Raw genomic sequence first — 115,343 nt, 5'->3', positions numbered from 1 at the left:
GCCCTACGAGGGCGACGTGATCGGCGCGGTGCAGCGTTCGAGCGCGCACTCGCCGACCGACGACATCGTCGTCTGCGCGGCCGGCACGCTGCCCGCCGATCTGCACAAGCTATGGCGCGCGGGCCGGCCCGGCGCGTATCACGTCGAATACGGCTATTCGTGCATGGGCTACGAGATCGCGGGCGGCCTCGGCGTCAAGCTCGCGCGGCCCGAGCGCGAGGTGATCGTGATTCTCGGCGACGGCAGCTATCTGATGATGAACAGCGAGATCGCGAGCTCGGTGATGCTCGGCGCGAAGCTGATCGTCGTCGTGCTCGACAATCGCGGCTTCGGCTGCATCAATCGACTGCAACAGGCTTGCGGTGGCGCACCGTTCAACAATCTGCTCGACGATTGCGTGCACGCACCGGAAGGCGCGCCGCGCATCGACTTCGCCGCGCATGCGCGCGCGCTCGGCGCGCAAGCCGAGCATGCGCGCAATCTCGCCGAGCTCGAAGCGGCACTGCAACGCGCGCGCGCGGCGCGAGGCACGTACGTGATCAGCATCGACACCGACCCGGCTCGCACCACCGAAGACGGTGGCTGGTGGTGGGAAGTCGCGGTGCCCGAAGTATCGACGCGCACCGAGGTGCGCGAGGCCCGCGCGAAGTACGACGCGCAGCTCGCCGCGCGCGCGGCGCCGCCCGCGACGCCTGCGCCGTCACAGGGCGCCGATCACGACTGAGAACCATGAGGACTCCGGCATGACTGCTTTCGACGTACGCATCGGCATCAACCCGCTGTCGTGGATGAACGACGACCTGCCGTCGCTCGGCGGCGAGACGCCGCTCGAAGTCGCGCTGACCGAGGGTCGGCAGATCGGCTATCAGGGCTTCGAACTCGGCAACAAGTTTCCTCGCGAGCCGCAAGCGCTGAAAATGCTGCTCGCACGATACGACCTTGCGCTCGTGTCCGGCTGGTACTCGGGACAACTGGCCAGGCGCAGCGTCGCCGAAGAAATCGACGCGGTCGGCGCGCATCTGGAGTTGCTCGCGCAGAACGGCGCGACCGTGATGGTGTATGGTGAAGTCGCCGATTCGATCCAGGGCGCGCCGCGCCCGCTGTATCAACGGCCGCGCTTTTTCAGCGACGCGCAATGGGCCGGCTACGCGGCACGCGTCGATGAATTCGCGCGTTATACGCTGAGTCGCGGCGTGCGGCTCGCCTATCATCATCATATGGGCGCGTACGTCGAAACGCCTGCCGACGTCGATCAGCTGATGGCGCGCACAGGCGACGCGGTCGGCCTGTTGTTCGACGCCGGGCACATCACGTTGGCGGGCGGCGATCCGTTGGCCGTGCTCGACCAACACATCGCGCGCGTTTGCCACGTGCACTGCAAGGACGTGCGCCCCGCCGTGATGAAGCTCGCACGCAATCGCAACTGGAGTTTTCTCGATGCGGTGATCGCCGGTGCGTTCACGGTGCCCGGCGACGGCGCGGTCGATTTTCCGGCGCTGATCGACCGGTTGAAGCGGCACGGTTATTGCGGCTGGCTCGTCGTCGAGGCGGAGCAGGACCCGGTGGTCGCGCCGCCGTTCGACTATGCGCAGAAGGGATACGGAACTTTGCGGGCGCTCGTCGATGCGCCCCTCGGCAAGGAGGCAGCATGAGCTTATTGGTGAAGGCAGAGCGCGAAGGCCAGACGATCGCGCGCGTGACGCCGCAGTCGGCCTGCTGGCGCTATGTGGGATTTGCCGCGTACCGGCTCGGCGCGAACGAACTCGTCTACGTGTTCGAGCCGGCGCGTGAAGCTTGCATCGTCGTGCTGAGCGGCGCGGTCGATATCGAAACGCCGGGCACGACGTGGAGCTCGCTCGGTTCACGCGACAGCGTGTTCGAAGACGCGGCGCCGTACGCGGTGTATGTGCCGCCGAATGTGCGCGCGACGGTGCGCGCATGCCGCGACGCGGAGATCGGTGTCGCGAGCGCGCCGGCCAAGGGCGAGTATCCGGCGCGGCTGATCGAGCCGGCGTCGATGAAGCGCTCGACGCGCGGTAAGTCGCTGAATACGCGTTACGTGTGCGACATTCTTCCGCACACCGAGCCGGCGGAATCGCTGCTGGTGGTCGAAGTGAGAACGCCGGGCGGTCACGCGTCGAGCTACCCGCCGCACAAGCACGACACCGACAATATCCCGCTCGAAAGCTCGCTCGAAGAAACCTATTACCACCGGCTCGATCCGCCGCAAGGCTTCGCATTCCAACGCGTGTACACCGACTCACGCGATATCGACGAATCGATGGCCGTCGAGGATCACGACGTCGTGATGGTGCCGCGCGGCTATCACCCGGTCGTCGTGCCGTACGGCTACGACTCGTATTATCTGAACGTGATGGCGGGCAGCCAGCGGGTCTGGCATTTCCATAACGATCCGGCGCACGAATGGATCATCAACAAGGATGCTTGACTAATTTGTTCGTAGTCGCGCGTCAGCCAACCCCGAGCCATTCGCGCATCACGTCGTCGCGCGACATAAACGACGCCAGCGCGCCGTCGAACACGATCTCGCCGTGCCCCATCACCGCGACGCGGCACGCGATGTCCCGCGCGATCACGAGCCTCTGCTCGATCAGCAACATCGCGACGCCACGCTCGCGCAGCGCGTGCAGACAGGCGGCGACCTGCTGCATCACGAGACTCGCGAGCCCTTCGCCGGGCTCGTCGATCAACAGCAGATCGGGATCTCCGAGCAGCGCCCGCGCGAGCGCGAGCATCTGTTGCTCGCCGCCCGACAGCGCGCCGGCGCGCGTGCGCTTGCGCCCGGCGAGCACTGGGAACAGCGCGTACGCGTCGTCGAGCGTGAAGCGCGGCGCGCGGCCGCGCGCACGCGATGCGGCAGCCGGCGCAATGCCGAGCAGCAGGTTTTCATGCACGCTCAGCGCGGCGAACACGTCGCGATGCTCGGCCACATAGCCGAGCCCGAGCCGCGCGATCTCGAACGTGCGCCGACCGGCGAGCGAACGCCCCGCGAAACGCAGTTCGCCCTCGCAGCGCACGAGGCCCATGATCGCGCGTGCGAGCGTCGAGCGGCCCGAGCCGTTGCGGCCGACCAGCGCGACCACTTCGCCGGGCTCGATGCTCAGCGTGACGCCGTGCAACGCCTGGCTCGCGCCATACCACGCATTCAGGTCGCAAATGTCGAGCAGCGCGCTCATCGGCCTGCTCCATGGTCCGGTTCATCACCCGCCCGCGCGCCTGAGCCGACGTCGAAGCGTTCACCCAGATACGCGGCCCGTACCGCCGCGTCGGCGCGAATCGCGGCCGGCGATCCACTTGCGATGATGCGCCCTTGCACCAGCACCGAAATGCGATCGGCGATCGCGAACACCGCATCCATATCGTGCTCGACCATCAGCAGCGTGCGGCCGGCAGTGGTGTCGCGGATCAGCTCGATCGCGCGTGCCGCTTCCGCGCGGTTCATGCCCGCCGTCGGTTCGTCGAGCAGCAGCGTGTGCGCGCCGCCCGCGAGCGCGATGCCGAGGTCGAGCGCGCGCTGCTCCGCGTAGCTGAGCGTGCCGGCCGCGACGTCGCGGCGCGCGCCGAGGCCGACCGCGTCGAGCACGTCGGCCGCGCGCGCATCGACCGCGGCCGTGCCGGTCAGACGCTGCCACCAGCGCGTGCGATCGCGCTCGGCAAGCTGCGCCGCGCAGCGCAGGTTGTCGAACACTGATAGCCGCGCGAACACGCTGGTGCTCTGAAAGCTGCGCGCGAGGCCACGGCGCGCGATCGCGGCCGGCGCGAGCCGCGTGATGTCCGCGCCGAACAGGTGGATACGCCCCGCGCTCGGCCGCGCGCCGCCCCCGATCAGGTTGAACAGCGTGGACTTGCCCGCGCCGTTCGGGCCGATCAGCGCGTGCCGCTCGCCTGGCTCGATCGCGAGATCGACGCCGCGCAGAATTTGCGTCGAGCCGAAACGCTTTTCGATGCCGTGGAGCGCGAGTGCGGGGATCATCGTGCGGCTCCGGGGAATCGTGCCGCGCGTGCGTGGGCCGTGACGCGCGCATGCGCGCGCAGCGCATGGCGCGTGGTCAGCGCAGCCAGAGCGGCGAGCGCAACGAGCGCCAGCGCAAGAGGAAGCGGCGACAGCGGCAGCGCGACGGTGACATCGGTACCCGCGCCAGCGCCCGCACCTGCACCGGCGCCGAACCATGCGCCGAACAACCCACCTGAAACCGCACCTTCGTCCGCGCCGAACTGCGCCGCATAAGCCCACTGCACCGCGAACACGATGGCCGCGAGCCACAGCAACCCCGCCGCCGCGCTCCACCAATACGCGGCGCGGCAACGTCGCCAGCCGTTGGCGGCAATCCGAGCCGTCTGCCGCGAGGCAAAGCCGGCGAGCCCATCCGGCGCGGCCAGCACGACGACGACAAAAAACAGCCCGAGATAGAACAGCCACGCCCGCGTGACACTGGCGACCACCACGCTGAAAAACGTCAGCACGATCGCCCCCGCGACCGGCCCGAAGAACGCCGCCGTGCCGCCGATCACGGTCGCGATCAGCACCGCGCCCGAGCGCATCATGCCGACGCTCTCAGTCGATACGAGCTCGATATTGATCAGCCCGAGCGTGCCGGCGACGCCCGCGAAAAACGCCGACAGCACGATCACGCCATAGCGAATCCGCCGCGGATAGCAGCCGATCGCCGCCGCGCGCGCCGGGTTGTCGCGCACGGCGTTCGCGAGCCGCATGAACGGTGTGCGCGACAGCGCGAACAGCGCGACACTGGCGACGACGCTCCACAGCGCGATCAGCGCATAGGCCTCGCGCGCCGGACCGAAGCTCCAGCCGCCGAAGAGTGGCCCGCTCGCGCGATCGATCGCGACGCCCGCCTCGCCGCCGAACCAGCCCGGCAGCGTCCACGCGGCCGCGACGACGAGCTCGCCGAGACCGAGCGTGATCATCGCGAATGCGGTGCCGGCACGGCGCGTCGCGATGAAGCCGAACAGCACGCCGCACAGCGCGCCGCCGATGCCGCCGACCAACGGCAGCAGCACCAGCGGCATGCCGCCCGCGTTGAACACCCGCGCGGCGATCAACGCGCCGAGCCCCGCATAAGCGGCGTGCCCGAACGACAGCAGCCCGGTCCCGCCGAGCAGCAGGTTGTACGACAGCGCGAACACGATCATCGTCGCGCTTTGCGCGAGATAGCCGAGCAGCCAGCTGTGCGGCCAGATGAAAGGCGGTACGGCCAGAAAGGCGACGAGCGCGAGCCACGGCGCGAGCGCACGGCCGCCCCCGCGAGGCGGCACCTCGCTTTCCAGCGCGTTTGACGACCCGCTCCGCTTACGCATGATCGTCACGCCGTCCGAACAGCCCGCGCGGCCTCGTCGCCAGCACCGCGACGAGCAGCAGGTAAGGCAGCAGCGGCGCGAGCTGTGCGAGCGTCAGCGCGTCCCATTCGGGCGGCAGCACGGCGCCGGCGAGCGACACCACGTCGCCCAACGACAGATCGCTCGCGACCGCCAGCGTTTGCAGGCACCCCACCAGCAGCGACGCGACGAGCGCCCCGCTCAGCGACCCGAGCCCGCCGATCACGACCACGACGAACACGATCGAGCCGAGCGACTCCGCCATCGCCGGCTCGATGACGAACAGCGGCGCGCCGATCACGCCGGCCAGTGCGGCGAGCGCGGTGCCGGCCGCGAACACGCCGGTGAACACGCGCGGCACGTCGTGCCCGAGCGCTTCGACGGCCTGCGCATGCGTGAGCGCGGCGCGCACGATCAAGCCCGTCTTCGACACGCGCAGCATCGCGACGAGCGCCGCGAGCATCGCGAGCGACACCGCCATCATGAACGCGCGGTAGCGCGTGAAGACCGCGCCGTACAGCGAGAACAGCGGACCGTCGAGCACCGCCGGAATCCTCGCCGACAGCGAACCGAGCCCCCAGCCGAGCTTGACGAATTCGCCGAGCAGATAGGCGGCGCCGAACGTCAGCAGCAGTTCGGGCAGATGCCCGTGCCCGCGCCCGCGCACGCGCCGCAGCAGCCAGCGTTCGAGCGCCGCGCCGAGCAGCCCGACGAGGAGCGGCGCAACCACCAGCGCGCTCCAGAAGCCGGCGCGCGACGCCACCGAAAAGCCGACGTACGCGCCGAGCATATAGAAGCTCGCATGCGCGAAGTTGAGCACGCCGAGCATGCTGAAGATCAGCGTCAGCCCGGCCGACAGCATGAACAGCAACAGCCCGTAGCTCAGGCCGTTGAGCAGAGTGATGATGAACGACTGCACGCGTCTAGTCCGCCGGCCCGACGACGCACAACGGTTCGAGCGCCGCGCGCAGCTCGGCGGGCAGGTTCACGGGACGACGCGTCGCACGATCCACGTAGACGTGCACGAAGTGCCCTTGCGCGGCGGGCTCGGCGTCGCCGTCACGAAATAGCCCCACCTCGTAGCGCACGCTCGACGTGCCGAGCCGCGCCACGCGCAAGCCCGCCTCGATGCGATCGGGAAACACGAGCGGCGCGAAGTAGTTGCACTGCGTCTCGACGACCAGCCCGATCGTCGTGCCGTGTTCGAAATCGAGTACGCGCGCGCGGATCAGATACTCGTTCACGACGGTGTCGAAATAGCTGTAGTAGACGACGTTGTTCACGTGGCCGTAGACGTCGTTGTCCATCCAGCGCGTGGTGATCGGCAGGAAGTGCGGATACGCGGCGCGGCCGGCGGGAGCGGGTTTGTTCATCGGACGTGGCGGTGGGTGGAGGCGAGGATCACAGCGACTCGGTCAGCATGCGGTGATAGTCGTCGGCGCTCGCCTCGCGCGGATTCGTGCGATGACAATGGTCGACCAGCGCGCCCTGCACGACCTTGTCGAACATGCTTTCGTCGACGCCCATTTGCCTGAGGCCGGTCGGCAGTCCAAGCCGCGCCGTCATGTCGAACAGCGCCTGCGCGAGATCCGCATGCTCGGGCACCCCCATCACGCGACGCATGCGCGCATAGCGACGCTCGGCCACCACGCTCGGCGCGCGCTCGTTGAAGCGCAGCACCGCGGGCAGCACGACCGCGTTCAGCGTGCCGTGATGCAGCGACGTGCGGCCGTTCACCTTCAGGCCGCCCAGCGGATGCGACAGCGAGTGCACACAGCCGAGGCCCTTCTGGAACGCCATCCCGCCCTGCATCGACGCGCTCATCATGTTCAGGCGCGCCTCGCGATCGCGGCCGTCCGCGCACGCGCGCTCGATGCTGTGCCACGCGCGTTCGAGGCCGTCGAGCGCGATACCGTCGGCGGGCGGATTGAAGGCCGGCGCGAGGAAGGTCTCGATGCAATGCGCGATCGCGTCCATGCCGGTCGCGGCGGTCAGCCCCGGCGGCAGGCCGAGCGTGAGACCGGGATCGCACAGCGCCGATTTCGGCAGCAGATTCCACGAGTGAAAGCCGAGCTTGCGGCCGTCGTTCAGGATCACGATCGCGCCGCGCGCGACTTCGCTGCCAGTGCCGGCCGTGGTCGGAATCGCGATCAGCGGCGCGACGGCGTCGGTGATCTTCGCGCTGCCGCCTTCGATCGTCGCGTACTGCGTGAGCGGCCCCGGATGCGTGGCCGCGATCGCGACGCCCTTCGCGAGATCGATCGACGAACCGCCGCCCACCGCGATCAGCCCGTCGCAGCGCTCGTCGCGATACACCTGGGCGGCCGCGAGCACCATTTCCTCGGTCGGGTTCGACGGCGTGTCGTCGAACAGCGGCACGTCGCCGAGCTTCAGCGCGTCGAGTGCCTGCCGCGCAATGCCGGCCGCGACGACGCCCTTGTCGCTGATCACCAGAGGCCGCTCGATGCCGATGCGCGTGCACTCGGACGACAGTTGCGACAGTGCGTCGTAGCCCAGATGAATATGGGTCAGGTAGTAGATGTAGGCCATGCCGTTTTCTCCCTGAGCGTGCGCTCATTGACCGCCGGTTGACGTGGATGATCGGTTCGGTGATGCGTCGATGGATGTGCCGAATCGTGTGGTGTCGCGTGCGTTGTGGGCTGTCTCCATGTTGGCTGTGATTTCTGCGTCGTCTGTGTGCTGGCGAATGTTGCGGCTCGATGGGCCGAACGCCTCACTGCCCCGGCCGCTCGACGAATTCGAACGGCAACCCGCGTCGCCGCATCCATTCGCCGAGCGCCTGGCCGGTGCCCGCGCGCCACGGCCGCAGCTTCGCGGGTTCGACGAGCCGGTATTCGAGCAGTTCGGGCGACAGCGCGATCGTCCCATACGCCTTCACGTGATACGCGATGATCAGCTCGTTCTTGCGAATGAATTCGTACACGCCGATCAGCTCGACCGACCCGGCGTGCAGCGAGGTCTCCTCCATCACTTCGCGCGCGATGCCCTGCTCCGGCGTCTCGCCGTTTTCGAGGAAGCCGGTGATCAGCGCGAACATGCCCTCGGGCCACGCGGCATTGCGCGCAAGCAGTATCTTGCCCTCGTACTCGACGATCGCCGCGACGACCGGCAGCGGGTTATTCCAATGGACGTAGCCGCACTCGGTATCGGGACAGCTCTGACGGACGCGGCCGCCCTCGTGGTCGGGGTCGGCGCGTTCGGTCAGGGGTTTCGCGCAGCGGGGACAGAATCGGTACTCGGTCATGGCGGGGGACGTCTCTTTGTTTCGTGTTTTCTGGCGGGTCGTAGTTGGGTGGCTTTGCGCGTGTGCCGAGTGGTGCATCGAGGCGCCGGTGGTAACTCGGGTTCCAGCAACCTCACGCGTCTTCCATCACGCGACGCACAGCTCACGCACGTCGGCGGCGAAACGCTCGACCGTGTCGGGCTGCGTGTCCCACGCGCACATCAGCCGGCAACCGCCCGCGCCGATGAACTCGTAGAACTTCCAGCCGCGCGCGCGCATCGCCTTCGCGGCATGCGGCGGCAACTGTGCGAACACCGCGTTCGATTCGCTCGCAAACATGATGCTCACGCCGGGGATTTCCTGCAACCGCGTCTCCAGCAGACGCGCCATCGCGTTCGCGTGACGCGCATTGCGCAGCCATACGTCGTTGTCGAGCAGGCCGAGCCACGGCGCGGAGATGAAGCGCATCTTCGATGCGAGCTGTCCCGCCTGCTTCAACCGATAGGCGAAATCGTCGGCGAGCGCGCGGTCGAAGAACACCACCGCCTCGCCGACCGGCAAGCCGTTCTTGGTGCCGCCGAAACACAGCACATCGACGCCCGCGCGCCATGTGATTTCCGACGGATGCACGTCGAGCGCGGCGACCGCGTTCGCGAAGCGCGCGCCGTCCATGTGCACCTTCAGATGACGACGCTTCGCGATCGCCGCGATGGCGCGCACTTCCTCGACGCTGTAGACGGTGCCGACCTCGGTCGACTGCGTCAGCGTGACGACCTTGGGCTTCGGATAGTGGATATCGGCGCGCCGCGTGACGATGGACTCGATCGCATCGGGCGTGAGCTTGCCGGCGATGCCCGGCGCCGTGAGCAGTTTCGAGCCGCCCGAAAAGAACTCGGGACCGCCGCACTCGTCGGTCTCGATGTGCGCGAGTTCGTGGCAAATCACCGAGTGATACGACTGGCACAGCGACGCGAGCGCGAGCGAATTGGCCGCCGTGCCGTTGAACACGAAGAACACTTCGCAATCGGTCTGAAACAGGTCGCGCAGACGGTCGCAGACCTGGTTGGTCCAGGAGTCGTCGCCGTAGGACGGCTCGTGGCCGCTGTTGTTGGCTGCGATCAGCGCGTCGAGCGCTTCGGGACAGATGCCGGCGTAGTTGTCGGACGCGAAATGTTGCATGGTCGAGCGACGCGCCCGGCGACAGGCGCGAGGGAATGACGGAAAGCGGTCATTTTAGTGCGCTCGTGCGAGATTTGTTTTCGCGTCTTAGCTGCAACCGCAATCCGGCATGCGGCCACGGCGCGGGCCGCGCGGCACGCGCGTCACTGCGATCAGGCCCGCCGCCCCCGCCAGCAGCGCGCCCGCGGCGAGCCACAGCGCCAGCGAAAACGACCCCATGTGCGCGGCAATCGGCGCGGCCACCAACGGACCCGCGATCTGACCGATGCCATAGGCCGCCGTCGCATAACCCATCAGCCCGGCCGCGTCGTCGCCGCGCAGACGCCGCGCCTCGCGCATCGCGAATAGCGTGATCGCGGTGAACGGCAGGCCGATCAGGATGCTGCCGAGCGAGAACCCGCCCGCCGTCGGCCACACGATGCCCAGCGCGATGCCGAGCGCCTGCAGCACATACGAGCCCGCGAGCAGCGCGCGGTTGTCCCAATGCACGGGCAAACGCGCGGCGAGCAACGCGCCGACGATCAGCGCCGCACCGAACATCGGCCAGAACAGGTCCGGCCACGCCGAGCCCGGCAACGCGTGGCGCGCGATGACCGGCAAAAAGGTCGCGGTGATGATGTAGCCGAAGCCCGGGATACCGTAGAGCAGGACCAGCCAGAACGCGTCGGCGCGGTGGACGGCATGGCTCGTCTGAATGCCGGCCGTACGAGGCGGCTGGTTTGCGCCGGCGCGCGATCCGGTGGCGGGCTTTGCGGTTGCGGAGCTTACAGCGGCAGGCTTCGCTGTTCCCGCACGCCGCGCTTCGCCAAACACCGGCCACACCAGCACCGACAGCACCGCGCCGATCACCGCAAAGCCGATCCATCCGACCACCGCGCCATAGCCGCCCGCGACGCTGACCAGCAAGCCGGTGCCGACGATGCCCAAGCCCGGCCCCGTATAGATGACGCCGCTCCACGCCTGCGCGCCGAGTTCGGCGAGCCGCCGCAAGCCCCACTGCGACGCGAACACGAAGGTCCATGCGCTGACCGCGCCGGCGACGAAGCGCACCAGCGCCCACACCCAGAACTGCCCGGTGACGCCCATCGCGAGCGTCAGCAGCACGGTCGCGGCGAGTCCGACGCGCACCATCCGCGCGGGCTCGACCCGCAGCGCCGCGCAGGTCATCGCGCCGGCGAAATAGCCGGCGTAATTGAACGACGCGAGCCAGCCGCCATGCTGGATATCGATCTGCGGCTGGCCGAGCGCGGCGCCGTGCAGCATCAGCGGCAGCAGCGGCGTGAATGCGAAGCGCCCGATACCGAGCGCGACGGCCAGCGTGACCATGCAGGCGAGCGCCGCGCGCCGGGCGGCGTGCGGGTCGTGGAAGCGCGGGTGCGCGTGGGAAGCGAGATCGTTCATGATCGGACGGTCAATCGGCGATGGTGTGAATTCATACTAGCTTGACCTTTGAATCACGAAAAATGAATAATTAGAATGTTATTCATCGCCAGGAGAGAATCATGGATCTGGCCGCTCTGACCATCTTTCGCGCGGTCGTGCGCGAAAACGGCGTGACGCGCGCCGCGGCGAAGCTCAATCGCGTGCAATCGAACGTGACCACGCGCATCAAGCAGCTCGAGGAGCAGCTCGGCACCGAGCTGTTCATCCGCGACGGCCGCCGCCTCGTGCTGACGCCGGCCGGCGAGACGCTGCTGCCCTACGCGGAACGGCTGCTCGCGCTCGCCGACGAGGCGCGGCACGCGGTGCGCGAGGATCGTCCGAGCGGGCGTCTGCGTCTCGGCACGATGGAAAGCGTCGCGGCGACGCGTCTGCCGGGCCTGCTCGCGCAATATCACCAGCAATGGCCGGCCGTCGAACTGGAATTGGAGACCGGCACGACCGGCAGGCTGATCGAGCGGGTGCGCGAGTTCGAGGTCGATGCGGCGCTGGTCGCGACGCCGCTAGATCCGGCCACGCTCGGCGATCTGTTCGAGACCGTGCCGATCTTCCGCGAGGAACTCGTGATGCTGACGCCGCGCGGTCATCGGCCGATCCGCGAAGTGCGCGATATCGCGCTATCGACGCTGATCGCGTTCGAGCGGGGCTGCGCGTATCGCGCGTATATCGAGAAGTGGTATCTGGAGCACGGCACGCGGCCGCAACGGGTGCTGGAGCTCGGCTCGTATCACGCGATCGTCGCGTGCGTGGCGGCCGGCGCGGGCGTCGCGGTCGCACCGCGCTCGGTGCTCGATCTGCAGACCGACACGAGCAATATCGCGGTGCACGAATTGCCCGATATCGGCAAGATCGACACGCTGCTGGTGTGGCGACGCGGGCATTTTTCGTCGGCGCTCAATGCGCTGCGACGCACGCTGGTGGCGTCGCAGGAAGGGACGGCCGAGGTGGATGCGGTGGCGTCCGCGGATGCGAACGTGGTCTGATCGTTGAATCCGCCCCGCCGACCAGGTTCGACGCAACCCGGTCGGCTTCAGCAAAAGCGAAGGGGCCACGCAACGCACCAATCCTGCTGGCGCACCGCGTGGCCCCTTCGTCGAACCCGGCTCGACTTCGCGTCGAGCCGGACTCAACCGACCATCAGAATCAAAGCTGCCCTTCGACCCAGCTCTTGACGCCCGCGAGCGCCGCCGGCAGGTTGGCCGGCTCGGTACCGCCGGCCTGCGCCATGTCCGGACGGCCGCCGCCCTTGCCGCCCACCTGCTGGGCCACGAAGTTGACCAGTTCGCCCGCCTTGACCTTCTTGCTGGCGTCGGCGGTCACACCCGCGATCAGGCTGACCTTGCCGCCTTCCACCGAAGCGAGCACGATCGCCGCGCTCTTCAGCTTGTCCTTGAGCTTGTCGACCGTTTCGCGCAGCGTCTTCACGTCCGCGCCTTCGAGCGTCGCCGCGAGCACATGCACGCCGCCGACTTCGATCGCCTGGCCCGCGAGTTCGTCGCCCTGGCTCGACGCCATCTTCGACTTCAGCGCGCCCAGTTCCTTCTCGAGCGCCTTCACCTGGTCTTGCACCTGGCCGATGCGCTGCGTGAGTTCCGCCGGTTGTGCCTTCAGCGCGGCCGCGGCCGCGTTGACGCGCGCTTCGAGCTCCTGCACGTAGCGCACCGCGTTGTCGCCGGTGATCGCCTCGACGCGACGGATACCGGCCGCGACGCCGCCTTCCATCACGATCTTGAAGAAACCGATGTCGCCCGAGCGATTCACGTGCGTACCGCCGCACAGCTCACGCGAGAAGCCGAGGTCGAGCACGCGCACTTCGTCGCCGTACTTTTCGCCGAACAGCGCCATTGCGCCGCCCTTCACCGCCTCGTCGTACGACATCACACGCACGATGCCGGGCGCGTTCGCCAGCACTTCGGCGTTGACGATTTCCTCGACGCGGCGGATCTGCTCGTCCGTCATCGGCGCGTTGTGGGCGAAGTCGAAGCGGGTCTTGTCGGCGTCGACGAGCGAGCCCTTCTGCTGCACGTGCGAACCGAGCACTTCGCGCAACGCCTTGTGCATCAGGTGCGTGGCCGAGTGGTTGCGCGCCGTGCGGGCGCGGCGCACCGCGTCGATTTCGGCCTTGACGATGTCGCCGAGCTTCAGCGTGCCCTGCTCGAGCGTGCCGTGGTGGCCGACCACGTCGGCCTGAACCTTCAGCGTATCGACGACCGCAAAGCGCGTGCTGGCGTTGGCGAGCACGCCCTGGTCGCCGACCTGGCCGCCCGACTCCGCGTAGAACGGCGTGTGATCGAGCACGACGACCGCCTGCTGGCCGGCCTGCGCCTGCTGCACCGACGCGCCATCGACGTACAGCGCGACGACCTTCGCGTCGTCGAAGACGATCTCTTCGTAGCCGTGGAAGGTGGTCTTCGCGCCCGAGTATTCGAGGCCCTGCGCCATCTTGAACTTGCCCGCCGCGCGAGCCTGCTCGCGCTGACGCGCCATCGCGTCGTCGAACGCGGATTCGTCGACCGTCACTTCGCGCTCGCGGCAGACGTCCGCGGTCAGGTCGAGCGGGAAGCCGTAGGTGTCGTGCAGCTTGAACGCGAGTTCGCCGTCGAGCGTCTTGCCGCTGGTTTTGCCGCCTGCGGCGTCGAGATCGGCCAAAGCGGATTCGAGAATCGACATGCCGTGTTCGATCGTCTCGAAGAAGCGCTCTTCTTCCTGACGCAGCACGTCGGTCACGCGCTGCTCGGCCTGCTTCAGTTCAGGGTAAGCGTCGCCCATCTGCGCGACCAGGTCGGCGACGAGGCGATGGAAGAACGAACCCTTCTTGCCGAGCTTGTAGCCGTGGCGGATCGCGCGGCGCACGATACGGCGCAGCACGTAGCCGCGGCCTTCGTTGCCCGGAATCACGCCGTCGACGATCAGGAACGAGCACGCGCGGATGTGATCGGCGATCACCTTCAGCGAGTTGTTGCCCAGATCGGTCACGCCGGTTTCGCGGCCAGCGGCTTGAATAAGCGCCTGGAACAGGTCGATCTCGTAGTTGCTGTGCACGTGCTGCAGCACCGCGGCGATGCGCTCGAGGCCCATGCCGGTGTCCACGCATTGCTTCGGCAGCGGCGTCATGTTGCCCTGCGCGTCGCGGTTGAACTGCATGAACACGAGGTTCCAGATTTCGATGTAGCGGTCGCCGTCTTCCTCGGGCGATCCCGGCGGCCCGCCCCACACGTCCGGGCCGTGGTCGTAGAAGATTTCCGAGCACGGGCCGCACGGGCCGGTGTCGGCCATCTGCCAGAAGTTGTCCGATGCGTAGCGCGCGCCCTTGTTGTCGCCGATGCGGACGATGCGCTCGACCGGCACGCCCACTTCCTTCGCCCAGATGTCGTGCGCTTCGTCGTCTTCCTGGTAGACGGTGACCCAGAGCTTGTCTTTGGGCAGCTGGTAGACGCCGGTCAGCAGTTCCCACGCGTAGTGGATCGCGTCGCGCTTGAAGTAGTCGCCGAACGAGAAGTTGCCGAGCATCTCGAAGAACGTGTGGTGACGCGCGGTGTAGCCGACGTTCTCGAGGTCGTTGTGCTTGCCGCCGGCGCGCACGCTGCGCTGCGCGGTCGTGGCCCGCGAATACGGACGCGATTCCGCGCCGAGGAACACATCTTTGAACTGCACCATCCCCGAATTGGTGAAGAGCAGTGTCGGGTCGTTGCCGGGCACGAGGCTCGACGAACGGACGATCGTATGGCCCTTCGATTCGAAGAACTTGAGGAATTTCTCGCGGATTTCAGCGGCTTTCATAGCGGGCGGGGGACGGTCCTGACGGTTCCTGACGGAGACTGGCGGTCGGTGGGATGCGCCAACTGTCGGTTTCTTTAAACGACTGATTATACGGGATCGGCAAGCGCGCGCGGCACTGCGCGCCGCCTGGTTGGCGCTCGCGTGTCCGCTCGTCCGATCCGCGCCATGACGTTCGGCTGACTGCGCCCGCGAGCGCGAATCGCTTAAGATGACTTCCACGAAACTTCGCGCGAAATAACGCATGGCAGCTCGCCGCGCGGCCTGCAACCATCAGGAGACATTCAGGAACATGGGCGCTCTCAGTCACATCCGCGTGCTGGATCTCACCCGGGTGCTCGCCGGTCCGTGGTGCGCGCAGACGCTCGCCGATTTCGGCGCCGACGTCATCAAGATCGAACGCCCCGAGGTCGGCGACGACACGCGCCACTGGGGGCCTCCCTATCTGAAAACGCCGGACGGCGCGGACACGCGCGAGGCCGCCTACTATCTCGCGGCGAACCGCAACAAGCGCTCGGTCACGCTCGACATCGCGTCGCCCGAGGGTCAGCGGATCGTGCGCGAACTGGCCGCGCAAAGCGACGTCGTGCTCGAGAACTACAAGGTCGGCCAGTTGAAGAAGTACGGCCTCGACTATGACTCGCTCAAAGAGGTCAAGCCCGACCTGATCTACTGCTCGGTCACGGGCTTCGGGCAGACCGGCCCGTATGCGCAGCGCGCCGGTTACGACTTCATCGTGCAGGGGATCGGCGGCTTCATGAGCATCACCGGCGAGCGTGACGCTCAGCCGGGCGGCGGCCCGCAGAAGGCCGGCGTCGCGATCGCCGACCTGATGACCGGCATGTACTCGACGATCGCGGTGCTGACCGCGCTCACGCACCGCGACCGCACGGGCGTTGGCCAATACATCGACATGGCGCTGCTCGACGTGCAGGTCGCGATGCTCGCCAACATGAACTCGAACTATCTCGCGAGCGGCCAGCCGCCGGCGCGCTGGGGCAATGCGCATCCGAACATCGTGCCCTACCAGACCTTCCAGACCAGCGACGGCTGGATCATCGTCGCGGTCGGCAACGACGGACAGTTCCGCAAGTTCGTCGAAGTGGGCGGCCGCCCGGAACTCGCCGACGACGAGCGTTTCGCAACCAACCCCGCGCGCGTGCGCAACCGCGAACTGCTCGTGCCGATGCTCGCGGACATGGTCCGCCTGCAGGGCAAGCAGCAATGGATCGCGGCGCTCGAAGCGGCCGGCGTGCCGTGCGGGCCGATCAACAACCTCGACGAAGTGTTCGACAACGAGCAGGTGGTCGCGCGCGGTCTGCAGGTCGATCTGCCGCATCCGTCGGGCGGCACGGTCAAGCTGGTGCGCAACCCGATCACCATGACCGGCACGCCGCCGCAGGCGCTGAGCCATCCGCCGCTGCTCGGCGAGCATACCGAGCGGGTGCTGAGCGACGTGCTCGGATACGACGCGCAGACGATTGCCGAGTTGAAGCGCAAAGCGGTGATCTGATCGAGAAGGCGGCGAGACTCAGCGCATCGCCGTTAGCGAAGCCAGCCAGCCGCGCCCCTCGTCCCAATCGTCGAGACCGCTGTCGGCGTTGATGTGGCCGCGCGCGCCGATCCCGATCCAGCGGCTGCCCCACGCGTTCGCGCAGGTTTGTGAAAACGGCACGCCGCCATAAGGATCGTCGCTGCTCGCCACCACGATCGTCGCAAACGGCAGGCGGGTGAGCGGCACCGGCGCAAAGCCGCCCGCGTCCCTCGGGAAGTGCGCTTCGTCCGGATCGGGCACGGCGACCAGCAGCGCGCCGGCCACCTTCGCGAGCTGCGCCGCGCTTGCGTACTGCGAGGCCCAGAACGCCGTGGTCAGACAGCCGAGGCTGTGAGCGGCGAACACGACCGGCGCGTCCACGGCGTCAAGCGCGGCGGCCAGCGTGCGGCACCAGGCGTCGCGCGAAGGGTGGTCCCAGTCCGGCATCTGCACGCGGACGACCGCGGGATCGAGCGCTTCCCAGCGCGTTTGCCAGTGGCCTGGGCCGGAGTCCAGATAGCCCGGCAGTACGAGTGTGGTTGGTTGGTGTTCGCTCATCGTGCTTCCCCGTGTTCGGCTTATCGCCCGCTCGCGGGATAGCGCGGCGGGCCGTCTACCGTATCACGCGTGCCACGCCGCCACCACGGGGATCGCTCGCGGGCTCGGGTGTCGTGCCGTCCACGCGGATCATCTGCACGTCGCCGTTGAACGACTGCTGCTCGACCGTAAAGCCGAGCGCCTTCAATTGCGTGGCGAGCTCATCCGGGGCGGGACGGTACGGCTCGAAGTAGATCGTCTTTGGCGGCAGCAGCTGATGATGGAAACGCATCGCGGCGAGCGCGTCCGTCGGTGACATGTTGAAGTCGTACAGATTCGTCATCACCTGGAAGATCGTCGTCAGGATGCGAGAGCCGCCGGGCGTGCCGATCGCTAGCGCGATCTTGCCGTCCTTCAGCAGCAGCGTGGGCGTCATCGACGAAATCGGGCGGCGGCCCGGCGCGATCGCATCCGGCTCGGCATCGGCGGCGCCGGGTGTCGACGCCGCGCGCGTCGCGCCAGCGACGGCTGGCTTGATCACGAAATCGTCCATTGCATCGTTCAGCAGGAACCCGCCGCCGTCCACCACGACGCCCGAGCCGAAATCGCCGTTCAGCGTGTAGGTGTTCGACACCGCGTTGCCCCATTTGTCGACCACCGAGAAATGCGTGGTTTGCGCCTTCTCCGTCGCCGCGCCGCCGTCGACACCGGGTTTCACCGTCGCGCCGGCCGGCGCTTCGTCGGCTTTGACTTCGGCCGCGCGCTGCGCGAGGTAGGCGTCGTCGATCAGCTTCGCGACCGGCACCGGCGATGCGTCCGGGTCGCCGATATGGCGCTGCCGGTCCGCGAACACGCGATCCTCGATCTGCGCGATCAGATGGATGTACGGCGCTGAATTCAACGCAAGGCCGTCGAACGCCGGCTGCAGATCGGCCCGCATCTTCAGCATCTGGATCAGCCCGAGGCCGCCCGAGCTCGGCGGCGGCGCGGTGATCACGCGGTAGCCGTGCCAGTCGGCCGCGAGCGGCTCGCGCCACAGAGCCTTGTACTGGCTCAGATCCTGGCTCGTGATCAGGCCGTGGCCGTACATCTGCGCGGCGATCATTTGAGCGGTGCGGCCCTCGTAAAACTCGCGGCCGCCGTCGCTCGCGATCCGCCCCAGCGTCTGCGCGAGTTCCGGTTGGCGCAGCATCGCGCCCGCCTTCAGGTTCGCGAAGTAGGCGTCGAAATTGGTTTTGCCGGCGAAGCTCTTCGCGGCCGCGTCGCGTCGCTGCTGCAGCCGCGGGTCGACCTGGAAGCCGTCGGTCGCGTAATGGATCGCGGGCGCGAGCACCTGCTTCCATTTGAGCTTGCCGAAGCGCCGCTGCGCTTCCCACATGCCATCGACCGTGCCCGGCACGGCCGCCGCGCGATGCCCGACCGTGCTGATGCCCGGCGCCACGTTGCCCTTGTCGTCGAGGTACATGTCGCGGGTCGCCTGCTGCGGCGCGCGCTCGCGATAGTCGAGAAAATACGGCTTGCCGTCGACCAGCAGCGTCATGAAACCGCCGCCGCCGAGGTTGCCCGCATCGGGCCGCGTGACGGCGAGCGTGAAGGCCATCGCGACCGCGGCATCGACCGCGTTGCCGCCTGCGGCGAAGATCTGCTGCGCGGTGTCAGCGCTGTAGCTATCCGGCGCGGCGACGGCCGACGCATCGAGCGCCGGCTTCGGCGCCGGTGTTTTCGCGGCGGCGGACAGCGGCGCGGCCACGTTCACGGCAAGCGCGGCAAACCAGGCCGAAGCGAGCACACGACGGTTACGGCAAGAAAATCGGGCGCTAGCCAAAGCGCGGGCAAAGGGCGCGCGAAACGCGCCGTGCGTCGGGACAGACATCCGATAAAACTCCGGCAACGAGGCGAGCATGGCGCACGAGCAGCGGAGCCTCGTGCAGGAAGATGAAGGACAGCGTGGACGGCTCGGGCAAGCCCGCCCCGCGCGAAGGCCCAGCACAGGCGCGCGGGCCGCGCGCAGCAGCGCATCCTAAGTCGGCGCGTCGCGCGTCGCCAACCCGTTTTACCTCCTGTTACAGCCCCGCGCGCCGGCTTCCCTGACTCCGGCAGCCGCGCCAAACCCACTGCGCCGTTGGCTGCGCGCCGCAACCACCTGCCGCGAACGGGCTCGTCGGGTAGAATTGACGGCTACACGGGCGCATTGCGCGCCCCCACGGACTCTCATCTTCTCGCATGAATACCGAACGCAACGACGCGCCCGCGACATCCAATTTCATCCGCAACATCATCGACGACGACAACCGCACCGGCAAATGGAGCCAGCGCGTCGAAACGCGCTTCCCGCCGGAGCCGAACGGCTATCTGCACATCGGTCACGCAAAGAGCATCTGCCTGAACTTCGGCGTCGCGCGCAGCTACGGCGGCGTGTGTCATCTGCGCTTCGACGACACCAATCCGGAGAAGGAAAGCGTCGAGTACGTCGAGTCGATCATCGACTCGGTGCGCTGGCTCGGCTTCGAATGGGAAAAGGACCGCACCGAGCATCTGTACTTCGCGAGCGACTACTACGACAAGCTGTACGAGTTCGCGGAGCTGCTGATCCAGCGCGGCAAGGCTTACGTGGATAGCCAGTCGGCCGAGGAAATCCGCGCGAACCGCGGCTCGGCCACCGAAGTCGGCACGCCGTCGCGCTTCCGCGAGCGTTCGGTCGCGGAAAACCTCGACCTGTTCCGCCGCATGAAGGCGGGCGAGTTCAAGGAAGGCGAGCACGTGCTGCGCGCGAAGATCGACATGTCGTCGCCGAACTTCAACATGCGCGACCCGGTCATCTACCGCATCCGTTTCGCGCATCACTACCGTACCGGCGACACCTGGTGCGTGTACCCGATGTACGACTACACGCACTGCATCTCGGACGCGCTCGAAAACATCACGCATTCGCTGTGCACGCTCGAATTCGAAGACCATCGGCCGCTGTACGACTGGATCCTGAACGAACTCGCCGAGGCCGGTGTCTTCGGGCGTCCGCTGCCGCAGCAAATCGAGTTTTCGCGCCTGAACCTGACCTATGCGATCACCAGCAAGCGCAAGCTGCTGCAACTCGTCAACGAAGGCCATGTGGAAGGCTGGGACGACCCACGCATGCCGACCATCGTCGGCCTGCGCCGACGTGGCTTCACGCCCGAGTCGATCCAGCTGTTCTGCGAGCGCATCGGCGTGACCAAGGTCGACTCGTGGATCGACATGAGCGTGTTCGAAGGCGCGCTGCGCGACGATCTCGACGAGAAGGCGCCGCGCATCGCCGCCGTGCTCGATCCGGTCAAGCTGATCATCGACAACTTCCCCGAACGCCTCACCGAGCCGTGCCACGCACCGGTGCATCCGCATCATCCGGAACAGGGCATGCGCGAGTTTCCGATTTCGCGCGAGCTGTGGATCGAGCGCGAGGACTTCGCGGAGACGCCGCCGAAGGGCTACTTCCGCCTGTTCCCGGGCAACAAGGTGCGGCTGCGCTACGGCTACGTGATCGAATGCACGCACGCGGACAAGGACGAGAACGGCAATATCGTCGCGGTGCACTGCAACTACTTCCCGGACAGCAAATCGGGCACCGAAGGCGCGAACAATTACAAGGTCAAGGGCAACATCCACTGGGTCAGCGCGGCGGCCGCGTGCCCGGCCGAAGTGCGCATCTACGACCGGCTGTTCAAGGAACCGCAACCGGACGCCGGCGGCCGCGACTTCCTCGAAGCGCTGAATCCGGACTCGAAACGCGTGGTCCAGGCCTACCTCGAAACCGGCGCGCGCCATGCGCTGCCGGAGCAGCGCTACCAGTTCGAGCGCCACGGCTACTTCGTCGCGGACCGCGTCGATTCGAAGCCGGGTAAGCCCGTATTCAACCGCATCGTCAGTCTGCGCGACAGTTGGGGCAAGCCGGCCTGAGCCCGCGCCAGCGAGGGCCCGGCGTTGCGGGCCCATCCGGGTTGCCGGATGTTTCGATCGACACTCACTGCGCGCTCGCCTGAGCGCGCCGGTCCGGGAGGTCCGATGAAGGTTGCAGACCGCCACGGGGAAGGGTCTGAAGGTAGGGTTCGCGTCGCACGGAGCGCGTGCGGCTCACGCTTCCCGCGTCTGCTGCGCGGCATGCACAGCGTGCTGCTTGCGCTGGCCGCCTGTGGCGCGCTCGCGTTCGCCGGCCCCGCCCGCGCGGATGAACTGACCGGCACGCTGAGAAAGATCCACGACGACGGCGTCGTCGTGCTCGGCGTGCGAGAGGCGTCGATCCCGTTCTCGTACTTCGACGGCAGGCGCACGGTCGGCTACTCGCAGGCGATCGCGATGCAGATCGTCGATGAAATCAGGAAAACGCTCGGCATGGCGCAGCTGCGGGTTCACGAAGTCACGGTCACGTCGTCGAACCGCATGCCGATGCTGCTGAACAACCAGATCGATCTCGAATGCGGCTCGACCACACACACGGTCGAGCGCGAAAACGTCGCCGCGTTTTCAGACAGCTTTTTCCAGTACGCGGTGCGCATGATCACGCGCAGGAACAGCGGCATCACCGATTTCCCCGATCTGGCCGGCAAGCCGGTCGTGACGACCGCGGGCACGTCCGACGAGCGCCTGCTGCGCAGCCTCAACACCGACAAGCAGCTGAACATGCGCGTCATGAGCGTGCGCGACCATCAGGACGCCTTCAACGCGATGAAGGACGGTCACGCGGTGGCGTTCGTGATGGACGAGCCGATCGTCTACGGTTTCAAGGCGACCGACCCGCATCCCGACGATTTCATCGTGACGGGCACACCGCTTGGCTACGAGGTTTATGCGTGCATGTTCCGCAAGGGCGACGAGCCGTTCCGCGCGCTCGTGAATCGCGTGATCGTGCGCTCGCAGACGTCCGGCGACGCCGAGCGTCTGTATCGGCAGTGGTTCACGCAGCCGATTCCGCCGCATGGCATCAACGTCAATTTCCCGCTGTCGGAGCAGAACCGCGCGTTGTTCGCTCATCCGAACGACCACGCGCTCGATTGAAGGCGGCGTGCGCCGTCTATAGCGACCGGTGCAACTCCGCGAGCGACAGCGTCGTCTCGAAGAGCCGCGTCAGACTACGGCTCGCATAGCGCGGCACCTCTTCGATCGACGCCCAGCGGTAATCATCCATTTCGGGGATCAGCGTGCCGTCCGAGCGGCGCGGAAACAGCGACGTGCAGGTGCACGTGCTCAGATCGAGCTCGCCGGCACCCGCGCGCGCCGCGAACAGATGCAGGTCCTTGTCGCGCCGGTAGACGAACAGGCCGAGATCCTTCAGCCGATCGGCCTCGAGCGCGATGCCGGTTTCCTCGACCATCTCGCGCAGCGCCGTCACGTGCGGCGCCTCGCCGTCCTCGCCTTGCCCTTTCGGGATGTCCCAGTGCGTCGTTTCGGTGGCGTGCGCGAGCAGCACGCGTCCGTCGGGATCGAGCAGCACGATCCCGCACGAGACGATTCGCGGGCTCATCGCGCAGCCTCACTGCATGCATCTCTCGCGCCGCGCTCACGCATGCTCAACGCTTCTGCAGCTGCCAGGCGCCACCTTCCTTGCAGAAGTTCGGACGCAGGTTCATCGATTGCCCTTTCGCATTGAGTACGACCCCGAGGGTGCGGCAGGTGCGTCCGCCGTCGGTCGAGGTGCTGTCCATCGAGATGGTCGCGTCGATCTTCACGCTATTGCCGGTGCCGTCGTTGACCCACGTGAAGCTCTCGCCGTCCTTCCTGTCATTGAGCGCGCTCATGACCGCATGCTTGATCGAGGCGTTGTCACGCTGTCTCATATAGGTGATCGGCGTGTCGCTCAGAAAGCCGAGGTTCGCCGCTTGCGCGCCGATCGCCGCACCGAGCAGGAGGCTCGCGGCACTGAGGTGGAACAGCACACGGGTTCGCGTCGACATGTAGGACTCTCCTCGAAGTGTGCACGGCGCGCACGGGCGCACAGCGGCTTTTGATCCTGACCTCAAAAGCATAGCATGCACACTTCGGCAGGCAGCGCGCCATCGACGCGGCCATCAATGCTCGGCGGCCGTCCCCTGCAGGCGGAACGTGTTGACGACGTCGCGCAGCATCTGCGCCTGCTCCTGCATCGACTGCGCGGCGGCCGCCGCCTGTTCGACCATCGCCGCGTTCTGCTGCGTGGTCTCGTCCATCTGCGCAATCGCGAGATTGACCTGCTCGATGCCGCGGCTCTGCTCGTCGGACGCGGCGGAAATCTCGCTGATGATGTCGGTCACGCGCTTCACCGCATCGACGAGCGACTCCATCGTGCCGCCCGCCTTCTCGACGAGCGTCTTGCCGCTGCCGACGCGCGCGACCGAATCCTCGATCAACGTCTTGATCTCCTTGGCCGCGTCGGCGCTGCGGCGCGCGAGGTTGCGCACCTCGCCCGCGACGACCGCGAAGCCGCGGCCCTCCTCGCCGGCGCGCGCGGCTTCGACAGCCGCGTTCAGCGCGAGGATGTTGGTCTGAAACGCGATGCTTTCGATCACGCCGATGATATCGACCACCCGCGCCGAGCTCGCCGCGATGCTCTGCATGTTCGCGACGACGTGCTGCACGGCCTCGCCGCCCTCGCCCGCGAGCTGCGACGCCGAGCGCGCCATGCGGTTGGCCTGCAGCGCGTTGTCGGCGTTCTGCTTGACGGTCGCCGTCAGCTGCTCCATGCTCGCGGCCGTTTCGCCGAGCGACGACGCCTGCTGTTCCGTTCGCGCCGACAGATCGAGATTGCCCGCGGCGATCTCTTCGGCCGCGACCGTGATCGTTTCGGTGCCGCCGCGAATGCGCCGGATCGCGTCGGCGAGGCGGCTTTGCATGCGCTGCATCGCGTACAGCATGCTTTCCTGATCGTCGCCGGCCAGTGTGACCGGGCACGACAGATCGCCGTCGGCGATCGTCTCCGCGACGCTCGCCGCATAGGCGGGCTCGCCGCCGAGACTGCGCTTCACGTTGCGGATGATCAGCACGAGCGCGACGGTGCTGAAGCTGCCGATCACGAGGATCGTCAGCAGATAGCGCAGCAGGTCGGCGCGGAACGCCGCGTCGATGTCGTTGACGTAGACACCCGAAATCAGATACCAGTCCCACGCGGCAAAGCGCTTGACGAAGCTGATCTTCGGCACGCGCTCGTTGTTGCCGGCGAGGCGGCCCATGTAATCGACGAAGCCCTGCCCGTGCGCCTGCGCGACCTTGACCATTTCGACGAACAGCAGCTTGCCGTCGCTGTCCGCGTAGTGCGACACGTCCTTGTTGCGCAGATCGGCGAGCACCGGATGCATGATCACGACCGGCGTGGCAGTCGACACGATCATGTAGCCGCTGCCGGGGTAGCGCATCGCGGAGAGCCGCGCCAGCGCCTGCTGCCGCGCCTGTTCGGGCGTCAGCTCGTGCTGGTCGGCGCGCTGCGCGTAGTCGGCGACGATGCCGTACGCGCTTTCCACGACGTTCTGCACCGCCGACTTGCGCTCGGCCAGCATCGTCGCGCGCGACTGCCATGCGGCCCAGCCGCCGAGGCCGAGCAGGCCGAGCCACGTAATCAGCAGCGCGAGCCAGAGTTTGGTGTTGAGGCTAAGTCGGTTCACGCTGATTCCTCCATCGCGGTGCGTCACACGGTTCTGTTGAATTAACGGCGCCGCGCGCGATTTCCTGAGTCGGGAAACACCCGAAGCGAGCCGTACGAACACGCGACAGCCTGACAGCCACCGGACCCGCAACACGGCACAAAAACAAAAAGGGTTACAGGCGCGAAACCTGTAACCCTTCGATGATTCTGGTACGGCAGGAGGGGCTCGAACCCCCGACCCTCGGCTTAGAAGGCCGATGCTCTATCCAGCTGAGCTACTGCCGTATGGATCGATATCTGCATGAAACCGGCACTCGCGGCGAGCCGCCCGATTTCCGACAAACTAAAATTCTAACTGACCTGCAGCCAAACGGGCCCGGATTATAACCGATCGCCCGGCGCGCTCAGACCGGCTGCGGATGCAGCATGAACCAGCCGAGGAACAGGATCCCCGCGATCGCGCAGTACGCGCCGAACGACGCGAGACGTCCGCGGCCTTCGAAATAGCGCATCAGGAAACGCACGCTCAGGTACGCTGCGATCGCGGTCAGCACGCCGCCGAGCACCGCGTCGGCAAGCTGGCTCGGCGCGTGAAGCAGCTTCGGCAGTTCGAGTACGCCAGCCGCGAAAATGATCGGCGTGCCGAGCAAGAACGAAAACTCGGCGGCTTTCTCGGTGGTGAGGCCGGCCGCATTGCCGGCGATCATCGTCAGGCCACTGCGCGAGAAGCCCGGAATCAGCGCGCCGATCTGCGCGAGGCCGACGAAGAACGCCTGGCGCAACGTCAGCTTTTCCGGCGGTTGATGCGCGCGCGCGCGTTGCAGACGATCGCCGAACCACAGCAGCACGCCATTCACGATCAACGCAATCGCGACGATCCGCAGATCATGAAAAAGCGCCTCGAGGCGCTTTTCCAGCACGAGACCGACGAGGCCCGCCGGAATCGTACCGATGATCAGCGCCCACATCATGTGACCGTCGTCGTTGCGGCGGCCGCCGAGCGACGCGAAGAAACCGCGCACCAGCGCGTACCAGCGCGCGCGGAAGTACCACAGCAGCGCGAACGCGGTGCCGAGATGCAGGGCGACGAGGAACGGCAGCAGTTGCGGCGCATGCTTGTCGATATGCATGTCGAACAGGGCTGGCACGAGCAGCGTGTGGCCAAGGCTGCTCACCGGAAACAGTTCGGTAACGCCTTGCAGCACGCTCAGAAAAATGAGAAACGACAGGTTCACGCGGCGGTCCTTGTAAGCAAAGTGTCGAGAACTGCGCGCCGCACAAAAGGGGGAGCCGGCGCGTCAAAGGCGCACCGATTATGCCTGGCTACACACCCAGCGCCAAGCGGTTAGGCTCACATTCGGAGAGATATTGACGCGCCGCGTCACAACTCGACACCGTTGTTACGCGAGAGCAAGAAAGCGGGCGGCGGATTCGTCGCGCGCGTGCTGCGAAAGCAGGGAATGAAAACCAGCGGATCAGCGCTCGAGAGAGTGGAAGAAGTAGTACGTGCTGGCGGTGAATATACCGAATAAGGCCACCGCCATTGCCGTTGCGAGATCCATGATGCCTCCTGAGCCGATTCGCCCGGGAGTCGGATGGACCGGACGCTCCGACGGATTATCAATAGGATTCGCCCTTTTCCGACACCCGCAATTTCCCGGGAAGGGTTTCCCCGTAGCGCAAAGCAGCGCAAAATCGCGGTTTCGCCGCGCGAGACGCAGTCGCCGCGAATGGCGCAAAACGCCGCTTCCATGCAGATGCAACGGCCGACCCACGCGGCCGCTTTGCGCGACCCTCAACCTCTATCTGGCTAGCTATTGACCATGCCCCTCTCCCCGGAACAGGACATTCTCGAGATCGCCCAGGACGCCTCGGTGCTCCGTTTTTCGCCGCAAGCCGGCGGCCGTCTGCTGTCGTGGACGATCGACGGCGAAGAGGTGATTCACTGGCCCGAGCACGCTGACTGGAGCGTGCCCGCGCGGATTCGCGGCGGCAATCCGCTGCTGTTTCCATTTCTCGGCCGTCATCGCGTCGACGGCAAGATCGGCTATTGGCGTGACGCGCGGGGCACCGTGCGCGAGCTGCCGATGCACGGCTTCGCGCGCGACCTGCCGTTCGAGCCTCACGCCGACGTGCATGGCGCCGGCCTGCGGATGGTTCTGACCGACAGTGAAGCGACCCGCGGCTCCTATCCGTTCGGCTTCCGCTTCGAGGCCGCCTACGAGCTCATCGATCCGCACACGCTCGACGTGACGCTGACCACCACCAATACCGGCGACGCGCGCCTGCCCTACTACGCCGGCCATCACTTCTACTTCACGCTGCCGCACACGCAGCGCGCGCAAACGACGCTCGAACTGCCGCGCACCGAGCGGTGCCGTCAGCTCGAGGACGGCTCGATCAGCCCCGCCGAGCCGGGCGAAGCGAGCTACACGCTCGACGAAGACCGGATCTACGACCGCTTCCATTGCCTGACCGGCACGCCCGATCGACCGGTGAGGGTCGATGCGCCGGGCATCGATCGCGTGATCACGATCGATCTGCAGCGGCCCGGCTCGGTGCCCTGGTACGCGGTGACGACGTGGACTGAAACGCCGCAGTCGGACTTTTACTGCGTGGAGCCGTGGCTCGGGTTGCCCGATGCGATCCACAACGGCCGAGGTTTGCGCTGGCTCGAGCCGGGACAAACCGAAACGGCGGCACTGCGCATTACCGTCGAGAAGACCAGCTGATACGCCGGCGCCGGCGGCGAGCCGCTCGAAGCGGCCGCCCGCCACTTCGCTCCCCTCGCCGGGGGGCGCAACACAAAACCGTTAGAATCGAACGCTTTGTCTGTCTGTGCCGCGTGATCGGGATCAGCGCGCGGCAGTGTTTTGCGAGGTCCAATGCTGGAAACGACAAGAATCAAACGACTCGGCTGTGCGGCATTGCTCGCGCTGCTCACCGCGTGCGGGTCGGCGCCGGTGGGGCCGGGCTACTACCGGGTCGAACGGGGCGACACGCTGTCGAAAATCGCGCGCGGCAACCGGCAATCGGTGCAGAACATCGCACGCTGGAACAACCTGACCAATCCCGACCGCATCGAGGTCGGCCAGGTGCTGCGCGTCGCGCCGCCAGGCGGCGCGGCGTCGACGAGCGGCGCGATCCGCAGCGGCGGTGGCGATAGCAGCAGTGGCAGCGCGAGCGCGGCGGTCGCGCCGCGTCCTGCGCCCGCGGACACTGCGTCGGCGACCGCGCCCGTCCCGATCTCGCTGGTATGGCCCGCCGACGGCACGGTGTTCCGCCGTTTCGACGGCGGCAACTCGAAGGGTATCGATATTGCCGCGGCGGCCGGCACGCCCATCGTCGCGGCGGCGCCTGGCACCGTCGTCTATGCGGGCAACGGTCTGCGCGGCTACGGCAATCTGCTGATCCTCAAGCACAACGCCGACTATCTGACCGCTTACGCGCATAACCGCGCGCTGTTGGTGAAGGAAGGCGAATCGGTCAAGCGCGGCCAGAAAATCGCCGAAATGGGCGACACCGATACCGATCGCGTGATGCTGCATTTCGAACTGCGCTACCAGGGCCGTTCGATCGATCCGTCGAAACAACTGCCACCGCGCTAGGCGGCGGGCGCGGGAACCCGCCGTGCTATAAACGCTCAATTCGAAGCGGCGTGGCTGCGCGCCACGCCCTTCCGTTATTTGCAAGGAATCTGAAATGAAAAGCCCATTGGCGCGCGTCGCGGCGGCTGCGACGATCAGTCTTGGCCTCCTGACGCTCGGCGGCCTCGGCGGCTGCTCGACCACGACCACGATGACCTATCTGCCGAGCGGCGACACCGGCTTCGCGATCAACTGCAGCGGCAGCGACGCCAGCACGAGCTGGGCCGAGTGCTACAAGCGCGCGGGCGAAACCTGCGGCAACTACGGGTACGACGTGGTTTCGAAAGACGTCGACAACGGCGCGACGTCGGGCGGCACGATCGGTGGGATTTTCGGCGCGAATGTGAAAAACCGTTCGATGGTCATCCGCTGCAAGCAGTAAAAGGCAGCGCGCCGTGCGGCACGCGCGGCCGCCGAGCGGCAGAGCGTCACCGCTTAGCGGCGTCGCCAGCGCCCGGAGCGCGGATCGATGCGCGTGGCGAAGCGCACCAGCAACGCGAGCGCGATTAGCCACACGCCGACAAAAATGATCACCCCGGTCATGAGTCTCGCGCCGAAAAATAATCCGCCATCATCGGCCGCATATGTGAATTCGCGGTGAAGATCGCTGCGGCAGGTTAAACATCCGCGTAAATCCATTCAAAAAAAAGCCCGGCACGAGGCCGGGCTAACGGGGGTTCGGCGCATATCGGCAAAGGACCGGTTCACCATGCGCCAGAACGAAATCTAACAATCCGCATTTCCAAGCGCAATGTATTAATTTTGCGGCCAATGTTACACGGCGTACGGATTCCGCAATCCGTGAATCGGAAATGTCGGAATCAGACCGGCTTAATGCGCCGCAGCTGGGATACTCCACACGCCAAATCATTCAAACCAGGAATGTCGGAGTATCGCACCGGCTAATGTTCCTGGGCTATCGGCGGAAAGTCCCGCCAAACCAGCAGAGGAAAGACGTCTGGCCGAATAACACTAACTCATCCGGCAATAACGCCGCTTTGGCTTGCGAATATTAACTTGGTGCGCAAACGCACGTAACGCATCGATTAGTCGCGGCAACTCTTCCGAATAAGCGCCGATACGTTTTCACAACAAATTCGCGAATAGTGAAATCTTTAACATTGACAATTCCGCCGACAATATTGAAACCGCATTCAAACTCGTTTCAGTTTCGAATATTCGGACGATTAATAGCCGGTGCTGACGGGCGGCACGCCTCGTGGGCCGCCGTCGTTGAATCCGCCGGCATCCAGGTTCAGAATCCGATTCAGTCAGCGCTGCATAAAAAACCGCCCGGCGCGTTGCGCAAGGCCGCCACGCGGCCCGCCGGTCCTTGCCAATAGTTTATAGTGACGGCCCCGTCCGACCCTGTCCACGATGACTTCCAACGACGCCTCCCAAAGCCCCCTTTATGCGAAGCTGCTCGGCGAAACCGCCAAGATCGGCTGGAGCGAACTCGAACGTTTTTTTGCGCGCGGCATACTGCTGCACGTCGCGCGCGACCTCGATCTCGTGAGCGTCGCCGAGGCAATCGCCAACGACGACACCACCCGGGTCGCCCAATGGTTGTCCTCCGGCCTCGTCGTGCGCGTTCAGTCGGAGACGGCCGCCGATTTCGCCGCGCGCGACCCCGAGCTGTGGGCCGTCGTCGTCTCTCCTTGGGTGTGCGTGCAGGAGCGCTCTTGAACGACGCGAGTACGCCCGATGCCGGTATGCCCCCCGCCGCGCGATCCGAAACCGCCGCACACCCAGCCAGCGCGCCCGCGCTGCCGGTGCGCTGGCATCGCCGGGTGCTCGCGCTCGCGTTGCCGATCGTCCTCGCGAATCTGACGCAACCGATCCTCGGCGCGGTCGACACCGCCGTCGCTGGTCATCTGGACAGTGCCTCTTACCTCGGCGGTGTCGCGCTCGGCGGGCTCTTCTTCAACTTCGTGTTCTGGGGCTTCGGCTTCCTGCGCATGGGCACGACCGGCCTCGTCGCGCAGGCGGACGGCGCGGGCCGCAGCGACGAGTTGCGCAACACCGTCGTGCGCGCACTGCTGATGGCGGCCGCGATCGGCGCGCTGGTGCTGCTCGTGCAGCAACCGCTGATCGACTATGCGCTGCGGGCGATCGGCGGCAGCGACGCCGTGCAGCGGCACGCGCAGGTTTATTGCCACGCGCGCATCTGGGCCGCGCCGCTCGCGCTCGGCAACTACGTGATACTCGGCTGGCTGCTCGGCACGCAGCAGGTGCGGCTCGCATTGCTGTCGCAGGTCTTCATCAACAGCGTGAACATCGCCGCGGTGCTGCTGTACGTGTACGCGTTTCATTGGGGCGTGGCCGGCATCGGCGCGGCTACCGCGACCGCCGACGCGCTCGGCTTCGTACTCGGGCTCGCCCTGCTATGGCACGGCAGGCCGCGCGGCCTGCCCGCGCTGAATCGCGCCGCCTTGTTCGACGCCGCCGCGCTGAAGCGGCTCGTCGTGCTCAATCGCGACATCTTCGTGCGCACGCTGTGCCTGCTGTCGTCGTTCGGCTGGTTCGCGCATCTCGGCGCGCGGCAAGGCGACGCGACGCTCGCCGCGAACGCATTGCTACTCAATTTCCAGACCTTCATGGCGTACGGGCTCGACGGTTTCGCGCACGCGGCCGAGGCGCTGGTCGGCGCGGCGATCGGTGCGCGCGATCGTCACGCGTTCGCGCAGGCGGTCAAGGTCACCGCGCTGTGGTCGGCGCTCGGCGCGATCGGCTTCTCGTGCGTCTACTGGGGCGCGGGCGCGTGGATCATCGAGCGGCTGACCGATCAGGCCGCCGTGCGTGCCGCGGCCGAAACCTATCTGCCGTGGGCGGCGCTGTCGCCGGTCATTTCGGTGTGGGGCTTCCTCCTCGACGGCGTGTTCATCGGCGCGACGCGTACGCGCGAGCTGATGATGTCGATGGCGGTGTCGCTTGCGGTGTTCGTGGCGGCGTCGTCGGCATTGCTCGCGTGGCACGGCAATCACGGGCTGTGGATCGCGCTGCTGATCTTCATGGCCACGCGTGGCGCAACGCTCACGCGTTACCTGCCGGGCGTGTCGCGGGGGATGGCGGCTGCCTAGCGCGGTGCGCTGGGCACCGTTGGCTATTCGGCGGACGACAGACCGTTACGGCTTGAAACAAGCGCATACATATCGCATAACGAGCGCGTCCTGGAATGCTCTCAGCCCGTGCTCTCCGCGCGAACCGTCGGCACGGGTCAGAAGTGCCGGCGTGCTCGCGCCGGTGCTTCGCTTTCCCCGCCCTTTCCCGCTCGTTTTCACTTCAACGAGCGCTCACTGCGCGACGGGCGCGGGCACCATCGCGGGCGGCCGATCGTCGGTGGGCACGCCGTGGTAGTCGGCGGGATCATGTGGTGGGCTGCCGCGATGCGCGGACGGATTGTCCGCACAGCCGGCGACGCCGGCGCACAACAGCAAGGCAAGAGTCAGAACGCGGGTCATTTTGCAATCGTCTCCGGGACAAAGCGATGGCGGAGGTCCGCCATCGCGCCGAGAGTCTAACCGCAAAGCGCGTTCGGCGACGCCATCACACACCTCGTGCGTCGCCCGTTCCAGTTCGTGAGATTTCACCGGACCTGCGCTACTATGGGTTCATGGCTGAACCTACCGGGAGACTGCCATGGACGGTGAATCGATCGCGGGCCTGATCGGGCTCGCAATAGGCCTGATCGTGCTGGTGGCGTTGTCGATTTTCGAATCGCGGGCCTACCGGCGTGAACACGATGGCGAGGGCATGCTGCATCACTGGACGCATCAGCATCTACATATGCCGCATTGGAGGCGTCCAAGGCATTGATGCGGGTGATCTTCAACTCTGACCGAATGGCCTCTGGCCTCGGCACCGGCATGTCACGGTACCTCAGTCGCGCGTCCGCTCGATGACGCGTTGACCGGCGTTGCGGCGCCTGCGCGCATCGAGGTCCGCTGGACGTGCGCAACGCCTTTCCGGTTCTTTGGGCATACCTACATCGAACGACGACGCTTCCTGCGTCGCTCTCTCCTTCTGCGCTTTCGTCCAAGGCCTCACTGCATCGAGCTTAACGGGTGATGGGCACATGCCTTGCTGGTTCCGATCCAGCAACAGACGCGCGACACGCGCGTCTGTTGTCGCGGCGCGCGCGCCAAACCAGCGTGAAGATGCGGCCAGCGATTTCGCGGCCCCCTCAAAAAGGAGAACGCCATGACCGTCGGAACCATCCTGCTAATCGTGCTCATCCTGCTGCTGATCGGCGCGTTGCCAAGCTGGCCGTATAGCAGCGGCTGGGGCTATCGGCCGACTGGACTCGTCGGCGTCGTGCTGATCATCGTGATCGTTCTGCTGTTGATGGGGCGTATATAGCCCACCGCGAGGCCGGCGCGAGCCCGCTATGGTGAACGTCGTTGCCCGTGCGGTTGGGGCCGCCAAGGGATTGACGCTCCTGCCCGCACCCCCTATACTCTCGGATTCGTCGGAGCGTAGCGCAGCCTGGTAGCGCATCTGATTTGGGATCAGAGGGTCGTAGGTTCGAATCCTATCGCTCCGACCACGAAAAGCAGCTCGAAACCCGCGAAGCCTCCGGCTTCGCGGGTTTTTGCTTTTTTGGCTCGCGTTCAGGTGGACGCCGACAGCCGACCCGTCAGGCACTCGCCTTGCAAATCATCACCTGCGCATGCGACAGTGCTTGAGGCAGGTACCTCGCTGCGAAGACGCGCAAGCCCGCCGCAACGCCATCCCAAGCCGCTCAAAAAGGAGACTCCCATGGACCTGATCCTCTGGCGTCACGCCGAAGCAGAAGATGTCGCCGCGAGCGATCTCTCCCGCGCGCTCACCACGCGCGGCCGCAAGCAGGCGCAGAACGCCGCGAAATGGCTGCGCGCCCGTTTGCCCAACGACGCGGTCATACTCGCGAGCCCCGCCGTGCGCACCATCCAGACCGCCGAGACGTTGAGCGACCAGTACCGCGTCGTGCGCGAACTCGCGCCGAACGCGAGCGCGAACGACGTCCTGGAAGCGGCCGGCTGGCCCGGCGGCATCGCGCAAACCGTCGTGATCGTCGGCCATCAACCGACGCTCGGCCACGTCGCCGCGCAACTGCTCGGCGACAGCCGCGCGAGCTGGCCACTGAAAAAAGCCGGCATCTGGTGGATCGAGAGCCGCGAGCGCAACGGCGAAGATGAGGCGGTGTTGCGCGCCGCCATCAGCCCCGATCTGATCTGAGCGCGCGTGTCGCGCGACACCTCCGACATTACAGGCACCCACGCGAGGGCTTACGGGCAGTCATCCAATCGTCACGGCTTTGCCATGCGAGCGTCACCGCGCGTTACTACATTGGCGAAAAAAGAAATCCTCACTCTTTTCGACCAGGACAGCCAATGCGAGAACTGCCGACGCCCACCCTGCCCTTCGCCTCGCTTTTCGAACCGCGCCGTCTGCCGCGCGCCGAGGAAACGGTCACCGCGCAGCATCGCCTGCAAGTGTCGTGGGCGCGTACCGACGAAGAGCTGCGTGAAGCGCAGCGTCTACGCTATCGCGTCTTCGCCGACGAAATGGGCGCACGCCTCAGCGGCCCCGCGGGCCTCGACGTCGATGCCTTCGATTCGTACTGCGACCATTTGCTGGTACGCGATCTCGACACGTTGAAAGTAGTCGGCACGTATCGCGCCCTGCCGCCGCATCAGGCCGCGCGCATCGGCCGTCTATATGCGGAAAGCGAGTTCGACGTGTCGCGTCTCACGCATCTGCGCGCGAAGATGGTCGAGGTCGGCCGCTCGTGCGTGCATCCGGACTATCGCAGCGGCTCGGTGATCATGTCGCTATGGGCTGGGCTCGCCGCGTACATGAAGCACAACGGCTACGAGACGATGCTCGGCTGCGCGAGCGTCGCGATGGCCGACGGCGGCCACTATGCGGCGAACCTGTATTGCTCGCTGCGCGACAACGCGCTGACCGCGCCCGAATATCGCGCGTTCCCGCATACGCCGCTGCCGGTCGACGAACTGCAGACGGGTGCCGCCGTCGCGCCGCCCCCGCTCGTGAAGGGCTACTTGCGTCTCGGCGCGAAGATTTGCGGCGCACCGGCGTGGGACCCCGACTTCAATACCGCGGATTTCCTGACGCTGTTCCGTCTGTCCGATATCAACGCGCGCTATGCGCGGCACTTCCTCGGCGATGCGTTGCCGCGATAAGCTGCGCCGAGATACGAAAAAGCCCTGCATTTGCAGGGCTTTTTTTGTTCGTGCACACGCCGCGAATCGACGCGTGCGTCGATCCGCATCGCGTCAATCGTCCGTATAAACGACACGGTACGGAATCCCGACTTTCTCCCACTCCGCCGCCTCCTGGATCAGGCTGTAATCCGTCAACGGATTGTTGGCGACCCACTCGTTCGGCAAACGCACCTCGTAACCGCCGTTCGCCTGAGCAACCGTGATGCCCGGCAGGCCGACGTCCGCGCGTCGACGGCACAGCAACGCCGCGAGCCGCAGACAGAACAGCAGCGGCCATTCGACGTCGCGCGTTTGCGACAGCTTGCCGAGCTTGCCCGCGTGGCCGAGCACGAGCGCGGCGAGGCGCGCCTGGTCGGTACGCGAAAAGCCCGGCATGTCGGCATTGCTCGCGATATAAGCCGAGTGTTTGTGATACGCGCTATGCGAGATCGACAGGCCGATTTCGTGTAGCGACGCCGCCCAGCCGATGAACATGCGGTTTTCCGCGCGGCGTTCCTCGTCCGGTTCGACGAACTGGTCGTAGAAGCTCGTCGACAGATCGCGGATGCGCCCCGCCTGCGGGCGATCGATGCCATAGCGGCGCATGAAGCCCTCGACCGTCACCGTACGCATGTCCTCGTGCTGCGAACGGCCGAGCAGGTCGTACATGACGCCGAGGCGCAGCGCGCCGTCGGTGGTGTCGACATAGTCGACGCCCAGTTCGTCGAACACCGCGATCATGATCGACAGCCCGCCCGCGAGCACCGGCACGCGGTCGCTCTTCAGCGCAATCAGTTTCAGCCGGTTGACGTTTTCGGCCTTGATCAGCGCGCGCTTGAGCCGCTCGAGGCCGCCGCGCGAAATGCCGTGGGTGACGCCCGCATCGTTGAAATTGTTCGCCTCGACCAGTTCGGCGAGCGCGCGCGCGGTGCCCGACGAGCCGATCGCCTGCTCCCAGCCGGTCTTCTTGTATTCGGCGGAAATGATCTGGATTTCGCGGCGCGCGGCGAGCTCGGCCTGGCGCATCGTGTACTCGTCGACGTTGCCGGCCGGGAAAAACGCGCGGCTATGGCTCACGCAGCCGATATACAAGCTCTCCATCATGATCGGCGTGTAGTGCGAGCCGATGATGAATTCCGTCGAGCCACCGCCGATATCGACGACGAGCCGCTTGCCCGCGCTCGCCGGCACCGAGTGCGCGGCGCCCGCATAAATCAGGCGTGCTTCCTCGCGCCCGGCGATCACTTCGATCGGAAAACCGAGCGCGGCCTCCGCCTCGCCGAGAAATTCGCGCCGCATTCTTCGCGATGCGCAGCGTATTGGTCGCGACCGCGCGCACGTGGTCCGGATGAAAATCGCGCAACCGCTCGCCGAAGCGCTTCAGCGCATCCCACCCACGCACCTGCGATGCGCGATCGAGCATCTTGTCGCTCGATAGTCCGGCCGCGAGCCGCACCGGCTCGCGCAAGGCGTCGACCTGATAGATCTGGCTGCCCGCGTCGGTTTCCTCGACCCGGCCCACGATGAGCCGGAAGCTGTTCGAACCGAGATCGACGGCGGCGAGGAGATGAGGAATATTGACCATCGGGTAAGCGTACTCCATGCGCGCGAGCGCCGCGGCTGCGGCCGAGGGCGTGGCGGCGGACTCCGGCAGCGCCACGCGCCGGCCCGGCGCCTTCGGCGCATGGTGCGCGTCGCGGCCAGCCGCACTGTTCAAAGACGCCATTCTAAGCGTAGCAGCCTTCACGGTGTCACCTCGCGGCGCAGGGAGTTCGGTATCGTCGCATAGGTAGCGCGTCATATTGACGACAGACGACGATTGCGGCATAAAATGTTAAAAACATCGCCGATGTCATCAGGACGTCATCAAACCGTGAGAATTTCCGAGCGTCTTTCCGTCTCCATTTCAGACATTCCAATCTCGCCGCCGATGTCCGTCCGCTATCCCCTATTGAATCGCGAGCTGGGCATTCTGGGTTTCAACGAGCGTGTGTTGGCGCAAGCCGCCGATCCCGCCGTCCCCTTGCTCGAACGTCTGCGCTTTATCTGCATCACCAGTAGCAACCTCGACGAATTCTTCGAAGTCCGCATGGCCGGGCTTCAGGAACAGATGGGCGACAACCCCGGCGCATTGTCGCCCGACGGCATGTCGCTGCTTCACATGTACGACCTCGTGGTCGAACGTGCGCAGAAGCTCGTGCATCGCCAGTACACGATGCTGCACGACACGGTGCTCACCGCGCTCGAACAGGAAGGCATCTATTTCCACGGCAACGAAGCCTGGAGCGACGCGCAGACCGAATGGGCACGCAACTACTTCTTCAACGAACTGCTGCCGGTGCTCACGCCGATCGGTCTCGACCCCGCGCATCCGTTTCCGCGCGTGCTGAACAAGAGCCTGAACTTCGTCGTCGAGCTCGAGGGCAAGGACGCGTTCGGCCGTCAGGCGATGATGGGCATCGTGCAGGCGCCGCGCGCGCTGCCGCGACTCGTGCGCATGCCGCAGGAGCTGTCGGGTTATCCGCATGGCTTCGTGCTGCTGAGCTCGCTGCTCCAACACTTTGTCGGCGAGCTGTTTCCGAATCTCTTCGTGCGCAGCTGCAATCAGTTTCGCATCACGCGCAACAGCGAGCTGTTCGTCGACGAAGACGAAATCACCAATCTGCGCGTCGCGTTGCAGGGCGAACTGCCGGCGCGGCATCTGGGCAATGCGGTGCGGCTCGAAGTGTCGGCGGAAACGCCCACGCATGTGGTGCGGCGCCTGCTCGACGAAAGCGGTCTGTCGAACAAGGACTGCTACTACGTGAACGGCCCCGTCAATCTGGTGCGGCTGATGCAGCTGCCCGAGATGGTCGACCGGCCGGATCTGAAGTTCGTGCCGCACATTCCGTCGACGCCGAGGCAGATCGCCAACAGCGCGAGCATGTTCGACGTGATCGATCAGGGCGACGTGCTGCTGCATCATCCGTACGAGAGCTTCCAGCCGGTGCTCGAGCTGCTGTTGCAGGCGGCCAAGGACCCGAACGTGGTCGCGATCAAGCAGACCATCTATCGGACCGGCACCGACTCGCCGCTGATGGATGCGCTGATGCAGGCCGCGCGCAACGGCAAGGAAGTCACGGTGGTCGTCGAGCTGCTCGCGCGCTTCGACGAGGAAACCAACATCAACTGGGCCTCGCAGCTCGAAGCGGTCGGCGCGCACGTGGTCTACGGCGTAGTCGGCCACAAGTGCCACGCGAAGATGATGCTGATCGTGCGACGCGTGTCGGCGGGCGGCAAGGCGAGCCTGAAGCGCTACGTGCACCTCGGCACGGGCAACTATCACCCGCGCACCGCGCGCCTCTATACCGATTTCGGTCTGATGACCGCCGATCAGAAGATCTGCGAGGACGTGCACCATGTGTTCCAGCAGCTCACCGGCATCGGCGGCGAGCTGAAGCTGCACGAGCTGTGGCAGTCGCCGTTCACGCTGCATCCGAAGCTCGTCGACGCGATCCGCAAGGAAGCCGAGCATGCGCGCGCGGGCAAGAAGGCGCGCATCGTCGCGAAGATGAACGCGCTGCTCGAGCCGACGGTGATCGCCGAGCTGTACGAAGCATCGCAGGCCGGCGTGAAGGTCGATCTGATCGTGCGCGGCGTGTGCTCGCTGCAGCCGGGCGTGCAAGGGCTCTCCGAGAACATCACGGTGCGCTCGATCGTCGGGCGCTTTCTCGAACACCATCGCATCTACTACTTCTACGACGGCGGCAAGGAACAGGTCTATCTGTCGAGCGCCGACTGGATGGATCGCAATCTGTTCCGGCGCGTCGAAGTCGCATTCCCGGTCAACAACCGGCGACTGAAGCGGCGCGTGATCGCGGAAGGGCTGTCGGCGTTTCTCGGCGACAACCAGTCGGCCTGGTTGATGCAGAGCGACGGTCACTACCGCCGGCGCCGGCCGGGCAAGGCGTCGCGCAATGCTCAGATGAGTCTGCTCGGCAAGTTCTGTTCGTAGTCGCCCGCGTTTCGGGTGCTCGCCGCGATGGCGGGCACCCGACGATCCGCGCGCATAAAAAAACCGCCTTTTTCAGGCGGTTTTTTTATGCGTCGACCAGTCGTACGACTGCCGCGTTCAAACCTGTGCGGTTTGAACGCGCGCCGTCCGATACACCGGAAAGCGCACCGTGAACGTGCTGCCGCGCCCTTCTTCGCTCTTCACGTCGAGTTGCGCATCGTGCCGTTGCAGTACGTGCTTGACGATCGCGAGACCGAGCCCGGTGCCGCCCGTGTCGCGCGAACGGCTGCGATCGACGCGATAGAAGCGCTCGGTGAGCCGCGGGATATCGGCGGCCGGAATGCCGAAGCCGCTATCGGTGACCGAGAACACCGCATGGCCACCCTGCGCACGCCAGTTGACCTTGATCGAGCCGCCGTCCGGCGTGTAGCGGATCGCGTTCGTCACCAGATTGCCGAATGCGCTGAAAATCTCGGTTTCGACGCCGGTGACGGTCAGTGCTTCGTCGGCATCGAAGACGATCTTGTGATGATCGCTGGACAGGCTCTGCGCGTCGTCATGCAGATGCCGCAATACCGCGCGCATGTCGATCATCTGATCGCTCGGTGGCTTGTTGTCGCCTTCGAGCGTCGCGAGCACGAGCAGATCGCTGACGATATGACGCATGCGCGACGCCTGCTGCTCCATCAGCTCGAGATAACGCGCGCGCTCGGCTTCGCCCAACGGCAGCTCGCGCATCGTCTCGAGAAAGCCGGACAACACGGTGAGCGGCGTTTTCAATTCGTGCGACACGTTGGCGACGAAGTCACGCCGCATCGCGTCGGTGCGCTCGAGCTCGGTGATGTCCTGCGACAGCACGAGCTTGCGATTGTCGCCGTAAGGAAACACCTGCACCGACAGCACGTTCTGGCGCTTGTCGCCCATGCCGCGCATGATCAGCATTTCCTCGTACCGATGCGAATTCAGATAGCGCACGAAATCCGGATGGCGCACCAGATGCGTGATGTGCTGACGCAGATCGCGCTTCGCATCGAGCCCAAAGTGGCTTTCGGAAATCGCGTTGCACCACTCGATCTGATCATGATCGTCGAGCATCGCGACACCGTTAGGCGACGCCTGGATCGCCTGGATGAAACGCGAATGCTGCTGCTCGACCTGGCGCACCTGGGCATGCCAGCGCTTCGCGAGCTTGTGCAGACGGTAATAGATTTCGCCCCAGATGCCGGGGGCGCTCGGCACTTCGCCGTACACCGGCGCGTCGAGCAGACGCCACAGACGCTGCTTGTGGAAGGTACTGAAGACGCTCTGTGCGAGCAGCAGGACGATGGCGAGAGCGAGCCCTGCCTTGACGTTCAGCAGTGCGCCGACCACCGCGCACAGAACAGCAAGCAGCACGACCGACACGATGGAGCGCGCCCAGATGATGTTCATGGTCTAGCGATCGAAGAGAAAATACAGCGCAGGAGGGAGGTACGGCGGCACAGCGCCATGCGATGCAGCGCGCCGCCGACGGCTATCAGGCGCTCTTCGCCAGCCGGTAACCGCTGCCGCGTACCGTTTCAATCATAGCATCGCACCCGGCCGGCTTGAGTGCCGCGCGCAGACGCTTGATATGCACGTCGACGGTCCGCTCTTCGACGAACACGTGATCGCCCCACACCTGATCGAGCAGTTGCGTGCGGCTGTGCACGCGCTCCGGGTGAGTCATGAAGAAGTGCAGCAGACGGAATTCGGTCGGGCCGAGATCGAGCTTGATCTCGCTGCCTTCCGCATGCGCGGCGACGCGGTGCGTGGCCGGATCGAGCTTCAGGCCGTTGATTGCGACCACGTCTTCGGTCAGCTGCGGCGCGCGGCGGCGCAGCACCGCCTTGATGCGCGCCATCAGTTCCTTCGGCGAGAACGGCTTCGTCACGTAGTCGTCGGCGCCGATCTCGAGGCCGAGCACCTTGTCCTGCTCGTCGCCTCGCGCGGTCAGCATGATGATCGGGATATGCTTCGTACGCTCGTTGTTGCGCAGATCGCGCGCGAACGAAATACCCGATTTACCCGGCAACATCCAGTCGAGCAGCACGAGATCGGGCAGTACGTCGCTGATCAGGTTGTGCGCCTGCTCCGCGTTGTACGCGCGAATCGGGCAATGCCCGGCGTGTTGAAGATTGACCGAAATCAGTTCGGAAATGGCGGGCTCATCTTCAATGACGAGAATGCTGCTGGGCATCGGCACCTCTGTTCCTTATCTCTGGATTAGCTGAGCGCTTCGCGTTCGAGCGCGTCGCGCGACTGGTGCCGCACGTCGGTACCCTTGACGATGTAGATGATGAATTCCGCGATGTTCTTCGCGTGGTCGCCGATCCGCTCGATTGCCTTGGCGATGAACAGGAAGTCGAGGCCCACCGAGATCGAACGCGGATCTTCGGTCATATACGAAATCAGCTTGCGCACGAACGCGCGGAATTCCTCATCGATCGCCTTGTCGTCGCGCACGATCTGCGCGGCGGCGACCGTGTCCAGACGCGCGAACGCGTCCAGCGCACGGCGCAGGATCGACACGGCCATTTCGCCCGACAGCTTGATCTCGGCGATGTTGATGGTGCGCGATGCGCCGTCTTCCATCAGACGCTTGGTGCGCTTCGCGATCTTTTCGGCTTCGTCGCCGGCGCGCTCGAGGTTCGTGATGGTCTTCGAGATCGCGATCAGCAAGCGCAGATCGCGCGCGGCCGGCTGACGGCGCGCGATGATGTTGCTGCACTCTTCGTCGATCTCGACTTCCATCTTGTTCAGACGGTCTTCGGCGACGATCACCTGCTCGGCGATGTCGAGGTCGAATTCGTTGAGCGCCTGCATCGCGTTGACGATCTGCGATTCGACGAGACCACCCATTTCGAGCACCTTCGACGAAACGAGGTTGAGGTCTGCGTCGAACTGGCTGGACAGATGTTTATCGGACATGTCGTACTCCGTTGTATTGCCCGGCGGATTAGCCGAAGCGGCCAGTGATGTAGTCCTCGGTTTCCTTGCGGACCGGCTTGATGAAGATCTTTTCGGTGTCGCCGAATTCGATCAGTTCGCCGAGGTACATATAGGCAGTGTAGTCCGAACAGCGGGCCGCCTGCTGCATGTTGTGCGTGACGATCACCACCGTGTAGTCGCTCTTGAGTTCAGCGATCAGCTCTTCGATACGGCCCGTCGAAATCGGGTCGAGCGCCGAGCAGGGCTCGTCGAGCAGCAGCACTTCGGGGCGAATTGCAATACCGCGCGCGATGCACAGACGCTGCTGCTGGCCGCCCGACAAACCGTAGCCGCTCTGGCCGAGCTTGTCCTTCACTTCGTTCCACAGCGCCGCCTTGGTCAGCGCCCATTCGACGCGGTCGTCCATTTCCGAGCGTGACAGCTTCTCGAACATCTTCACGCCGAAAGCGATGTTGTCGTAGATCGACATCGGGAACGGCGTCGGCTTCTGGAACACCATGCCGATGCGCGCGCGCAGCAGCGAAATGTCCTGGCGCATGGTCAGCAGGTTTTCGCCGTCCATCACGATCTCGCCTTCCGCGCGCTGCTCCGGATAGAGCGCGTACATCTTGTTGAAGGTACGCAGCAGCGTGGACTTGCCGCAGCCCGACGGGCCGATGAACGCGGTCACCTTGCCTTCGGGAATCTGCAGATTGATGTTCTTCAGCGCGTGATACTTGCCGTAGAAGAAGTTGAGGTCCTTGACCTCGATCTTCGGACGCGACGGGGTTTGCGCTTGAGCGCTGTGTTCGGGGTCGGAGCCCGCGGGCGCGGCTGCGTGCCCGATCGGATTGAGTTGGGTTTCTGCCATGTTCATCGGATTCACTCCGCCCTTACTTGTTCGAGAAGATCGTGCGCGCGAGGACGTTCAGTCCCAGCACCGCGAGCGTGATCAGAAAGACGCCGGCCCACGCGAGCGATTGCCACTGCGCGAACGGGCTCATCGCAAACTTGTAGATCGTGACCGGCAGGTTCGCGACCGGCTGACCCATATCGACCGAGAAGAACTGGTTCGACAAAGCGGTGAAGAGCAGCGGTGCGGTTTCGCCGGCAATTCGCGCGACACCGAGCAACACACCGGTGACGATGCCCGCGATCGACGCCTTCAGCGTGATCGACAGCACCATCTTCCACTTCGGCGTGCCGAGCGCGAACGCGGCTTCACGCATCGCATTCGGCACGAGCTTCAGCATGTTTTCGGTCGTGCGAATCACGATCGGAATCTGCAGCAGCGCCAGCGAGAGCACGCCGGCCCAGCCGCTGAAGTGGCCCATCTTCACGACGACGAGCGCGTAGACGAACAGACCGATGACGATCGACGGCGCCGACAGCAGGATGTCGTTGATGAAGCGCGTGAGGTTCGCGAGCCAGCCTTTCTGGCCGTATTCGGCGAGATAGACGCCCGCCATGATGCCGATCGGCGTGCCGACGAAGGTCGCGAGCCCGACCAGCAACAGGCTGCCGACGATCGCGTTGGCGAGACCGCCGCCATCGGTGTTCGGCGGCGGCGTCGACTGCGTGAACAGCTCGACCGACAGACCACCGATACCGAGACGCAGCGTCGTATAGAGAATCCACACGAGCCACAGCAGGCCGAACGCCATCGCCGCGAGCGACAGCGTCAGCGCAAGCGCGTTGGTCATGCGACGGCGCCCTTGCAGACGCACGCGCATCGTTTCGAGCGTCGCGGCGTCCTTCAGACCCGGCATGTTCAGGGACGGCCCGCTCATTTCGCGCCCTCCCCTTTCTCGAGACGCAGCAGCATGATTTTCGAAATCGCCAGCACGATGAATGTAATCACGAACAGGATCAGGCCGAGCTCCATCAGCGCCGACGTATGCAGGCCCGGCTCCGCTTCCGCGAACTCGTTGGCGAGCGCGGACGTAATGCTGTTGCCCGGCGAAAACAGCGAAATATTGTCGAGCAGGTTGGTGTTGCCGATCACGAACGTGACCGCCATCGTCTCACCCAGCGCGCGGCCGAGGCCGAGCATGATGCCGCCGATCACACCGCTCTTGGTGAACGGCAGCACGATCTTCCACATCACTTCCCACGTCGTGCAGCCGATACCGTACGCCGATTCCTTCAGCAGCACCGGCGTTACTTCGAACACGTCGCGCATCACCGCTGCGATGTACGGGATGATCATGATCGCAAGGATCACCCCCGCGCACAGAATGCCGATGCCGATCGGCGGACCGGCGAACAGCGCGCCGACGATCGGAATGCCGCCGAGCACCGCGCCTAGCGGCTTCTGGAACCACACCGCGAAGATCGGCGCGAACACGAGCAGACCCCACATGCCGTACACGATCGACGGAATCGCGGCGAGCAGCTCGATCGCGATGCCGAGCGGCCGGCGCAGCCACGCGGGCGACAGTTCGGTCAGAAACAGCGCGATACCGAAGCTGACGGGCACCGCGATGAGCAGAGCGATGATCGACGTCGCGAGAGTGCCGTAGATCGGCACGAGCGCGCCGAATTGGTTGCTGGGTGGATCCCACACCGCTGTCCACAGGAACGCGAGACCGAACTCGCGAATCGACGGCATCGAGGCGACGATCAGCGACACGATGATGCCGCCGAGCAGCAGCAGCGTGACGATGGCGGAAAGGCGTGCGAGGCCGCCGAAGATCACATCGCCCGAGCGGCCAGGCGCTTTTTGCTGCGACGCGCGGCCAGGCGGAGTGGCCCGGCTCGTGCCGGACGCTAAATGAATATCGGACATGAGAGCCTGAGGGACCTGTTTCCAGTTGCCGGACGACACATGTCGGGCGGTCGGTGATGCATGCGGCGCATGCCGCGTGAAAGTCACAGGCCGTCCTCGCACGAGGACGGCCGGGGTGCTACAGGGCGCGGCCCAGATCGACCGCGCCAGCTTACGCCTGTTACTCGGCGAGCGTCTTGCCTGCCGAATCCTTGACCTTCTGCTTCCACTGCGTGCGGATTTCCGAGACGACCGACTGCGGCAGCGAGATGTAGTCCAGATCGTTCGCAGCCTGGCCGCCGTTCTTGAACGCCCAGTCGAAGAACTTCAGCGTTTCCGAGCCTTGCGGTGCCTTGTCCTGCGTCGTGTGCAGCAGCACGAACGTCGCGCCGACGATCGGCCATGCGTTCTTGCCCGGCTCGTTCGTCAGGATCTGATAGAACGACTTCGACCAGTCGGCGCCAGCCGCCGCTGCCTTGAACGTGTCGGTCTCCGGCTGAACCACCGCGCCGGATTCGTTCTTCATCGCGACGTAGTTCATGTGGTTCTGCTTGGCGTACGCCCATTCGACGTAACCGATCGCGCCCGGCAGACGCTGCACGAAAGCCGCGACGCCGTCGTTGCCCTTGCCGCCCGTGCCGGTCGGCCAGTTGACCGTCGCACCTTCACCGACCTTCGTCTTCCATTCCGGGTTGACCTTCGACAGGTAGTTCGTCCAGATGAAGCTGGTGCCCGAACCGTCGGCGCGGCGCACCACGGCGATGTCCAGATCCGGCAGCTTGACCTTCGGGTTCAGCGCGACGATTGCCGGGTCGTTCCACTTCTTGATCTTGCCCAGGTAGATGTCACCGAGCACTTCACCCGACAGCACCAGTTCGCCCGGCTTGACGCCCGGCACGTTGACTGCCGGCACCACGCCGCCGACCACCGTCGGGAACTGGAAGAGGCCTGCCTTCGCGAGTTCGTCGTCCTTCAGCGGAGCGTCCGACCCTGCGAAATCGACGGTCTTCGCCTCGATCTGCTTGATGCCGCCCGACGAACCGATGCCTTGGTAGTTAACCTTGCCGCCGCCAGTCTTCTGATAAGCGTCGGCCCACTTCGTGTAAATCGGTGCCGCGAACGTGCTGCCCGCGCCGGTGATGTCTGCGGCTTGCGCTGCGATTGCGAAGAGCGCGCCAGCGACGCCAGCGAACACGGTTTGCATCAATTTCATGAGACCTCCAAGGGGGTGTGAGCGTGTGGTGTGAGCGTGAAACTCGAACACCGCGAAGCTTAGGGTCTCTTTATGACAAAAACGTGACTGATAATGAATCAGATGTGACAGTAATATTACCCCGTGAAAGGTGCCGAAGCCGCCGAATTGCCGCTGTGCCGATGCCCGTTGCATCGCATTTTTCGAGGTAGACAAAAAAGATGGGGCGCGAACGTTTGCGCTGCGCGCGGAGGACGTTTTTGTGCGGGATGTGCCGTCCTTTTGGCGGCTGCGGAGTGGATTCGATGGGGTGAGGAATGAGCCTTCGTTGGGTGTGAAAGCCCGGCCGCCCAGTTTATGGAGCCCGCTGAATCTTCTGCTTGCGACGCTCAGGCAGGCGGCAAGCGGTCGCCACCGCCCGCCGTCGACTCGGGAATCGATCAGGCCGTCGCTACCCGCACGGCTTCGGCAATCGCTTCAGAATGCTCGAGCGCGTCCGCGACGTTCTGCGCCTCCACCATCACGCGCAGTACCGGCTCGGTGCCCGACGCGCGGATCAGCACGCGGCCGCGGCCGTCGAGCGCGCCTTCGGCCACCTTGATCGCACTGCGGATCGTCTCGCTGCCCTTCCAGTCCGAGCCGGGCTTCATGCGCACGTTGATCAGCTTCTGCGGAAACAGGGTGACACCGTCGAGCAGATCCGTGAGCGATTTGCCGCTGCGCTGCATCGCCGCCAGCACGAGCAGAGCGGACACGATGCCGTCGCCGGTCGAATGGCGATCAAGTGACAGGATGTGGCCTGAACCTTCGGCGCCGAGCTGCCAGCCGTGCTCGCGAAGCTGTTCGAGCACATAGCGGTCGCCGACCGCGGCGCGCACGAACTTGACGCCGGCATTCTGCAGCGCGACCTCCACGGCCATGTTGGTCATCAGCGTGCCGACCGCTCCTTCCACGTGGCCGGCGGTCGCGATACGGTCCTTGACCAGCACGTACAACAGCTCGTCGCCGTTGAAAAGGCGGCCAGACTCGTCGACGACCTGCAGACGGTCGGCGTCGCCATCGAGCGCGATACCGAGGTCCGCGTGGTTCGCGCGCACCGCGCGAACCAGCGCATCCGGCGCGGTCGCGCCGACGCCGTCGTTGATATTGAAGCCGTTCGGCGAGACGCCGATCGGGATCACTTCCGCGCCGAGCTCATGGAACACGTGCGGCGCGACGTCGTACGCGGCGCCATGCGCGCAATCGACGACGAGCTTCATGCCGCGCAGGTCGTACGCGGCCGGGAACGTGCTCTTGCAGAACTCGATGTAGCGGCCACCTGCGTCATCGAGACGGCGCGCTTTGCCCAGTTGCTCGGAGGCCGCGCACGCGAGCGGCAGTTCGAGCTGCTCCTCGATCTGCGCCTCGACGTCGTCCGGCAGCTTGTTGCCGTCGGCCGAGAAGAACTTGATGCCGTTGTCGTAGTACGGGTTGTGCGATGCGCTGATCACGACACCCGCGGCAAGCCGCAGTGCGCGCGTCAGATAGGCGATGCCGGGTGTCGGCATCGGGCCGGCCAGCATCACGTCGACGCCGGCGGCCGAAAAGCCCGATTCGAGCGCGGCTTCGAGCATGTAGCCCGACACCCGCGTGTCCTTGCCGATCAGCACGGTCGGACGGGTGCCTGTTTTCGCCCATTGATCGGCGCCCGCGAGCACCTTGCCGGCCGCATAGCCGAGCCGCAACACGAATTCCGGCGTAATCGGGCCTTCGCCGACCTTGCCTCGAATGCCGTCCGTTCCGAAGTAACGACGTGCCATGTTTGTTCTCCCTGTCCGTGGCTGCGGGTTCAACCGTGCGCGCGGCTCTGCTTGTCCGCGTCGCGCAGGGTTGCCCATACTTTCAATGCATCGACTGTTTGCGCGACGTCGTGTACGCGCAGAATCGCGGCGCCCCGTTCGGCCGCGCACACCGCCGCGGCGATGCTGCCGGCCACGCGCTCCGGCGCCGGCCGCCCCGTCACCGCGCCAACCATCGACTTGCGCGACATGCCCGCAAGAATCGGATACGGCGAAGCGGCGCGCGGGGCCGTGTCGCGCAGATGCGCGAGCAGCGCGTAGTTATGCTCGACGACGACCTTGCCGAAGCCGAAACCCGGATCGACGCTGATACGCTCGCGCGCAATCCCCGCCTGCTGCAACGTCGCGACACGCTCCTCGAGGAAGTGGCGCACTTCGCCGACGACGTCGTCATAGTGCGGCTCGCCCAGCTGCATGGTCTGCGGCTCACCTAGCATATGCATGACACAAAGGCCGCAGTCGCTGTCGCGCACCGCGTCGATCGCGCCGGGCGTGCGGAAGCCCCAGATGTCGTTGATCAGGTCGGCGCCCGCGTTCAACGCATGACGCATCACTTCCGGCTTGTACGTATCAACCGACAATGGCACGTTCGCGCCACGCAGTTGCTCGACGAGCGGCAACACGCGCTCCAGCTCTTCGTCGAGCGGCACCGGCGGCGCGCCAGGACGCGTCGATTCCCCGCCGATATCGATGATGTCCGCGCCCTCGAGCATCATGCGCTCGGCCTGGCGCAGCGCATCGCCGCGCGTCGCGAACTTGCCGCCATCGGAAAAGGAATCGGGAGTGACGTTCAGGATGCCCATGACCAACGGGCGTTCGAACGTCAGCTTGAAGCGGCCACACTGCAGCGGCTCTGGAAGGGGTACGGAAGAAGAATCGACTTTCGACACGTAGCAATGCTTCACTTGGAACGGATAAATGCAAAACGGGCCGGTGTGTAGCACACCGGCCCGCACTTTCTACTGGCTGCCGATCAGGCCGGCGCGGTTGCGCTGCCCGGCTTGACTTCGGTGCCCGGGCTGCCGCCCGACGAGGCGTCGCTTGCCGACGGCGGCGAGCTCTTCGGCGAACGCGGCGGACGGCCTGCCATGATGTCGTTGATCTGATCGGCGTCGATCGTCTCCCACTCCATCAGTGCGGCGGTCATCGCTTCGACCTTGTCGCGGTTCTCTTCGAGCAGGCGCCGTGCGAGATTGTACTGCTCGTCCAGCACATGACGGATTTCCGCGTCGACCTTCTGTTGCGTCGCTTCCGAAATGGTCCGCGTGAAGCCTCGGCCGAACGGCGAAGCGTCGTTCTCGTCGTCGACATAGACCATCGGTCCGAGCGCATCCGTCATGCCGAAGCGGGCAACCATTGCGCGAGCCGTCTGCGTCGCCTTGTTGAAGTCGTCCGACGCACCGGTGCTGATCAGGTTCAGGAACAGCTCTTCCGCGACGCGGCCACCGAACAGGATGGCAAGACGGTCGAGCAGATATTCCTTCGAGTACGTTTCGTTGTCATGCTCCGGCAACTGCCATGTGACGCCCAGCGCACGGCCGCGCGGAATGATCGTGACCTTGTGCACCGGATCGGCCTTCGGCAACAGCTTCGCGATCACCGCGTGACCCGATTCATGATACGCGGTAGCACGCTTCGATTCTTCGCGGATCACAGCCGACTTGCGCTCCGGACCCATGAAGATCTTGTCCTTCGCGTCCTCGAAGTCCGTCATTTCGACGATGCGCTTGCCGCGGCGCGCCGCGAACAGTGCTGCTTCGTTGACGAGGTTTGCGAGATCTGCGCCCGAGAAACCCGGCGTGCCGCGCGCGATCACTGCCGCATCGACGTCGTTCGAGATCGGCACCTTGCGCAGGTGCACCTTCATGATGTGCTCGCGGCCGCGAATATCGGGCAGACCCACGTACACCTGACGGTCGAAACGGCCCGGACGCAACAGCGCCTTGTCGAGCACATCCGAACGGTTCGTCGCGGCGATCACGATGACGCCCGAGTTCGCCTCGAAGCCGTCCATTTCGACGAGCATCTGGTTCAGCGTCTGTTCGCGCTCGTCGTTACCGCCGCCCATGCCGGCGCCTCGATGACGGCCGACCGCGTCGATTTCGTCGATGAACACGATACACGGCGCGTGCTTCTTGGCCTGCTCGAACATGTCGCGCACGCGAGCCGCGCCGACGCCGACGAACATTTCCACGAAATCTGAACCTGAAATGCTGAAGAACGGCACCTTCGCCTCGCCGGCGATGGCGCGCGCGAGCAGCGTCTTACCGGTTCCCGGCGGGCCAACGAGCAGCACGCCGCGCGGAATACGACCACCGAGCTTCTGGAATTTCTGCGGATCGCGCAGGAAGTCGACGAGTTCCGACACTTCTTCCTTGGCTTCGTCGCAACCGGCGACGTCGGTGAAATTGATTGCGTTGTTGTTCTCGTCGATCAGTCGCGCGCGCGACTTGCCAAACGAGAAGGCCCCGCCTTTGCCGCCCCCCTGCATCTGTCGCATCATGTAAAACCAGAAACCGATGATCAGGATCGTCGGTCCGAGGTAATACAGCACGGACATCAGTGCATTGGGTTCGTCGTCAGCCTTGCCGCTCACCTGTACGCCATACTTCATCAGATCGCCGACCATCCAGATGTCGCCGGGCGACACGATCTGGTACTTCTGGCCGTCTGCTGGAGTGACCGTGAGGTTCCGCCCCTGGACAATGACGTTCTTGACTTTGCCGTTCTTCGCGTCGTCCATGAACTGCGAATAGGAAACGCCTTCCTGGACACGGGGCTTGTCGAACTGCTTGAACACCGTAAACAGCACCAGTGCGATCACCAGCCACACTGCTGCTTTCGAAAACATATTGTTGTTCAAAGCACCACTCCTTCACTTAGACGGGCGCCTACATTTGCCTTGCGGCACCACGAAAGCATTCTAATCCAGTCCGCAGACCCCTGCCATAAGGTTTCACTACCACGGAAATAGGGTAGCGGGCCGGCTTGACGCCCGTCTCCGGACGCATCGGGCTAATTATTGGCAGAGATGGAACCGGCTCGCCGCATCCCTATGCGGGACGCTTCAGATGCTTACCCAAAATAAATGTTTCTGACGATTTATCCCGCGACGCCTTCGGCTTGCGGGCCGCCACCACCTTGAATTGGCGTTTGAACTTTTCGACAATCTGACTATATCCGCTGCCATGAAAGCATTTGACTAAAAGGGCACCATCCGGCTTCAGGTGATTTTGCGCGAATTCGAGCGCGAGATCGCATAAATGCTCGATCCGCGCCGCATCCGCGATCGCCACGCCCGACAGGTTGGGCGCCATATCCGAAATTACAAGGTCTACCTGGCGCGCACCGACCAATTCTTCGAGCTGGACCAGCACCGAGTCTTCGCGGAAATCGCCCTGGATGAAGTGCACGTCGGCCACCGGCTCCATCGGCAGAATGTCCAAAGCGATGATCGTGCCGTCGATGCCACCTTCGCGCTCCGCGTTGCGCTGCGAGCCGTCCGCGAGCTTGTTGCGCACGTACTGGCTCCAGCTGCCCGGCGAGGAACCGAGGTCGACGATCACCTGCCCGGGACGGATCAGCTTGTCCTGCTCGTCGATTTCCTTGAGTTTGTAGGCCGCGCGGGCGCGATAACCTTCCCGCTGCGCCATTTTGACGTACGGATCGTTGATGTGGTCGTGCAGCCACGCGGTATTGAACTTGTTTTTTGCCATTAAAGATTTAACTATTGCTGCGTCGGGTCGCGCTTTAGGGGATAATACGCGGTTAATTCGCGCGGCCCCCGCCAGACTGGCGGCGATCCGCGATTCTGTTGTTCTGACGCGCGCCCTGCTGAATCGAGTCGCCCGAATCGCTCGGCGATCGGACGAAAACGCAGGAGCCGCCATTTTAGTCGAGTCTTCCACTTTCCATGCCAGCCCTCAAAGTCTCTTCCGACCAACGCGCCGAGTTGCGCTCCCAGGCACATGCGCTCAAACCGGTCGTGCTCGTCGGCGCCGAAGGCTTGACCGACGCTGTGCTCGCCGAAATCAAGGTGCACCTCGCCGCGCATCAACTGATCAAAATTCGCGTGTTCGGCGAGGAGCGCGAGGAGCGCATCGCTATCTACGAAGAAATCTGCGACGCGCTGAACGCTGCACCGATCCAGCATATCGGCAAGCTGCTCGTGATCTGGAAGCCAGAATCGGCACAGCCGGCGGCAAAAGCGAAGCGCGGCGCGTTGCCGAGCGCCCGCGAAGCGGCAGCCGAAGAAACCCGGCCGGCCAAGGGACGCGCACCCCGCATCGTCAAGGTCGCCAAGCCGACCGACGTGCCGATGCGCAAGCCGCGAGCGAAAGCGGTGCTGGTGCGCGGCAATGAACGCGTGACGCAGGGCGGCAACATCAAGCGCGCGAAGAAGCGTCAAACCAGCGCAAAGCGTTCGCATCAGTCGAAGTAAGAGAACACGCGCCCAAGGTGGGACCGACTCCGCATTGCGCATTGGCGGCCTTGAGCGCGAGGCCCGAAGCAGCGCGAATGAACCGTAGTTGGCCACCGGAATCGCGACGATTCGTCGCAACGTGAGGTTCATCGCGGGCATCGGCATCGACCCGGCGGCCATGGCACGCGCACCGTCACACCATCAGCCACCCGCGAGCTTCAGCCCGGCACCTTGCCCGTGACGCCGCGCGCGCCCTCTTCCTCGGCCGCGGCACCAACAGGCGCCGGCAGCAGCCAAACGAGCGCAACCCCTAGCAGGCTCTCGATCAGGTAGAACAGACTGGACACGCCATGCAGGATGCCGAAGCGCGTCGCATAAACGGAATGCCCGATGTCGCTGCCCGCCTCGAGCGCCGCCACGCGCATCGCGTTCATGAACGGCTGCAACGCGAAATAGCCAACCAGCACGCATACGAGCATACCGGCGAGCAGCCAGCGCAAGCGGCGATATGCGCCACTCCCGCGCCGCACGAGCAAATTGGCGAGACCGAGCAGCAAAATGCCGCACACGACGCCAATCACACCCTGAATACGAAACAGCTGCGCGGCGACGGCGCCCGCCGTCATCCGGTCGAGCGTCGTGAACAGCACGGGCGCAACCGCATAGCCGATAGTCAACAGACTACCGACCCACACCACCGTCAACAGGCGGAAAAAACGATGCGGCATCAAAGACACCGGCGCCACCCTTAGATGTAGCTGACCGCGATGATTTCGTATTCGCGCACGCCGCCCGGCGCTTGCACCGACGCGACGTCGCCTTCCGACTTGCCGATCAGCGCACGCGCGATCGGCGAGCTGATCGAGATCAGGCCGTGGTCGATGTCCGCTTCGTCGTCGCCGACGATCTGGTATTTGACCGACGCACCCGACTCGAGGTCTTCGAGCTCGAGCGTCGCGCCAAACACCACGCGGCCGTCCGCTTCCACTTGCGACGGATCGATCACCTGCGCGCCCGCGAGCTTCGACTCGATTTCGGCGATACGGCCTTCGATGAAGCCCTGCTTTTCCTTCGCAGCGTCGTATTCCGCGTTTTCCGACAGATCGCCCTGGGCGCGCGCTTCCGCGATCGAGTTGATCACGGCCGGACGTTCAACCGATTTCAGGCGCTGCAATTCATCGCGCAGCATGTCTGCGCCGCGCTTCGTCAATGGAATAGTGCTCATAAACAACTCTGGAGGCAAAAAACGGCCATAAAAAAAATCACCGCGGTTAAGTGCATTCCGCGAAAGCCGCCGCCCGTGGACAAACCCGGGCCGCAGCACCTGCGGAACGCCGCTTAACCGCGGCACTTACATCTTGGACAGCTAGTCGAAGCCTTAGTTTAGGCGAGCATGGAGTCCTTGTAAATCATAGACTTCCAGGTTCTTCAGATAACGAAGACCCTCCACCGCCGCGCGTGCGCCCGACATCGTCGTGTAGTAGGTGACCTTGTTCGCCTGCGCGCTCATGCGGATCGAACGCGAATCGGCGATCGCCGCGCGCGTTTCGTCGACGGTCGTGAAGACGAGCGCGATCTCGCCGTTCTTGATCATGTCGACGATGTGCGGACGGCCGTCCTTCACCTTGTTGACGACCTTGACTGGCACGCCGGCCGCTTCGATCGCGGCAGCCGTGCCCTTGGTCGCGACGATCGGGTAGCCGAGCTCGTGCAGCATGCGCGCGACTTCGACTGCCTTCGGTTTGTCGGCGTCCATCACGGTCAGCAGCACCGTGCCCGATTCGGGCAGACGCGAACCCGCCGCGAGCTGTGACTTGAACAGAGCCTCGCCGAACGTCTGGCCGACGCCCATCACTTCGCCGGTCGAACGCATTTCAGGTCCGAGCACCGGGTCGACCGCCGGGAACTTGACGAACGGGAACACCGCTTCCTTCACGCTGAAGTACGGCGGCTCGACTTCCTTCGTCACGCCTTGCGCGGCGAGCTTCTGGCCGACCATCGCGCGCGCTGCGATCTTCGCGAGCGGCAGGCTGGTCGCCTTCGACACGTACGGCACCGTGCGCGACGCGCGCGGGTTCACTTCGAGCACGTAGATGATGTCGTCCTTCGAGCCGTCAGCCTGCGGTACCTGCTGGATCGCGAACTGCACGTTCATCAGGCCGACCACGTTCAGCGCCTTCGCCATCGCAGCGGTCTGGCGCTTCAGTTCGGCGATGGTCGCCCTCGATAGCGAATACGGCGGCAGCGAGCAGGCCGAGTCGCCCGAGTGCACGCCCGCCTGTTCGATGTGCTCCATCACGCCGCCAATGAACACGGCATCGCCATCGGAAATGCAATCCACGTCGCATTCGATCGCGTCGTTCAGGAAGCGGTCGAGCAGCACCGGCGAGTCGTTCGACACCTTCACCGCCTCGCGCATATAGCGCTCGAGATCTCGCGGCTCGTGGACGATTTCCATCGCGCGGCCGCCCAGCACGTACGACGGACGCACGACGAGCGGATAGCCGATTTCGTCGGCGAGCTTCAGTGCTTCGTCTTCGGCGCGCGCGGTGCGGTTCGGCGGCTGGCGCAGACCGAGGTCCTGCAGCAGCTTCTGGAAGCGCTCGCGGTCTTCGGCCGCGTCGATCATGTCCGGCGACGTACCGATGATCGGCACACCGTTCGCCTCGAGGTCGAGCGCGAGCTTCAGCGGCGTCTGGCCGCCGTACTGCACGATCACGCCGACGGGCTTTTCCTTGTCGACGATTTCGAGCACGTCTTCGAGCGTCAGCGATTCGAAGTACAGACGGTCGGAGGTGTCGTAGTCGGTCGACACGGTTTCGGGGTTGCAGTTGACCATGATCGTTTCATAGCCGTCCTCGCGCATCGCGAGCGCGGCATGCACGCAGCAGTAGTCGAACTCGATACCCTGGCCGATCCGGTTCGGGCCGCCGCCCAGCACCATGATCTTCCTGTTGCTGGTCGGATTCGCTTCGCACTCTTCCTCGTACGTCGAGTACATGTACGCGGTCCTGGTTGCGAACTCGGCCGCGCAGGTGTCGACGCGCTTATACACCGGACGCACGTTCAACTCGATACGACGCGCGCGCACGTCCGCCGGCTTCGCGCCGAGCAGCTTGGCCAGACGACGATCCGAGAAGCCGCTCTGTTTCAGATACTTCAGCTCCTCCTTCGTCAGGCTCGCCAGCGCGCGGCCTGCCAGCGCCTTTTCCTTCAGCACGATCTGTTCGATCTGCGCGAGGAACCACGGGTCGATCGCGGTTTCCTCGAAGATCTCTTGCGCGCTCATGCCCACACGGAACGCGTCGCCAACATACCAGATGCGATCCGGACCAGCTTCGCCGATCTCGCGGATGATCTCATCGCGATTGGCGGTCTTTTCATCGAGACCGTCGACGCCGACTTCGAGGCCGCGCAGCGCCTTCTGGAACGACTCCTGGAACGTGCGGCCAATCGCCATCACTTCGCCGACCGACTTCATCTGCGTGGTCAGGCGCGAATCGGCTTCACGGAATTTCTCGAACGCGAAACGCGGGATCTTCGTGACGACGTAGTCGATCGTCGGTTCGAACGAGGCCGGGGTCTGGCCGCCGGTAATTTCGTTCTTGAGTTCATCCAGCGTGTAGCCGACCGCGAGCTTCGCCGCCACCTTCGCGATCGGGAAGCCGGTTGCCTTCGACGCCAGCGCCGACGAACGCGACACGCGCGGGTTCATTTCGATCACGATCATCCGGCCGTCTTCCGGATTGATCGAGAACTGCACGTTCGAGCCGCCCGTGTCGACGCCGATCTCGCGCAGCACCGCGAGCGACGCGTTACGCAGAATCTGGTATTCCTTGTCGGTCAGGGTCTGCGCCGGCGCGACGGTGATCGAGTCGCCGGTATGGATGCCCATCGGGTCGAGGTTTTCGATCGAGCAGACGATGATGCAGTTATCCGCCTTGTCGCGGACCACTTCCATCTCGTACTCTTTCCAGCCGAGCAGCGACTCTTCGATCAGCAGTTCGCGCGTCGGCGACAGGTCGAGCCCACGCTTGCAGATCTCTTCGAACTCGTCGCGGTTGTACGCGATGCCGCCGCCCGAGCCGCCCAGCGTGAACGACGGACGGATCACGACCGGATAGCCGCCGCTGCCAGTTTCCGCGGCGATCTTCGCCTGCACCTGCAGCGCTTCTTCCATCGAATGCGCGGTGCCCGACTTGGCCGAACCGAGGCCGATCTTGGTCATCGCGTCCTTGAACTTCTGGCGGTCTTCCGCCTTGTCGATCGCTTCCGGCGATGCGCCGATCAGCTCGACCTCGTACTTCGCCAGCACGCCGTGCGCGTGCAGGTCGAGCGCGCAGTTCAGCGCGGTCTGGCCGCCCATCGTCGGCAGGATCGCGTCCGGGCGCTCCTTCGCGATGATGCGCTCGACCACTTCCCACGTGATCGGCTCGATATAGGTCACGTCGGCCGTGTTCGGGTCGGTCATGATCGTCGCCGGATTGCTGTTGACGAGAATGACCTTGTAGCCTTCCTCACGCAGCGCCTTGCATGCCTGCGCGCCCGAATAATCGAACTCGCACGCCTGACCGATGATGATCGGACCCGCGCCGATGATGAGGATGCTCTTGATGTCTGTCCGCTTGGGCATAACGCTCTCGCTAATGTATTCCTGAATTCTTTCCGTCGGCGCGCGCCGTTTTCACGTTGCGCGCGCTGTTTCGCGGCATGCCCGCCGCGTAGCGCCGCGGGCTGCGGCGGCCGCCGCGAGCCGTTTCCGGCTGGCCCCTGCGGCCGGCCTGTACTACTTCAAGCCGCTGCGCTCTTGCCGTTCTTGTGCGCGTCCATCAACGCGGTGAAGCGGTCGAACAGGTACGCGATGTCGTTCGGACCGGGCGATGCTTCCGGGTGGCCCTGGAAGCAGAACGCCGGCTTGTCGGTCAGCGCGAAGCCCTGCAGCGTGCCGTCGAACAGCGACACGTGGGTCACGCGCGCGTTGGCGGGCAGCGTGTCGGCATCGACCGCGAAACCATGGTTCTGCGACGTGATCACCACGCGGCCGTCTTCGAGATCCTTGACCGGATGGTTCGCGCCGTGATGGCCGGTCTTCATCTTCATCGTCTTCGCGCCGACCGCGAGGCCCATGATCTGGTGGCCCAGGCAGATGCCGAAGGTCGGAATGCCGCGCTCGATGAACTCCCTGGTCGCCGCGATCGCGTAGTCGCACGGCTCAGGGTCGCCCGGGCCGTTCGACAGGAACACGCCGTCGGGGTTGAGTTCGAGCGCGTCAGCGGCGCTCGCTTGCGCCGGCAGCACGGTGACATGGCAGCCGCGCTCGGCCAGCATGCGCAGGATGTTCTGCTTGACGCCGTAGTCGAATGCGACCACGCGGTACGTCGGCGCTTTCTGCTCGCCATAGCCCGTGCCGAGACGCCATTCGGTTTTGGTCCACTCGTAGGTTTCCTGGGTCGACACGACCTTCGCGAGGTCCATGCCGGCGAGGCCTGGGAACGAGCGCGCGAGTTCGATGGCCTTCGCTTCGTCGTCGGAGCCAGCGAGGATCGCGCCGTTTTGCGCGCCCTTGTCGCGCAGGAGGCGGGTCAGCTTGCGGGTGTCGATGCCGGCGATGGCGACCACGCCTTCGTCCTGCAGATATTGCGGGAGCGTGCCCTCCATGCGGAAGTTCGAAGCGAGAACCGGCAGATCACGGATGATCAGGCCGGCGGCATGGACTTTCGTCGCTTCGACGTCTTCGGCGTTCACGCCGACGTTGCCGATATGCGGGTACGTGAGGGTCACGATCTGGCGCGCGTAGCTCGGGTCAGTCAGGATTTCCTGATAGCCGGTGATGGCAGTGTTGAACACGACTTCACCGATGGTATGCCCGGGGGCGCCGATCGAATAACCACGAAAGACCGTGCCGTCGGCGAGCGCGAGTAGAGCGGGAGAAAATGACGGCAACACGGGAGACTCCTTGGGGGAACACCCTGTTGCCACCTGTCTATCCAATTGCAAGCCGCAGCGAAACACATCGTGGATGCGCGCGCAGACTCGCTCGCGAGCTGCCGGTGACGCTGCAAGGGGCGCGATGGGTCCATTGTGTGGACGACTCGGCTGGGTGTGGAGCCCTTCTTGCTACGCCAATGGCGCGCGGCGGATGAACGGTATGGGGGAGGTAGGCGCTAGGGTGCGGGTGGATAAGCTCAAACCTTCAAATTATAGCCTGAATCCACTGTTCCCTCCAAATGGGAGATAGGACGAGGCGTTGAGGCGACGTGCCTGGGCGGACCTTCAAAGCCTTGCCGGGCCGCGTCGCCAGGTACTTGCCACGCCTGTCCATGCGGTTCTGTCGAGACACCACTATTGTGACGGGGACCGAACCGCCGTAGCGGCTCCTCCGGGTCCGACGCAAGGCCTGGCGCGGCCGTTCAGGCCTCCTGTTCCGCGCGCATCTCGCCCGAACGGGCAAGCTGCCGACCCGGCAACACGTACCAGATCGCACTCAGCACCTGCAGCGCGACGAGGATTTCCCACGCGCTCAGATGCGCGAGCGCCGGGTAATGCCCGCCGCTCGCCGGCCAGTGCGACAGCACCGCGCCAACGCCGATCTGGAAACCGAAGATCAGCAGAAAAATAACTAGCGTCAGCGTCGTGTTGACCCGGCCGATCATCTGCGGCGGGAAATGCCGCGCCATCACCGCGTAGCTCAGAATCCCGGTGCCGCCGAAGATGCCGTAGGCGGCCCACAACAGGCTCGCCGGCAACGGCGCGTTAAACATGATAAGCATCTGCGTCAGCACATATAGCGCCATGCCGATGCCGCAGAACGCGTACAGCGAGAGGCCGCGCCGCTCGAGACTACGCGCCGCCGCGCCGAAACCGACGCAGCCGGCCATCATCGCGAAGCCGAGAATCGACACGAGCGCCGCCGCCTGGTGCGGCTCGAAGCCTTGTACGTCGCGCAGCCATGCTCCGACCCACAACGACTGCATCGCGTAGAAGACGCCTTGCGTAACGACCGAGAACGACGCGATTTTCCAGAATGCCGCGCTGCGCAGGATGTGCCACGTACCCTTGAACTGCGCGACGATGCTCGCCTGGCGATGCGTTTCGCGCGCGTCCGGAGCGAGCGTCCATTGCGCGAGCGCAACCGCTACCGTCAGCACACCGAGTCCGACGCAAACCGGGCGCCAGCTGGAAAAACCGAGCACCCACGTGAGCGGCGAACCGACCATCACGCCGCCGAAACCGCCGATCGCCATTACAAGCCCGTTCATCAATGGCAAACGCGCCACCGGAAAATGCTGCGCGAGCGCCTTGAACGCGGCGCCGAGACATACCGACACGCCAACGCCGATCAGCAGCCGCCCGACCATCATCATGCCGAGACTGTGCGCGGCGCCGAATACCCAGATGCCGAGCGCGGCAAAAAGCAGCGTGACGGACGTCACGCGACGCGCGCCGAAGTGATCGAGCAGCACGCCAGCGGGGATCTGCGCGCCCGCGAAACCGAGGAAATACAGACTCGTCAGCACACCCAGATCGGCGGCTGACAGACCGAGATCGCGCGTGATGAACGGCGCGAAACCAAGATTGACGCCGCGAAACACGTAAGAGACGAAGTAGCCGGCGGAAAAAAGCAGAAAGACGCGCAGTTGGGTCGACGACATAAATCAGGAAGTAAACCTGGAAATGACCTCAAGAACCTTTCCCGAGGTTCGGACGGATCAGGACGGACCGGCACCCCGCGGCCAACGCGGCCGAAGCACGAACAATAAAGTAAATACCGCAAACGCGCAGGAATCGTCCGCGCAATGAAAAACGCCGTCACCCTGAGGTGACGGCGTTGGATGAACACGGTACGTGATCGGAGCGCAATCCATGCGCTGCCCCCGCAACGCATGTGGTCACTACCGTGAGAGCCGCTATTGGTCTATTTACCCTTCTTCTTCGCGTTGGCCACGGTCTTCGGGCGGCTCTCAGCCGCGGCCTTCGACGCCTTGCCGGGCTCCGAGGCCGAGACCTTCTCGACCTTGCCCTTGCTGGCAACGGGCGCCGCCGCCTTGTTACCCTTGCCGCCCGGCTCGGAGACCTTGACGATGGCGGAGTGGCCGCGCCCTTTCTTCTTATCGTAGCGCGATTCACCGTGTGTGTCTGCGACGTGGACGCCAATCTTCTGCACACTGCCGCCTTGCACGTCGGCGGCGATCTTTTCCGGACCCGGCTCGCTGGGTACCGGCTTGCCGACCGGCACGTGCAGCACGATCACCTGGCCGCGCGAAACCTGATCGCGATGCGTCCTGTTCCACGCCTTCAGCTGACCGACCGACACGCCGTAGCGCACCGCGATGGCCGCCATCGACTGATTGCGACGCACGCGGATCAGCATCTTGCGCGTGTCGGGTACGTCGGGTTCCATCGCGAGCACCGCGCTTTCGGCGACGTCGGCGCTGATGTCCTCGTCGTCGTCCGAGCCGCGCGGAACGACGATCGTCGAGCCCGGCTTCAGGCGCATACCGACCGGAATCTTGTTCACTTCCATCAGCGTGTCGGGGTCGACGCCGATCTTCTGTGCGATCGCCGCGGGCGTCGCGCGTGCGTCGACCGTGTAGGTGGTCCAGGACGACAGCGAGCCCGAGTACGTTTTCAGATTGCGCTCGAACGCGGACGCGTTGTCGAAAGGCAACAGAATCTGCGGCTGCGTCGCGCCGAGAATCACCGGCTTCCTGAACGACGGGTTCAGCGAACGGAACTCGTCCGTCGACATGTTGGCGAGCCGCGCGGCGACGTCGACGTCGATGTCGTGCGAGGTCGTGACCGTCACGAAGTACGGGTGGTTCGGAATAGACGGCAGGGTGAGCCCGTACATCTGCGGGTTCATCACGAGGTTCTTGACCGCTTGCAGCTTCGGCACGTAGTTGCGCGTTTCGTTCGGCAGACGCAGGCTCATGTAGTCGGTCGGCAGACCCGCCGCCTCGTTGCGCGCGATCGCGCGCTGCACGTTGCCCTCGCCCCAGTTATACGCAGCGAGCGCGAGCTGCCAGTCGCCGAACATGTCGTGCAGGTTCGACAGGTAGTCGAGCGCGGCACTGGTCGACGCAAGCACGTCGCGGCGCTCGTCCTGCCACATGTTCTGCTTCAGGTTGTAGGTCCGGCCCGTGCCCGGCATGAACTGCCACATACCCGCAGCCTTGGCGACCGACAAAGCCTGCGGGCTATATGCAGACTCGATGAACGGCAAGAGCGCGAGCTCGGTCGGCATATGGCGCGACTCAAGTTCCTCGACGATGTGATACAGGTATTTCTGCGAGCGCTCGGTCATGCGCTGCACGTAATCGGGACGCTGCAGATACCAGTTCAGCTGCATGTCGACGAGGTCGCTCTGCAGGTCCGGCATCTGGAAGCCACGGCGAATGCGGCCCCACAGATCGGCGTCCTGGCTCGTCAACTGATTGACGGAGCTCTGGTCGACGTTGATGGTTTCTTTAGCGGTGGCGTTCTTGCGAAGGGCGTCGGCTACGGCCTGCTGGCTGGCGGGGTTAGTGGCGGTATTCGTCGTCGGTCCCTGACTCGCGCACGCGGCGAGTGTCAGGACCAATAACGCACTTAAGATAAATCGCATGAACGTCTCGGTTTCCACAAGGGCTGGAATTTGCAGCCGATAGTACGAAACGTCAACGTTTCCGTCAATTGGAAAATCAAGAAAAAAATCAACCAAATCTGGGGCTTGGCGAATTTTTCCGATTCATCGCGTGAAGAACCGCCGAATGCGCTCCGGATCAACGGAAGCGGTTCTTCCATTCGCGCATCAATGTGAAGGCCTTCAGCCGGTCAGACACCGTTTCGTGCAATCGTGCTTCGAGGTTCGACTGGATCGCCGGCTCGCCTGCGCGCAGGAACGGATTGACCGCGAGCTCGTGCGCGATCGTGGTCGGCAGCGTCGGCTGGTGGCGGGCGCGCAACTCGTTCGCCTTGTCGCGCCACGCCTGCAGTTCGGCATTGTGCGGCTCGCAAGCGAGCGCGAAGCGAATGTTCGACAGCGTGTATTCGTGTGCGCAATGCACTTCGGTTGCGCCGGGCAGCGCGGCGAGCGCATCGAGCGAATTCAGCATCTGCTGCGGCGTGCCTTCGAAAAGGCGCCCGCAACCGCACGCGAACAGTGTGTCGCCGCAAAACACGTGCGGCGTGCCGCGCGTATCGGCCGCCTGGAAATAGGCGATGTGTCCGCTCGTGTGTCCGGGCACGTCGAGCACACTGAATTCAAGTGCGGGTGCAGCGATCGTCACGTGATCGCCACTCTTGAGACGATGTGTCAGGTGCGCGATCGCTTCGCCGGCGGGGCCGTAGACCGGCACGTCCTGGCCGTTCAGCAGATCGGCCACCCCGCCGACGTGGTCTTGATGATGGTGCGTGAGTAAAATAGCGCTCAGCCGCCAGCCTCGTTGGGCCAGACAGGCGCGCACAGGGGCGGCTTCGCCCGGATCGACGACGACCGCGTGGTGTCCGTCGGCAATGACCCAGATGTAATTGTCTTCAAACGCCGGGACCGGTACGTACTCGAGCGCATTCATAGGCGACGCATTTTTAATATGACTGACCGAGCGATTATAGACTGGCCCGCCTGGACCGATTCGCCGCCAGGCCGCTACGTGCTCGACTGGGAGCAAACCCAGCTCGATCGCGTGGTGTCGGACGTGTTCGGCTATCATGCGCTGCAACTCGGCCTGCCGCAGCTCGACGCGCTGCGCGAGAACCGCATGCCGTGCCGCGGCCTCGTGCTCGACGCGGCGAGCGGCGCGAGCGCGCCGTACACGTATCCGCGCTGGGCACGTCGTGGCAGCGTGAGCGGCATCAGCAGCGCGGGCAACGCTGGCGACGACAACCGCGCGAACGCCGCGCGAGGCGCCCCTGGTCTGCACGCGCCGGCCGGGCGCAGCGCGGTCTGGTGCGACCTGCTCGATCTGCCGTTCGAAGCGCAAAGCGTCGACCTGCTCGTGATGCCGCATACGCTCGAATTCACCAGCGACCCGCACCGGCTGCTGCGCGAAGCCGAACGCGTGCTGGTGCCTGAAGGCCAACTGATCATCCTCGGCTTCAACTCGTTGTCGCTGTGGGGAGTACGGCAGTCGATCGGCAAGATGACAGGCCGCCCGTTCGTGCCCTCCGCCGTCGATCTGATCGCGTTCACGCGCCTGAAGGACTGGATCAAGCTGCTCGGCTTCGACCTTGAACGCGGGCGCTTCGGCTGCTATCGTCCGCCGCTCGCGAGCGATCAATGGCTCGCGCGTTACGGCTTCATGGAAGCCGCCGGCGACCGCTGGTGGCCGATTTTCGGCGCCACCTACATGATCAAGGCGATCAAGCGCGTGCGCGGCATGCATCTCGTCGGGCCGCTCAAAGTGAAAAAGCCCGTGCTCGCGGCAGGCCTCGCGCCCGCCGCCACCCCGAACACACGAAACCACACCGAATGACTCCAGATCACATCGACATCTATACCGACGGCGCCTGCAAGGGCAATCCCGGCCCTGGCGGCTGGGGCGCGTTGCTGCGCTTCGGCAGCCAGGAAAAAGAACTGTTCGGCGGCGAGGCCAACACGACCAACAATCGCATGGAGCTGATGGGCGTGATTTCCGCGCTCGAGGCGTTGAAGCGCCCGTGCAAGGCGATCGTGCACACCGACTCGCAGTACGTACAGAAAGGCATCAGCGAGTGGATTCACGGCTGGAAGAAGAAAGGCTGGGTCACCGCGGCGAAACAGCCGGTCAAGAACGCCGATCTGTGGAAGCGGCTCGATGCGCTCGTCGCGCAACACGAGATTGAATGGCGCTGGGTGCGCGGCCACAATGGCCACCCGGAAAACGAGCGCGCCGATCAGTTGGCCAATCGCGGCGTGGCATCGCTCGCCGAGATGTAAAGAGCGTGCGCGCATCGGCAACACCGCGCGCCGCCCTCCCCGCTTTTTTTCCGCAATTTTTTCGAAGCAGGCTAATCCGACATGCGTCAACTGATCCTCGATACCGAAACTACCGGCCTGAACGCCCGCGGCGGCGACCGGATTCTCGAACTCGGTTGCGTCGAGCTCGTGAACCGCCGGCTGACCGGCAACAACCTGCACTTCTATATCAACCCCGGGCGCGACAGCGATCCGCGGCGCGCTCGCGGTGCACGGCCTTACCACGGAATTTTTGAGCGATAAGCCGAAGTTCGCGGAGATCATCGACCAGTTCCGCGATTTCATCCAGGACGCGGACCTGATCATCCACAACGCGCCATTCGACATCGGCTTTCTCGACGCCGAGTTCGCGCTGCTCGGTCTGCCGCCAGTGAGCATGCACTGCGGCGAGATCATCGACACGCTCGCGCAAGCCAAGCAGATGTTCCCCGGCAAGCGCAATTCGCTCGATGCGCTGTGCGACCGCTTCGGCATCAGCAATGCGCACCGTACGCTGCACGGCGCGCTGCTCGACTCGGAACTGCTCGCCGAGGTCTATCTGGCGATGACGCGCGGTCAGGAAAGCCTCGTCATCGACATGCTCGGCGAAGCGCAGGCCGGCGGCGATACGCACGCGCCGCGTGTCGCACTCGACTCGCTCGAACTGGTCGTGATCGCTGCGAGCGACGACGAAAGCACCGCGCACGAAGCCGTACTCGACGATCTCGACAAAGCGCTCAAAGGCGCAAGCGTATGGCGTCTTGAACCCGCGCCGGCAACTGATGAGCAAACTGCTTAAAAAAGACTAGACGAACCCTAAATTCCCTGACATAATTTCGATCTCTTCGGGTGGTTAGCTCAGCGGTAGAGCACTGCCTTCACACGGCAGGGGTCACTGGTTCGATCCCAGTACTACCCACCAGAATTCATGGTGTGTGAAAGCCCAGAAGAATCAAGGCCCTACGGCGAAAGCCATAGGGCCTTTTTGTTTTCCGGCAACCGAGCCTAACTCGCCCACAACGCCATTAGGCGCACCACGGGCGCAGTTGAAAATAGCCCCAGACACAACAACGTCCAACATCGTCTGGAGCATCAATGGCAGCAATCTGGAAACGTGGTCCGTACTGGCGCGCGTACATCCGACGGCAGGGCTACCCCTACCAGGCCGAAACGTTCGACACGAAGGCAGCCGCCGAGGCGTGGGCACGACGCATCGAAGCGGAAATGGACCGCGGTGCCTTCGTCGATCGCACCGAAGCAGAGCGCAACACCCTTGGCGACCTACTTCAGCAATACGCCGAAAAGGTCTCGCCCGGCAAGAAAGGCGGCGACGGCGAAATCCTGAGGATCCGCAAGCTCCGCACCGATCCCATCGCCACCTACAAGATCACCGCACTCACCAGCCAAGTCGTCGCGCAATTTCGTGATCGTCGCCTCAAAGGCGACAAAAACCATCGTGCGGTCAGCGGCTCGACGGTCAATCGCGACCTTAACCTGTTGAGCCACGTCCTCAATGTTGCCAAGATGGAATGGGGCGTCCACTTCGAGGCCAACCCCGTCTCGCTCATTCGCCGCCCGCGCGAAAACCGCGCTCGCACTCGTCGGCTCTCGCCAGGCGAGGAACAACGGCTTCTCGCCGAGCTCGCGCCAAGTCCACGGGACGAGCACGGCCGCTTTGAAGCCGGCGGTAGCCGGAACGACTGGGTTCGGCCAGTCGTAATCATCGCGCTCGAGACCGCGATGCGCCGCGGCGAAATCCTTTCGCTACGCTGGCCGGACGTGTTTCTCGAAGACAGATACGTCCGACTCCACGACACCAAAAACGGCGAAGCTCGAGACGTGCCGCTCTCCAGTCGTGCCGCCGCCACGCTTGCTGACCTGCCCCGTCACAATAGCGGGCAGGTTTTTCCGGTGACACCCGACGCGCTGAAGAAGGTCTTCGTGCGCGCGAGCGAACGTGCAGGCATTGCAGACCTGCATTTCCATGACCTGCGCCACGAGGCTACAAGCCGCATCGCCGAACGACTTGACAACATTCTGGAACTGTCAGCCGTGACCGGACATAAGACGGTCCAGATGCTCCGTCGGTATTACCATCCGCGCGCGTCGGATCTGGCGAGAAAGCTGGGCTAGTGCGCCCCGGATGGATTGACACGCCACCACTGAAATTAGCCTAACTCGCCCACAAAGCCATTAGGGTTCCGCGCGCCGACACATAGGATGCGTTCAACGTGAGCCAACCCGGAGTGACTCAACTCGATGGAGAGGCACTCAACTCATTCAGGGGAAGTAGCGATGATTCTGCTGGTCGCCGCAGAAAAAGGGGGCGTGGGCAAATCAACGATTGCCACGAATCTGGCCGCGCATCTGGCAAGCCAGTCGATCGACCTCGTAATGGTCGATGCCGACATCCAGGCGACCTGCACCAACTGGGTAGCGCGCCGCGATGAACTCAAGCGGTCGCCCGCCGTGCCGTGCGTCCAACGTTCGGGCGAAGTCGCCTCGACGCTGCGTGAACTGGATCGTCGCTATGCCGTCGTGATCGTGGATGCCGGCGGACGCGATTCCCGTGAAATGCGCACGGCTATGGCGGTGGCGAACCTGCTAATTATCCCCACGCAAGCATCTCAGGCCGATCTTGAGACGTTCCCAAAGATGAACGAATTGGTCGCGCTCGCACGCGGCTTGAATCCGGACTTAAACGCGTCCGCCGTGCTCTCGCGCGCGCCGTCCAATCCGGTAATCCGCGAAGTCGAGGAAGCCCGCGAACTGCTCACTCAATTCGAGCAGCTTCAGCTCGCCGATACGGTCATCCGGGATCGCAAGGTGTACCGCGATGCCCTCCTCGCCGGCAAGGGCGTCACCGAACTCGACAACAGCCAGGCACGCGCGGAGATCCAGCTTCTGGCCCAGGAATTTTTCGACCTCAACTAACAGAATGCGCCGATGACCAGCAAATTCAAGCTCCCCCTGCCCGCAGCCACGGCAGAGCCCCGTCCGACCAACACCGAGGAATTCGCAAATGGCGCCGGGATGGTCCACTCGCAGCAGCCGCAACGGCCTCTGAAACCGGTGCGGCTCAACCTCGACCTAACGCCGGATTTGCATGAACGAGTTCGACGCCGTGCAGCCGATCTGCGGCTCACCGGCGCGCAGTATGTGCGGGAATTGATTTTGAAGGACCTGAGGGATCGAATGCTGGAGTGACTGAACTCCACTCAACCCTGAGTGACTTAACTCAATTCGCGTGCCCCAACTCATAGGAGAGGCGTATGCGCCAGACGCTGGAATATACACTTTGCCGCACCCATCAAGGTACACCGCTAATCACGCTCGATTCGCCGTTGGGCAACGGACAGGAAAACAAGCCCGACACACTCCGCGCGCTCGCTTACGCATTGCTGGATGTAGCCACACAGGCGGAGCAGCAAGAACCTAGCCGCAAACACTACAGGTCGCGCAAGCGCGTTGTTCAATTTTGAAGCGGCCAACCGACCGGCGGGCCTGACCACTACCCACCTATCAACGAGGTGAATATGGCTGCATCCGTTGTGCCCCACCGGCTGGCGCCCATTCCACCGGAAGCCGACCTGGCCAACATATTCGAGCGTGATGATCCGACGCTCATGTCGTTGGCACGTCTTGAAGAACTCGCAACTGCCTGCTCGAACGACTACCCAGTCGAGCCGGTGTCCCTGTGCGGGCTCATCGAGCTGCGCCTGTTCGGCGGTTCGCCGATGTGCCACGCAGGTTGAGGTTGCCATGAAGAATCATGTGGAATTTCTGGATGTGCACGAATTCGTCGGCCTGCTCGAGCGATGCAATCCGGGCAAGGAAGAGGAAAAGACGGTCAGTCGCTGGGCCACCATGCTGCTCGAAAACGGTCGAAAGACATTCGGCGCACTGCGCACAGAGGTACTTGACTTGCGCCTTGATAAGCTCGCACAGCATCACCCGAACTTTGCTGAGGTGATCGGCTGGATCGAAGCGGAGCTGGCATTCGCCAAGGTCGCCGGGCGAGGTCTCGACTTCCAGCGGCTGCTGCTCGTCGGCCCACCGGGCACTGGCAAGACTACGTTCGGCCTAGAACTGGCGGACGTGTTGGGCGTGCCGTCCGAGGTCGTCGCGATGAACCAGCGGCAGGCCGGCTCGTTCTTAACAGGTACCGAACAGCACTGGGCGAACACTCAGCCTGGAGCGGTGTTCAGACTGCTGGCTCGCTCTCAGGTCATCAATCCAATCATGGTGCTCGATGAGATCGAGAAAGCCGCCAAGGATCCGCGCTGGGATCCGCTAGCCGGTCTGTGCACGCTGTTGGAACGCCGCACGGCAAGGCAGTTTGCCGATGCGGCGCTGCCCGACGTTCATCTAAACGCGTCGCACGTGAACTGGATTGCGACCGCCAATTCGACCGAAGACCTAAGCCCGGCCCTGCTGTCGCGCTTCAACACGTTCGAGATTCGTCGGCTAACGACCGACGAAATGGCCGCGCTCGTGCAGCGCATGTACGCGCGCCTGATTGACGAAAATCCCGGCGTACGCACGCACGTCGATGAGCAACTGCCGGCTGACGTGTCCGATGCGCTCGTCGGTGCGATGGAATCCGGCCGCGACATCGATCGCGTGCTTCGCCGGATCTTAGGCCGTGCGCTTCAGTCTGGTGGACGCATGAACGTCGGCATGATGGTCGAAATGGTCGCAGTACCGGCTGCTGCGCGACAGAAGATCGGCTTCGTCTGATACGGGAGCGGGAATGGAAACCTGGAAAAGGGATATGAAAAAGGTATGCGGCATCGACATTACCGAGAGCCCACATGGATTCGAGTCAGACGACCTGCGTGACGCGCAGGGTGCTGTGGTTGCGGCTCTTCTCAGGGGGCGTACGGAACTACTGGCGTGTCCGCAGATTCGAGCCTACTCAACGGGAACGCCAGGCTGCGCCATCGACACCTCCGTCACGTACAAGCCGGAAGAAACCGGGTTCATCATTATCGGCGCATTGCCGCCAGTCATTCGTGACGCGTTTTTGCGTGAGCACGGACCCGCCTTCATCCTCCTTGAACCGCGCGTCAAGCTCGCTCGGAGCGGAGACTGGGAACATTTCGTCGGGATGCTAAAGCAATGACAAAGCATTCGAAACGGCGCGAAAAGTCAATAGCAAGTCTCCGCTCGCTGAAGGACGTGTCTTTGGGCCGCGAAACCCGGATGACCGCCGCGGAACTGATAAATGTCCTTCAGCAGCTCCCAGAGCATGCTCGCCTCAGTGTGTACCTCTCCGAGAGAGGTCTACCACGCATGGGGGAAACACTTCATCTGCTCGAATCGCCGAAGAACGCGACCCGGCTACGCAACGCCATCGCCGAATTTCGAGATGCAAAAGCAATCGAAGCACTCAGACAGCCCCTGGTCGCGTCCAGTCTTGCGGAGGTGGCGTTTGCCCCCGATATACAGGCCGTTATTTTTGATGCCTTCGGAACCCTTTGCCGGATCACTGATTTGCGCCGACCGTTCCATCGCCTGGTCGATCTCGGCGGGGGAACTGGGTTCTGGGCTGCGCTGAAGACGCTTATGACTCAACCCTTCGACCTGCGGGAAGGAGCCGTCGCGCTGGGGCTCGACCCAAAGCCTGAAGTCATGGAGGCGCTGGAATCCGCCCTTACCGCGGAGCTGGCGAGCATCGAGCTTTACCCTGAAGTGCACAATGTCTTGGCGACCCTGCGTGAGCGCGGCATCAAGCTCGCCGTCGCGTCCAATCTGGCAAGGCCCTACGCGGCCCCTCTGCTTGCGCTACTGCCGTTCGAGCTGGATGCATATGCCTGGTCGTTCGAGGTCGGCTACCTGAAGCCAGATCGCCGGATTTTTAAATGGACGTGCAAGCGGCTGGGCGTTGCCCCTGAAAACGCGCTCATGATCGGCGATAGGCTGATCGCGGATTACCAGGGCGCCCAGACCGCTGGTATGCAAGCGATCTACCTACGGCGAGCAGAAGACCATGAAACCTGAAAGCAGTCAAACTGCAGCGCGTGGGCTCCAGTCTGCGGCGTTCCGCTCAGCGGCGAACGCCCGGCCAAGTGCTGCCCCGTTATCGCTCATTTCCTGGCTCCTTGGACTGGATCTTCGTTCGATATATCGGGAGCTCGCCGACCCTCGCAAGCGTCGTTTGGGCGCGAGGCGTCATCGCTGAGACCAACGATTCGGCCCGTCTTTCGGTCGAGAAAGGCAGGTTGGATACCCTTTGCATCCAATTCACGCACGGCTTTGGCAACGGCCGTGTTGGCTCGCGCCAGAAACTTAGAGCTCTTCATATAGCGGCCTAGCTTGTCGGCTGGCATGGCGTGTTCTCCTATTGTTACAAGCATACGCCGACTGCCCGGACCCTCGAAAGTGTTGATTCGCGGCCGAGCCGGCACTTGCGCGACCAAATAATCTCAATCTCCGGGCAGAACGGGACGAACTTTTGGCTCCTGGAGGCCGGTCGGGCGACCCGGTATCCCGATGTGCGCCAGCTACACACGGCATAAAGCTATTTGGCGGCAACGCTGGGTCCTCGTGGCACCTCCCCATGTTGCGCGAACGCGACCTGCACCAGCGCCCGTCCGCTCAACTAACTGCCGACACCCATTAGCGGGCCGGTGTCAAGTGAGCAATCCACATCCCCGGCTGCACCAGCAGCCGCTTCTGCGACGGAACGCGCCAGACACCCATCTATAAGGACTTGCCCGTTTTAGCAAGAGGGGTTGAAGGGGCTTGTACTGGTCCGTAATGCGTCTCCTGAGTCATCGGCACACATGCGGCGTGTAGCGGCGGGAGAGACTGCGCACCTATAAACGGCCTTGGTGGGCGATATGGTTGCTGCGCCCGGGCCCGGATAGTAACCGCGCAGCAGGACTCCATTCGGGATGCGGCGAATACAGGGGCTGTAGCGCCTGATGGGTGTTCGAGTTCGCCTGCTGCCGGTCTGACCTGTCGCTATCGTTGCCTGTTGCGTCCTATGTTGGGAGGGTATTCAGTGTGATGCTGCTCGCGGTTCACGCGCCCGCCGTCGGACGGGGACGGACGGGCGCGTGGGATGGATCAAACTTCTCGCCTTTCGCAAGAATTGCCCACAGAACACGGGCGTGCTTGTTGGCGATGGCGACGAGTGTCTTCTGGTAGCCGACGCGGGCCTGCAGCTGGAGAATCCAGCGTGAGAGCCGGTCGTCGCGTCGGGGCGCGGCGGCGATGGCTGATCGTGCGCCCAGGACCAGCAGAGTACGCAGGTAGTCGTTGCCCTGTTTCGTGATACGGCCGAGCCGCCGCTTGCCGCCGCTGCTGTTCTGTTTGGGCACCATGCCAATCCAGGCTGCGAGCTGGCGACCGTTCCTGAACTGGCGCGCGTCGACCACGGTCGCGACCGTGGCGGATGCAGTGAGGGGCCCGACACCACACACCTCCATGCATCGCTTTGCCTGGATATCCTCATTGGCGTGCTCGGCGATTTTTCGATCGAACCAGGCGATATCCTCATCGAGCGCGTGCCATTTCTCCCACGCGCGCATGAGGGCCTCACGCGCAGCTCCGGCGAGTTCGTTGCTGGCGTCTTCGACGCAGTCGACGAAGTATTTGTGCAATTGGTTGATACGTTGGGGGAAGAACACGCCAAACTCGGCGAGCAGTCCCCGCAACCGGTTGATGAGCGCGGTACGCTCCTCGACATAGCCGGTACGCATACGGTGAAGCGCGAGCACGCTCTGCTGGGCCGGTGACTTGACGGGCACGAAGCGCATATGGGGCCGGCTGGCAGCTTCGCAGATGGCTTCGGCGTCGCGCGCGTCATTCTTCACACGGGCACCGCCCTTGCGGTAGGGAGCGACGAACTGTGGTGGAATCAGACGAACTTCGTGTCCGAGTGCACGGAGTTTGCGGGCCCAGTAATGGGCGGCGCTGCAGGCTTCCATGGCGACCAGGCAGGGCTTGAGATTGGCAAACCAGCTCAGAAACCGGTTTCGCGCAATCGCCCTGCGGGCGACGACGCGCTCGGCGGCATCGACCGCGTGGATCTGGATGACGTTCTTGGCGAGGTCAACGCCGACGCGGGTGATCGTGTCCATGACTTCCTCCTTGGAGCAAGGTTGCTCAGCGGCCCCATGATCGCACCGAAGGCTGGCGCTCCGCTGGCCGGGCAAGTCCTTTACCAATTCTGGATCAAGCGAAGGGCAATACTGCAGGTGCCTTTCGCCCTGGCGGCTATGCCGCCCCGGAAGAACTTTGGTGCCGTAATGCGTCCATGGGGTTCGCACAATTGCGTGGGCTGTGGATTGTCGGCGCCAATCCACAGCTGGCTCGCATTCCGGGCGATCCGCTTTTACTGCATATCGGGGACGGCGGCACGGCATCCCATTCAATCTCGGTGGCTGTTCGCCAGTCAACAATCAGGGTTTGCCGGTCGCCGTCGAAACTCTTATGCGAAGCAGCGCGTCATATCGAATGGTTTATGCTCCTTCAGCATATGGAAGCATGCGCGGGCGAGCTTGTGCGCCAGGGCCTTGCGCGCCAGGATGGTATTGGTCTTGCCTTTCTTTCGCTCGTAGAAACGTTTGGCCTCGGCGCAATAGCGCAGCGCAAAATTGGCCGCCTCGATGAACGCCCAGGACAGATACGAGTTGCCATTCTTTGTGTTGCCTTCGCCTTTCTTTTTGCCGTTGCTTATACGCTGGCTGTCCACGCACCGCGCATAGGAAGCGAAGTTACCGGCGCTGGCGAAGCGCTCGATGGTGCCTACCTCCAGCAGAATGACAGTTGCAAGGGTTTGGCCGATGCCCGGCACGTGGTCAGCAGGGTGTAGTCCGCGTCTGGCGTGACCTTTTGTTGAAGACGCTTTTCCACGATAGCGATCTGCGCGGAGAGCGTCGTGATGACCGCGACGTTGGCCCGAAGCGCGAGTGCGACGTCCTCTGGCAGGCGCATTTGTTTGATGGTTTCTTCGTCGAGTCGGATAACCTGATTGCTCGTGATTCGCGTGCCGTACTGACGCGCCGTTGTGTTCTCGACGGCGAGGATGTGGCTGGTGCGGCTGCGCACCAGTTGCATGCGTTTGCGGGCCAGGTCGCGCACCTCACGGTGCTTCGCTGGCAGAATGGTGCCGGTAGGCAGGATGCCCAGGCGCAGCAGGTGGGCGAGGTAGCGCGCGTCGGTCTCGTCACCGCTGTGCTTGAGCCCATCATATTTTTTTATTGCCGTGGTGTTGGCCAGATGGACCACGAAGCCGGCCGCCTGCAGGCCGTCGACAAGCCAGTACCAGTTGAACGTTCTATAGAAATGTTTCTATAGGACCTTTTATGGACGCCCCGGAATTATGCACGGTTTGTAGTTGAGGACAACGGAGCGCGCGGCGTGGGTGCCGATATGAATCGAAGTACGGGACCGTGCCGCGCGAGCTTTTGAATTCCTGAGCATTGCTGGGCCAACCGATCCGATCACTTCACGCGGCCGAGCATAATCACAAGCCCTCGAGAAACTGCAGCACGCGGTCGGTGGGCCGGTAGCGCCGTTGCCTGCTGTGGGGCAATTGAAGCGTACTGAGGGCTCTTTCCTTCATTGCCAGGTCTGCCTCTATGTACATGTGCGTGGTCGCTGGGTTCTCGTGACCCAGCCACAGCGCAATGACCGTGAGGTCAACGCCAGCCTGAAGCAGGTGCATGGCAGTCGCGTGCCGGACCAGGTGCGGTGAGATGCGTTGGCCCTTGAGTCCCGCGCAATCAGTTTCCACAGCCTGGTAGGCGAGGTTAAGGCGATCGGTTATTCCGGTTCGCGTCATCGGTCCGCCTGAACGATTTGGAAAGAGCCACTGTCCGGGTGAAGCGCCAATTTGCCGAAGCCAGAGCCGGATCCGGCTTGCGGTGCTGCGCCAGAGCGGGACCACACGTTCTTTGCGGCCCTTACCGTGAAGACGTACAGAAGGGCTTCGATCCAGATCGACGTCGCCAACGCGTATGCCGATAAGTTCGGATACCCGAGCGCCGGTGTTATAGAGAGTCGCCAACATCACGCGATCGCGCTGGCCGCACCATGTGTTGGGGTTGGGTGCATCGAGCAAGGCGCATATTTCTTCTCGGGAGAGGAAGCGGACCAGCGGGCGCTCGTAACGCTTCATCGGGATCGCGAGCACCTGTTGAATCGTGCCGAGCGATTCTGGTACTCGGGACGCAGCATAGTGCAGAAACGAGCGAATGGCGGCAAGCCGGAGGTTGCGGCTGCGGATGCTGTTTTGGCGAACCACTTCGAGATGGTTGAGGAAGTCGAGAACCAGTGGTGCATCAATATCGCTGAGTTCCAGGCGTTCAGGTTTCCGATGCAATCGCTGTTCGGTGAATTCGAGAAGCAGCCTCATAGTGTCGCGGTAAGCGGCCACCGTTCGCGGGCTGGCGTTACGCTGCTGTATCAGGCGCTCCATAAAGAACTGCTGCAGCAATTGCGCAAACGTCGGTGATGAGTTCAGGTCAAGCATGATTGCCTCCTTGAACGAAGTGCTCGAAGCGATCGCCTGCGATGGTCATCAGCTCAGGTATTGCCGTTATGTACCAGAACGTATCGGTGACCTGGGTATGTCCGACATAGGTGGAAAGCACCAGCATCGCATTACCGACATCGATCCCCTCCTGATACCAGCCGATAAGACGGCGGCAGATAAAGCTGTGCCTCAGATCGTGGATGCGCGGGTGCGGGTGACCTCCTCGGGCCTGCCATCCGAGCTGTGCTCGAAGACGGGCGAAGGCATATGCGATCTGACGATAGTTCACTGGCCTCCCGCGGTCTGACACGAAGAACGCGTCGGTCGTCGACGCGGGCAGCCTTTTATCCCGAATACACACATAGGTACGGAGGGCTTCGGTAGTGGTCGGATGTAGAGGAACCTGGCGGGCTTTCCGAAACTTGCTCTGACGGATCGTGAGCAGGCCGCGTTCCAAGTCCACGTCCGATCGCCGAAAGTCCAACGCCTCCGAGATACGCAAACCCGTGGCCGCAAGCAGACCGAAGACGGTTTCACAGGTAACTGGACGCAGGCTGCCGGCGGGCGGAAGTCGTCGCGCAGTATCCAGCAACGCGTCGATCTCCTCCTCCGAGTAGATATGCGGGGTCAACCGTCGATGTCCTGGTCCACAGAGTCCTGGCGATGCAATTTCGGTGGCGGGATCAAACTGCAGGCGATACTTGGCGAACGGGCTCAAGATTCTTAGCCGACCTGCTCTCGTGGTGGCTGTCGTGCGGCTGGACGAACAGGCCCAACGCAAGGCCAGTTCTTCCGTGATCGGACCGCGGTGACCGATTTGATCGGCGAAGCGTGCAAAGCACAGCAGCCGCCTTTCCTCACTCTCCAAAGCGAAGCCGAGTCGCCGGCGGCATTCGAGATAGTCCTCGACCAGGGACACCATGGTAGTGGCGCGCTTCATGTGCGTCTCCCCGGCCATGGCAAGGCAACGGTGTTGAGCCTGGGTAGATCGACTTTGACATAGATGGTCGTCGTGTTGACGTTGCGGTGGCGCAGTAGATCGGCGATGTCTTTGAGACTTGCCCCTTCCCTGAGTAGCCTTGATGCGACCGAATGGCGTAGCACATGGGTTCCGGTCCACCGCTGAGCGAGGCCACACCGGGCGTAGGCACAGCGTACGGCATTACGCACCAGGCTGGGCCCCACCGGTTCATCGCGCGGAGCGCGGTGCCGCACAAACAGTGCGCGGCTTTCCGTTCGCGGGCGCCCGAAGCGCAAATAGTCAGCGATCGCGCGCCCCGTCTCCAAAGGCAACGGCAGAAGTGTTGTGCGCTTTGCCTTCGCTTTGGCAATCCGGAGCGTCCCTTCTCGCCAATTCAAGTCATCGAGCTGGATAAAAGCCACTTCGCTCGCCCGCAGGCCCAGGTCCACCAGACAGCGAATGATCGCGTAGTCACGTCGGCCGGTTGGACACGTATGATCGAAGGAATTCACAAGCCCCGCCAGTTCTGAATCGGTAAGAGAATCCGGTAACGCCGCTAGACGCCAGTAAGCGACTCTTGGGACTGCGGCAATCAGGGGTTCGGTAGGTTGTCCGTGTATGCGACGGAAACGCAAATAACTCCGCAGACAGTCGCCAATGATTCCTGCTGTCCGGGGTTGGCAGCCCGCGGCGCGATCAGTCACGAATCGACAGATCTCATCTGGCTTGAGGCATTCAAGCGCAATCGGCCCCCAGCCAAATCGGGCAATGAGGAATTCACGGACGTAGCGCAGACGGTAGAGACGCGTTGCTGGTGCTAGCCCCTGCACATCCTGAAGATAAGCGTCAAAGAGCCGAAGTTCTTCACTTATGAAACTGGAAACCGGCGCTGATGTCGAGGGAATGATTCCCTCCGAGCGCAGCATGTGAAGCAGATGACGCAGCGCGCGGCGAAGGTTTGCGGGGGTGCGGGGACGTGGCTTGCTGCAGTGGCAGACGGGAAGGTGCTCCGTGAGAAAGCGATGCAGCACCGTCTCGTCGATGTGATTGATAGCGATGCGTCGCGCAGTCAACCACCGTCCGAAGTGGGAGGCGCATTGCAGATAGTTCTCTTTAGTAATACCCGCATATCCGTGACGCCCCAAGTAGTCGGTGAAATTCCCGACGACGGGTCCAAGTGCGCCGTACCGCGCGCGATTGCACACGACAACTTCAGAAACGACTGGCGTGATCATGATCGCTCTCCTGAGAGATGGCGATGAAGCCATCTGGGAAGAGCAGTATCTGTTATGCAAGGTTGGCCGATGGTGAGGCGCTACCTGGCACCCAGAGGAATTGGGCGTCGCACCTCAGCATGACCGACAAACCGTGCATAATTCCCGGGCGTCCATAATACGTGGATTCGACCACGACGCCTGCCAGCCCGGCTCGCCACGGGGCAAGGAACGCCAGAATCCTTGCCAGGTCGTTCGGCAGCCGCTTTTCTGCGACCACGCGGTCGGTTTCGTCGATCACGCTCACCACGCTGTTGTTCGAATGCAGGTCAATGCCGCTATAGTTCATGATGGGCCTCCTTCCGGTTAAAGCGCTGTTGGCAAACTCACTTTAACCCCGTAGCCCGTCAGGGCGGCGGCGGAGGCCCGCTAGATGATTTTCAATCACGCTCAAGAAAACCTGCGGGAGCGCCGATATAGCGAGGGTTGAAAGGACCGCTACCTAACGTGCCTTGGCTCCATGAAGGGGGCGTCACAATACTGCAGAGAACAATAAATGCCCCCATTCTTTCGTTGGCTCGCGGATTTAGTGCTTCACGACCTTGGCGTTCCCGCAGCGGCCAACCGCTGGATTGGCGCGAACCCAAAGCTTCGTATCGACCTGGCAACGCCTCTCAAGACGATAAATGTGCATGATATTGTTCGCTGGGACCGGTGGGGCGGCGTTGCGCAGAACGATGCCGGGGTTGTCCAGTGGTGGGAGCCAGCGGGCGCCGATTGGAGAGTCGAGACCCGCCTGCGTCACTCTATCGAGGAAACGACGACCTCCAATTGGGCGTGCGACATCAGAGCGGTTGCAGGTTTTGCGGCGTCGAAGTCTGAACTGTCGGACTTTCGATCGACGGACGATATGGTTGAAGCCAACTCTCGAAGCATGATTGAACCGCCCCGGATTTGGTGGAGGCTCCAACTCTTGAGAAAATGGAGCCATGAACAAGTCGAACAAGTTTTCTGCTGAAGTCCGGGAACGTGCAGTGCGCATGGTGCAGGAGCATCGCGGCGAGTATCCGTCGCAGTGGGCGGCGATCGAATCCATCGCCCCCAAGATCGGTTGCACGAGCCAGACATTGCTGGGGTGGATCAAGCGAGAGGAAGTGGATAGCGGGGAGCGTGAGGGCGTGACTACGTCGGAACGCGAACGCCTCAAGGCACTGGAGCGCGAGAACAAGGAACTGCGTCGTGCCAACGAGATTCTGAAGCTGGCGAGTGCGTTTTTCGCCCAGGCGGAGCTCGACCGCCGCCTGAAGTCCTGAAGGCCTTCATCGATCAGCATCGCGATACCTTCGGGGTCGAGCCGATCTGCAAGGTCTTGCGGATTGCCCCGTCGGGCTACCGGCGCCATGCCGCGCTGCTTCGTGATCCGTCGCGGCGGTGTTCGCGCAATCCGCGATGAACGTCTGCGGCCGGAGATCAAGCGGGTGTGGCAGGCCAACATGCAGGTCTACGGCGCGGATAAAGTCTGGAAGCAGATGAACCGGGAGCGTATCGCGGTGGCGCGCTGCACGGTCGAACGGTTGATGAAGCAACTGGGTTTGCGCGGCGTGATGCGAGGCAAACGTGTTCGCACGACTGTTCCTGATGCCATAGCCCCGCGCCCGCTGGATCGGGTCAATCGCCAGTTCAAGGCGGCACGGCCGAACCAGCTCTGGGTTTCGGATTTCACCTACGTTTCGACGTGGCAGGGCTGGCTGTATGTGGCCTTCGTGATCGACGTGTTCGCTCGCCGTATCGTCGGCTGGCGCGTCAGCTCCTCGATGACCACGGACTTCGTTCTGGATGCGCTCGAACAGGCGCTTTACGCGCGGCGCCCGGGTGACGACGGAACCTTGATACACCATTCGGACAGAGGGTCCCAAGGCGGATTCAACCGGTCGTCGCAACACCTTTGATCGAGGAGGTGTTGCATGGGACGAAGTGCAAAGCAGGTGTATCGGCAGCCGGGGCGACAGCTATGACAACGCCTTGGCTGAAACGATCAACGGCTTGTACAAGGCTGAACTGATTCATCGCCGCACCTGGAAAACGCGGGAATCCGTTGAACTGGCAACGCTGGAGTGGGTGGCTTGGTTCAATCATCATCGATTGATGGAACCCCTCGGCTATATCCCGCCCGCTGAAGCTGAGGCAAACTACTATCGGCAACTTGAAACAACTGCCGCTGAACCGGCATTAACTTAAACCAACCAGCCTCCACGATTCCCGGGGCGGTTCATGATCGCGCCATGCACGGAGGCAAAGCTCGCAGAAAATCTCCGGTGGAGCGAAATCCGAATCCTCCGCCCTGGCGACAACCTGAAGTCGGACTGGTTTGCAAGGTATATGTGGGAAGGCGGTCGAATCTTCCTAATCAATTCCGGCGGATCGCATCACTTCGCCGTGGCCAAGTACATCGCAGCGCGCCTCGGCAAGGCTGTCCCGCTGAGTGGAAAGCTCAAGACTTATCGGATCAACGCGCAGATGGTCCGCGAGCTGTGTGAACTTTACGAGATGTTCGTATTCCCGGACGGCGGCGCATACGGCGAGTTTCACAATGCGATGCGTTCCTACCGCGCGGCATTCGGTGTGTACGGGATGCCGCCGCCATACGAGGACTCCGATCTAGTTCTACTTTCTAAAGAGGACAAGCGGCCAGCAAGAGTGGCCGCAGCCTTACGCGAAGGAGGTGCATTCAGCTTCAATGACTACCTCCGTCGCACGCTGGCAGATCAGGAGGCTGCCGTCGAGCCCGCCGTCAAAGCAAGCGCTGATAGCTCAACCGCTCCCGCCGCCTATCGGTCCAAGCGCGAGAGACTGGCCGAATTCGTCAGGCGGCTACGCGACGAGCGACCGGCATCATCGCGGGAGGACGCGCTGGCGCTCATGAAAGCAGTCGTGAACAGCGTCGAAGATCAGTTTTCTGGCAAGCCGGCGACCGACTACCGGGAGCGCATGCACGTTTTCGGATTCGAGTGCGACTGGAAGGATCTGAAGTCGGATCCTTGCTATTGGGACGATTTCGCGTCGGGATTGCATCGCACGAGCATCTTTCACAGCGGAAAGATTGTCATCACTCACCGAGGCAGACCCGACGTACCCGTCCTGGAGAAGAAAGGCGTAGCCTGACGGCATACGGCCAGTCGCCAGCCATTCGTTTCATGCTCCCGTGTTAACACGCCGGGCCGTCGCGCTGTAACTACCGCTGTTGTATCCTTGCCGGCGAGCGTCTACCACTATGCAGCGACTTCGTGCGCGAAATCGCGTGGCTTCAACCCGGACAGTTTCAGGGCCGCTCGATGCCACTCAACCAGCTACGAAGTGAGATGCTGGCATGGCGGTACCGTGTGCCCACCAAACCGAAGCCGGCCCCCGCACATCAGCCTCGCGCTCGTGGCCGAGGACGGCCAGCGCGAGTTCTACGTAGAGTTGGCCGACACATGGGCGATCGAGGAATTTACGGCGTTCGTGCAACGGGAAGTACAACGCCACGTGAGAGCTCCAAAAGCAACTGTGGCCTACCCAGTTTCTCGGGTGCCCGGTAGTTCATGTGAAAGGCGAAATCAAGCCATTTCGGTGCCAAAGCGTGCGGGTCATAACAGACAACTGGACTGCCAAGTCGTTGTTGATGTGATGATGCTGATACCGTAGGTAAGAAAGCATGCAAGCGCGGCAAAAAATCGAAAATGGCGGGGCGATTTTCGAATCACTTTTGCGAACTCGACTATTCCGCGTTGGTCAGTTCGACCGAATTCGCCGCGCGGCTCGGGATAACGATCAAGTCTGATTACTCCACCGACGAGATAAAACGCTTGCTTGGAGGCTGAAGCGCTCTTCTGACGCGTCATCCTACTTTCACTTGCATTCATGGTTTTGTATGCTACTTTAAATTCGTTGCGACGAGCAGAATCTGAATTGCTGTTCGCGCCGGGCATGGGTTCGGATAACTTTCACTCATTGTCCTTGTCAGAGGGGGCGCCGCGGCAGAGCAGGTAAACTTGACGGTTTTGAAAATTTCGCCAGCATTGCATCGCCTTCCCCAGAAGGGAGAACGTAATGGCTCTCGACATACTGTCCTTGCCGATTGACGTTCCATGGTCACTCGTCGCGATCAGCCAAGACATGTACGCTCCGTCGATCCGGAGCGAGCTTCCTCCCAAATGGCGACCTTCGATTGCTGTCTTCTCTTACGAACCGCCGCCACAGGCGGGTGATCCGCCTTCAGACGAGAAGGTCACTTACCTCAAAGTGACCGCCAGCATCACAGGATATCAGCCCGATAGCGGCGAGCTTGACCGCAATCTGTTTGGCAATCGGGGGGCAGTGGCCTCCATGATCGTCGACAACTATGAGCAGCTCGCCGGGAGCTATTACCCGGCGTATAGCGCGCTTGTCCAAGTTGCAGTATTCCCCTCTAACGAAGCGGAATGGGACGTGGCGCTCTACCCATATTTCGCCGATTTCGAGCCTAAAAAGCGTGAGCTAATCGAGCTAGCGACCGACACTGGAGAGAACGTCACCCAATCGGGGAAGAGCGTGAGCGTTCGTCGCGGAAGTTCGTCAGCGGACTCGATCGAGAACAGCCACATCAACCGAAGCAGTTCAACGGTTGGCATTTCGGGCGGTGCCTCTTATGCCGGGGCCAATGTCCAAGGATCGTACTCTTCAACGAGCGGAACCGAGGATGGTACCCGCAGCAGTCACGGAAGCGACAGCCTCTATGTGACACAGTCCGACGCCTCACGCGAAAAACGCGAATCCTTCTCACATACCACGAACCTTTCGCAGCTTTACCACCTTCTCGACAGTTATCACGCGGGGACCAATCGGGCAGTCTTCTTTGTCAATGCTCGGCCCCACCTCATCCAGTCGGATTACACCTTCGTTCCGGGTCCGCGGCAGCTTGAGGGCGTACAAGAATTTTTTCTGGTTGTACGCCGGCCGAAAGACATGGCAGCCATCTGTGTCGAGGCGGTACTTGAAACCGCTCATCTCGGCATTGCGACAATCTCCCACCATCAAGACGCGCAATACGATCACATTCAGGTTCACGGGCACTATACACAAGCCTTTTCACTCGCTATCACGGAAAGCGATTCAGGGGATATCGACGGCGACCTCAGAATTCCGGTCGGCTATCATTTCGACATGAGTCAGGGAGGCGGTACGTTCCACTATGACTGGAGCGGTAGCGTGCCTGCTTACGACTACCCCGTTCCGCCCGGCCTCTCGTTCAGCGACACGATCGTGGGCGAGAATACCAATAACGTCCACGAGGTCTATCCGGTTTTTGACTTTTATCCGGACCACGTTCATGTTCACGCGCACACCGTCACGGGGCTACACAGCGGCGGCAGTCGGACGCTCGACGTGACCGTCTATTGCGTCTCGGATCAGCCGACGCAAGCCGCTCAGGATTCAACGGAGACTCATGTAACGCTGATGCTCACCGGACGCCGCGTCTTTAGCTGTCCACCGCGCGGCTCCCGGATCAAAATTGTCGGCAAGGTGGCGGACTACGTGGCTTATGAGAAGCAACTCGCTAACGCCGCGGCTCTAGCTACGGCTGCCTTCAATCGGGAAGGGGCAAAGAACGTCCTTGCCGCCAACGCGCTTGGCCGAACGATTCGTGACGAAGTCATTTCGAGCGTGCGCTCCGGTGCTCGTTATCCCGTGGAGAGCGTCGATTTCTTGCGCAGCCAGTTCGCGCTCGTCCGCCTTACCCAAGGATTGGACAAAGTTGCCCCCAAAACGCTGGCAAGCAAGCTTCACTCGGTCGCGCCACAGGGCCTTCAGGCAAAGATCCGGCGGATCGCGCCCAACCTTACCTTGTGTGCGGCCGCCAAAGCACCACGACATGCACTCGCCGCCACGCTCGGGCTCACGTTGCCTGAAACTGCTGAACTGCTAGAGCATGCCTTCGGTATCTCGTCTCTCCGTGCAAGCCTCACCGCACCCGCCGAGGTTGGCCCGCCGGCAACGAAAGGCACCAAAGGCACAAAGACCCGCCGGCGCTGATTTGCGATCGACATATCGAGCGTGGCCGACATGGAAGAATCTACGGGGTGGTGGAAGCTCGAGGCACAGGGCGATACCTTTGTCTGGGTGCCGGCCCAGCCACACGAGCCAGGCGCACTTGAAGGTCCGGGGCCAGCTCCCACCGGAGACGGCACACAGCCCGAAGGCAGCGATTCTCCCGCGACGCTTGGAGCGCCCAACCCGCCAGACCAGCAACAGCCACCGCCGGCCCGCCCGCCGACGTCCAGCGATGGCGGAAATTCAGCGATGACGCCCGGCGGGGGGCCAAGCATTGATCCTGCCACGACGCCACCACCTACGGCCTCTGGCATAGAGCCAGATACGCCCCTTGCCGACCAGTATTTTCGTCCTGTCAACCCGATCCCCGACTACGCGGTGCTGGACCAGTTAATGGCCCAAGGATTGAGCCCCGAAGCTGCGCAGCAGCAGTTCGCTCAAATCATGCACAACGAACCGCCGCCCGATCAGCCTCATCCGATGTTCGGCAAGAACGACCGGCGCCCCGCCGCGACGTTGCTCGATCCGGTCGATCCTTTCGCGGGTCAGTATGTCGTTCAGGTTACCGACGTGGCCATCCCGGGACGCGAATTGGACCTCCGGTTGACCCGAACATACCGGTCGGGCGTCGTCTACTTCGGCCCATGGGGATTCAACTGGGATCACAACTACAACATCACGCTGCGCGAACTCGACGGTGGAGCGGTTGCAGTCTGGATGGGCGCGCTTCACGAGGACGTCTACCGCCCGGACCCAGGCGGGTTCCGGCCGCCTTTGGGCGTCTTTCGCTTCCTGGAGCGCCGCGCTGCGCCGCCAAACCTCTACGTCCTGACCGATCGGGAGGGCCTACGGTTAGAGTTCGATCGTCCCGCGGGTTGGCCGCTGCCTGAGCGCATCCCTCTCGTTCGGATCGTCGATCGCCACCGCAACGTCCAGTCCCTGGACTACGATGTACATGGCCGCTTGCAACAGGTGGCAGACGGCCACGGGAGGTATCTGCGCTTGCGCTACGGCACGTGCGGACTACTTGAACAAGTGGTTGACCATACCGGCCGGATGTGGCGCTACGAACACGAAAGCGACGTAGAGCACCTCGTTGCTGTCACGAGCCCTCCTACTGCCGAGTTTCCAGTGGGGGTAACCACGCACTACCGCTACGATCGGGACAACGTTCACCCCGCAATGCGCCACAACATGACGCAGGTTATTGGTCCCAGCGGCAGCGTGATATGTGAAAACATCTTTGGGGCGGATCCGCTGAACACTGACTTCAACCGCGTTATTTTCCAGCGCTTTGACAGGTTTGAAGCCAGCTTTACGGCGACAGAATTGCAGATCGTTCCACGCGTCGCGGCGAACATTAACATCCCGACTTTAAGAGTTGAGGTCATTGACCCAGGCTTCTACTATGTCTACACCTATAATTTCCGCGGTGATCTCCTTGACGAACGCTACCGCCTCGTATCGGATGGCAGCTACCGCATGGTGGCGCGTAGCTATCAATACGACGATCAGGGCAACCTGACCGGGCGCCGGGAGCCGAACGGCCTCGGGATGCTTTACACGTACGACAATGCAAACGTGCACCCGCGTGCGCGTGGGAACCTGCTGAAGCTCGAACTCGTCGCCCCCCCGACTTCCGCCGCCGCATCGCGAGTCCTTCAGATTCTTACCTATGAGCCGCAGTTTCACCGGCCGAAGAGCTTGCGCGACGAAGTCGGCAATGTGACGACCTGGATCTATGACTATGAAGTCCTGATGGGAAGCGTGGGCGACGTCGTTCGAATCGAATACCCGGACACGACCTTGCCGGACGGCTCATCGCAGGCTCGCGTGGAGCGTTTCTCCTACAACGCGTGGGGCCAGTTATCCGAACATCGGACGGGCGCCGGACATCGTCACGTATTCTCTTATGGCAATGTGGGGATGACGGCCGGCTATCTCATTTCTGTAACCTGGGACGCTGACGGCGCAGCGCAAACCGAGGGGTGGGAATACGACGCGCAGGGACACCGCCGCGCGTTTATTGACGGACTCGGAAACCGTACCGAGACCACGATTGATGCGTTGGACTGCATCACGGCCGTGCGCCTCCCGCCCGTAGCCGGTAAAACCGATGCGATCTATCTCTACTACTCACCTGAAGGGCGTGTGCGCCGCGAGGAATGGCCACGCGGCGCATACTCCGACGCGGTAATCACAGATCCATATATTGCGCACGAGTATACCTACGACGTTCTCGGAAATCTCTCTTCAGCCGTCTACGGAGTGAACACGGAGCGTCCGCTGCACTATGCGTATGAATACAACGCCGAGCACAAGGTTGTGTCGGTACGTGACCCTCTAGGCCGTATCACGAACCTCACGTACGACCAGCGCGGCCTGTTGGTCGGCATGATCGAGGCGGCAGGGAGTTCCCAGGAGGCTGCCTGGTCGTACACCTACGACCGAAACGGCAATCGCACTGCGGTCATTGACCCCGTAGGACACCGGTTCGACTATGTCTACGACGCATGGGATCGGCTCATTGCGCTTGATCTACCCGGCGCTCCCGACCCGGACCGCACGCGTGTGGAATTTACCTTGAACCGCTTCGATCGTGCGGACCGGGTTCGGATCACTGGCGCCGTCGCACCAGGTCTCAAGGGGATCCTCCTCGACAGCTACACCGATTTCGATGAGCGCGGACGCCCATGGCGGCGCACGGTCGATGCGCGCACAACCTTGATGACGTACGACGCGGACGATCGGGTAATCGCTCAGAGCGACCAGCGCGGGAGCAGCACAACTTTCCAGTACGACGGGTTAAATCGCATCGTGCAGGCGACGGACGCGATCGGCAATGTTCTTTCGCGGACGTTCGATGCCGCCGGCAATCTTACGATAATCCGCAGCAGCGAAATGCTGCCTGGTGGCGCCGCCACTGAGACCTTTGAGTGGACTGTCGAATACGATTCGCGACGCCGCCGCGTTGGCGTGACCGAACCGCTCGGTCGCGTCACCCGGTCGACGTACGACGCCCGCGACCTCGAGGTGGCAAACATTGACCCGTTAGGCCGCTCAGTGCTGCGATCTTTTGGCATGCGCGGGGAGTTGCTTTCAGTCACATCGCAAGTCGAGGCTGGCTCGAGCGCGACGCACACGTTCGAGTACGACGCCGCAGGCAGGCAAACTACTTACCGTGATCCTGAGGGTGAGGTCACCTCATTTGCTTACGATGATCGGGACCGACGGATTGGCATTACGTATCCCGACGGTCGGGTTCATCGCTTCCTCTACGGAATTCGACGACAGCCCGATGGGGAGGTGACGCCAGGTGGAACATCGATAAAGTACATTTACGGCGGCGACGCAGGCCTCAGGCAGATCGAGTTCACACCCGGCGCTGGAGTCGCGCCCACGTCGACAATCTCTCTGTTCTCCGACGGCCTGCGCCGACCAACGCGCCTTACGCAGGGCGGCATTACCCTCGATCGGATGTTCGATGCGAGCCTGCGCCTCACGTCGGAGTCTTGTAACGGCCAAACAGCTCGGATCGAGTATGACGATCCGGCCGGAATGGCGCGCCTGACCTATCCTGACGGGAGAGTCGATCGAATGACCTTCGACGCCATCGGCCGAATCTCGTCAGTGACGTTGATGACACCCACAGCGCTCACGGGCGTCTTAGCTGCCGGGACTAACTTGGCGAAATTTGACTACCGGGGGCCGCGCAGGGTAGCGCGGCGCCAACTGTGCAATGGCGTCGTCACGACCATGGATTACGACGGTGCGGCCCGGCTGACGGCGATTCGTCATACAGACGCTGGCGGCGCAATGCTCTCGACGGTGCGCTACGTGTACGACGCTGGCGACCGGCGACGCCTTGTCTGGTCGAATCCCGGACCCCAACAGACGTGTCGGATTGACTACGACGACGTAGACCGTGTCCGCGGAGCGACGTTTGGCATTGCGATCGCGGAGCCTGGGGCGAACCTCAGCCAGATGGCCGCTGATGCGGCAATAGCCGCCGCCGCAGGAGTTCCCGGCATCTCGACTGAGTCGTACGTTCTCAACCGCAGCGATGTACGGACTGAATGGAAAGTCACCAGCCCTGCGAGCTCAACAACTCACACATATGTGCTCAACTCGGCGTGGGAGATTGAACGAGATGTTCGCACTGGAAGCGGAATGGGAACTTCCCCGTTTGCCTGGGATGCAGACGGGCGATGCACGCAGGACGACCGCTTCAATTATGTTTACGATGCGCTAGGGCGGCTCGTAGAGGTCAGGTCACTATCGACGATGACGACGGTATTGACCCAGCGCTTTGATCCGGCCGGCAGAGTGATGGACAGGACCGACGGTACTACAAGCTACGGCGAGGTACATCTCGGTTATCGTTCACTTGCTCGCACAGACGGCAATGGCCATCTGACCTTGCACTTTACGCCCGGGCTGGCCGTAGACGAGATCCTCATGGAGAGCACGGGAATCAATCGCTTCCCCTTGCAGGACCCGACTGCCTCCGTGCTGCTTTATACGGACGCCTCGGGAGAGGTGGTCGAGCGTTACCGATATTCGCCGTTCGGAATCGCGTCGATCTTTGCGCCGGACGGCGTGACGTCGCGAGCATCCAGTACGATTGGGGGTGTCGCGCGGTTCGGCGGGCATCCGCTTCTTTCGATTGACCGGTATGACGCCCGAGCACGGGTCTACGATCCGGGGACTGGACGTTTCTTGCAGCCGGACCCGCTAGGTTATCGCGATGCGTCAAACCTGTACTTGTACGCGCATCACGATCCGATAGGTTTCGTCGACGCAACTGGCGAAGCAGCTATTCTCGTTGGACTTGCGGTTGCCGCGGGCATCGGCCTCGTGATGGGCTTGGGCACCGATGCCATCCATCAAGGCTTGCAGCTTCACGAGGGGTCGCGTCGGGAATTCAGCTGGGGTGAGCTTGGACTTTCCGCCGCTGGAGGAGCGATAATGGGCCCGGTCATGGTGTTCGCCCCGGAGGTTGGAATCCCTCTCGCGGCATATGGAGCAGGGCAAGGGCTCGAAGAAATTTCGCAGGGTCACTGGGAAAGCGGGTCGTTTGACGTCGCCATGTCGTTGCTGCCATTCGGCCTGAAGGGAGCCCGTTCAGCCATGGTGGGCGAGGGTTCGGTGTTCTCTCCAGCACGCGGGCTCGGTCCTTCGGCAACGGCAAATGTACGCTACGCCCGGTTCGGCGAACTCGGCCGCGCAGCTGCAGACATGACGGGACGAATTGCAAACGCGCGTTTCTATCGAGGAACTACCTACTACGAAGCGCTGCAAGCTGAGCAAGCGGGACTTGACATTGCGAACGTCAGGAATCGACAGGTCAGGGCAGCAGCTCCTCCACGACTCGGCCCGGGTCTTTATTTCACGACCGAGCCGGGCGCACCCAACGTTGGTGGAAGCGCAGAATACTGGGCCAATTTCCACGGAGGACAAGGGCAAGGAGGCGGCCCGTCTGTACTCGAAGCGAGCGTTCCACGATGGCGATTGGCCCTTCTTCGGCGTGAGCCAGGGGTGCAAATCCGCGTACCTCAACCGAACTTTCCATTGAGCCCGGCCTCGAGAGAATCGTTCTTTCCGTTCGAAGGACCGAACAATCAACCGCCGACCGGCCCGGGCGCCAACTTCAACGCAGTCGCAAAGTGGCGGCTGTGGGATCCGAATGCGGCTCAGCCGAGTTTGTCGAGCCTCTTGCCGCCGCTAGCAGCGGGCAGTGCCAGATGGCCCGGTACACCGCTTGTCAGTCGAGGTAACAAATGATGAGCGAAGAGCTTCGACTTATCGAACTCGCACTATCCGAGATCGAATTGCCTGAGGATGCCGATCTCCTTCGCGAGGGACCGCTGGACCGGGGCGTCGTGCTGGCGGCGATGGTTGACTACTTGAAGTTGGGTACGCACCTTCCCATTTCTCCACGAGTGACGTGGGTACAACCCTGGTTTCGCGTAATCGACGGAGCGAAAACGCTCTGGGCCGCGCGCAAAAGCGGCTGGACCCGTTCATTTCAAGCTGTCCTGGCGATCGACCGGAGAGCGACGCCTGAGGCAATATGGGAACGCACCACTTCATTTCCTCCGTTGAGCACGGTAGATGGAGGGTCCGATTTCGAAGAGCGCATCCAGGTTTTGCACTTCATGCGGTCGCTCGAACGATCGGAAAAGATCTTCACTGAAGACCGTCTTGCACAGTTGGCGGAAGCCGTTCGCGCTAATGAAGTAGTTCGATTCTCCGAGATATCTAATCTGGCTTGGATAACCGATGCTGCACTGGCCTGGTCTACCCCGGTGACGCTGAACACTGAAGACTGTGGTGGGGCTGTGGAATGGTTCGAATTTCTTGCGGACCTGCGTCGCCATGCACTGCCGCTACTGGCTGTCAATGGTCGCAAATGCTGAGACAAGGTGTCTTCAGGACAGGTCGTCTGGCCGCTGCAATCACGATCACTGTCCTTTTCGACAATTCGGGCGAGTAATCGAACGGTTGAGCTGGCTCGATCAGTTCGCTGATGAGGCAGAGCGCATGCTGTGTTTCGACTATGCCGGCGATTGGGAATTGCTCGTGGATCTCGTCGGCGAGGTGCCTCCCGGCTGGTTGGCGTGTCACATCGGCGAGGTGATAGACTTCGATCAAGTCGAAACGTACTTTCGTGAGTACGGCGGCCGGCATCATGCGCTGCACGATGCGCGCGCGAATCTCTACGCGTTGTTGTAGACAGACTGTCACGCAGCAGCGCTGCGCGACCAAATAACCTCACGATGTTCGGAAAAGGCCGGCTCGGTGAAGGTTGGGCGATGGGATTACGACTATTCCAGGCAGACGGCATCGGTTCGCGTCGTCACACCATGACGGTCTGATTCACGATTACGTATAACGTCATGATTTTGACGATGGGCGGCCGTAATCTGACATAAGCGCTATTATGTCTCGCAGCCGTGACCACCAGCCTCATCTCGTCTTCGTACGTGTGGAACGCTGGCGTCAAACGCGCCGATTCCCTTGGCTGGCGGGGACCTTATCGGGATTGGTATTTCTCGTGAAACATCATTCGCGCTCATACCGCACACGCAAACAAATCATATCGGGCATGGGGAGCCACATATGTATCTGGGAATCGATCAACAAACTGGCCTCGTGTACGAAGGCCTTAACGCTGCCCAGTTGCCTACGGTGCCAACTCCCAGCGTGACCCAGGCCAAATTGATCGAAACACAGCAAGATTGGAACAGCCTGCCAGGCGGTCTTCTTTTGTCTCCATTGTCCTGGGTGTTTCGCGAGGACACCTTCGACTGTCTCGCGGACGCGACGCGGCAGGCTCTATGAGCCCATTCCGGGGCAACCGCAGCCGCACCCGCAGCGTGTCGTACCACATCCCTATGAAGACCCCTGGGGCCGTTCTCTCACACACGATGGCGTGGCAGACAAGCCCCTCTACGTGTACACGGCCTGCACACGCCTTTTAGCTCGGCCCCGCGTTCACAATGGACTGTTGTTGCGAAGCGATCTGCACACGCTGTTCGACCTCGGGCTGCTTGCAATCAATCCCGCCACAATGACTATTTCATTGCACCCTGCGCTGCTGGGGATGGGATACGGTTCGTTCGAAGGCGCGCCGCTATTCACGAACGGCACCAGTGGACCGGACAACGCCGCACTTGCCGAACGGTGGAAGTTCTTCAACAGTCGTCTCTCTCATGCCGAAGAAGAGGTTGCTGTGTAGGCAGTGCTGTGTAGGCAGTGTACCGCCCTCGCGCGGCCGGCCGTAGTCGACCCCGTTGCCGCCGGTTGAGCCGTCAGACTTTAAACCGCAGGTATCGGGTGCGGAGCAGTCGCTCCGTATCGGTACGGCCAACTCGCGGACAAATAATCGGCCATTATAGACATTCGACGAGCTGCACGATCCCGGGTGCCGCTAATGTCCGGTTTCGAAAATTCGAGTGTTCGTGGCCCGTCCGAGACGATCAAAGAACACTTACGACTGTCCAGCCAAACGAGATCACTCAATGCGTTTCTATAGTCGAGGTTCGATGTTGAACCGATCGTTCGAGGAAAGCCCGTGCTCATCAGCGCAGAGTCAACGGCACCAAACAAGTGCGAGGCCGTGCTGCAATGGGCAATCTGTTCCGGACTAGGCTCCGAGAACACTCCTTGACAACCCCCGGCGATCTCCTAGATTTAATTGCAGTTGCCCGCAGGCCGACGTCTGTAATGTCGATCGGCCATATTTCTGCGTTTGCGCAGTCAATCGGCATCAGCAAAAATTGCTACAAGCCGATCGACCACATAAGCATTGCTGAGCGCTTATAAGGCGCGGCAATATCGGCTAGTCTGTGTTTGGAGAATTGGCAAAAGATTTAATGCATTCCATATGTTGCCGCCAACGACCAAATTGGCAATCGGCCATGAAAGGATTCAAATGACAGGTCCCGAACGGGTTCAGGAAGTCAAGCGTGCGGCTCAGGCGAGGCTCCTCGTGCTTCCGGGGGTGCATGGGGTCGGCATCGGGCCGAAGCTGGTCGACGGCAGACCAACGGGCGAACTGGCGATCAAGATTTATGTGATCCGGAAGAAGCCGCTCACCGAACTCACCACCGAGGAGATTATTCCACCCGAGATCGATGGAGTAAAGACCGACATCGTCGAAATGGACGTGCCAACGCTGCACGGAGACGATTCAAAGGAGCGACCATTGATCCTCGGAACACAGACGATGGCAAAGAATGGGCGCCTGACAGGGACGCTGGGGTTCCTAGCTCACACCGTCGAACCTCAGCCGAAGCTTGTTGCGATTACTTGCCAACATGTCGTGGCGCCGCCGATGGGTGCCAAGAGGTCAAAACTTGAGGTGAGTGCGCCGGACCCAAATTTGCCGTCGCCGAACCCGTACCTCATCTCCTTCAAGGGGTCGAACACTCCGGGGACGCTGATCGTCGTTAACATGGTCCGCGTTCTCCAAAATAGAACTATAAACGTGTTTCAGATCACCGCCGAAACTGAAACTCTGAGTTCGATCGCGAAGAGTGTGGAAACTGCCATCAACGGGATCGCAGACGCCGGAGTGACGGCCGCGATTGGCGACCTTCCCGAGAAAGTGGTCATTACAAGGAATCCGGCGGCGGATACACTCGTGAAAAGCTGCGAACTTTACGACCCGCCGAGCCCGGACCCGGAGTCAAAGCTGCTTGCCTCGGTTACCGGTAATGTGGTGACCCTGTCCGGAAAGACCGACGGCGAGTACGGGATCTATACGAGTTGGAGTACCAATGGAAGCGAACCGAGCCACGGAAGCTTCACACCGGTAGTCAAGAACTCGGCGTTGACGACCGCCGCCAGTGACATCGCGTCGACGATCAACGGTCTCTCGATCAGCGGCGCCACAGCTACTGCGACCGGGGCCACCGTGACTATCCCAGGTGCGACGGCGGTGCTGTGCCAAATCGCTAGCGATATTCGCGTAGGACAGCCAATGGATGGCTTCTCATCGAACTGCAGCCTCTGCTGCAGCGATGAGATTGGCAGGGTCCTGAACGCCCATGCGGATCTCGACGTCGCGTTAGTTCAGCTTCGCAGAGGGCTAGCCTACATGGACGAGGTCAAGGGCGACGATTCAATCCCGAAGCCCCATACCGCGATAACAGGCTTCCATAGGGTGACAGTTGCGGAGGTGAACGCCTCGTACGAGGTTCACAAACGGGGGGCGACAACTTTGTATACTTCCGGCATCGTTGATTCGGTGGACTTCTTCTCGGGCGTCATTGGCAATTCTGGTCACACTGAGTCCGGTGATAGCTGGCGCGTGTTTTACCGGTACTATGACGAGGCAATGGTCGTTAAGGGCAACGGAGGATTAGCGTTCTCCGCCCCTGGCGATTCAGGGGCTGCAGTGTTCAACAACAGCGGTGAGGTCGTAGGGATGCTATTTGGAGGCGCCGCTGACCGCACTTTTGTAACACCCGTCGATCAGATAATTACTGGCATGGGGGTCACTGTAGTAACCGCCACCGCTCTTGGTCAAAAGCTGACAGTGAGCAACGCCGAAGGTGCCCTCGCGATGGTGAGGGCCGATGGCGACTTGGCGACTCCACAACTGCTGGAGGTTCAGGCTGAGATTTCTGCGACTCCCGCTGGCCGGGAATTGGCGGAACTGGCGCGGCGCCACGCCGAAGAAGTACAGATCTTGGTCAACACCAACCCACGTGTTGCGACTGCCTGGCACCGGAACGGCGGGCCGCGGATCGCCGAGGCCGTGTTTGGTTTCTTGCAGGCAAAGGACACGCGCCTGCCTGAGGAGCTTGACGGGATTTCGCTACCGGACTGCCTCAGAAACATCCAGCGCGCGCTGATGAAGTACGGTAGCGAAGCACTGTCGGCTGACCTCGAACGCTATGGTCCACAGATCCTGGCCCTAAGCAACCTCAGCTATCCAGAGATGCTTGCGCGAATGAGAGGCCAACAGTCAGTGGTGCCAGTCCCATGATCACTTCAAAAATGCCGGTGCGGCGAGGGAGTTGGTTCCGCGACGGCTTCTTCTGATCCTTTGCGTGCTCACGCTCGTGGCCCAGGCACAGGCCGCGGAGGCACAACGCACGAGCAATCCTTACGTCGTGTTCGGCGTGAAGGCAACCACGAGGTTCGGACAAGCGCTCGACCATCTAGACACACTGGAGACTTTTTAATGTCGGGACGCGCAGGGACTCTCGAGACGTTGGCCCAAGAGGTGGCATTGGCGCTGCAGCCGCTCGAATCGCAGCTCACCACCACCAACGTCATTCCGTTCCTCTCGGAGCTGGGGCTGCAGTTCCCTCCACAGCTTCTCGCACAGGGGGGGGTCACGGGAGCGATGACCACCTGTGCGACCTCCGCTGGCGCCCTGTCGGGCCTGATCACTCAACTCACGAACGACATCGCGGCCGACAACGAGGCCGCCATCGTGCAGGACGGGATCCAACTGATCCAGCAGATCGCGAAGGTGATCTCGGGCATCGATCAGATCGGCAACCAGCTTGAGGCTGTGGCCGGCGCCTTAGGCTTGAACACGGCCGAGGTCCAGACGTTTGCGCGGGACCTGACATCGAACCTGATCAGCTATCTGTTGGTCTCTTATCTCGAGAATATCCAACCCGGTGTGGTGGGGGTAGGCAACATCTTAGGCATCCTGGATTACATTCGGCAGCCGGGCATCAGCGGAGACCCGACCCATCCGCCTTTTACGATCCGGAAGCTCCAGCTCGGTAACCTTGGGAAGCTCCTCTCAAAGCCGGAAGCGTTGTTGGAGACCTTGTATGGCTGGGGCGATCCCGGCTTCGATGGTTCAATTCTCATCCCCCGGCTCAGCACGTCTTTGAATCTGCTCGGTCTCACATCGAACGTCCAGCCCGGTCCTGGGCACTCGCTCGAAGCCGGCTTGGTTTCGATCCAGGCCAACCCGGCCACGAATCCTCCAGGGCTTCTCACCGCTCTGAACTATCCAATTCCAGGCGGCTTCGCGATCACGATCCCGCTCAGCGGCGTCTGGTCGATCCAGATACAGACCGGGGGCACGCTGACCGCCGGCCTTCAAACGACCGTAACCCCGCCTGCAACGGTCGATATAGCCTCGATCGATGCGACGTTGAACGGCCAGATGGTATCGAACCTGATCGCCAAGGCCCCGGATGCGAACTCGCCGATCATCCTGATCGGGCAGACTGGCGGCAGCCGGATGCAGACCGACTCGTTCTCATTCGGGATGGGCCTGAATATCTCCGTGGACGCAGGCGCAGGAAAAGCGAGCGTCGACCCGCTGATCCAGATCCAGGTCACCGGAGGCAAGGTCGTGATCGACACCTCCCAGGCCGACGGATTCATCGCGGATGTGCTATCGGGGATCCACGTCGAGGCCGGCTTCGATCTCAAGGCGACCTGGCGGGGCGATACCGGAATGCATATCGAGGGCGGCGCCCAGCTCGAGATAGACCTTCCCTTGCATCTGACCCTTGGGCCAGTCACGTTGCCCACGCTCTATATCGTCGGTGGGGTGAGCGATTCAGGCATTCCTCTCGAGATCTCGGCTGCTCTGGGACTGGAACTGGGTCCTTTACAGGTCTCGATCGACCGGCTCGGCGTCACAGCCAACCTGACCTTCCCCGACCACGGCGGCAACCTGGGGCCAGCCGATCTGGCGATCGCCTTCAAGCCGCCCAACGGGCTCGGTCTCGCTATCGACGCCGGGATCGTGGCCGGCGGTGGATATATCACCTTCGATCCGGTCAAGGGTCAGTACGCCGGCATTCTCCAGTTGTCGATCGTCGACACGATCCAGGTAGTGGTGATCGGCGTGGTGGATACGGTCTTGCCGGACGGCTCAAGCGGCTTCTCGCTGCTCCTGGTCATCACCTTCAACCTGCCTCCGATCCAACTTGGATTTGGCTTCACACTCACCGGCGTCGGTGGGTTGGGCGGGATGAACCGGACCATGAACGTCGACGCACTGCGCGCGGGGTTCCGGGCTCACGCACTGAACTCGGTGATGTTCCCGCCCGATCCTATCGCGAACGCGCCGCGGATCATCAGCGATATCCGCAATTTCTTCCCCCCGGCGCAAGGCCGCTACCTGTTCGGTCCGATGCTTCAGATCGGCTGGGGCACGCCGAAGCTGATCACCTTGACGGTTGGCGTGATCCTGGAGGTGCCCGACCCGATCCGAATCGCAATCCTGGGCCTGATCGATGCCGGGTTGCCCACCACCGATCTTGCGCTTATCGAAGTGCACGTTGACGTGCTCGGAATTATCGACTTCGGCGCCCAGAACCTTTCGATCGACGGGTCACTGTACGACTCACGCGTTCTGGTCTTCTCGATGGCGGGCGATATGGCGTTCCGCCTCTCATGGGGAAGCAACCCGAATTTCGTCTATTCGATGGGCGGATTCAATCCGCACTTCAACACGGATGGATTGAACGTTCCGCAACTCCGCCGGCTCTCAGTCAGTATCGGAGACGGCGACAACCCTCGGATCAGCTCCAACAGCTACCTGGCGGTGACATCCAACTCGTTTCAGTTCGGCGCAAACGTCGAGGCCTACGCCGCTGCGGGCGGGTTCAGCATCCACGGCTACCTCGGTTTCGACGTTCTGATCATCATCTCCCCGTTCTCATTCGAGTTCGACTTCTACGCGGGATTCGACGTCGCGTTCGAAGGGATGACCCTGTTAGGTCTGAACGTCAGCGGGCTGTTGTCAGGTCCCACTCCCTTTCACCTGCACGGCGAGGCCACAATCTCGCTGCTGTTTTTCAGCGTCAGCGCATCGGTCGACCTCACTTGGGGCGACAGCAAGCAGGCGACCCTGCCAGCGAGGCCGGTTCTGCCGGACCTGACCAACGCGCTAAAGAACCCGTCCAACTGGAAGGCGGCCCTGCCCGAAGGAGCTGCGATCGCGGTGACCTTGGCAACACCGGCCCCGGGCGACAAGTCGCTACGCGTCCACCCGATGGGCACGCTGGGCGTCAAGGAGTCGGTCGTGCCGCTCGATCTTCCGATCACCCGATACGGCGACGCGACTCCGTCGGATGGCACCGAGTTCTCGATCGCCAGCGTTCAGCTGAACTCGGTCGCCGAGAACATCCAGGCAATCCCGGATTACTTTGCCATCGGGCAGTTCACGACCTTGAGCGATGCCGACAAGCTCGGCAAGCCCAGCTTCGAAAAGTACGCTGCAGGGGTCGATATCGGCTCGTCGTCGGTGCTGAGCGGACAGGATTCGCCGCGCCAAGTGCACTACATCGAGTACCAGATCCCAGAGCTCACCAGCTTCTCCAAATTCACCCGGATTTATCAGATGCCGGCCCGCGTCCACAGTGCGCTGGTTGCGCAGGGTGCCGGGTTCGACTCGAAGGTCAAGACCTCCGGAATGTCGAAATACTCCGCGGGCCCAGTGGAACCGATTGCCGTTCAAGACGCGCACTACGTGGTCACCAGTGCGGTTGACCTGACCATCCGATCGGACATCGTTTCCGAAAGTACGTCGTTCTATCAAGCCCAGGCGAGGCTGAGCAGTTACCTGGCCATTCACCCGGAGGAATCGTCGACGCTCCAGATCCAGGCCCTCCACGAGGTGACGGCATGAGCGATCCCACTACAGCCAACTACCACTTCCAGGCCTGGGCCCGTCGAGGGATCGGCGCCAGTTTGGACAGCCCCGATGCCGGCACCTTGCCCGATCGTGCCACCGTCAACGTTCAGATCGCCCTGAACGTGCAAGGCGGCGCCCAGCCGAACCCGGTGCTTCCGCCACCGGTTCCTGTCCAACTGTACGGCCCGGGCGACATTATCGGTATCGAGCTCCGTCACATCATCCGCACCGACCCCCCCCAAGGGACGGAAACGGTGAACTACGAGCCGAACTACCTGTGCAGCATCGAGTTCGACTCGCCCGATTTCCCCTGGCTCTTCACGCCGGCGGCGCCGAATGGCGACCGCTTGCACCCCTGGCTCGCATTGATCGCGTTGAAGCAGGACGAGTTCACGGCGCCGAAAGATATTGCGCCGAATCCCCTGCCGGTGATCAGCGTTTTGAATACCACCGCCCTCCAGGACCTCTCGGGATCCTGGAACTGGGCCCATGTGCAGATCAGCGGCGATGACTCGCTCGCAGACAATTTGTCCAGCGCACCTGGCAATGTGCTGTCCCGGCTGATCTGCCCCAGGCGTCTCGATCCGGAGACCTCGTATTCGGCGTTCCTGGTTCCCGCCTTTGCGAACGGTGTGATGGTTGGGCTTGGGCAGGACACGTCCGGTACCCATACGTCTGATCCGGCCTGGGCGGACAACGCGCCCGCACCACTCACCCTTCCGTTCTACTACTGCTTCGATTTCCACACGAGCGACGAGGGCGACTTCGAATCGCTTGTTCGAAAGCTTACACCGAGGGTCCTTCCCGCAGAGATCGGACAGAGGCCGATGGATGTGAGCCAGCCGGACCCCGGGATTCCGTCCGCCGGAGGACCTCTCGGGCTGGAAGGAGCGCTTCACAGCGTATCGACGACACCTACGCCTTGGAGCGGTGCTGACAAGGACGCCTTTCAGAGTTCGCTGCAGGACTGGATCAATCAGACCGCTCCGCCCATCGACGATCCCGCAAATCCTAACCCACAGGACCCTGTCGTGGTTCCACCGATATACGGCCGATGGCATGCGGCCATCCGTAGCGTCGATAGAACGGCCGCCGGTTGGGAGAACGATCTGAACCTCGACCCGCGGAATCGCAGCGCGGCGGCATTCGGCACGCAAGTGGTGCAAGACGAGCGGACCCAGCTCATGGCGAGTGCCTGGCAACAGGTCGAGGGCGTCATCCAGGCCAACCAGATGCTGAGGCAGGCCCAGCTTGCTCGGGCGGCGACCCAACAGCTCTACCGACAGCATTTCGTGACTGCTCGACCCGACACGGTACTGAGCTTCACCGCGCCGCTTCACACGAAGATCCTGGGGAGCCCCACTACGGTTCACGCGATCGTTCGCTCAAGCCGCGTTCCGGATCGGATGTTCACGGGAGCGTTTCGCAAGACCGCCCAGCGGCCGAGGCATCTTGGAATGGCTACGCCCGGGCCTTCCACGCTGCTGGACCGTGTGAACAGTGGCGATGTCACGATGGTACCGCCGCCTGAACCGCCCGGAGGTATGGTACCGATCGAGCAGGTCTCGAATCAGGATGCACCAGCTTGGGCAGAGCAGCTCTTGAAGTACTGGCCGGGGATCCTCTGGGTGGCCATAGCAGTGCTCGTGATCCTCGTGCTGGCGATCGGGTTCGCGATTGGATGGCTTGCGGCGATCGCGGTTTCCGTCGTTCTCGGCGCTGCGATCGCGGCTGTTTCTGCGACGCTGCAGAAGGGCATCGCGGCGGCGGCGGCGGCCAAGCAGATTCAGTTCCCAAGTTTCACTGCGGAACTCCTAAATCAGGCGCCAGCGCAGCCCGGCTTCCAGGTCGAACCCGTCGGCTCCTCGCCGCCAGCCGGCTCAGGCTCGGTCGATTCGCCTCAAGCCGCGGCTTTCCGCACCGCAACAAGCGACCTGTTCGGCTTCTATCAGACCTTGCCCGCCTATCCGCCGCCGGCGCCCCCCTTGGATATCCCCGCACTTCGGACTACTGTTCTAAACCGGATCGATCCGGTCACGACCGTCGCCAGTCGGATGCAGGGCCTGATATCGCTCCCCCCACGTCTGCAGTGGCATCCGCTCGACCTGCTTGAGCCGATCATGGCGGCTCCCGAATTCCCGCAAGCGATGTACAAGCCCTTGTCGGAACAGTATCTGCTGCCGGGGGTGGAGCTGGTGCCGCCCGACACGATGGGGCTTCTCGAGGCGGACCACGGATTCATCGAGTCGTACATGGTCGGTCTCAACCATGAGATGTCGCGACAACTGCTCTGGAACGGCTATCCGACGGACCAGCGGGGAAGCTATTTCCGCCAGTTCTGGGACGTGCGAGCCTATGTGCCCACCCCGAGCGACCCGACCGACCCGGCCAAGCTCAAGGAGCTTCTCAAGGACATCCCTCCGATCAACACCTGGCCGCTTGCGCTACCGCTCGGCGATCATCCGAACCGGACCGACATCGTCCCGAACAATCTTGTTCTGCTCGTGCGGGGCGAACTGTTCAAGCGCTATCCGACTGCGATCGTGTACGCCTGCAAGGCCAAAAAGGACGACAAAGGCAATCGCGTGCTGGACGAGACCGTTGAGCACTATCCGCTGTTCAAAAACCCCCTGCCCCCGGATATGACCTTCGTTGGGTTCAACCTTTCGGTTGACGACGCGCGAGGAGGAACCGCGAGCTCTCCGGACGGATTCTTTTTCGTGTTCCAGCAGCAGCCGTCTGAGCCGCGGTTCGGGCTGGAACCCACCCCGCCAGGTCCGGTGAACCACTGGTTCGATCTGGCCTGGACCAACTTCGCGATCGCCGGCGCCGAGCTCGCACCGAAGGTCGCACAACCGAAGGCGGTCTCCAGCGCCACCGTGACGTTTGCACCGTCTCCTTCCGCGTTGCTGGCGAACAGCCCGTGGCGAATGGCGTCGCGGGCGTTCAGCCTGGTCCTGCAAGCCACCCATCTCCCCGACTTTCTGAAGCCCGAGAACAAGCCTACCGGGACGGCGATCGTCTCGGACCCGCAAGACCCGGACTCCAACAACGACTGGGGGGTGAACAGCGCCCAGACCGCCTACATCCTGCTTCGGCTACCGTTCCGGATCCTGGTTCCAGCGGACATGATGCTGCCACCCCCATGATCAACTCGCACGTCTGCATCGCTCCGGTCTTAGCCGGTTACTGAAGCTACCGAGGATCCGCCGCGGCCCCCTCTCTGCGCCGCGAGAGGGGGCGGTGACTGTAGGGAACCGGGACGAAGCTCGGTAGGCCTGGGGCGCACATTTCAACTGGAGAAGTCCATATGTCAACGTCTGTAGGCGTCGCTCCGGTGGGTGAAGCCTCGACCGTAGGTCACAAGGGCCTCGATGCCCGCACGCCGCTGCTTCTCTTGCCCGTCAACGTTCAGACGAGGTTCGTGGATCCCGTCCGAGGCGATCCCGAACTGTGGGTGAGGCTCTATCCCGACCAGATCGCGGTCAACTCCCATGAACCCGAACTGACCGATCAGGAGGTTGCGGCCGGCCAGGCGTACTGGAACGCGGCTTGGGCGGCGGGCAAGCCGGCGGCGAAAATCGACGACGTCAAGGCGCCGTGGAGAACGCTCGTCGGTCGGTACGGGGCGCCTCGCGCCGCATGGATCGCGCTTCAGATGACGCCGACCAACACCGCGCAGCAGCCGGCCGCGCCGACGCCGAGCGGGGGCACCCCCGTGCCGCCCCCCGTATTCCCGGTGCCTCCGAGCAGGAAATCGTCATGGGAGAAACCAGCGGTTGCGGACTGCCTTCCGGATGCCTGGACGGTCATGCTCTTCTCCGGGACGCAGACCGGGACATTTCGCGGTTCGCCGATCCAAACTCCCCTTGCGGTGAGCCTGACGCCGCCCGCCGCCGCGTTGCCGGCGGGCTCGCCTGTCGATCCGGGGCTGCAATGGATGGTCGACTTCAACGCCGCAGTGACCGCCGGGATGGCCTTGAAGATCCCGCTTACGGCTGCGCAGCGGTCGGGCGGCTTCGATCGGATCCTGGTCTACGGTGTCCGTGCTGGCGATCCGAACGCCAGCCAAACCTTCGCCGACCTGCTCACAGCACACCACTATACGGATGGTTTTGCGCTGGTCCCGCAAGGGTCCCCGACCAACAACACACCAGACGCAAGCTCGGCATTCGGCCGCAAGGATCCGGATGCGGAGCTGAGCTTCAAGGTTGAGCGCCAGGACGCGCTCACGTCGAACCCGGACTGCGATGGCCTACGGTTCACCTCGCTTATCGGGGTCCCGACCGGGATCGTCGACCACGTCGCATACGCGGACGGGACCAACGAAGCCAGTGCCGCCGACATGATGCGGTCCCTGTGGCCTGCAACGCTCGGCTACTTCCTGACCCAGATGATGGCGGACGTTTTCACGGCCGAGGTCATCGAGGAGGCGCGCCAATACGTGTTGGCGAACGCCGTCCCCAGGGGACCGATCCCGGCGTTCCGGGTCGGACAAACACCGTACGGGGTCCTTCCCGTCACGTCGCTGGCGCATTACCGCCCGAATCCGGACCTTGCGGGGCCGATCGAGCCGAACATCACCTCGTTCCTGCAGAAGCTCTGGCCCAACTGGCTCTCTAGCGCGAACGGCGCTCCCCATATGCAACGCGGCGGGGACCCGGATCAGAACCTGATGTCAGTGCTCGGGATGGACGCGAGTTCCATGACGTTCCAAGGCCGGCAGGTACTGGGCGCCGACTTCATGTGGAACCTCTTCAATTTCCTGGGCGAACCGAAGGAGTTCCAAAACAAGTGGTTCCTGGACTACGCGCTCTTCGGACGGTTCCTGCTGGACAGGTATGGATTCAATCAGTGGAACCCGCGGCTGCTGCAACTCGGCTTCGCGCAGGACAGCTTCCCGGTCAATCTGCCCACGGTTCAGGACGGGCCCCTCTCCGAGACGGACGCCCTTAAGGCTGACGCGGACCTGGGCGGCGGCAAAAAGGGCAACTACATCGATTGGCTCCGCGCCGCCTCCGTACCCGACCTTCAACAGGAGAACTATCCGGGGACGAAGCCGACCGCACTTCTGTACAAAATCCTTCGCCAGTCGCTCCTGTTCGACTATGCGAATCTGCCCACGATCGCCGAGGTAACTGCGGGAAGACTGATGGCCGAGCAGGTCCGAGAAAGCGAGATCATTTCGGTTCAGCCGAGCACCGCGTCGTTGACGCCGCTGCAGGTACTGGCCCGCCCATCCATTCCCAACCCCCAGATCTCGTGGGCCGAGTATGTGATGACCACGAACTTCGGGGCCCAGTCGCCGTTCGCGCAGCTCAATGACCTCCGGGCCAGCCTTGCCAACCTGTCGAAGCTGCCGACGGCCGAGCTGGACCGCCTTCTGACCGAGACCCTTGATGCGTGCAGCCACCGGCTCGACGTGTGGGCCACGTCGATCGCGCACGCGCTTCTCAAGCGCACCCGCGACGCCCAGAACAGCGGAGTTCATCTGGGCTGCTATGCGTGGCTGGAGGACATCCGGCCCGAAACCGGCCGGGCGCCGGTCCAAGGTGTCGAACTGGAAAAGGTTAGAGCCCTCGACGCCTTTCGAAAGCAGGTGGGCTTGAACGTTCCACTTCAGCCGCTCAGCGATGGCGGCGGATACATTCATGCGCCTAGCCAAACCCAAGCCGCGGCAGCGGCCGTGCTGCGCAGCGGCTACATGACCCACACGCAGACGGCCGAGGAAGGGTTGTTGTCGATCGACCTCTCTTCGGAGCGGGTCCGAAGGGCGCTCCTGCTGGTTGAGGGCGTCCAGGAGGGTCAAAGCCTCAATGCGCTTCTCGGCTATCTCTTCGAAGACGCCTTGCATGCGCAGGCTTTAAACACTTACATCCAACCGTTCCGCGACGCCTATCCAGTCGTGGGGAGCAAATTGACGCCATCGAGCGCTCCGAACGAATCGGTTGCGGCCTCGAATGTCGTGGACGGTCTAGCCCTGCGGACCGCCTGGGACGGAGGGAAGCTTCCGACCGGGCAGAACTGGGGCAACGGATTGCCCGATGCCGGCGCCGATCAGAACGCGGTGATTGCCGTCCTCCAGACCCTCGACGACTACGCCGATGCGCTTGGCGACCTCTCGATCGCTGAGGCCGTGTTCCAGGTGATGCGCGGAAACTTCGGGCGCGGCGGCGGCCTGATGGACGCCATTTCTCGAGGCTCGCGGCCGCCCAAACCCGATATCGTGGACACCCCGCGCGGTGGGATCGACATGACCCATCGGGTCGAGCTGCTATTTGCAGGTGACCCGACGCCGGATCCCGCCTGGAGCGGCGTAACGGTGAGGCCAAGAGCCGCCGCCGAGCCCTGGCTCGACGCTTGGCTGGGGTCAGTGCTTGCCGACCCGGCCATCGTTCGCTGCGAGGTGCAGTACGATTCTGGAGGCGCTTCCAACTCCCAACTCGTTAGCGTGCTCGACCTGGACGTCGGTCCGCTCGATCTGTTAGCAATGTCAGACGCGGCCGAAGTGCCCCAGCGTTCGGAACTGGAGAACCGTGTGCTCTTCGCGGCCTCGTTGCCCGCGGACGCCGCGAAGGTTCAAATCGTGTTCCAGTCCAGCGCGCTCCCTCCCAACTCGATCCTTTTCCCCGACATGCTGTTTGTCGCCCAGAAGCTGCGAGGTCTCATCGGCGCGGCCAGGACGCTCACACCGCAGGACATGGCCCCACCCGAAACCGATGCCGGAAAGGCGGGCGGGACGATCGACCTCGCCGAACTGCAGACGCGCGCCAAGGCGGCCGTGAAGGCCCTCGGGGACGATGTCGCCGCCTTGACCACCGCGATCGCGGCACTGCCCGGCGCGCCCGACCCGGTGCGGCAGGCCCTGCTCAAGTGCAGCTTCTACGGGGCGACGGGATCGATCCCGCTCACGAGTACGGGTGCCGACGCCGGCCTCGGCGGTCAAGCCCAAGGCGTTTTGAAGGTGCTGCAGGCACGCTTGACCAAGGCCTCGGCGGTTGTGATCGCCACGGCGCCGGTCGCCGACCTGCTGGACCTATTCAACTCGATCTTTGGGGATCTGGTGGTACTCCCTAGGTTCAAGGCCCCGAACCTTCCAGATCTTCAAACCGCGTTCGGGCAGTCGGCCTCGCTGATCGCCAGCGATCCGGTTGCGCCGGATCGCTGGCTTCGGCAGTTGACCCATGTTCGGCCGGCCGTCTCAAGGCTTGACCTTGCGCTTTGTTCGGCCCAGGCTTTCGGGGAGAAGTCGCTCTATCCGCCGGAACTGCTGCTTGGACAGATGCCGTCCCCGCCGGCAGCCGCGCCGCCAGACCGATGGCTGGCGCTGCCGCTCGATCCTTCCAACGTGCCTCAGAAAGGCAGGATCGCCTTTGCCTGTCTCGCGGTGGGCGATCCCACCACCGAGAGCTCCTGTGCGGGACTGCTCATCGACGAATGGAACGAGCGAATCCCGAGCACGCAGGAGAACGCGGCCGTCGCCTTCCACTTCAAGGAGGCGAGCGGCCGGGCGCCACAGGCGCTGCTGCTGGCCGTGTGCCCCGATCAGCGCGAGCTCTGGGACGAAGGGTTGCTGCAGATGATCCTGTTGGAGACCCTGGAGCTTGCCAAGATCCGGACCGTCGACCTGGCGAGCGTCGAGCAGGTCGGCCAGATCCTGCCCGCGCTCTACTTCGCGCTCAACCTGCAGGGGGCGACCTTCTCGACCCGCTTTTTCATGGAAAAAGGGAACTTGCTTTGACGACCATTCAAGAAGTAACGAAGGCCAGTTTGGCAGCGCCGTCGATCACGTCCTGGACGCGTCTTGAGCCTTGGCCGCGCGATCCCACCATGCAGCGCAGTCTTCAGGCCCAGATTCGGGACGCGACGTGGATGCTGGCGCGCCAATGGCAGATGGGAGAGTTTCTGGGCGATGACGCCGGCTCACCCGTTCAGGCCACGTTGGGAGGCGAGCTTCAGACCGTCACGACGTACCGCCCGGGCTCGAATCCGAGCGCCACTGTCCCATTGGACACGAAACTGCCGCTGGAGGTCCACGTCGAGCGGGAAACGGTGACCCTAAAGCTTCGGGGCTCGGTTCAGCTCGGCTATTACTTCGAGTCGCTGGTCCGAAAAGCGGGCATCGCTGGCTCGAACATGGTCATCGCTGCGTTTCGAACCGGGTTCCCGATCGCGCCCGATGCGCCGGATCCGACCTACGCCCCGATCGATGCCCTTCGGTTCCGATCGCTCGCTTCCGGCAAGGCCCTGGACGGCGAAGCGCTGTACGCATCGGCGGTGGCAGTGGCCGCAGGGAAGACCCCGGCCATCCCTTTGCCGCCCGAGGCCGTGGATCCCGGCATGCCCGCGGTGCTGGCCGATCTTGTGGCGTATCGGGCAGGCCTTTTCAACGAGCCCGATCATGATCCAGCGTGGCAGTCGAGCTCGATCGACTACGACTTCGCGCTCGGCTCCCCGGCGCCGAACAACGACCTGCAGCTCGATGCGGGCGACTTTCCCGGCGGCCATCTCGACTGGTACTCGTTCACGCTCGAGCCCGGCGATCGCCGCCAGGTCCCGGTTGCCAACCCCGCTCAGGTCACCCCGGTCAGCTTCAACTTCTTCCCGAATCACGTGGTCTTCCGTGGAATGCACGATCCGCGCTGGTGGATGTTCGAGGACAGCGTTACCGACTTCGGCCAGCTCGACGCTCAGCATGTCGATCTCGCCAAGCTGCTCGTCATGGAGTTCGCATTCGTGTACGGGAACGACTGGTTCTCCGTCCCCGTCCCGACCCCGATCGGCAACTTGAGCCGGATCACGACCCTGGTGGTGACCGACAATTTCGGTCTCAGGACGTTCATCCGCCCCGCCGAGCAGACGCAGGTGAACGCGGGCGAGACGCCATGGTCGATGTACAAGCTCTCGGGCCCGGGGACGCGCTCGGACTTCATCATGATGGCCCCCACGTTGGGCCTGGTCGAGGACGCGGCCGAGCTCGAGGAAGTCTCGTTCGTGCGGGACGATGTTGCAGCCATGGCGTGGGCGGTGGAGCATCAACTTCAGAGCGATCTGGACTTGCCTTCCGACGCCCAGGAAGCCTATTTGCAGAGGCCGAAGGAGAACGGCCCGCCTGCCCCACCGGTCGCCACGCCTGGCAGGCCGAAGATCTACTACACGACCGAGATTCCGGTCCCCGATAACTGGATCCCGATGGTCCCGGTGCGAACCGCACAGGGAGCCCTGTACCTGCGGCGAGGCACGATGGATGTCCCGACCGCGAGCGGGGTACTCCAGATCGTGGCCCGCGCGCTGATCCTGGAACCCGGCAAGCCGTATTTTCTGGCCGATCATGTTGTATCGCGTTCGGGAGTGAGGGCCGACCGCTATTTCCGCCGCACCCGCTCGATGGACGGCACAACCTACGTGTGGATGGCGAGAAGGTCCGGCCCGTCTGCGGGCCCTGCCTGGTCAGGTCTGCGGTTCGACGTCGTGCGGGACATGGACGCCACCTGACGGCGGTAGCTATATGCCGGAAATTCCTTCAGGTTCGGTAAACGGCCCGTGCAGGTCGTCGACGGTGGTAAAGGCGTTGCCGTCCCATGATCGTAATCGCCTCGCGACGGCCGTTCCCTAGTCCGAGCAGACCTGTCGCATGATGCGAGGGTCGAAGTAATCGGAGACGGAGGGGAACAGTCATGTCGAATGCGGAACGCCGTAGCCATCGCAGCTACTCGCTCGAGTTCAAGCAGCAATTGGTTAAGGAAACCCTGGAGCCGGGCGCATCGGTTTCGATCGTAGCGCGGCGGCATGACATCAACGCCAACGTCGTGTTCGAATGGCGACGTCTGTATCGGGAAGGCAAACTGGAGCTACCAACGTCTGATGCCTCACCGATGTCGCGTACCGAGCTGCTGCCGGTCGACGTGATTGACCTCCCCACGCCAGTGCAGCGTACCTCGCAGCCGACGGCAAACGAGTCGCCGAAGACGATGAACAACCCGCCAGCAGCGGTCTGCGAGATCGAGATCGAGGTCGGCAAGCGCCGCGTGCGAATCCGCGGCTTGCCACTGGAGCGCGCCGAATCATTCCTGCAGGAGTGCCTGCGGTGATCCTGGTTCCGGCGGGCACGCGGATCTGGCTGGTCGCGGGCGTCACGGACATGCGCTGCGGGTTTCAGGGGCTGGCGGCGAAGGTGCAGACAGCGCTCGAGGAAAACCCAATGGGCGGCAACGTGTACATCTTCCGAGGCCGCCGCGGCGATCTCGCCAAGGTCCTGTGGGCGACTGAAGACGGGCTTTGGCTCCTCTCCAGGCGCCTCGAACGCGGCCGTTTCGTCTGGCCCCAGTCCGATGGCGGCAAGGTCTTCCTGACCTCGGCCCAGTTGTCGATGTTGCTCGAAGGCATCGATTGGCGGCAGCCGCGTCGCACCGCCACGCTCTCAATGTTGTAAACCGCGCGGAAGGCTCGTAAACTGCGCCGCATGTCGAACGGCGCCGATCTCCCCGACGATGTCCACGCCCTGCAAGCCATCGTGCTTGCGCAGCATGCGTCGCTGGTCGAACAGCGCTGCGAGATCGAGCGGCTGCTGCGAGACATGGCCGAGCGGGATCTCGAGATCGAGCGCCTGAAGGGTAATCGCCTCGCGACGGCCGTTCCCTAGTCCGAGCAGACCTGTCGCATGATGCGAGGGTCGAAGTAATCGGAGACGGAGGGGAACAGCGCAGATCGACAAGCTCAAGCGCATGCAGTTCGGCCGCAAGTCCGAGCAGCTGGACCGGCAGATCGCGCGGCTCGAGACTGAACTGGAGGAGCTCACTGCCGGGCGTGGCGTTGCCGATGTCCGCCGCGCCCGCGCGTCGACCGCGAGCGCAGCCGTCGGCGACACGTCCCCAAAGGAAGCGCTGCCGCCTCATCTGCCGCGCGAAGAGCAGGTGCTCGAACCCGATTCGACCTGCCCGGAGTGCGGCAGCGCCATGCAGCCGCTCGGCGAAGACGTGTCCGAACAACTCGCCCGGGTCGCGGCGATGTTCAAGGTGATCCGCACGATCAGGCGCAAGACGGTCTGCCCGTGCTGCAACCACTTTGCCCAGCCGCCGATGCCCGGTCTGCCGATTGAGCGCAGTATCGCCCATCCGAGCCTGTTGGCCGACATCCTCGTGTCGAAGTTCGCTGACCATCAACCCCTGTATCGACAGTCGGTGATCGCTGCGCGCGACGGCGTGAAGCTCGATCCGGCCAATACGGGCCGCTGGGTCGGCCAATGTGAGGCCCTGTGCGAGCCGCTGACCGAGGCGGTGCGCCGTTACGTGATGGCGACCTTCAAGCTGCACGCGGACGACACGCCGATCCCAGTGCTCGCACCCGGCAACAAGAAGACGAAGACTGGACGACTGTGGGTGTACGTACGCGACGACAGCCGCTCGGGCTCGACGAAGCCGGCCGCCGTCTGGTTCGCGTATTCGCCCGACCGCAAAGGCATCCATCCCCAGGCCCATCTCGCCGGGTTCGAGGGCGTCCTGCAGGCGGACGCGTATGGCGGCTTCAACGAGCTGTACGCGGGCGGCAAGATCCGCGAGGCCGCATGCTGGGATCACGCGAGGCGATACATCTATGACGTTCACGTGCGCACGCCGACCGAAGCGACCCGACACGTGCTCGAGCTGATTGGCGGACTGTACGGCATCGAGGCCGGCATCCGTGGCAAGCCGGCCGCCGAGCGGCAGCGCGTACGACAGGAGAAGAGCGTGCCGCTGCTCGCAACCATCAAAGCGTGGATGACAGACAAGATCGCCGCGCTGTCGACGAAATCCGAGCTGGCCAAGGCGATCCGCTACTCCCTCAACCAATGGGACGCGCTCGTGCTGTACTGCGAAGACGGTCGCCTGGAGATCAGCAACGCTCTTGCCGAAAACGCCCTGCGCTGTGTCGCCCTCGGTCGCCGGAACTACATGTTCGCCGGCTCCGACAGCGGAGGTGAGCGGGCCGCCGCGATGTACAGCCTGATCGGGACGTGCAAGCTGAACGGCATCAACCCGCGCGCCTACCTGGAGTACGTCCTGACTCATATCGCCGATCACAAAATCAATCGCATCGATGAGCTGCTGCCCTGGAACGTGGCCGACAAGCTGCCCAGGCAGGCCAGCCCGCCGGCACCTACCGTCTGATTGCCGGAGAGATCCAGATAGATCGTGTCCATGATCGACGATCATGGACACGATCTCCCCCGATCTACCCGTTACCCTCCAGGTCGCCATCTCGATCATGCCTCACACGCGTGTAACGTTGGGAACGGCCCCCGCATACGGACTTACCGATCAATTGCGTTGACGAATTGCTACCCTGGCGTGTTGCCGCATACTTGCAAAATCCACCCCCAACCTGCGGCTCCGATTGAACAACAGCGCGCGAGAGCACGCCCGGCTCGCCCGGAACGACTCACACGCGCTGAGTCAGTCGCCGACTGCACCCGGTGAAGCGATTCGTTACCCGGTAACTATGAAGGGCTATCGTGGAACCTGGAAGTAGGTATCCCATTCTGTGGAGTGCGGATCGAGCCTGCGCACGATCGCCGCGTCCGCCCGCACTACCAGCCGCTCCAGCATCTCACGCTTCGTTACCGAGTAACGACGTGCCAGCCGTGCGAGCGCGAGATCGGCTTCAGTGGTCACCCACATGTCAAGCCGCCGCTCGCCGTTGCCATCGTTTCCAGCCGTCGCCCGCCTCGCCCGGTAGGCCGCCTGCCGCTCTGCTGTTGTTTGTGCCATCCGCTTCCCCTCGTTCATTGTTACCCGGTAACGACATGTCCGAACTCGTTACCGGGTAATGCAAAATACCCAAAGGGGATAGCATGTCCCGCTTCGCACCGCGTCGTCGAGAAAAAAACGAATGGCCCACGCGAGGCGCTTACATATCGTCTCCTGACGCTGCTGTTAGAACTCCGGCCGGCTAATGGATGTCAAGTTGGTAGAGAAAGGTCGAAATTTGTGAGGATGCGTAGTTTTCCTGATCAAAAAAACTGACATCGGATTCTACGATCGTTCATTGACGCCACATAGGCGACGCTTCAATTTTGCCCAGTGTCGACCTCATTCATCTGATGTCGAGGCAGCGCGAAGTACTTCCCGAATCGGACCGAAGCACGAGAGAAACGCCTGAGTCCGCGCCCGGTCGCGAGAGCGGCGGCCCATCGGCAAATCGCTTCGCCATTTTCCGGGCTGCCTCCAGTGCGCAACCCGCGGCGACAATTTCATCGGCGAGCCCGAGCTTTTCTGCCTTGACGGCGTGCATCGGTCGAGCCATCCCTAAAACTCCGACCTTTCGCGATGCAGCGTCGGTCGCGTCATCCCCGAAACCCTGACCTTTCGTTGATTGCCGGGGCGATTGCGTCATCCCCGAAACCCTGACCTTTCGCGATGCGGCGCCAGTCGAGTCTCCCAAAAGCTTTTACCTTTCGCGCCGTAGAGCCGGTCGAGCCATCCCCGAAACCTGACCTTTACGCATCGGCCGCGCGCGGTCAGTCCTGCATCGCATATCGGCTCGCGCGCGCATCATGCAGCGCGTGATGCCGGCCGCCATGCTCGCGAAAGTACATTTCCGAGCGTTCGGGGCGCAGCGCTTGGCCGATATGGCAAGCCAACCAGCCATCCGGCACATCGCCGACGAGAAGATCCACGAACAAATCCCAGTCGCCCGCATAATCGAAGCACAGCATGCGCTCTTGCTCGCTGTCGAACTGAGCCAGCCACGCGAGGAGATCGGCGCGCAAGGCATCGCGCGTGAAGACCCGGCCCGGATGCTGGCCGAGTTGCGGTATCACCGCCTCGCGCACGAACGCGGTACAGGTCGCATCGTCGTAATCCGAGCGCTCACCGTAGAACTCGCGGCCATCGTCGGCGACGAGCGCGATCGAAATCAGGTCGCAGTCGATGAAGTCCGTGAATTCGGTATCGACGAAAAGACGCATAATCCGGCCTCCAGCATTGCTGCAGCAGCTTCATAATCTGGGGGTCTCGGCTTGCGGCCGGACTCGTCATCGCCCTGATGGGCTCGATAAGCTCCACCATGCGCCGATAGCGAGGATAAGTGCGGGTATGCGAGTTCAGCTTGCGGCCCGCGCGTTGCGTCCGCCTCGTTTACTCCCACAGCCGCTCGATATGCTTTCGCCTTCAGGGGGCCGGCGAACGCCGTTGCACAAGTTTCTCATTGTCCTTGGATTCATCCGTCGCTTCCCTTAACGAATGCGTGGCAGGCGGCAGCATCGAGCGAAAACGTCGCAACGACGCATTGTGAAAATCCGGTTCTCCCTGAACAAAGGCCGCTCCCCCAAAACGACGCAGAAACGACGCATTGTGTCGGCCGGGACTCTCACGACAGAGTTCAACCTCGTCGTATCAACGCAGCATCAACGCATTGGTCATCGGCGTGTCCCATTCAGTCACGCCGGCTTGTGATCGCGCCGCTTCGCACTTGCTACCTTAAAGCGGGACAAACGATCAACCTTTGGTGAATGCTTGATTGGTCTCGTCGTCTGAACGAAAGGCGCAGTGACCCGCCCCCCTCGTCCTCTCCGACCGTGAGCGGCATGCCCATACTTTCCGATGCTGTAGTCGCTCAGATGGCCCATGACTTTGGCAGCGTGCTCTAACGAGATGCTGGGATCAGCCTTCATATCGGAGGCCACTTGGTGCCGGAAACAGTTGGGACTGACACGCGTCCGCAACCTTGGGAAAGTGCTCTTTCCAAGCTGAACGACACTGTTGTAAAGATAGTCCTTGTCGTGCGCAATCGTGAACTCAGCCGTCCCATCGATTGCATGGTGAGCAGACAAGGCATGCAGAAGCTTCAATGCTGGATTGGCATCGTTGTCGATCGCAAATCCGATGATGCGTGTCGGCTGCCCCCGTTCCCGTCGACCGGCGTCAACGCACTTCGCGCCCTTTATCTTTATCAGGAGATGAGCGCCGCGCACAATCACATGCGCACCGTTTGCGAGTTCTGCCGAACGGCATCCAGTGAGCCAAAGAATAGCTAGTGCAGGAAGCAGTTGTGGTCTGGAGTCCCGCCATTGCGGTTCGCATGCCTGCCTCCATAGGGCCTCACGCCAGTCTGGCGGAAGCAGCTTAAGAGCGGGTTTTTTCGCTTTTCCCATTGTGCGCGTCTATGGTTAGGTTGTCACAGCGTGTGAATTCGTCCTTGGTAGGTGTCGGCGATATCGATTTCTTGACGGTTAGAAATCGGCCCAGCACCACCCCCGAGTCGCTGCGCGCCTCGACCCCTGAGGGGTTGGGGGCTTGGTCTGTTTCAGCCACAACCAGCCATGCATTCGCATGTCGTTGTTGTGGCTGAAACAGACCAGGCCCCCTCTTGTCCGACATGCCGTCTGGACAAGAGACCGACACGATTTCGGCATGTTGGAAATCGGGATCGACTGGTGTTCGGCGGCGAAGAATTTCGACGAATCGTAGCCACCGCTGCCGGGTTTCGGTGATGACGTGCGCTGCCTGTCATTCCCGCGCCCGCCCCTGGACGGCTGCGCTGCCCACCCCGCGAGAGCGTGGACAGCGCCGGCTCGTTGGCCGGCGTTCCGCAGCCGACCACCGGCTCCCCGCGACGTTTTGCCTTCGGCCTGACGCGCCCCCACGGGGCTTGCCCACGCGAGAATGTCGACTCGACCATAGGTCCCCTCTCTGCAAGCCAAAGCCCTCATTGGCCGACCATGTGAATTGGGAGCGCCGCGAGCCCGGATCGAGCCGCACCGGGACCCGCGCCGTAGGCGTGGGAAGAGCGGCGGCCCGTAAGGACGATCCGGCTGGGCACTGAATTGACCGCCGGGGGGGCCGTCAAGGCGCGGAGCGCCGTTTTGGCCCCCGCTTGCGGGGGCGTGTTGTCGGCTCGAACCTGTATCCATCGGAATACGTTAAGGTTTAAAAAGGTTTTGGTTAACTGCGCGCGCGCGTTACGGTTTCTGGGACCCTTTCCAGATAACGTTTTGCAGGGTATTTGCGTCCGTGAAACCACGGATCGGAGCGTCCGTAAAACAACGTGTCAATCCACAGGCGAAGCGTCCGTGAAACCACGTGTCTATCCACAGACGCGGCAGACTTTTCCACAAGGCAGGCGACACGTGGTTTCACGGACGTTTGTCCTTGCTCAACCCAACCAGGACGTCCGTTATCTGGGCCGTTGCACCGTTCTGAGCGCGGGCGTAGAACGTCACCGTGTCGCTCGCGGTGTCGAACACCACGCGGTAGTCGGGCAGTTCATTGGACTTTGCCAGCGCCTTAATGGCGGCCCGGAATTTGCGCAGTGTGTCGGTACTGCCGCTCTTCTCGTGCAGCACTGCAAGGGTCACGCGCCACTTGGCCTGCGCGCCGCCGTGTTTGCGAACCAACTCATAGATGCGTCTGTCCAGCGGCTTACGCAGTCGAAAATATTCACGGCTGAGAGTCTTCACCTGCATGCTCTTGACCGAGCGCCACAGCCAGTCCGGCAGAGTCACTTCGACAGCTACCATGCGGTCGTCGTGATCACGCTCGATGACGCACCACGACTCTACCAGTCCGAAACCTCGCTTCTCGCGGTAGCCGTCGGTCGTTATGTTCGTTTCGATGAGTGTACCGCCGAGCCGCACCAAGGCATCGCCCATGCGCTTGTAGCTGTCGCCATCGGTACGCCGGTTCGTCGCTACAAGGAAATTGTGGGCCGTAAAACGCACCACACGCCCAACGTCCTCGCGACCCCGATTGATCGCCTCCACTAGATGGCTAATGCAGTAGATCCAGATGTCCTTGTCGTGGATCGTCGCGCAACCGTAAGCGCCCGGCATGACCTTGACCGTCACGCCGTTGCGCCCATAGCTGCGCACGCGCCTATCACCTGCCTTCAATGCAAACAGCGGATGCTCCATACTCGCCATGTCGTCCTTCGGCGTGGCATCCGAGATGTCCGCCACGAAAAAATCGCGCTGCTGGTGACGGGCGGGGACAAGGCGTCCCTTCTGGATCACCAACTCCACGCTTTTATCGGCTCTCCAAGCGTCGCGCCCGTCTATTCCACGCGGTGCAGCCTCAGCCGCCGCCGCTGCTTCGAGTACGCGCGGGACACGGCGAAGGGCTTCAGCAACAGGCTTACCTCGCGATCGCGCGTCGGCAACTACCGATGCTTCTTCCGCGGCCGCAGCCGGAAGAAGTAGTAGTTCGTCACCTCGCTGCACGAGCGTCGCCTCTTCACACTGTATTTATTGCGCATCCGACTTACGTCGGCGACCGCGGCGTGAACCCGAACTATGCGAGTCATGCGCGCCAAGTGTGCTATTGGGCTGAGCCGGGACAGGCAACATGCCAGCCATCCACCCGCGCACGTCTGCCACACGCCAGCGCACGCAGCGGTGCTCGCGGATCACGGGATCAGGGACCTTCCCAACGTGGAGCCGAAAATTGAAGGCCGCGCGGGTGATGCGCAGCAGCGCTGCAAACTCGTCTGCGTTGATTAGCGCCAGCGGATCCAGAGCATGAAACTCTGAACGGAAGTCTCGAGCCTTTAGTATCGAGTTAGTCGCGCTGAGTTGGGGATGGCTATTGATAGATTCCTGCGCAGACCATTTTGCTTGCATTTGATTCCCCTCAATGACTATTGCGAGATGGGGTCACGATACGTATCATCGACAAGTCACCGTAATGGCGTTGTGCGCGAGTTAGGCTATGACCGCAAAGCGGGAAACGATCGAATACAAGTGCAAACAGGCTGCTGCGAGCAGCCTGTTTCAATGCATTCTGGAAAGGAGCGGCCTGACCCAGACGGAACTCGAATTCCGTTTGGGTATCGAACCGGCCGACGGGAGTAATTACGGAAGGTATCTGCGCGGTAAGCAGGTGCCGCCTTGGGGGCGACTACTGCAAATCGTGCGCATCGCCTATCGCCAAGGCTTCCTGACGCAAGACGACCTGTGCGAACTTGGCCTTGCAAATGCAGCAACGACCTCCCGGAACGCCGACGACATCAAAAAAGATAGGGAGGCCGCCGTTCGCTTGTTCGTGGACGGTCAGCGCCGCATCCTAGATGGACTGCTGCCCATGTACACACATGGGCCAAGTGGTCAGCGGGAATTCCGCGAGCCCGAAGACGGCAGTGAAATGGCCGGTGAATACAAAAGATGGGTTGCAGAAATTCAGCGCCTGGGAGGCAAAGTCACATGGGAGTGCTATCGAAGACCGCCTACCGCCGCAGATCTCGACCTCGTGGGCTGGGAGGCCGAGCAGGCTGCGAAGGCTGCAAAGGCAGACCAACAGGAGTCCGAAGCCGGATTAGCAGCTGCGCGAGAATTCTTGGACGAACTTGAACTCGGCAAGCATGACAACTTGTCTCTCATGATCAAAGCGACAATTCATGCTGCCCTCACCCGGCTGCTCAACGGCAGTGCTGAAAGAGACGCGGCCGCCCTGGAAGCCGCGCGCGACGAATACTTTGCGGTCTTTGATGCCGCGGAAGCTGCCTCATTGCCTCCGTCACCGCCATTGCCATTGCATCACCCGGACATCGTAAGACACTTGAACCTGTGGTTCGGTGGGCGTGAATACTCCGCCCACCCATACCGTCTTATCCATGATGATGAACTGACCGGCAACGATTCCCCCCAAGGCATCGGAGGCATCGAGGTATTCAGTATTCACCGCGCCGCTTGCCAACGTAGGGCCAAGATGGCAGAAGTGCAGAGCGCCAAGATGGCAAAGCGGGCAATCGCGCGCGCAGCACGCCCGGACTGGCGCAAAAGTGGCGCAATGACAAGCAACAACAGGCAACACCGAACGGAGCGCAGCAACCGCAAACCATTGTAAAATAACGAACCACTGGTTTTTGAAGTCGTATTTCCGGGGCTGTTTTCGGGTTCACACGGCAGGGGTCACTGGTTCGATCCCAG

Annotated in this window: 87 protein-coding genes, 3 tRNA genes, 6 pseudogenes and 1 other annotated feature (1 of these 97 only partly in view); of the genes and pseudogenes, 50 read left to right on the top strand and 46 right to left on the bottom strand. The window is 63.1% G+C overall.

Going from position 1 to position 115,343, the window contains the following annotated elements; all coding sequences use genetic code 11:
- The 3 genes in view from iolD to iolB are tightly spaced (at most 19 nt apart) and all read left to right on the top strand, a layout consistent with a single transcriptional unit that may run on beyond the window.
- Positions 1-724: the end of a 3D-(3,5/4)-trihydroxycyclohexane-1,2-dione acylhydrolase (decyclizing) gene (gene iolD, locus OKW35_RS33075; protein ID WP_429554271.1), read on the top strand. It extends 1,256 nt beyond the left edge of the window; the window shows 724 of its 1,980 coding nt (coding positions 1,257-1,980); its start codon lies off the left edge, out of view; its stop codon occupies positions 722-724.
- Between the two features lie 19 nt (positions 725-743).
- Positions 744-1,652 carry a myo-inosose-2 dehydratase gene (gene iolE / locus OKW35_RS33070; protein WP_429554270.1) on the top strand — a complete coding sequence of 303 codons (909 nt, stop codon included), beginning with the start codon at positions 744-746 and terminating at the stop codon, positions 1,650-1,652.
- A complete protein-coding gene (gene iolB / locus OKW35_RS33065; RefSeq protein WP_429554269.1) occupies positions 1,649-2,449 on the top strand; it encodes a 5-deoxy-glucuronate isomerase in 801 nt (266 codons plus the stop codon). The genes iolE and iolB overlap by 4 nt, the downstream gene beginning before the upstream one ends.
- A 22-nt stretch (positions 2,450-2,471) precedes the next feature.
- Here iolB and OKW35_RS33060 read toward each other — a convergent pair whose 3' ends face one another.
- From OKW35_RS33060 to OKW35_RS33020, 9 genes are all read right to left on the bottom strand, one after another.
- Positions 2,472-3,197 (bottom strand): ABC transporter ATP-binding protein, encoded by a 726-nt coding sequence (locus OKW35_RS33060; protein WP_090801053.1) that lies wholly within the window; start codon positions 3,195-3,197, stop codon positions 2,472-2,474.
- Complete coding sequence (locus OKW35_RS33055; RefSeq protein ID WP_187610867.1) at positions 3,194-3,994, bottom strand: ABC transporter ATP-binding protein; 801 nt, start codon at positions 3,992-3,994, stop codon at positions 3,194-3,196. The genes OKW35_RS33060 and OKW35_RS33055 overlap by 4 nt, the downstream gene beginning before the upstream one ends.
- Positions 3,991-5,337 (bottom strand): branched-chain amino acid ABC transporter permease, encoded by a 1,347-nt coding sequence (locus OKW35_RS33050; protein WP_429554268.1) that lies wholly within the window; start codon positions 5,335-5,337, stop codon positions 3,991-3,993. Before OKW35_RS33050 ends, OKW35_RS33055 begins: the two co-directional genes overlap by 4 nt.
- Positions 5,330-6,274: a branched-chain amino acid ABC transporter permease gene (locus tag OKW35_RS33045; RefSeq protein WP_429554267.1), complete on the bottom strand. Its 945-nt coding sequence runs from the start codon at positions 6,272-6,274 to the stop codon at positions 5,330-5,332. Before OKW35_RS33045 ends, OKW35_RS33050 begins: the two co-directional genes overlap by 8 nt.
- A gap of 4 nt (positions 6,275-6,278) precedes the next feature.
- A complete protein-coding gene (locus OKW35_RS33040; protein WP_184061469.1) occupies positions 6,279-6,728 on the bottom strand; it encodes an acyl-CoA thioesterase in 450 nt (149 codons plus the stop codon).
- Between the two features lie 28 nt (positions 6,729-6,756).
- Positions 6,757-7,905 (bottom strand): iron-containing alcohol dehydrogenase, encoded by a 1,149-nt coding sequence (locus tag OKW35_RS33035; protein WP_429554266.1) that lies wholly within the window; start codon positions 7,903-7,905, stop codon positions 6,757-6,759.
- Positions 7,906-8,089: 184 nt separating this feature from the next.
- Complete coding sequence (locus OKW35_RS33030) at positions 8,090-8,620, bottom strand: NUDIX domain-containing protein (protein WP_184061467.1); 531 nt, start codon at positions 8,618-8,620, stop codon at positions 8,090-8,092.
- A 126-nt stretch (positions 8,621-8,746) separates the two neighbouring features.
- Positions 8,747-9,778, bottom strand: a complete 1,032-nt coding sequence (locus OKW35_RS33025; protein WP_429355872.1) for a threonine aldolase family protein — start codon at positions 9,776-9,778, stop codon at positions 8,747-8,749.
- An 87-nt stretch (positions 9,779-9,865) separates the two neighbouring features.
- Positions 9,866-11,179, bottom strand: coding sequence for a YbfB/YjiJ family MFS transporter (locus OKW35_RS33020; RefSeq protein WP_429554265.1), 1,314 nt, complete (start codon positions 11,177-11,179; stop codon positions 9,866-9,868).
- 101 nt (positions 11,180-11,280) lie between these two features.
- Between OKW35_RS33020 and OKW35_RS33015 the strand changes: the two genes are divergently transcribed.
- Entirely contained in the window at positions 11,281-12,201 is a 921-nt protein-coding gene (locus OKW35_RS33015) for a LysR family transcriptional regulator (protein WP_429355874.1), read from the top strand.
- A gap of 160 nt (positions 12,202-12,361) precedes the next feature.
- On the opposite strand, the gene alaS is transcribed toward OKW35_RS33015, so the two are convergent.
- Entirely contained in the window at positions 12,362-14,998 is a 2,637-nt protein-coding gene (alaS, locus tag OKW35_RS33010) for an alanine--tRNA ligase (RefSeq protein ID WP_429554264.1), read from the bottom strand.
- Between the two features lie 289 nt (positions 14,999-15,287).
- Here alaS and OKW35_RS33005 point away from each other — a divergent pair, with 289 nt between their 5' ends.
- On the top strand, positions 15,288-16,508 hold the full coding sequence (locus tag OKW35_RS33005; RefSeq protein WP_090801073.1) for a CaiB/BaiF CoA transferase family protein: 1,221 nt from the start codon (positions 15,288-15,290) through the stop codon (positions 16,506-16,508).
- An 18-nt stretch (positions 16,509-16,526) separates the two neighbouring features.
- On the opposite strand, the gene OKW35_RS33000 is transcribed toward OKW35_RS33005, so the two are convergent.
- Entirely contained in the window at positions 16,527-17,087 is a 561-nt protein-coding gene (locus OKW35_RS33000) for an RBBP9/YdeN family alpha/beta hydrolase (protein WP_184061461.1), read from the bottom strand.
- 55 nt (positions 17,088-17,142) lie between these two features.
- Positions 17,143-18,939, bottom strand: coding sequence for a gamma-glutamyltransferase (ggt, locus tag OKW35_RS32995; protein ID WP_429554263.1), 1,797 nt, complete (start codon positions 18,937-18,939; stop codon positions 17,143-17,145).
- A 350-nt stretch (positions 18,940-19,289) separates the two neighbouring features.
- On the opposite strand from ggt, the gene OKW35_RS32990 reads away from it, so the two are divergent.
- Both OKW35_RS32990 and OKW35_RS32985 read left to right on the top strand, forming a co-directional pair.
- The gene (locus OKW35_RS32990) at positions 19,290-20,999 is read left to right on the top strand and encodes a glutamine--tRNA ligase/YqeY domain fusion protein (protein WP_184061459.1); all 1,710 of its coding nucleotides are present in this window, start codon (positions 19,290-19,292) and stop codon (positions 20,997-20,999) included.
- A gap of 105 nt (positions 21,000-21,104) precedes the next feature.
- Positions 21,105-22,094 carry a transporter substrate-binding domain-containing protein gene (locus tag OKW35_RS32985; RefSeq protein ID WP_429554262.1) on the top strand — a complete coding sequence of 330 codons (990 nt, stop codon included), beginning with the start codon at positions 21,105-21,107 and terminating at the stop codon, positions 22,092-22,094.
- Positions 22,095-22,110: 16 nt separating this feature from the next.
- Here OKW35_RS32985 and OKW35_RS32980 read toward each other — a convergent pair whose 3' ends face one another.
- The 5 genes from OKW35_RS32980 to OKW35_RS32960 all read right to left on the bottom strand — a co-directional run bounded on the left by OKW35_RS32980 (position 22,111) and on the right by OKW35_RS32960 (position 25,886).
- On the bottom strand, positions 22,111-22,560 hold the full coding sequence (locus tag OKW35_RS32980) for an NUDIX hydrolase (RefSeq protein ID WP_184061458.1): 450 nt from the start codon (positions 22,558-22,560) through the stop codon (positions 22,111-22,113).
- A gap of 46 nt (positions 22,561-22,606) precedes the next feature.
- Positions 22,607-22,990 carry an RT0821/Lpp0805 family surface protein gene (locus OKW35_RS32975; protein WP_090801080.1) on the bottom strand — a complete coding sequence of 128 codons (384 nt, stop codon included), beginning with the start codon at positions 22,988-22,990 and terminating at the stop codon, positions 22,607-22,609.
- 114 nt (positions 22,991-23,104) lie between these two features.
- On the bottom strand, positions 23,105-24,670 hold the full coding sequence (locus tag OKW35_RS32970; protein WP_429554261.1) for a methyl-accepting chemotaxis protein: 1,566 nt from the start codon (positions 24,668-24,670) through the stop codon (positions 23,105-23,107).
- Between the two features lie 189 nt (positions 24,671-24,859).
- Positions 24,860-24,936, bottom strand: a tRNA-Arg gene (locus OKW35_RS32965).
- A gap of 119 nt (positions 24,937-25,055) precedes the next feature.
- On the bottom strand, positions 25,056-25,886 hold the full coding sequence (locus OKW35_RS32960) for an undecaprenyl-diphosphate phosphatase (RefSeq protein WP_187610856.1): 831 nt from the start codon (positions 25,884-25,886) through the stop codon (positions 25,056-25,058).
- A gap of 588 nt (positions 25,887-26,474) precedes the next feature.
- Between OKW35_RS32960 and OKW35_RS32955 the strand changes: the two genes are divergently transcribed.
- The 5 genes from OKW35_RS32955 to OKW35_RS32935 all read left to right on the top strand — a co-directional run bounded on the left by OKW35_RS32955 (position 26,475) and on the right by OKW35_RS32935 (position 31,378).
- Positions 26,475-27,383, top strand: a complete 909-nt coding sequence (locus tag OKW35_RS32955) for an aldose epimerase (protein WP_429554260.1) — start codon at positions 26,475-26,477, stop codon at positions 27,381-27,383.
- Between the two features lie 153 nt (positions 27,384-27,536).
- Entirely contained in the window at positions 27,537-28,259 is a 723-nt protein-coding gene (locus OKW35_RS32950) for a peptidoglycan DD-metalloendopeptidase family protein (RefSeq protein WP_429554259.1), read from the top strand.
- A 94-nt stretch (positions 28,260-28,353) separates the two neighbouring features.
- Positions 28,354-28,680, top strand: a complete 327-nt coding sequence (locus OKW35_RS32945) for a hypothetical protein (RefSeq protein WP_090801089.1) — start codon at positions 28,354-28,356, stop codon at positions 28,678-28,680.
- A 995-nt stretch (positions 28,681-29,675) separates the two neighbouring features.
- Positions 29,676-29,984, top strand: a complete 309-nt coding sequence (locus OKW35_RS32940; RefSeq protein WP_090801091.1) for a DUF2288 domain-containing protein — start codon at positions 29,676-29,678, stop codon at positions 29,982-29,984.
- Positions 29,985-30,010: 26 nt separating this feature from the next.
- Positions 30,011-31,378 carry an MATE family efflux transporter gene (locus OKW35_RS32935; protein ID WP_429555108.1) on the top strand — a complete coding sequence of 456 codons (1,368 nt, stop codon included), beginning with the start codon at positions 30,011-30,013 and terminating at the stop codon, positions 31,376-31,378.
- A gap of 213 nt (positions 31,379-31,591) precedes the next feature.
- Here the strand turns inward: OKW35_RS32935 and OKW35_RS32930 are convergent, their stop codons facing one another.
- Positions 31,592-31,759, bottom strand: coding sequence for a hypothetical protein (locus OKW35_RS32930; protein WP_167368601.1), 168 nt, complete (start codon positions 31,757-31,759; stop codon positions 31,592-31,594).
- Positions 31,760-31,937: 178 nt separating this feature from the next.
- Between OKW35_RS32930 and OKW35_RS32925 the strand changes: the two genes are divergently transcribed.
- The 5 genes from OKW35_RS32925 to OKW35_RS32905 all read left to right on the top strand — a co-directional run bounded on the left by OKW35_RS32925 (position 31,938) and on the right by OKW35_RS32905 (position 34,483).
- Positions 31,938-32,114, top strand: a complete 177-nt coding sequence (locus OKW35_RS32925) for a hypothetical protein (protein ID WP_018421224.1) — start codon at positions 31,938-31,940, stop codon at positions 32,112-32,114.
- 384 nt (positions 32,115-32,498) lie between these two features.
- Complete coding sequence (locus OKW35_RS32920; RefSeq protein WP_090801093.1) at positions 32,499-32,657, top strand: DUF3309 family protein; 159 nt, start codon at positions 32,499-32,501, stop codon at positions 32,655-32,657.
- Between the two features lie 110 nt (positions 32,658-32,767).
- Positions 32,768-32,844, top strand: a tRNA-Pro gene (locus OKW35_RS32915).
- Between the two features lie 212 nt (positions 32,845-33,056).
- Positions 33,057-33,515, top strand: coding sequence for a SixA phosphatase family protein (locus OKW35_RS32910; RefSeq protein WP_184061447.1), 459 nt, complete (start codon positions 33,057-33,059; stop codon positions 33,513-33,515).
- Between the two features lie 155 nt (positions 33,516-33,670).
- Positions 33,671-34,483: a GNAT family N-acetyltransferase gene (locus OKW35_RS32905; RefSeq protein WP_184028352.1), complete on the top strand. Its 813-nt coding sequence runs from the start codon at positions 33,671-33,673 to the stop codon at positions 34,481-34,483.
- A 93-nt stretch (positions 34,484-34,576) separates the two neighbouring features.
- Here the strand turns inward: OKW35_RS32905 and ppx are convergent.
- Positions 34,577-36,230: pseudogene (ppx, locus tag OKW35_RS32900) on the bottom strand (exopolyphosphatase).
- Between the two features lie 204 nt (positions 36,231-36,434).
- On the opposite strand from ppx, the gene ppk1 reads away from it, so the two are divergent.
- Positions 36,435-38,498 carry a polyphosphate kinase 1 gene (gene ppk1 / locus OKW35_RS32895; protein ID WP_429555107.1) on the top strand — a complete coding sequence of 688 codons (2,064 nt, stop codon included), beginning with the start codon at positions 36,435-36,437 and terminating at the stop codon, positions 38,496-38,498.
- A 117-nt stretch (positions 38,499-38,615) separates the two neighbouring features.
- Here ppk1 and phoR read toward each other — a convergent pair whose 3' ends face one another.
- The 11 genes from phoR to OKW35_RS32840 form a co-directional block, all read right to left on the bottom strand.
- Positions 38,616-39,929, bottom strand: coding sequence for a phosphate regulon sensor histidine kinase PhoR (gene phoR, locus OKW35_RS32890; protein ID WP_429554258.1), 1,314 nt, complete (start codon positions 39,927-39,929; stop codon positions 38,616-38,618).
- Positions 39,930-40,014: 85 nt separating this feature from the next.
- Positions 40,015-40,716, bottom strand: coding sequence for a phosphate regulon transcriptional regulator PhoB (gene phoB / locus OKW35_RS32885; RefSeq protein WP_008922879.1), 702 nt, complete (start codon positions 40,714-40,716; stop codon positions 40,015-40,017).
- A gap of 26 nt (positions 40,717-40,742) precedes the next feature.
- The gene (gene phoU / locus OKW35_RS32880) at positions 40,743-41,447 is read right to left on the bottom strand and encodes a phosphate signaling complex protein PhoU (protein WP_027198295.1); all 705 of its coding nucleotides are present in this window, start codon (positions 41,445-41,447) and stop codon (positions 40,743-40,745) included.
- A gap of 28 nt (positions 41,448-41,475) precedes the next feature.
- Positions 41,476-42,324, bottom strand: coding sequence for a phosphate ABC transporter ATP-binding protein PstB (gene pstB, locus OKW35_RS32875; protein WP_184061444.1), 849 nt, complete (start codon positions 42,322-42,324; stop codon positions 41,476-41,478).
- Positions 42,325-42,340: 16 nt separating this feature from the next.
- A complete protein-coding gene (gene pstA, locus OKW35_RS32870; protein ID WP_090801102.1) occupies positions 42,341-43,237 on the bottom strand; it encodes a phosphate ABC transporter permease PstA in 897 nt (298 codons plus the stop codon).
- A complete protein-coding gene (gene pstC, locus OKW35_RS32865; RefSeq protein ID WP_429404962.1) occupies positions 43,234-44,235 on the bottom strand; it encodes a phosphate ABC transporter permease PstC in 1,002 nt (333 codons plus the stop codon). Before pstC ends, pstA begins: the two co-directional genes overlap by 4 nt.
- A 160-nt stretch (positions 44,236-44,395) precedes the next feature.
- On the bottom strand, positions 44,396-45,427 hold the full coding sequence (gene pstS, locus OKW35_RS32860; protein WP_184061442.1) for a phosphate ABC transporter substrate-binding protein PstS: 1,032 nt from the start codon (positions 45,425-45,427) through the stop codon (positions 44,396-44,398).
- Positions 45,428-45,846: 419 nt separating this feature from the next.
- On the bottom strand, positions 45,847-47,205 hold the full coding sequence (glmM, locus tag OKW35_RS32855) for a phosphoglucosamine mutase (protein ID WP_184061441.1): 1,359 nt from the start codon (positions 47,203-47,205) through the stop codon (positions 45,847-45,849).
- Between the two features lie 29 nt (positions 47,206-47,234).
- Positions 47,235-48,134: a dihydropteroate synthase gene (folP, locus tag OKW35_RS32850; RefSeq protein WP_429554257.1), complete on the bottom strand. Its 900-nt coding sequence runs from the start codon at positions 48,132-48,134 to the stop codon at positions 47,235-47,237.
- An 83-nt stretch (positions 48,135-48,217) separates the two neighbouring features.
- Complete coding sequence (gene ftsH / locus OKW35_RS32845) at positions 48,218-50,107, bottom strand: ATP-dependent zinc metalloprotease FtsH (RefSeq protein ID WP_018421239.1); 1,890 nt, start codon at positions 50,105-50,107, stop codon at positions 48,218-48,220.
- Positions 50,108-50,297: 190 nt separating this feature from the next.
- Entirely contained in the window at positions 50,298-50,960 is a 663-nt protein-coding gene (locus OKW35_RS32840; protein ID WP_429554256.1) for an RlmE family RNA methyltransferase, read from the bottom strand.
- A 197-nt stretch (positions 50,961-51,157) separates the two neighbouring features.
- Between OKW35_RS32840 and OKW35_RS32835 the strand changes: the two genes are divergently transcribed.
- Positions 51,158-51,685 carry a YhbY family RNA-binding protein gene (locus OKW35_RS32835; RefSeq protein ID WP_429355889.1) on the top strand — a complete coding sequence of 176 codons (528 nt, stop codon included), beginning with the start codon at positions 51,158-51,160 and terminating at the stop codon, positions 51,683-51,685.
- A 200-nt stretch (positions 51,686-51,885) separates the two neighbouring features.
- Here the strand turns inward: OKW35_RS32835 and OKW35_RS32830 are convergent, their stop codons facing one another.
- The 7 genes from OKW35_RS32830 to gloB all read right to left on the bottom strand — a co-directional run bounded on the left by OKW35_RS32830 (position 51,886) and on the right by gloB (position 62,220).
- Positions 51,886-52,395, bottom strand: coding sequence for a DUF4149 domain-containing protein (locus OKW35_RS32830; protein WP_184061439.1), 510 nt, complete (start codon positions 52,393-52,395; stop codon positions 51,886-51,888).
- A gap of 20 nt (positions 52,396-52,415) precedes the next feature.
- Positions 52,416-52,892 carry a transcription elongation factor GreA gene (gene greA / locus OKW35_RS32825; RefSeq protein WP_026225947.1) on the bottom strand — a complete coding sequence of 159 codons (477 nt, stop codon included), beginning with the start codon at positions 52,890-52,892 and terminating at the stop codon, positions 52,416-52,418.
- Positions 52,893-53,045: 153 nt separating this feature from the next.
- Positions 53,046-56,300: a carbamoyl-phosphate synthase large subunit gene (gene carB, locus OKW35_RS32820; RefSeq protein WP_429554255.1), complete on the bottom strand. Its 3,255-nt coding sequence runs from the start codon at positions 56,298-56,300 to the stop codon at positions 53,046-53,048.
- Between the two features lie 158 nt (positions 56,301-56,458).
- Positions 56,459-57,613 carry a glutamine-hydrolyzing carbamoyl-phosphate synthase small subunit gene (carA, locus tag OKW35_RS32815; RefSeq protein ID WP_090801117.1) on the bottom strand — a complete coding sequence of 385 codons (1,155 nt, stop codon included), beginning with the start codon at positions 57,611-57,613 and terminating at the stop codon, positions 56,459-56,461.
- 464 nt (positions 57,614-58,077) lie between these two features.
- Positions 58,078-59,319, bottom strand: a complete 1,242-nt coding sequence (locus tag OKW35_RS32810) for an MFS transporter (protein WP_429554254.1) — start codon at positions 59,317-59,319, stop codon at positions 58,078-58,080.
- A gap of 263 nt (positions 59,320-59,582) precedes the next feature.
- On the bottom strand, positions 59,583-61,271 hold the full coding sequence (locus tag OKW35_RS32805) for a transglycosylase SLT domain-containing protein (protein ID WP_429554253.1): 1,689 nt from the start codon (positions 61,269-61,271) through the stop codon (positions 59,583-59,585).
- 157 nt (positions 61,272-61,428) lie between these two features.
- A complete protein-coding gene (gloB, locus tag OKW35_RS32800) occupies positions 61,429-62,220 on the bottom strand; it encodes a hydroxyacylglutathione hydrolase (protein ID WP_090801121.1) in 792 nt (263 codons plus the stop codon).
- An 18-nt stretch (positions 62,221-62,238) separates the two neighbouring features.
- Between gloB and OKW35_RS32795 the strand changes: the two genes are divergently transcribed.
- The 12 genes and pseudogenes from OKW35_RS32795 (at position 62,239) to OKW35_RS32740 (ending at position 69,584) form a co-directional block, all read left to right on the top strand.
- Positions 62,239-63,120, top strand: coding sequence for a class I SAM-dependent methyltransferase (locus tag OKW35_RS32795; protein WP_429554252.1), 882 nt, complete (start codon positions 62,239-62,241; stop codon positions 63,118-63,120).
- A complete protein-coding gene (gene rnhA / locus OKW35_RS32790) occupies positions 63,117-63,563 on the top strand; it encodes a ribonuclease HI (RefSeq protein WP_184028269.1) in 447 nt (148 codons plus the stop codon). Before OKW35_RS32795 ends, rnhA begins: the two co-directional genes overlap by 4 nt.
- Positions 63,564-63,644: 81 nt before the next feature.
- Positions 63,645-64,380: pseudogene (gene dnaQ, locus OKW35_RS32785) on the top strand (DNA polymerase III subunit epsilon).
- Positions 64,381-64,428: 48 nt separating this feature from the next.
- A tRNA-Val gene (locus OKW35_RS32780) sits at positions 64,429-64,503 on the top strand.
- Between the two features lie 173 nt (positions 64,504-64,676).
- Positions 64,677-65,714 (top strand): site-specific integrase, encoded by a 1,038-nt coding sequence (locus tag OKW35_RS32775; protein ID WP_429554251.1) that lies wholly within the window; start codon positions 64,677-64,679, stop codon positions 65,712-65,714.
- A gap of 162 nt (positions 65,715-65,876) precedes the next feature.
- The gene (locus OKW35_RS32770) at positions 65,877-66,515 is read left to right on the top strand and encodes an AAA family ATPase (RefSeq protein ID WP_429554250.1); all 639 of its coding nucleotides are present in this window, start codon (positions 65,877-65,879) and stop codon (positions 66,513-66,515) included.
- 12 nt (positions 66,516-66,527) lie between these two features.
- Positions 66,528-66,788: a plasmid partition protein ParG gene (locus OKW35_RS32765; RefSeq protein ID WP_429554249.1), complete on the top strand. Its 261-nt coding sequence runs from the start codon at positions 66,528-66,530 to the stop codon at positions 66,786-66,788.
- 65 nt (positions 66,789-66,853) lie between these two features.
- The gene (locus OKW35_RS32760; RefSeq protein WP_429554248.1) at positions 66,854-67,063 is read left to right on the top strand and encodes a hypothetical protein; all 210 of its coding nucleotides are present in this window, start codon (positions 66,854-66,856) and stop codon (positions 67,061-67,063) included.
- Between the two features lie 54 nt (positions 67,064-67,117).
- Entirely contained in the window at positions 67,118-67,336 is a 219-nt protein-coding gene (locus OKW35_RS32755; protein WP_429554247.1) for a hypothetical protein, read from the top strand.
- Positions 67,337-67,343: 7 nt separating this feature from the next.
- Positions 67,344-68,321, top strand: a complete 978-nt coding sequence (locus tag OKW35_RS32750; RefSeq protein WP_429554246.1) for an AAA family ATPase — start codon at positions 67,344-67,346, stop codon at positions 68,319-68,321.
- A gap of 13 nt (positions 68,322-68,334) precedes the next feature.
- Positions 68,335-68,706: a hypothetical protein gene (locus OKW35_RS32745; protein ID WP_429554245.1), complete on the top strand. Its 372-nt coding sequence runs from the start codon at positions 68,335-68,337 to the stop codon at positions 68,704-68,706.
- Positions 68,703-69,584 carry an HAD-IA family hydrolase gene (locus tag OKW35_RS32740; protein WP_429554244.1) on the top strand — a complete coding sequence of 294 codons (882 nt, stop codon included), beginning with the start codon at positions 68,703-68,705 and terminating at the stop codon, positions 69,582-69,584. Before OKW35_RS32745 ends, OKW35_RS32740 begins: the two co-directional genes overlap by 4 nt.
- A gap of 1,025 nt (positions 69,585-70,609) precedes the next feature.
- Here OKW35_RS32740 and OKW35_RS32735 read toward each other — a convergent pair.
- The 6 genes and pseudogenes from OKW35_RS32735 to OKW35_RS32710 all read right to left on the bottom strand — a co-directional run.
- Positions 70,610-71,671 carry an IS110 family transposase gene (locus tag OKW35_RS32735; protein WP_429554243.1) on the bottom strand — a complete coding sequence of 354 codons (1,062 nt, stop codon included), beginning with the start codon at positions 71,669-71,671 and terminating at the stop codon, positions 70,610-70,612.
- Between the two features lie 350 nt (positions 71,672-72,021).
- Positions 72,022-72,869, bottom strand: a pseudogene (locus OKW35_RS32730) (IS110 family transposase); the annotation flags it as partial.
- Positions 72,870-73,059: 190 nt separating this feature from the next.
- The gene (locus OKW35_RS32725) at positions 73,060-74,067 is read right to left on the bottom strand and encodes a tyrosine-type recombinase/integrase (RefSeq protein ID WP_429401663.1); all 1,008 of its coding nucleotides are present in this window, start codon (positions 74,065-74,067) and stop codon (positions 73,060-73,062) included.
- Entirely contained in the window at positions 74,060-75,010 is a 951-nt protein-coding gene (locus OKW35_RS32720; RefSeq protein ID WP_090812608.1) for a tyrosine-type recombinase/integrase, read from the bottom strand. Before OKW35_RS32720 ends, OKW35_RS32725 begins: the two co-directional genes overlap by 8 nt.
- Positions 75,007-76,266, bottom strand: a complete 1,260-nt coding sequence (locus tag OKW35_RS32715) for a site-specific integrase (protein ID WP_429554242.1) — start codon at positions 76,264-76,266, stop codon at positions 75,007-75,009. Before OKW35_RS32715 ends, OKW35_RS32720 begins: the two co-directional genes overlap by 4 nt.
- Before the next feature lie 157 nt (positions 76,267-76,423).
- Positions 76,424-76,594, bottom strand: a pseudogene (locus OKW35_RS32710) (IS110 family transposase); the annotation flags it as partial.
- A gap of 207 nt (positions 76,595-76,801) precedes the next feature.
- Here OKW35_RS32710 and OKW35_RS32705 point away from each other — a divergent pair.
- From OKW35_RS32705 to tnpC, 17 genes and pseudogenes are all read left to right on the top strand, one after another.
- Positions 76,802-77,263, top strand: a complete 462-nt coding sequence (locus OKW35_RS32705) for a DUF6685 family protein (RefSeq protein WP_429554241.1) — start codon at positions 76,802-76,804, stop codon at positions 77,261-77,263.
- Positions 77,235-78,483, top strand: a pseudogene (locus OKW35_RS32700) (IS3 family transposase). Before OKW35_RS32705 ends, OKW35_RS32700 begins: the two are co-directional and overlap by 29 nt.
- Positions 77,513-77,629: a sequence feature (AL1L pseudoknot), on the top strand. (Overlaps the previous pseudogene by 117 nt.)
- 33 nt (positions 78,484-78,516) lie before the next feature.
- Positions 78,517-79,407, top strand: coding sequence for a DUF6685 family protein (locus tag OKW35_RS32695; RefSeq protein WP_429554240.1), 891 nt, complete (start codon positions 78,517-78,519; stop codon positions 79,405-79,407).
- Between the two features lie 927 nt (positions 79,408-80,334).
- A complete protein-coding gene (locus OKW35_RS32690; RefSeq protein WP_429554239.1) occupies positions 80,335-82,296 on the top strand; it encodes a hypothetical protein in 1,962 nt (653 codons plus the stop codon).
- A 30-nt stretch (positions 82,297-82,326) separates the two neighbouring features.
- Positions 82,327-88,098, top strand: coding sequence for a DUF6531 domain-containing protein (locus OKW35_RS32685; protein ID WP_429554238.1), 5,772 nt, complete (start codon positions 82,327-82,329; stop codon positions 88,096-88,098).
- Positions 88,095-88,733 (top strand): hypothetical protein, encoded by a 639-nt coding sequence (locus OKW35_RS32680; protein ID WP_429554237.1) that lies wholly within the window; start codon positions 88,095-88,097, stop codon positions 88,731-88,733. The genes OKW35_RS32685 and OKW35_RS32680 overlap by 4 nt, the downstream gene beginning before the upstream one ends.
- Positions 88,734-88,818: 85 nt before the next feature.
- Positions 88,819-89,049: a hypothetical protein gene (locus OKW35_RS32675; protein WP_429554236.1), complete on the top strand. Its 231-nt coding sequence runs from the start codon at positions 88,819-88,821 to the stop codon at positions 89,047-89,049.
- Positions 89,050-89,436: 387 nt separating this feature from the next.
- Positions 89,437-89,658: a hypothetical protein gene (locus tag OKW35_RS32670; protein WP_429554235.1), complete on the top strand. Its 222-nt coding sequence runs from the start codon at positions 89,437-89,439 to the stop codon at positions 89,656-89,658.
- 91 nt (positions 89,659-89,749) lie between these two features.
- Positions 89,750-90,055, top strand: coding sequence for an HNH endonuclease (locus OKW35_RS32665; protein WP_429554234.1), 306 nt, complete (start codon positions 89,750-89,752; stop codon positions 90,053-90,055).
- A 696-nt stretch (positions 90,056-90,751) separates the two neighbouring features.
- Entirely contained in the window at positions 90,752-92,812 is a 2,061-nt protein-coding gene (locus OKW35_RS32660; RefSeq protein WP_429554233.1) for a hypothetical protein, read from the top strand.
- A 246-nt stretch (positions 92,813-93,058) separates the two neighbouring features.
- Positions 93,059-96,439: a DUF6603 domain-containing protein gene (locus tag OKW35_RS32655; protein WP_429554232.1), complete on the top strand. Its 3,381-nt coding sequence runs from the start codon at positions 93,059-93,061 to the stop codon at positions 96,437-96,439.
- Positions 96,436-99,594 (top strand): hypothetical protein, encoded by a 3,159-nt coding sequence (locus OKW35_RS32650; RefSeq protein ID WP_429554231.1) that lies wholly within the window; start codon positions 96,436-96,438, stop codon positions 99,592-99,594. The genes OKW35_RS32655 and OKW35_RS32650 overlap by 4 nt, the downstream gene beginning before the upstream one ends.
- A gap of 161 nt (positions 99,595-99,755) precedes the next feature.
- Positions 99,756-104,186 (top strand): hypothetical protein, encoded by a 4,431-nt coding sequence (locus tag OKW35_RS32645; protein WP_429554230.1) that lies wholly within the window; start codon positions 99,756-99,758, stop codon positions 104,184-104,186.
- Positions 104,183-105,940, top strand: a complete 1,758-nt coding sequence (locus OKW35_RS32640) for a hypothetical protein (RefSeq protein WP_429554229.1) — start codon at positions 104,183-104,185, stop codon at positions 105,938-105,940. Before OKW35_RS32645 ends, OKW35_RS32640 begins: the two co-directional genes overlap by 4 nt.
- Before the next feature lie 182 nt (positions 105,941-106,122).
- Entirely contained in the window at positions 106,123-106,536 is a 414-nt protein-coding gene (tnpA, locus tag OKW35_RS32635; protein WP_429554228.1) for an IS66-like element accessory protein TnpA, read from the top strand.
- Entirely contained in the window at positions 106,533-106,877 is a 345-nt protein-coding gene (tnpB, locus tag OKW35_RS32630; RefSeq protein ID WP_429347231.1) for an IS66 family insertion sequence element accessory protein TnpB, read from the top strand. Before tnpA ends, tnpB begins: the two co-directional genes overlap by 4 nt.
- Positions 106,878-106,907: 30 nt before the next feature.
- Positions 106,908-108,591: pseudogene (tnpC, locus tag OKW35_RS32625) on the top strand (IS66 family transposase).
- Positions 108,592-108,930: 339 nt separating this feature from the next.
- Here tnpC and OKW35_RS32620 read toward each other — a convergent pair.
- Together OKW35_RS32620 and OKW35_RS32615 are read right to left on the bottom strand one after the other, a co-directional pair.
- A complete protein-coding gene (locus OKW35_RS32620) occupies positions 108,931-109,191 on the bottom strand; it encodes a hypothetical protein (RefSeq protein WP_429554227.1) in 261 nt (86 codons plus the stop codon).
- Between the two features lie 749 nt (positions 109,192-109,940).
- The gene (locus tag OKW35_RS32615) at positions 109,941-110,390 is read right to left on the bottom strand and encodes a hypothetical protein (RefSeq protein ID WP_429554226.1); all 450 of its coding nucleotides are present in this window, start codon (positions 110,388-110,390) and stop codon (positions 109,941-109,943) included.
- A 720-nt stretch (positions 110,391-111,110) separates the two neighbouring features.
- Between OKW35_RS32615 and OKW35_RS32610 the strand changes: the two genes are divergently transcribed.
- The gene (locus tag OKW35_RS32610; protein WP_429554225.1) at positions 111,111-111,458 is read left to right on the top strand and encodes a hypothetical protein; all 348 of its coding nucleotides are present in this window, start codon (positions 111,111-111,113) and stop codon (positions 111,456-111,458) included.
- Between the two features lie 1,098 nt (positions 111,459-112,556).
- On the opposite strand, the gene OKW35_RS32605 is transcribed toward OKW35_RS32610, so the two are convergent.
- The gene (locus tag OKW35_RS32605) at positions 112,557-113,441 is read right to left on the bottom strand and encodes a replication initiator protein A (RefSeq protein ID WP_429554224.1); all 885 of its coding nucleotides are present in this window, start codon (positions 113,439-113,441) and stop codon (positions 112,557-112,559) included.
- Positions 113,442-114,126: 685 nt separating this feature from the next.
- Between OKW35_RS32605 and OKW35_RS32600 the strand changes: the two genes are divergently transcribed.
- Positions 114,127-115,260 (top strand): hypothetical protein, encoded by a 1,134-nt coding sequence (locus OKW35_RS32600; protein ID WP_429554223.1) that lies wholly within the window; start codon positions 114,127-114,129, stop codon positions 115,258-115,260.
- Positions 115,261-115,343: the final 83 nt, after the last annotated feature.

It is taken from the genome of Paraburkholderia sp. MM5477-R1, assembly GCF_050436385.1.
GTDB lineage: Bacteria > Pseudomonadota > Gammaproteobacteria > Burkholderiales > Burkholderiaceae > Paraburkholderia > Paraburkholderia tuberum.
This window is presented reverse-complemented; position numbering and strand designations above follow the sequence as displayed.

Coding starts and splice junctions, on each gene's coding strand:
- iolE (WP_429554270.1), top strand. CDS start 744: ATGACTGCTTTCGACGTACGCATCGGCATCAACCCGCTGTCGTGGATG.
- iolB (WP_429554269.1), top strand. CDS start 1,649: ATGAGCTTATTGGTGAAGGCAGAGCGCGAAGGCCAGACGATCGCGCGC.
- OKW35_RS33060 (WP_090801053.1), bottom strand. CDS start 3,197: ATGAGCGCGCTGCTCGACATTTGCGACCTGAATGCGTGGTATGGCGCG.
- OKW35_RS33055 (WP_187610867.1), bottom strand. CDS start 3,994: ATGATCCCCGCACTCGCGCTCCACGGCATCGAAAAGCGTTTCGGCTCG.
- OKW35_RS33050 (WP_429554268.1), bottom strand. CDS start 5,337: ATGCGTAAGCGGAGCGGGTCGTCAAACGCGCTGGAAAGCGAGGTGCCG.
- OKW35_RS33040 (WP_184061469.1), bottom strand. CDS start 6,728: ATGAACAAACCCGCTCCCGCCGGCCGCGCCGCGTATCCGCACTTCCTG.
- OKW35_RS33035 (WP_429554266.1), bottom strand. CDS start 7,905: ATGGCCTACATCTACTACCTGACCCATATTCATCTGGGCTACGACGCA.
- OKW35_RS33030 (WP_184061467.1), bottom strand. CDS start 8,620: ATGACCGAGTACCGATTCTGTCCCCGCTGCGCGAAACCCCTGACCGAA.
- OKW35_RS33025 (WP_429355872.1), bottom strand. CDS start 9,778: ATGCAACATTTCGCGTCCGACAACTACGCCGGCATCTGTCCCGAAGCG.
- OKW35_RS33020 (WP_429554265.1), bottom strand. CDS start 11,179: ATGAACGATCTCGCTTCCCACGCGCACCCGCGCTTCCACGACCCGCAC.
- OKW35_RS33015 (WP_429355874.1), top strand. CDS start 11,281: ATGGATCTGGCCGCTCTGACCATCTTTCGCGCGGTCGTGCGCGAAAAC.
- alaS (WP_429554264.1), bottom strand. CDS start 14,998: ATGAAAGCCGCTGAAATCCGCGAGAAATTCCTCAAGTTCTTCGAATCG.
- OKW35_RS33005 (WP_090801073.1), top strand. CDS start 15,288: ATGGGCGCTCTCAGTCACATCCGCGTGCTGGATCTCACCCGGGTGCTC.
- OKW35_RS33000 (WP_184061461.1), bottom strand. CDS start 17,087: ATGAGCGAACACCAACCAACCACACTCGTACTGCCGGGCTATCTGGAC.
- ggt (WP_429554263.1), bottom strand. CDS start 18,939: ATGTCTGTCCCGACGCACGGCGCGTTTCGCGCGCCCTTTGCCCGCGCT.
- OKW35_RS32990 (WP_184061459.1), top strand. CDS start 19,290: ATGAATACCGAACGCAACGACGCGCCCGCGACATCCAATTTCATCCGC.
- OKW35_RS32985 (WP_429554262.1), top strand. CDS start 21,105: ATGAAGGTTGCAGACCGCCACGGGGAAGGGTCTGAAGGTAGGGTTCGC.
- OKW35_RS32980 (WP_184061458.1), bottom strand. CDS start 22,560: ATGAGCCCGCGAATCGTCTCGTGCGGGATCGTGCTGCTCGATCCCGAC.
- OKW35_RS32975 (WP_090801080.1), bottom strand. CDS start 22,990: ATGTCGACGCGAACCCGTGTGCTGTTCCACCTCAGTGCCGCGAGCCTC.
- OKW35_RS32955 (WP_429554260.1), top strand. CDS start 26,475: ATGCCCCTCTCCCCGGAACAGGACATTCTCGAGATCGCCCAGGACGCC.
- OKW35_RS32950 (WP_429554259.1), top strand. CDS start 27,537: ATGCTGGAAACGACAAGAATCAAACGACTCGGCTGTGCGGCATTGCTC.
- OKW35_RS32945 (WP_090801089.1), top strand. CDS start 28,354: ATGAAAAGCCCATTGGCGCGCGTCGCGGCGGCTGCGACGATCAGTCTT.
- OKW35_RS32940 (WP_090801091.1), top strand. CDS start 29,676: ATGACTTCCAACGACGCCTCCCAAAGCCCCCTTTATGCGAAGCTGCTC.
- OKW35_RS32935 (WP_429555108.1), top strand. CDS start 30,011: ATGCCCCCCGCCGCGCGATCCGAAACCGCCGCACACCCAGCCAGCGCG.
- OKW35_RS32930 (WP_167368601.1), bottom strand. CDS start 31,759: ATGACCCGCGTTCTGACTCTTGCCTTGCTGTTGTGCGCCGGCGTCGCC.
- OKW35_RS32925 (WP_018421224.1), top strand. CDS start 31,938: ATGGACGGTGAATCGATCGCGGGCCTGATCGGGCTCGCAATAGGCCTG.
- OKW35_RS32920 (WP_090801093.1), top strand. CDS start 32,499: ATGACCGTCGGAACCATCCTGCTAATCGTGCTCATCCTGCTGCTGATC.
- OKW35_RS32910 (WP_184061447.1), top strand. CDS start 33,057: ATGGACCTGATCCTCTGGCGTCACGCCGAAGCAGAAGATGTCGCCGCG.
- OKW35_RS32905 (WP_184028352.1), top strand. CDS start 33,671: ATGCGAGAACTGCCGACGCCCACCCTGCCCTTCGCCTCGCTTTTCGAA.
- ppk1 (WP_429555107.1), top strand. CDS start 36,435: ATGTCCGTCCGCTATCCCCTATTGAATCGCGAGCTGGGCATTCTGGGT.
- phoR (WP_429554258.1), bottom strand. CDS start 39,929: ATGAACATCATCTGGGCGCGCTCCATCGTGTCGGTCGTGCTGCTTGCT.
- phoB (WP_008922879.1), bottom strand. CDS start 40,716: ATGCCCAGCAGCATTCTCGTCATTGAAGATGAGCCCGCCATTTCCGAA.
- phoU (WP_027198295.1), bottom strand. CDS start 41,447: ATGTCCGATAAACATCTGTCCAGCCAGTTCGACGCAGACCTCAACCTC.
- pstB (WP_184061444.1), bottom strand. CDS start 42,324: ATGAACATGGCAGAAACCCAACTCAATCCGATCGGGCACGCAGCCGCG.
- pstA (WP_090801102.1), bottom strand. CDS start 43,237: ATGAGCGGGCCGTCCCTGAACATGCCGGGTCTGAAGGACGCCGCGACG.
- pstC (WP_429404962.1), bottom strand. CDS start 44,235: ATGTCCGATATTCATTTAGCGTCCGGCACGAGCCGGGCCACTCCGCCT.
- pstS (WP_184061442.1), bottom strand. CDS start 45,427: ATGAAATTGATGCAAACCGTGTTCGCTGGCGTCGCTGGCGCGCTCTTC.
- glmM (WP_184061441.1), bottom strand. CDS start 47,205: ATGGCACGTCGTTACTTCGGAACGGACGGCATTCGAGGCAAGGTCGGC.
- OKW35_RS32840 (WP_429554256.1), bottom strand. CDS start 50,960: ATGGCAAAAAACAAGTTCAATACCGCGTGGCTGCACGACCACATCAAC.
- OKW35_RS32835 (WP_429355889.1), top strand. CDS start 51,158: ATGCCAGCCCTCAAAGTCTCTTCCGACCAACGCGCCGAGTTGCGCTCC.
- OKW35_RS32830 (WP_184061439.1), bottom strand. CDS start 52,395: ATGCCGCATCGTTTTTTCCGCCTGTTGACGGTGGTGTGGGTCGGTAGT.
- greA (WP_026225947.1), bottom strand. CDS start 52,892: ATGAGCACTATTCCATTGACGAAGCGCGGCGCAGACATGCTGCGCGAT.
- carB (WP_429554255.1), bottom strand. CDS start 56,300: ATGCCCAAGCGGACAGACATCAAGAGCATCCTCATCATCGGCGCGGGT.
- OKW35_RS32810 (WP_429554254.1), bottom strand. CDS start 59,319: ATGTCGTCGACCCAACTGCGCGTCTTTCTGCTTTTTTCCGCCGGCTAC.
- OKW35_RS32805 (WP_429554253.1), bottom strand. CDS start 61,271: ATGCGATTTATCTTAAGTGCGTTATTGGTCCTGACACTCGCCGCGTGC.
- gloB (WP_090801121.1), bottom strand. CDS start 62,220: ATGAATGCGCTCGAGTACGTACCGGTCCCGGCGTTTGAAGACAATTAC.
- OKW35_RS32795 (WP_429554252.1), top strand. CDS start 62,239: ATGACTGACCGAGCGATTATAGACTGGCCCGCCTGGACCGATTCGCCG.
- rnhA (WP_184028269.1), top strand. CDS start 63,117: ATGACTCCAGATCACATCGACATCTATACCGACGGCGCCTGCAAGGGC.
- OKW35_RS32775 (WP_429554251.1), top strand. CDS start 64,677: ATGGCAGCAATCTGGAAACGTGGTCCGTACTGGCGCGCGTACATCCGA.
- OKW35_RS32770 (WP_429554250.1), top strand. CDS start 65,877: ATGATTCTGCTGGTCGCCGCAGAAAAAGGGGGCGTGGGCAAATCAACG.
- OKW35_RS32765 (WP_429554249.1), top strand. CDS start 66,528: ATGACCAGCAAATTCAAGCTCCCCCTGCCCGCAGCCACGGCAGAGCCC.
- OKW35_RS32760 (WP_429554248.1), top strand. CDS start 66,854: ATGCGCCAGACGCTGGAATATACACTTTGCCGCACCCATCAAGGTACA.
- OKW35_RS32755 (WP_429554247.1), top strand. CDS start 67,118: ATGGCTGCATCCGTTGTGCCCCACCGGCTGGCGCCCATTCCACCGGAA.
- OKW35_RS32750 (WP_429554246.1), top strand. CDS start 67,344: ATGAAGAATCATGTGGAATTTCTGGATGTGCACGAATTCGTCGGCCTG.
- OKW35_RS32745 (WP_429554245.1), top strand. CDS start 68,335: ATGGAAACCTGGAAAAGGGATATGAAAAAGGTATGCGGCATCGACATT.
- OKW35_RS32740 (WP_429554244.1), top strand. CDS start 68,703: ATGACAAAGCATTCGAAACGGCGCGAAAAGTCAATAGCAAGTCTCCGC.
- OKW35_RS32735 (WP_429554243.1), bottom strand. CDS start 71,671: ATGGACACGATCACCCGCGTCGGCGTTGACCTCGCCAAGAACGTCATC.
- OKW35_RS32725 (WP_429401663.1), bottom strand. CDS start 74,067: ATGCTTGACCTGAACTCATCACCGACGTTTGCGCAATTGCTGCAGCAG.
- OKW35_RS32720 (WP_090812608.1), bottom strand. CDS start 75,010: ATGAAGCGCGCCACTACCATGGTGTCCCTGGTCGAGGACTATCTCGAA.
- OKW35_RS32715 (WP_429554242.1), bottom strand. CDS start 76,266: ATGATCACGCCAGTCGTTTCTGAAGTTGTCGTGTGCAATCGCGCGCGG.
- OKW35_RS32705 (WP_429554241.1), top strand. CDS start 76,802: ATGCCCCCATTCTTTCGTTGGCTCGCGGATTTAGTGCTTCACGACCTT.
- OKW35_RS32695 (WP_429554240.1), top strand. CDS start 78,517: ATGATCGCGCCATGCACGGAGGCAAAGCTCGCAGAAAATCTCCGGTGG.
- OKW35_RS32690 (WP_429554239.1), top strand. CDS start 80,335: ATGGCTCTCGACATACTGTCCTTGCCGATTGACGTTCCATGGTCACTC.
- OKW35_RS32685 (WP_429554238.1), top strand. CDS start 82,327: ATGGAAGAATCTACGGGGTGGTGGAAGCTCGAGGCACAGGGCGATACC.
- OKW35_RS32680 (WP_429554237.1), top strand. CDS start 88,095: ATGATGAGCGAAGAGCTTCGACTTATCGAACTCGCACTATCCGAGATC.
- OKW35_RS32670 (WP_429554235.1), top strand. CDS start 89,437: ATGTATCTGGGAATCGATCAACAAACTGGCCTCGTGTACGAAGGCCTT.
- OKW35_RS32660 (WP_429554233.1), top strand. CDS start 90,752: ATGACAGGTCCCGAACGGGTTCAGGAAGTCAAGCGTGCGGCTCAGGCG.
- OKW35_RS32650 (WP_429554231.1), top strand. CDS start 96,436: ATGAGCGATCCCACTACAGCCAACTACCACTTCCAGGCCTGGGCCCGT.
- OKW35_RS32645 (WP_429554230.1), top strand. CDS start 99,756: ATGTCAACGTCTGTAGGCGTCGCTCCGGTGGGTGAAGCCTCGACCGTA.
- tnpA (WP_429554228.1), top strand. CDS start 106,123: ATGTCGAATGCGGAACGCCGTAGCCATCGCAGCTACTCGCTCGAGTTC.
- OKW35_RS32620 (WP_429554227.1), bottom strand. CDS start 109,191: ATGGCACAAACAACAGCAGAGCGGCAGGCGGCCTACCGGGCGAGGCGG.
- OKW35_RS32615 (WP_429554226.1), bottom strand. CDS start 110,390: ATGCGTCTTTTCGTCGATACCGAATTCACGGACTTCATCGACTGCGAC.
- OKW35_RS32600 (WP_429554223.1), top strand. CDS start 114,127: ATGACCGCAAAGCGGGAAACGATCGAATACAAGTGCAAACAGGCTGCT.